Raw genomic sequence first — 109,812 nt, forward strand, 5'->3', positions numbered from 1 at the left:
GGAAATCCTGCAAAACCTCGCGAGCAGTCTGATAGATGCAGATCAGTCATGGCATCCTCGCAAGCCATGAAGCAAAGCAGCCTTGAGCTGAACCTGAGCACCAAGAAGACCCGCAAGCAAGAGCTACTGGCCCAGATGGAATTGGTGGTTCCCTGGGCGGCATTGGTCGAGCTCATTGCCCCGTACTACCCTGAAGGCAAGAACGGACGTCCACCCTTTGCCCTGGAGACCATGGTGCGCATCCATTGCATGCAGCAATGGTTTGATCTGTCCGACCAGGGCATGGAAGAAGCCTTCTTTGACACGCCGATCTACCGCGAGTTTGCAGGCCTTGATGCCCATGGGCGCGTGCCCGATGAGAGCACCATCCTGAGGTTTCGCCATCGGCTGGAGAAACACAAGCTGGCTGATCAGATTCTGGCCACCGTCAACGACCTGCTGGCAGCCCAGGGCTTACTGCTCAAGGCCGGGACAGCGGTGGACGCGACGTTGATCGCAGCGCCCAGCTCCACCAAGAACAAGGACAGAAAGCGCGATCCAGAGATGCATTCGAGCCAAAAGGGCAACGAGTGGCACTTTGGCATGAAGGCCCACATCGGGGTGGATGCGGACTCGGGATTGGTGCACACCGTCATCGGCACCTCGGGCAACGTGGCGGACGTTGTAGAAGGCAACAGCTTGCTGCACGGTGAGGAGAAAGACGGGTTTGGAGACGCGGGCTATCAAGGCGTGCACAAGCGCCCGGATGCCAAAGAGGGCGTGACATGGCACATAGCGATGCGCCCGGGCAAGCGCAAAGAGCTGGACAAAGAGAACAACCCCGTTGATGCGCTCATAGACCAAGTGGAAAAGATCAAGGCGAGCATCCGAGCTAAAGTGGAGCACCCCTTTAGGGTGATCAAGCGTCAGTTTGGATATACCAAGGTGCGCTACCGGGGTTTGAAGAAGAACACGCTGCAGCTCAAGACGCTGTTTGCGCTGTCCAACCTGTGGATGGTGCGCTACCAATTGCTGGCGGCGCAGGGATGAGTGCGCCTGAAGACAGGCAAATGGCCGCGAAGGCGGCAAGAAGGGCCTCGGGGCAACCCAAAAGCAAGGCCCACCAGCAGGCAAAAAGGGCGGTCTCTGCGCGATCTGAAAACTGCGGCCTTGTAGCACTCACGAATTCGAGTTGTTCAGGACATCCNAGGCAAATGGCCGCGAAGGCGGCAAGAAGGGCCTCGGGGCAACCCAAAAGCAAGGCCCACCAGCAGGCAAAAAGGGCGGTCTCTGCGCGATCTGAAAACTGCGGCCTTGTAGCACTCACGAATTCGAGTTGTTCAGGACATCCCTAGGGATGTCCTGCATAACCCTCGCGAGTCAGTGGTAGTGCGGATCGGGATGGGCCGCAAGGCGACTTTTTGCAGCCAATAGCGCGGCTATTGGCAAGAAAAGCAACGCAGCGGGCCGCCCGAGACCGCGCTATCACGGACCGCAGGGAGTTATGCAGGACATCCCTAGGCTCATCCGTAGTCGCCCGTAGTGGTGCTGGCGCCCATTAGCCACTACGCTGCGCGCACAACAACCATCGGGAGACAACCCATGCAGGCACCCCTGGCCACCAGCGCGCTGAACGCTGCCTACAAGAACAAGATCGTCAGCGCCGCCGACGCGGTGCAGCTCATCCACGACGGCGATACCGTGGCCACCGGCGGCTTTGTGGGCATCGGTTTTGCCGAGAGCATCGCCGTGGCACTGGCCCAGCGCTGGGAGTCCACACAAACCCCACGCGACCTCACGCTGGTCTACGCCGCAGGCCAGGGCGACGGCAAGCAGCGGGGCCTCAACCACCTGGGCCATGCGGGCCTGCTCAAACGCGTGATCGGCGGGCACTGGAGCCTGGTGCCCCGCATCCAGAAGCTGGCGGTGGACAACCAGATCGAGGCCTGGAACCTGCCGCAGGGCGTGATCACCCACTTGTTCCGTGACATCGCTGCGGGCAAGCCCGGCACGCTCACGCGCGTGGGCCTCGACACCTTCGTAGACCCGCGCCACGGCGGCGGCAAGCTCAATGCGCGCACCACCGAAGACCTGGTGCGCATCCTGCCCATCGACGGGCAGGACTACCTGTTCTACAAGGCTTTCCCGATCCACGTGGGCATCATCCGCGCGACCACAGCCGATGCGGACGGCAACCTCACCATGGAGCGCGAGGCGCTCACGCTCGAAGCGCTGGCCATCGCCATGGCCGCGCGCAACTCGGGCGGCGTGGTCATCGCGCAGGTCGAGCGCATCGCAGAGCGCGGCACGCTCAACCCCCGGCAGGTGAAGGTGCCTGGCGTGCTGGTGGACGCCGTGGTGCTGGCCACCGAGCCCGCGCACCACCACCAGACCTTTGCCGAGCCCTACAGCGCTGCGTTTGCGGGCGAGCTGCGCGTGCCCATGGACACGCTGGAGGCGATGCCGCTCACCGAGCGCAAGATCATTGCCCGCCGCGCGGCGCTGGAGCTGCGCCCGCACCAGGTCGTCAACCTGGGCATCGGCATGCCCGAGGGCGTGGCCAACGTGGCGGCCGAAGAGCGCATCATCGACCTGGTCACGCTCACGGCCGAGCCCGGCGTGATCGGCGGCATCCCCGCAGGCGGCCTGAACTTTGGCGCGGCCGTGAACCCGCAGGCCATCATCGACCAGCCCAACCAGTTCGACTTCTACGACGGCGGCGGCCTCGACATCGCGATCCTGGGCCTGGCGCAGGCCGACCAGCACGGCAACCTCAACGTGAGCAAGTTCGGGCCGCGCCTGGCGGGGGCGGGCGGCTTCATCAACATCAGCCAGAACGCCAAGACCGTGGTGTTTGTCGGCACCTTCACGGCAGGGGACCTGCAGGTGGAGGCGGTGGACGGCCACCTGCACATCCTGCACGAGGGCGGCGCGCGCAAGCTGGTGCGCGAGGTCGAGCACCGCACCTTCAGCGGCGCCGAGGCGCTGCGGCGCGGCCAGCGCGTGCTGTATGTGACGGAGCGCTGCGTGTTCCGCCTGGTGCCTTCGGGCGAGCCTGATGGCGGCGGTGCGCTGGAGCTGATCGAGCTGGCCCCCGGCATCGACCTGCAGCGCGACGTGCTGGCCCACATGGCCTTCACGCCGCGCATCAGCCCCGGCCTGCAGACCATGGACATGCGCCTGTTCGAGCCCGGCCCGCTGGGCCTGCGCGAGCAGTTGCTCAACCGCCCGCTGGTGCAGCGCTTCGAGCTGGACGCCGCGCGCCAGCTGCTGCACATCGACTTCTCGGGCCTGCAGATCAACACGGCCAGCACCATCGACGCCATCGAGCAGGAGGTGCGCCGCCTGCTCGCCCCGATCGCCGCACAGGGCGAGCGCGTGGGCGTGATCGTGAACTACGACCACTTCACCATCGCGCCCGACCTGGCCGATGCCTACGCGGCCATGGTGCAGGGCCTCACGCGCGACCTGTACTCCGAAGTCAAACGCTATGGCACCGTGGGGTTCCTCAAGTCCCGTCTGATCTGATTGCTATAATAATAATAGCTATTGAGGCAATGTGGTCGCGCGCAAGGGCCTGTTTTTGCTTCAAGTTTCTCCGCCACCGGGCGCCGCCACGCTGCAGCGGCCGGGTGCAGGCCACCGCGTGGATGTCTCCATAATCACCGCCCATGGACAAACTCAAGGCCTTCGAATCCTTTGTATCGGTGGCCACGCGCGGCAGCCTCACGGCAGCGGCCAAGGCCGAGGGCGTGGCACCGGCCATCATGGGGCGGCGGCTGGATGCGCTGGAAGAACACTTGGGCGTGAAGCTGCTGGTGCGCACCACGCGGCGCATCAGCCTCACGCACGAGGGCAGCGCGTTTCTGGAAGACTGCCAGCGCCTGCTGTCCGACGTGGCCAATGCCGAGGCCAGCGTGTCCGAAGGCGGCGTCAAGGCCACGGGCCATTTGCGCATCACCGCGCCCGCCGGTTTTGGCCGCCGCCACGTGGCGCCGCTGGTGCCGCGTTTTCGCTCGGCACACCCCGACGTGACCATCTCCCTCAACCTCAGCGACCGCGTGGTGGACCTGGCGGGCGAAGGCTTTGACTGCGCGGTGCGCGTGGGCGACCTGCCCGACTCGTCGCTGGTGAGCGTGCGCATCGCCGACAACCGCCGCCTGTGTGTGGCCACGCCCGAATACCTGGCCCGGCGCGGCACCCCGCGCGCCCCGGCCGAGCTGGTGCAGCACGATTGCCTCACGCTCTCCAGCGATGCATCGCAGACGCGCGGCTGGGCGTTCCGGGTGCCGCATGCGGATGGCTCCACCGAGGTCATGCACCTCAAGCCCGGCGGCCCGCTCGACTGCTCCGATGGTCAGGTGCTGCACGACTGGTGCCTGGGCGGCTGGGGCATTGCCTGGCGCAGCACCTGGGAGGTCGAGGCCGAGATCGCCGCAGGCCGCCTGGTCGCGGTGCTGGAGGACTTTGCCGCGCCGCCCAACGGCATCTACGTGGTCTTCCCCCAGCGCAAACACCTGCCGCTGCGCGTGCGGCTGTGGATCGAGCACTTGAAGCACCAGTACGCACAACCCGCGTTCTGGAAAGGCCCCCAGGCGGGCTGATGGCCCCCGTGGCAGACTGCACAACTCCATGTCCACCGCGCCCACGCTCCTCGTCGCCGACGACCACCCGCTGTTCCGCGCCGCCGTGCTGCATGTGCTGCGCGAGCGCCTGCCCCAGTTCCGCACGCTGGAGGCCGCCAGCGCCGCCACGCTGGGCCAGGCGCTGCAGGACCACCCCGAGGTCGAGCTGGTGCTGCTGGACCTGAGCATGCCCGGCACACGCGGCTTCTCGGCCCTGCTGCATGTGCGCGGCGAATACCCCGAGCTGCCCGTGGTGATCATCTCGTCCAACGACCACCCGCGCGTCATCCGCCGCGCCCAGCAGTTTGGCGCGGCAGGCTTCATCCCAAAGTCCGCGCCTGCCGACGCCATGGGCGACGCCATCCAGGCCGTGCTGGACGGCGGCAGCTGGTTCCCGCCCATGGCGGCCGAGCGCTCCGAGACCGACGCCGAGTTGGCCGCGCGGCTCGCACAGCTCACGCCCCAGCAGTTCCGCGTGCTGCTGTGTCTGGCCGATGGCCTGCTCAACAAACAGATCGCGGCCACGCTGGGCTTGGCCGAGAACACGGTGAAGGTGCATGTCACCGCCATTCTGAAAAAGCTCGCGTGCTACAGCCGCACGCAGGCGGCGGTGCTGGTGAAAAGCCTGGAGACAGAGTCCACCGCGTGAGCGGCCGGGCGTGTATGCGCCAGGCGCGTGGTGCAGATCCGAATCGGTGGTGTGCTACAGCGGAAGGAATGTGTAGACCGAGTCGAACGGGTAGCGTCCGTTCGTGCGCTCCGAATGGACGTGCAGGCCATCTTCCTTCAAAACACCGTCCATCTTGAACGCGCCGAACGCGGCCTTCAGCCGTGCACTGAACGCTTTCTCGCCCGGCTTGTAAGTGCCTTTGACGATGAAGGAGTCGCCCGTGGCAAAGCTCTCCATCACCGCGCGGGCCTGGAAGCGGCCTGCGATGCTTTGCCAGAATATTTTTCCATCGGCGGTGAAGCACAGGTAGCTCCAGCCTTTTTYCCGCTTGCTCTCGTACACGCCATCAAAGCGCACGCCAGATGGGCATTGGTTGGGTGCGCCCGGCTTCGGGGTGGTCAGCGCCAGCGCACGGGCTTCGCTGCCATTGGCAAGGTACAGCACATGGCCTTCCGGGTCGAAGATGTGCACGCCATGGGCCTGGGCCATCGCACGCAGCTGCTGCAGCCGCTCGATGTCGAACTCGCGCAGCGCGAACGCCATCGCTAGCACCTGTCCTGCGGGTGGGTTGTGGTCAAAGCCTTCGTACCAAATAGTGCTCCCCGGGCCGTCTGTTGGCCAGGTTTGCAACAAGCGCTCAAAAAAGGCTGCGATGCGCGCGGTCGGCGCCTTGGTGCTGTCCTGCCATTTCTCCACAAAGTCTGCCGCCGCATCTGCGCTTTTGACACGTGGGGCATCCATCGCATACAGAGTTGCTTCGCTCATCGTTCCGTCCTCCGCTTCGGTGTGTAGGTGCTGACGCGGTACTTTATGAGAACCAGGGCGGCTGCGGGGGCTGTCCTGGTGTTTCCCAAGTACCCACCGTGAGAGGTCTATCTCCTGTTGCTTTCCCCCAGCCGCAGCAGCGTCTGGCTCATCAAGGCGCGCAGCGCCGGGGCGCGCATCGGCTTGGCCAGAAAGCCCCAGCCGCGTTCGGCCGCCTGGCGGCGCAGCGTGGCGTCGCGCTCGGCCGTGACCAGGATCACGGCCGGGGTCTGGCCCCAGCGCTCGCACAGCTGGAGGTACACATCGGGGCCATGGTGGCTGGCGCCCAGGTGCACGTCCAGCAGCACCAGCTGCGGCGCCTGGCCGGGCTGGGCATGCGCCAGGGCCTCCGGGGCGCCGCCCGCCAGGGGCACCTGGCAACCCCAGCGCTCCAGCAGAGCCCGGGTGGCGGCGCAGGTGGGGCCGTCGTCCTCGATCACCCAGGCGATGCTGCCTTGCAGCGGGGCATCGTCGCTGGGCTGTAGCGTCGTGGCGGGGGGCGCAGCCTGCTGCGCGGCGGCCGGGTTGCCCAGCGGCACACACACCCAGAACACGCTGCCGCGCCCCAGTTGCGAGCGCAGGCCAATTTCGTGGCCCAGCAGGCGGCCCAGGCGTTCGACGATGGCCAGGCCCAGGCCTGCGCTCCGGTCGTCGGCGCGGCCTTCGTCCAGGCGGCGGAATTCTTCAAAAATCTCGCGCTGCAGCGCCTCGGGGATGCCGGGGCCCTGGTCGTGCACTTCGATGCGCAGGTGGTCGCCCGCCACCCGCTTCACCCGTCTGCAGCCCACCACGATGCGCCCGTGGCGGCTGTAGCGGATGGCGTTGGAAACAAAGTTCTGCAGGATGCGGCGCAGCAGGTTTTCGTCGGTGCGCACCACGGCGTGCGTCGGCACGCAGCGCAGTTTTAAACCTTGGCTCTCGGCCAGCACGCCAAAGTTGTGGCCCAGCACTTGCAAGAGCGGGCCCAGCGCCACGTCATGGATGTGCACGTCGAACTGGCCCGATTCCATGCGCGAGATGTCGAGCAGGCTGTTGAGGATGGCGTCCTGAGCGGCCAGGGCGCCGTCGATGCTGTCCACCGCGTGCCGCTCGGCGTCGCCCGGCAGATGGCTGCGCAGCAGCGAGGTGAACATGCGCGCGGCGTTCAGGGGCTGCAGCAGGTCGTGCACGGCGGCGGCCACAAAGCGGGTTTTGGAGCGGTTGGCCTGCTCGGCTTCGCGCCGTGCGGCGTCCAGGTCGCGGGTGCGGTCGGCCACGCGTTGCTCCAGCGCGTCGGCGAGGGACCGCAGCTCGCGTGCAGCGTTCTTGTAGCTGGTGATGTCGGCGTAGCTGGTCACAAAACCGCCCTCGGGCAGCGGGTTACCCCGGATCTCCAGCACCGTGCCGTCGCCTTTGGCGCTTTCGTGCAGGTGGGGCGTGCCGCTGCGCAGGTGGGCCAGGCGGCGTTCAATGGCGTCTTCCACCGGGCCCGGGCCCAGCAGGCCCCGGCGCGCGTTGTGGCGCATCAGGTCTTCAATGGGGCGGCCCACCTGCATCAGGTCGGCAGGGTAGCGGAACAGCTCCACGTAGCGCGAGTTCCAGGCCACCAGCTTCAGGTCGGCGTCGATGATGACCACGCCCTGGGGTAAATGTTCCAGGCTGCGGGAGAGGCCCATGTCGGCTTGCTGGGCGGCCTGCACGATGCCGTCTTGCGCGGTGCGCAGCTCTTGCGCGTGTTGCTGCAGCACGGTTTCCAGCTCCTGGCGGCTGCGCTGGCGCAGGCGGGCCAGGCGCTGGCGCTGGCGCACAAACAGCACCAGCAGCGCCAATGCCAGCCAGCCGCCCCCGCCTGCGGCAGCGGCCCAGCGGCTGTCGGCCACGCTGCTGTGGGTTTCGTGCACCAAGTGCAGTTGCCAGGGCGTGCCGGGCAGCGGCTGGGTGTGCCACAGCATGCGGCCGGGCAGGGTGGGCATGTCGGGCGAGGGCTGCACGCGCACCAGGCGGCCACCGTTGTCCAGGCGGTCGTCCACACGGACGTCGAGCGGGCGCAGGGGCTGGTCGGAGTATTGCCGCGTGGCGTTCAGCTCGCGGCGCTCTTCGTCGTCCAGTGGCTCCAGCAGGCGGTAGCGCCAGGCATCCTGGCTGGCGAGGAACACCACACCGTGTGCATCTGACGCCAGCACGATGTCGGGCGTCTGCAGCCACTCGCGCTCCAGCTCCTGCAGCGCGATCTTGATGGCCACCAGCCCAAGGATGTGCCCGCTGTCGTCGCGGATGGCCTGCGACAGGAAGTAGCCCGGCTCGCCCGTGGTCACGCCAATGCCGTAGAAGCTGCCCCGCCCCTGGGCCAGCGCCTGCTGCACGTAGGGGCGAAAGCTGTAGTCCACACCCACGTTGCTGGTGGTTGTGCGCCAGTTGCTGGCCGCAATGGCCAGGCCGTCGCGGTTGAGCAGGGTGAGGGTGGACGACTGGCTGGCGCCGTTGGCCTGCTCCAGCTTGTGGTTGAGCTGGGCGACCTCTGTGGGGCTCAGGGGGCGCTGCAGTGCACTTTGCAGTTGCGCGTCCAGCGCCAGCACCTCGGGCAGGGTGCGGTAGCGGTCAATGCGCTGGGCCAGCGTCTGCCCGTACAGGGCCAGCTGGCGCTGCACGCTCTGGCTTTCGTCGTGCAGCGACCGCTGCCAGGCCCATTGCCCGGCCACGAACATGCTGGCCGCTGTGCCTGCAAGCAGGATGAGCAGGGTCCAGAACTGGCGAAGGCGGGGCGTGGGCATGGAAAAAACGGAGTTCTGAGGCCAGTCTGGTGCAGGTGGGGAGTGTGCCGCACCCGGTCTTGGGGGCTCCCGGCGCTAGGTAATTACCCTGATGGTGCGCAGATGCTCTCCTCTGGGGCGCTGGACGACTAATACCAATAGGTTATCGGCTGAAACAAAGTGCAGCGGTACAAACGGCACCCTTAACGCGCACCGGCTGCACCCCGCTGGTGCAGCCCCGTGATTTCAGGAGACATCCCCATGCACGCCATTTCTGCCCCCACCGCGCACCCTGTGCGGCTGCCGTTTTACCGCCAACTGTATTTCCAGGTGGTGCTCGCCATCGTCCTGGGTGTGCTGCTGGGCCATTTTGAGCCGTCCTATGGCGAGGCGCTCAAGCCGCTGGGCGACGCGTTCATCAAGCTGGTGAAGATGATCATCGCCCCGGTGATCTTCCTGACCATCGTGACCGGCATTGCGGGCATGTCGCAGCTCAGCACCGTGGGCCGCGTGTTTGGCAAGGCCATGGCGTACTTCCTGTTCTTCTCCACGCTGGCCCTGGTGGTGGGCCTGGTGGTGGCCAACGTGGTGCAGCCCGGCGCGGGCATGAACATCAATGTGGCCGACCTGGACCAATCGGCCGTCAAAGGCTATGTGGCCAAGTCGCACGAGATGACGCTCACGGGCTTTGCGCTCGACATCATCCCCAAGACGCTGGTCAGCCCGTTTGTGGGCGACAACATCCTGCAGGTGCTGCTGGTGGCCGTGCTGTTCGGCGTGGGCCTGGCCATGGTGGGTGACGCAGGCCGCCCGGTGCTGAACTTTCTGGACGCGCTGACGACGCCCGTGTTCAAGGTGGTGGGCATCGTGATGAAGGCCGCGCCCCTGGGGGCGTTTGGCGCCATGGCGTTCACCATTGGCAAGTTTGGCCTGGGCTCGCTGGTCAACCTGGCGTGGCTGGTGGGCTCGTTCTACATCACCTCGCTGCTGTTTGTGGTGGTGATCCTGGGCTTTGTGGCGCGCCTGTGTGGCTTCTCGGTGTTCAAGCTGTGCCGCTACCTCAAGGCCGAGCTGATGCTGGTGCTGGGCACGTCTTCGTCTGAATCCGCCCTGCCGTCGCTGATGGAAAAGATGGAAAAGGCCGGTTGCAGCAAGTCGGTGGTCGGCCTCGTGGTGCCCACGGGCTACTCCTTCAACCTGGACGGCACCAACATCTACATGACACTGGCCGCGCTGTTCATCGCCCAGGCCACGAACACCGAGCTGACGCTGGGCCACCAGGTGGCGCTGCTGCTGGTGGCCATGCTGTCGTCCAAGGGCGCAGCGGGTGTGACGGGCGCGGGCTTCATCACCCTGGCCGCCACCCTGGCCGTGGTGCCTGAGGTGCCGGTGGCGGGCATGGCGCTGATCCTGGGTGTGGACCGTTTCATGAGCGAATGCCGCTCGCTGACCAACTTCATCGGCAACGCCGTGGCCACGGTGGTGGTGTCGCGCTGGGAAAACGCGCTGGACCATGAGCGTCTGGACGCTGCACTCAACGGCCACCCGCTGCCCGCTGCTGTGACGGCTGCCGCTGCCCCGGTGGTGCCTGCCGACATGCCGGTGGGCGCGGTGGCCCGCACGGTGGCCTGATCTGCCGGTTGGCCTCAATTTCGCCCGACGCGGCGCAGGCCCCACGGCCTGCGCCGTTTTCCTTTTGGCAGGGGCGCCTTGGGGCACCATGGACAATGGCGACTGATCTTCCCTGATTGCCTGTCGGAGTCACGGCGCGCAACCAAGCCCCAAGGAAACTGACCATGACCCTCGAAGCCGTTCTGGCCGCCCTGCACCTTCTGGCCATCCTGACCTTTGTGGTCTTCTTGTCGAGCCAGGCGGCGCTGTGCCGCATCGAATGGCTCAACGCCGCCGTGGTTGAGCGCCTGGCCCGGCTGGATGTGATTTATGGCGTGGCGGGGGCGGTGATGATCGGCAGCGGCCTGGCGCGGGTGATCTGGGGGGTGAAGGGGGCCTCGTGGTACCTGTCGCAGCCCTTGTTCCACATCAAGATCACCATCGTGTTGGCCATGGTCCTGCTGTCGTTTGTGCCCTCGGCCGCGTTCCGCCGCTGGCGCCAGAACCTGCACAGCACGGGGGCTTTGCCGCCCGCGCACGAGGTGGCCAAGGTGCGCCGCCTGGTGATGATCCAGTCGCATGTGCTGCCCGTGGTGGCGGTGATCGCGGTGTTCTGGGCGCGCGGCTGGTAAGCACGGGCACTACGCAAATAAAAAGCCCGCAGGCCGGTGGTCTGCGGGCTTCTTTACTTTTGCACCCCGGTGGCAGGGCGCAAGGTGTGTGGCGGCTTTACTTCTTCAGGCATTCGCTCATGAAGGCCTTGCGCTCGTCGCCCTTGAGGGTCTTTGCCTTGGCGTCGGCGTTGCAGGTCTTCATCTTGTCTTGCTGCGTGGCGGGCTTGTTGCTCAGGCAGGTTTTCATGAAGGCCTTGCGCTCGTCGCCCTTCATCTCGCCCGCCTCCTTGTTGCAGGTGCCCATCTTGGACTGCTGCTTGGTGGGTTCTGCCGCCGGTGCGGCAGAGGCCGCTGCCGCAGGCGCGGGGGCGGCCGCTTTGGCGGGGGTGTCGGCAGCGTGCGCAGCGCCGAACGAAAGGACCAGGCTCAGGGCAGACAGGGTGAGAAGCTTCTTCATGGGGGCTCCGTTGGTAGGTGGCATCAGACGCAACCTGCGTCGGATTGCCCGATTACAACGTACCGGAAGCGTGCGCGGCTGACTCGCGGATACGGGTGGAAAGAATTCCTGACAATCTGTTGCGTCCAGGCCGCGCGCGGCAAGAGGCTGGGTGCTGGGCAAGAGCGCCTTGCACCTGCCCGCCGGGCCGGGTGCGGCCCGGCCCGTAAAATCCCCCGATGCTTTCTGTCAAACACGATCTGCTGGCCGCGCTTGCGGCCGAGCTGGACATCCTCTCCCCCGGCGCTGGCGCCAAGGCGGCCTTCGAATCCCCCAAGGTGGCCGCGCATGGCGACTTTGCCTGCACGGCGGCCATGCAGCTGGCCAAGCCGCTCAAGCTCAATCCGCGCGCTCTGGGTGAACAGCTCAAAACCGCACTCGAAGCCACGCCCGCTTTCCAGCGCTGGGTGTCCGCCATTGAAATTGCGGGACCGGGTTTTCTGAACATCCGCCTCCAACCTGCCGCCAAACAAGAAGTGGTGCGCGAGGTGCTGGCTGCGGGCGAGCGCTTTGGCTACCAAGCCAGCAACGGCCAGCAGGTGCTGGTCGAATTCGTCTCGGCCAACCCCACGGGCCCGCTCCACGTGGGCCACGGCCGCCAGGCCGCGCTGGGCGATGCCATCTGTAACCTGTTCAGCACCCAGGGCTGGAAGGTGCACCGCGAGTTCTACTACAACGACGCGGGCGTGCAGATCGACACGTTGACCAAGAGCACGCAGCTGCGCGCCAAGGGCTTCAAGCCCGGCGACGACTGCTGGCCCACCGACAGCGACAACCCGCTGGCCAAGAATTTCTACAACGGCGACTACATCGCCGACATTGCCGAGGCCTTCAAGGCCAAGGCGACCGTGAAGGCCGACGACCGCGAGTTCACGGCCAATGGCGATGTTCAGGATTACGACAACATCCGCCAGTTTGCGGTGGCCTACCTGCGCAACGAGCAGGACAAGGACCTGCAGGCCTTCAACCTCCAGTTCGACGAGTACTACCTGGAGTCCAGCCTGTACACCAGCGGCCGTGTCGAGGCCACGGTGAACAAGCTCGTGGCCAACGGCAAGACCTATGAACAGGACGGCGCGCTGTGGCTCAAGAGCACGGACTACGGCGACGACAAGGACCGCGTGATGCGCAAGCAGGACGGCAGCTTCACCTACTTCGTGCCCGACGTGGCGTACCACATCGCCAAGTGGGAGCGCGGCTTTACCAAGGTCGTCAACATCCAGGGCACGGACCACCACGGCACCATCGCCCGCGTGCGCGCCGGGCTACAGGCGGCCGATGTGGGTATTCCGCAGGGCTACCCCGATTACGTGCTGCACACCATGGTGCGTGTGGTCAAGGGGGGCGAAGAGGTCAAGATCAGCAAGCGCGCGGGCAGCTACGTCACGCTGCGCGACCTGATCGAGTGGACCAGCAAGGACGCGGTGCGCTTCTTCCTCTTGAGCCGCAAGCCCGACACCGAGTACACCTTTGATGTGGACCTGGCCGTGGCCCAGAACAACGACAACCCGGTGTACTACGTGCAGTACGCCCATGCGCGCATCCAGTCGGTGCTGCGGGCCTGGCAAGAGTCTGTGCAGGAGGCGGGCGGTGCGGATGTGGCTGCGCTCAAGGACGTGGACCTGTCGGCCCTGGAAGGCCCGCAGGCCCAGGCGCTGATGCTGCAACTGGCCAAATACCCCGAGATGCTGACCGCAGCCGCCGACGGCGAGGCCCCGCACGATGTGACCTTCTACCTGCGTGACCTGGCCGCCAGCTACCACAGCTACTACGATGCCGAGCGCATCCTGGTGGACGACGAGGCCGTGAAAAAGGCGCGCCTGGCGCTCGTCGCTGCCACCGCGCAGGTATTGCACAATGGCCTGGCCGTGCTGGGCGTGTCGGCTCCAGCCAGAATGTAAGCAGTTACTACCAATATGAAAAAGCAACAGACGGGCGGGACCATCATCGGCTTTATCGTCGGTGTCATCGTGGGCCTGGGCGCTGCGCTGGCGGTGGCCGTGTATGTGACCAAGGTGCCGGTGCCTTTCCTGAACAAGGGCGGCGGGCGCACAGCGGACATGGATGCCGCCGAGTCGCAGAAGAACAAGAACTGGGACCCGAACTCGCCGCTGTACGGCAAGAACCCGGCACGGCCTGCCACACCCGCCGTGGCGGCTGCGGCGTCTGCGCCCGCTTCGGCCACCACGCCCGCATCGCCCGCGCCCGAGGTGCGGGCTGCTGCGTCGGCCCCCAAGCCCGCCGCCAGCAAGCCCGAGGCCGCCAAGGCCGAAACCAAGCCGGGTGCCGACCCGCTGGGCGACCTGGCCGTGGCCAAGGCCGCCGCCAAGGGCAATGTGGACCCGTTCGACTACTTTGTGCAGGCCGGTGCCTTCCGCACCCAGGCCGATGCCGACGCCCAGCGCGCCAAACTGGCCATGATGGGCTGGGAAGCCCGCGTGAGCGAGCGCGAACAAAATGGCCGGGCGGTGTTTCGCGTGCGTGTGGGCCCGTTCACCAAGCGCGACGATGCCGAGCAGCTCAAGGAGAAGCTCGACGGCGCCGGGCTGGAGTCGGCGCTGGTGCGCGTGCAGCGCTGATGCGTCAGACTTCGGGCGCTGAACTTTTTGCGGGGGCATGGCTCCCATCCCCCAGACCTGAACTAGGAGAGTCTTTGCCATGAAACGCCGTGAGTTTTCTTTGTCCGCTGCCTCGGCAGTCGCCGCTTCCGCCCTGACGCTGCCCGTCGCCACCCCTGCGCTGGCCCAGGCCCGCCAGTTCAAGGAGGGCAAGGACTACAAGCGGCTGGACAAGCCCGTGGCGCCCGATGCACCCGCCGGCAAGGTCGATGTGATCGAGTTCTTCTGGTACAGCTGCCCCCACTGCAATGTGTTCGAACCCACGCTGGACGCCTGGGTCAAGGCAGCGCCCAAGGATCTTTTCATCCGCCGCGTGCCCGTGGCCTTCAATGCCAGCTTCGTGCCCCAGCAAAAGCTGTTCTACACCCTGGAAGGTATGGGCAAGCTCGAAGCCCTGCACGCCAAGGTGTTCCGCGCCATTCATGTGGAGAAGGCCAAACTGGCCAAGGACGACGAGATTTTTGCCTGGGTGGCCCAGCAGGGTGTGGACGCCGCCAAGTTCAAGGAAGTCTACGCATCGTTCACCGTGTCCAACCAGGTCCGCCGCGCCTCGCAGCTGCAGGACGCGTATGGCGTGGAAGGCGTGCCCTCCATGGGCGTGGCTGGCAAGTTCTACACGGACGGCACCATGGCAGGCAACATGCAGAACGTGCTGCAGGTCGTGGAAGCGCTGGTCAAGCAAAAGTAAGCCCCAGGCCGCCCTGGGCGCAGGTGGCAACACCAAATGCCCTGGATGCCCCGCGAAGAAAGCCCGCTGATGCGGGCTTTCTTCATGGAGGGCGCGTGGGGATGGCTACAATGAACTGCAAGATTCGTGCCCTATGAACCACCGCCTCCTTCCGACCCTCCTGCTCGCGGCCCTGGCCTGCCTTCATGGCATGGCCCATGCTGAAAAAGCCGACCGCGCCAAGCCCATGAACATCGAGGCCGACGCGTTGCGCCACGATGAACTCAAGCAGACCAGCGTGTTCTCGGGGCGCGTGGTCATGACCAAAGGCACCATCGTGCTGCGCGGCGCGCGGCTGGATGTGCGCCAGGATGCCGATGGCTACCAGTTTGGTGTGGTCACGGCCGAAGCGGGCAAACGCGCCTTCTTCCGCCAGAAACGCGACACCCTGCCCGGCGCCCCCGACGAGTACATCGAAGGCGAAAGCGAAGTCATCGAGTACGACGGCAAGGCCGACAACGTGCGATTCATCACCCGCGCCGAGCTGCGCCGCTACCGGGGGGCCGCGCTCAGCGACGAGATCACCGGTGCCGTGATCGTCTACAACAACCTCACCGACGTGTTCACCGTGGACGGCCAGCGCGCCCCCGCCGCCAATGCGGCAGGCGATGCCCCGGCCCCCGGCAACCGCGTGCGCGCGGTGCTGGCGCCCAAGGACCCGCCCGCAGGCGCTGCGGTGCCCGCACCCGCCGCACCCGGCGCGGCACCTGTGCTGCGCCCCAGCAACAGCCTTGGTGGCGGCTCCAAGTGAGCGCGGTGCCCGTTCATCCCGGCCCTGACACCCAGGCCGGCAGCCGCCTGGAGGTGCAGCACCTGGCCAAGTCGTATGGCAGCCGCAAGGTCGTCAAGGACGTGTCGCTGGTCGTGCAAAAAGGCGAGGTCGTGGGGCTACTCGGCCCCAATGGCGCGGGCAAGACCACCTCGTTCTACATGATCGTGGGCCTGGTGCGCAGCGATGCGGGCGATATCCGCATCGACGGCCACTCGGTGGCCCACATGCCCATCCACCGCCGCTCGCGCCTGGGGCTGTCGTACCTGCCGCAGGAAGCCTCCATCTTCCGCAAACTCACGGTCGAAGAAAACGTGCGCGCCGTGCTGGAGCTGCAGCGTGGCGACGACGGTCAGCCGCTTTCACGCGACGCCATCGAAGAGCGCCTCACGGCCCTGCTGGAGGAGCTGCGCGTGCAGCACCTGCGCGCCTCGCCTGCCATGGCACTGTCCGGCGGTGAGCGCCGCCGCGTCGAGATCGCACGTGCGTTGGCCACGCAGCCACGCTTCATCCTGCTGGACGAGCCCTTTGCGGGCATCGACCCCATCGCGGTGATCGAGATCCAGCGCATCATCGGCTTCCTCAAGGCGCGCGGCATCGGTGTGCTCATCACCGACCACAACGTGCGTGAGACCCTGGGCATCTGCGACCACGCCTTCATCATCAGCGACGGTCGCGTGCTGGCGCAGGGCACGCCGTCCGAGATCGTAGACAACGCCGAGGTGCGACGGGTGTACCTTGGCGAACATTTCAGGATGTGATGAAGCCTGGACTGTCGCTGCGCGTCTCGCAGCATCTCGCACTGACTCCGCAGCTCCAGCAGTCCATCCGGCTGCTGCAGTTGTCCACGCTCGAACTTTCGCAGGAAGTCGAGCAGATGCTCGACGAGAACCCGTTCCTTGAACGCACGGCCGAAGAGGCGCCGCGCGAGGAGTTCGGCCTTGAGGCCGCTGACACGCCCCCCCAGGCCGATGACTACAGCGCTGAGGATGCTATATTTTCAGGAGCGCAAAGCGCAAGTTTAGCGGGCGCAGAGGGCCAAAATGAGTCCGAAGCGCCGGGCGCTGGTGCCGACGAGCCCGACTGGAGCGGCGACGGCACGGTAGAGATGGCGCCCAATGACGCCGAGTGGGGCGGCGACGCCCCGGCCCGTACCCGCAACGATGCGGAAGGCGATGACGCCGACGCCACCGAACTGGCCCGCTCGCACGAATCGCTCACTGCCTTTTTGCACCGCCAGGCCTTGTCGCTGCGCCTGTCTGAAGTGGATTGCGCCGCGCTGCGTTTCCTCATCGAATCGCTCAACGACGACGGCTACCTCGAAGAGCCGCTCGAAGAACTCGCCATTGCCCTGGCTGGCCCGGATGACCTGGAGCAGATCGAGGAACTGGTGCATCGCTTTACCGTGGCGCAGCGCCTGCTGCAAAGCCTGGAGCCCACAGGCGTAGGCGCGCGCAACCTGGCCGAATGCCTCACGCTGCAGCTCAAGGCGCTGGAGGCCGATGACGAGGCCGACCCTGACGTTGTGCAGACAGCGCTCACCATCTGCCAGCAGCCGCTGGAAATGCTGGCCCGCCGAGACGTGCGCCGACTCACCCAGGTCTGCGGCGACGGCGAAGAGCGCACCCGTGCGGCCATGGCACTCATCGCCCGCCTGGAGCCACGCCCCGGCCGCAAGTTCGTCGATGTGGAGCGCAACATCATCGTGCCTGACGTCATCGTGCGCAAAGCCGGGCGTGCCAACGGCCGTGATGGACAGCACAACTTTATCGTGCAGCTCAACCCCGATGTGATGCCCCGCTTGCGCGTGCACGACATCTACGCCGGTGCACTGCGCGGCCACAAGGGCGGCGAGGGCCACCAGGGCATGCAACAGCGCCTGCAGGAGGCACGCTGGTTCATCAAGAACATCCAGCAGCGTTTTGACACCATCCTGCGCGTCTCGCGCGCCATCGTCGAGCGCCAGAAGAACTTCTTCACCCACGGCGAACTGGCCATGCGTCCGCTGGTGCTGCGCGACATCGCCGACGAACTGGGTCTGCACGAATCCACCATCAGCCGCGTGACCACCGCCAAGTACATGGCCACGCCCATCGGCACCTATGAGCTGAAGTACTTCTTTGGCTCGGGCCTGGGCACCGAGACCGGCGGCAATGCGTCCAGCACGGCCGTGCGCGCACTGATCAAGCAGTTTGTGTCGGCCGAAAGCCCCACCAAGCCGCTGTCGGACAGCCAGATCGCCGAGATGCTCAAGGAGCAGGGCATTGAATGCGCACGCCGCACGGTGGCCAAGTACCGCGAAGCGCTCAAGATTGCGCCGGCGAATTTGCGCAAGGCGCTATGAAGAAGCGACGCGCAGAGGCTGCTCGAGGCGCCAAGCGAAGGGGTTTTCTATTGTTGGCGTGCTGCAAAGGCTGAATCGTATGCTTGGGCGGTGAAGCCCGTAATCCGCTGTCTGGGAGCTATCAGCAAAGGCACACTTCTTCCGCCGATGTCGGCAAAGGCGGTCTTGCCCATCGGTGTGTCTACGTCCAGTTCTCGGAATGCAATGTTCTTTTGACTCAGATAGGCCTTGGCGGCTTTGCAATAGCCACACCAACTGGCCGTAAAAAGTACAACCCCACTCGGCGGGGCTGCAATGACAAGCGGTCCTCCAGGGTCGCCTGGTGCAGAAGCACGCTTGGCGGGCGCGGGCGAAGCGCCCGGCACCACGCTCACCGGCAGGTTCTCCAGCTTCATCGTCTTTTCCACGGCGCCTGTCACCGGGGGCTTGTCGCTGTACACAACCTTGCCGTCCGCACCCACCGATTTGTAGAGTGTCTGGGCGCCTGCGCCCCAGGGCATGGCGGTGAGTGCGAGCACGGTCAGCAGGGTCCGATAAAAAGGGCGCATTAGGGGCTCCGGTAAAATCCGCTGCCCGAGAGCATACGAGACAAGAGGCATGGTGCCTGCAGTGGCCGCATGCTGCGCACCTAGGCGCTACGATCCACGGCGCCCAGGCGGGGCGTGCCGCCCCACCTCCGGTGGCCCTGCAGGCATCCAGCGGTGCTCGCCGCGTGCCACCCTGACACCAACTCCCGCTCGTTGCCTTCTTTCCCCGACCCTCTCTGCCACTATGGCCCGCATTGTTTTTGACCTCCCCTCGCACTTCGGCTTTGCCACCGAAATGCAGATCTACATCAGCCACGTGAACCAGGGCGGGCATCTGGACAATGCGCAGCTCCTGAGCCTGGTGTCTGAAGCGCGCGTGCGCTTTTTCCAGTCGCTGGGCTACCCTGAGGCCGATGTGGGCGGCCTGTCCATCGTGGTGGGCGACATCGTGGCGCAGTACAAGTCCGAAGGTTTTCACGGCGAAACCATGCGGGTGGAGATGGCGCCAGCGGACTTCAACCGCTACGGCTTCGACCTGGTGTTCTGCATGACCGAGAAGGCCACTGGCCGCGAGGTGGCGCGCGGCAAGATCGGCATCGTTTTCATCGGCAAGGCCAGCCGCAAGGTCTCCCCCATCCCTGACTCCATCCGTCAGCTGCTGCTGGCCCGTGCGGGGGCGCCTGGTTCCCCCGCCGTGCCCGAGCGCGTATCCTCCCCATCGACATGAACCAACTCCAACTTTTTCTCCCTTGCGCCGCGGGCGTCGAGGGCTTTCTGGCCGACGAGGTGCATGGCATCACCGGCCTCACGGGGCAAGACCTGCTGGTGGGGCGGGGCGGCGTGCTGCTGCGCGCCTCGTGGCGCCAGGCCATGCAGCTCAACCTGCACAGCCGCCTGGCCCAGCGCGTGCTGGTTCAGCTGGCGCACCGCCCGTACCGCTCTGAAAACGACCTCTACAACATGGCCAGCGATGTGGCCTGGGAGATCTGGTTCACCACGCGCCAGACCTTCAAGGTCGAGGTGACGGCACAGCACAGCCCGCTGCAGAGCCTGAACTTTGCGGGCCTCAAGGTCAAAGACGCGGTGGCCGACCGCTTCCGCCACAAGAGCGGCGTGCGGCCGGATGTGAACACCCAGTGGCCCGATGTGCGCATTCACCTGCACCTGACCACCGACGAAGCCACGATCTACATCGACACCTCGGGCGAGCCGCTCTTCAAGCGCGGCTGGCGCGAGGACAAGGGCGACGCGCCGCTCAAGGAGACCCTGGCCGCCGCCATGATCGCCGCCAGTGGCTGGGACCCCCACGGCGACAACCCCCAGCCCCTGTACGATCCCTGCTGCGGCAGCGGCACCATCGTGGTCGAGGCAGCGCAGATCGCCTGCCGCATCCCGGCAGGCATGTTGCGGCGCTTTGCGTTCGAGAAACTGCTGCCGTTCCAGGCGCATGTCTGGACTGCTATCAAAAGCGAAGCTGAAAACGCAATACAGACCAGCGCAGTGCCCATTTTTGGCAGTGATGTGGCCTTCCGCATGGTCGATTTTGCGCAGCGCAATGCCGAGCGCGCAGGCGTGGCCGAGGCCGTACAGCTGCGCGGCGGCGACGCCCTGCAGCGCATGCCGCCCTGCGACCAGTCCGGCGTGATGCTGCTCAACCCGCCCTACGGCGAGCGCATTGCCGCCGCAGGCACTGCAGGCCGCAACGCCAGCGAGCGCGCCGCCGACCGCGCCCAGGGCCTGGCCGTGGGGCGCGAAGAGGCGCAGACCGAAGACGGCGGCGAATTCTTCAGCCAGCTCGCCACGCACTGGAAGAAGAACTACAGCGGCTGGACAGCCTGGATGCTCACGCCCGACCTCAAGCTGCCCGGCAAGATGCGCCTGAAGGAATCGCGCCGCGTACCCATGTGGAACGGCCCCATCGAATGCCGCATGTTCCGCTTCGACATGATCAAGGGCGCCGTGCGCGACCGGGCTGCCAAGGCCGCCCCCGACGGCGGCCCGCGCCATGAAGGTTGAACTGCGACTGCCCGCCGAGGCACAGGCGGACAATCTCGCGCGCCCCGTGGTGGTGGACACGAATGTGGCGCTGGACCTGCTGATCTTCAGCGACCCGCGCACCGCACCTCTGCGCACGCTGCTGGCCCAGAGGCGTCTGTCCTGGATTGCCACACAAGTCATGCGCGATGAGCTGGAGCGTGTGCTGGCCTACCCGCACATCGCAGAGCGCATGGACTACTACCGCGTGGGTGCCGAGCAGGTGCTGGCCGCGTTCGATGCGCAGGCACGTCTGGTGGACATCGCACCCAAGGTGGCCTATGTGTGCAAGGACGCGGACGACCAGAAGTTCATCGACCTGGCAGCGGCGCACCGGGCGATCTTGCTGAGCAAGGACAAGGCGGTGATCTGCATGCGCAAGCGGTTGGTGAGCCTGGGGGCGGATGTGGCGACGGAGGTGGTGCTGGAAGCGGCGCCCGCCGCTGCGGTGGCCTGATCACGCATTGATCAGTTTCTGCTGCAAGGATCGGTATGGGACCGTTGGGTTTTCTTGTCCTCTCAGGCTTCTTCGCGTACCTCGCTTTCGATGCGCATCAGTTCAACCGAACATCAGGCCACAAGGTCTGGGCAGTGCCGCCTTCTTCCGGTCGGGCGGTGGGTGTCGATCCTTTGTCGCGCGCCGAGCAGGAAGGTGCGCAGTCGAACGAAATCACTGCCGTTGGAGGAGTTCCCGGCCTCTACTGGGTCTTTGTGGTGCTCTCGGTGGGCTGCTTGGGGATTGCTGCCTGGCTGTGGCTCGCGTAGGTCGGGTTAGCGCAGCGTAACCCGACGTCCTTTTGTTGGGGCATCGCCTGTCGGGTTACGCCTGCGGCTAACCCGACCTACGGGCTACTGGCTGACCCGACCTCCGGCCAGCAAGTCATACGCCGCCCGCACCCGCTGCAGGTCCCGCCCCAGTTTGCGATTGGTGGGCAGGTGCCGCATCCATCCCATCCTGCGAACGCTGGTCCCCAGCACTGCCCGCATCTCCGCGCTCCCCCGCGCCACCCATGCCGTCCACCGCTCCCGCCCCTCACCCAGCGTGCCGCTGGCATGCAGGTAAATAGCAGTGGAGTGCGCATAACACAGCGCATCGCGCACATGGCACAACGCCAGCGGCAGCACGGCGGCGGGGTCGTCTTCAAAGTCGATGCAGGCCACTTCGCCATCGGGGCAGCGCACCAGGTTGCGCGCGAAGGCCTGGCTCAGGCAGGTGCCCTGGCTGTGCACCTGGGCCAGGGTGTCCAGCCCCTGCTGCCACAGCGCCAGCACGGTAGCGGTGTCGCCCGCTTGCACGGCGTGGTCGATCTCGTTGCCCAGCGAATGGGTTTCTTCGCCCACGTTGCCCAGGTGGCGCATGGCAAAGCCATGCGGCAGCGCGGCCAGCACCACGGGCACGCGGATGCCGCGTGCAGCCAGGTCGCGCAGGCGTTGCACTTCGGTGGCAATGGCCGTGGGGCCGCCGGGGTTGGGCACGGGGCGCAGGGCATCCAGCCGCAGCAGCGCGGCCAGCACGGCCATGGCGCGGTAGCGGCCCGTACCGTGGGGCGTGCCTGCGCGCTTGATCCAGATCTGTTCATCGCCCAGCACATGGGCCATCACGTTGTGGGGCTGGGTGGCCAGTTGCTGCTGCAAAAACGCGGCGTAGTCCGGGGCGGCGGTGTGGGTGGGGGCGGATGCGTCCATCGTCCAATTCATACAGCGGCGTCTCCCGCCACGGCCGCTGCAGTGCCCACGGCTGCGGCGTGCACCAGCTCGACATGGTGGGGGATGGAGGGTTCCAGCGCAGGCTCGCTGGCCTGAAAACTGTGGGCATTGGCCAGGGGCCAGTACAGGCGGAACACGTTGTGCTGCGCATCGAGCGGGCCCAGCAGCGCGCCGGGCAACATGCGGGTGATGAGGTTGGACAACAGGCGCACCTCGGTGTCGGTGATGCGGCGCACGATGTGGTGGGCCGTGATCTCCTTGGGGTGGTGCAGCCCGGCGGCCTGCACCAGCTCCTGCAGCGCGTGCAGGGTGCTGCGGTGGAACTGCGCCACGCGCGTGGCCTTGTCGGGCACCACCAGGGCCTGCTGGCGCAGCGGGTCTTGCGTGGTCACGCCCGTGGGGCAGTGGCCGGTGTGGCAGCTCTGCGCCTGGATGCAGCCCAGCGCCATCATGAAGCCGCGCCCCGCGTTGCACCAGTCGGCGCCCAGCGCCATCATGCGCGCGATGTCGAAGGCGCTGATGACCTTGCCCGCGCAGCCGATGCGCACGCGGTCGCGCAAATTCACGCCCACCAGGGTGTTGTGCACCAAGAGCAGGCCCTCTTGCAGCGGCGCGCCCACATGGTCGCTGAACTCCACGGGCGCAGCGCCCGTGCCGCCTTCGGCGCCATCGACCACGATGAAGTCGGGCGTGATGCCCGTGACCAGCATGGCCTTGACGATGGCGAACCATTCCCACGGGTGGCCCAGGCAGAACTTGAAGCCCGTGGGTTTGCCGCCCGACAGGGTGCGCAGCTTGGCGATGAACTGCATCATCTCCACCGGCGTGCGAAACGCGCTGTGGCTGGCGGGCGAGATGCAGGCCTCGCCCTCCTTCACACCCCGCGCGGCCGCGATCTCGGCCGTCACCTTGGCGCCGGGCAACACGCCGCCATGGCCGGGCTTGGCGCCCTGGCTCAGCTTCAGCTCGATCATCTTGACCTGCGGGTCGGTGGCGTTGGCCGCAAAACGCTCTTCGCTGAACGTGCCATCGGGGTTGCGGCAGCCAAAGTAGCCCGATCCGATCTCCCAGATCAAGTCGCCGCCATGCACCCGGTGGTGCTGGCTGATGCTGCCCTCGCCCGTGTCGTGTGCAAAGCCGCCTTTTTGGGCACCCTGGTTGAGCGCCAGGATGGCATTGGCCGACAGCGCACCAAAGCTCATGGCCGAGATGTTGAACACGCTCGCGTGGTAAGGCTGGGTGCAGGGCGACACGGACGGTGACGGCGCATCGGGGCTGCCACCAATCCACACGCGGAAGTTGTGCGACGGCAGCTGTGTGGGCGCGAGCGAGTGGTTCACCCATTCGTAGCCATGCGCGCCCACGTCCAGGTGCGTTCCGAAGGGGCGGTTGTCCGGGTCGCCCTTGGCGCGCTGGTAGACCAGCGAGCGCTGCGCGCGCGAAAACGGCGCGGCCTCGCTGTCGCTCTCGATGAAATACTGGCGCACCTCGGGCCGCACATATTCGAGCATGAAGCGGATGTGGCCGATGACCGGGTAATTGCGCAGGATGGCGTGGCGCGACTGCTGCAGGTCGTACACACCCAGGGCCACCAGCGCCGCAAACACCAGCACCACGGGCAGGCCCACGCCAAAGGCCACCAGCGCAAACAGCGACAGCAGCAGCCCGAACACGCACAGCGCAAAGGCCGTGTAGCGCACCGGGTAGAGGGAGTTGAGCTGGTGGATCATGGGGCGTCCTGGTTGGGGTCGGCGGCGCGAGCGGGGGTTTGCCGGGGGCAAAGGGCTACACTGGCCGCCTTTTTGTGGGGTTGCCGGATGGCGCACGGCGCTTTTTTCTGCCCTGGCACCACCCCTGGCCGCCGTGGCCCGCGCCACGGCACAAGGCCTGCGCATCATAAAAGTAAAACATTGTTTTGCCGCCCCCGCTTTCTCCCTTGACGACCGGAGCCCTCCCATGACCGAACCCACATCGCCCACCCCCGCCACCGACGATCTCGACCCCACCACCGCCCCGGCCGCTGCGCTGGGCCCGGATGAGCTGGAAGAGATGGACAACATCCTCGACGACCTGCGCGCGCGCGGCGAGGAAATCCCGCAGTGGGAGTTCTGCGACGGCTTCATGACCGCGCTGATCTGCAGCCGCCGCCCCATCGGCCCGGCCGAGTACCTGCCCATGCTGCTGGGCGACGGCGCCGAGCTGGATGTGGCCGAAGGCGACCCCCTGCCCCTGCTGCCCGCGTTTGCCGACGCCGCCCAGCAAGCCCGCTTTATGGACCTGTGGATGCGCCGCTGGAACGAGATCGTGGCCCAGCTCGACACCGACGTGAAGACGCTGGACGACGACCGCACCTTCCAGCCCGAAGCCATGGACATGCGCGGCGCCGTGGCCAGCCTGACCGACGAACAGCGCGCCGAGATGGGCGACGACCAGGAGATTCCATCCTTTGGCCAGGTCTGGGCACTGGGCTTCATGTTTGCGGTGGAAAACTGGCCCGAAGACTGGGCCGCCCCCCGCGACAAGGAAGCCGCCAAGTGGCTGGATGATGCGCTGGACCGCATCGTGGCCCTGACCGAAGACGACACCGGCAAGCCCGAAGTCTGCATGTACGACGAAGACGGTGCCCCCAGCACCAGCCAGGCGCGCGTGGAAGCCTTCGGCGAAGCCATCTGGGCCGTGTACGACCTGCGCCAGCTGTGGAAAAGCATGGGCCCGCGCGTGGAGACGGTGCGCAAGGCGCCCGAGCCCGGCCGCAACGACCCTTGCCACTGCGGCAGCGGCAAGAAGTACAAGAAGTGCCACGGGGCGTGAGCCCTTTGAGGCGGTTTGCTATAAATTAAATAGCTATATTCGCTTGTTGGGCGCGCGGCAGGGCCTGTTTTTGCTCATATTTTGGCCCTGCAGCAACAGGCAGGGCCGAGCGCCCATGTCGGCGGGCCGGGGCGCAAGCCCTCTGGCGCCTCAGCCGCCTTGCGCCAGAAACTTCTTCAGATTGCCCGCCGCCGTGCTGCGCACCTTGCGCTTGAGTGAGGGCGACCAGCCCAGCAACACACCCGGCAGGCCCAGCGCCTGGCGGGACCAGCTCCAGAAGTTGAAACGGTCGCGGTGCGTGGCGATCAGCCCGTCGGGCGTGAAGGTGAAGGTGCCGTCGATGATGTTGTGCACCTGGCGCCCGGTGGCGCTGAAGCGGTAGTGCGCCTCCCAGTGCGCCTTGCCGCCGTTGGCATCGGCGTCGATGCCGCTGAACTCCAGCTTCCAGTGCTCGGCGGCGCCGGGCTTTTTCGTTGCGGTACACAGCATGCGCCACATGCCCGCCACTTCATCCCGGCCCTTGAGCGAAAACGCCTCGTCGTCAAACGTGGCATGGGGTGCGTAGCAGGCCGCCATGGTGGCGTGGTCAAGCTGGGCGAACGCGGTGTAGAAGCGCTGCAGGGTCTGGGCGTTGGGGTGCATGGGGTCTCCTCCTCGGGGCGCCCATGCTACACCGGGGTGGTGGGGCAGGGGGTGCAATCGGTGTCACATCGGCATCGCACTCCATACCACCCGCTCTGGATGCGCGCGAGGTGGCGACAATGGCCGCTGCAACCATCTGCCTTAGCGCTCTTCACACATGAATCCCCAATATGTTGTTGATGTCTATCTGGAGGAGTCCGATCAGTCCTGGCTGATCTGGCGGCGGTGCGACAAGACGATGCTTCCGCTGAGGGGCGGCACCGATATGAAAACCTTGGGCCTCCATGTGCTGGAGGCTTTGAAAGTGAAGCATCCCCAGCAGCTGGGCTGGCAAGGGCTGAGTGGTGATTCGGTGCCGTCTGCTTTTTGCTCCGCTGATATTGCGGTTGTCTTCAGGCGGGATGGACACGTTGTGGTGGGCACGCCGTTTGGTCCTGATGGGCAAGCTCCGAAATTGGTGATCTTGGGTGACCAGCCCGGCCATGAGGCTCTAGGGGTGGCCGTGGCTGCGCAGGCGAGATCCCGCCGCGTTGTTTGAAGGGCGGCGCTGCGCCGGTATGCCGGGCATGCCCTCGCACACTCGGTCTCAGCGCGGTGCTGGTTGCCCTTCGCGCATAAAGCCGCGCAGCGCGTCGGCCGTCTCGCCAGGTAACTGCTCCGGGATGAAATGCCCCGCTGACACCGCCTGCCCGCTCACCACGCCTGCGCACTGCGCCTGCCACAGTACCAGCGGGTCAAACAGCCGGTGCACCACGCCGTGCGCGCCCCAGATCACCAGGGTGTCGCAGGCGATCTTGTCGCCGCGCGCGCGGCTGTCGCGGTCGTGGTCCAGGTCGATGCCTGCGCTGGCGCGGTAGTCCTCGCAGGCGGTGTGGATGGCCTCGGGGGTGCAGAAGCAGCGCTCGTAGTCGGCCAGGGCCGGGGGCTCGATGTGGGCCAGGCCTGCGCTGCCCCAGCCGCCCAGCTTGGCGTGCAGGTAGGCGCGGGCGTTGCCGCCGATCATGGTCTCGGGCAACGGCGCGGGCTGGATCAGGTGGAACCAGTGGTAGTAGGCGCGCGCAAAGTCCATGTCGGTGCGCGCGTACATGTCGAGCGTGGGGGCGATGTCGATCACGCACAGCCGCTTCACGCGCGCGGCGTGGTCCAGCGCCAGGCGGTGGGCCACGCGGCCGCCCCGGTCGTGGCCGCAGAGGTAGAAGCTGTTGTGGCCCAGCGCGGTCATGACCTCGGCCATGTCCTGCGCCAGGGCGCGTTTGCTGTAGTTGCTGTGGTCGGGCAGGCCGGGCGCGTGCGATGAGTCGCCGTAGCCGCGCAGATCGGGCAGCACCAGGAAGTAGTCGCGTGCCAGCTGCTGCGCCACGCGGTGCCAGAGGGCGTGGGTTTGTGGAAAGCCGTGCAGCAGGAGCAGGGGCGGTGCGCCCACGGTGCCGCCGGTGCGCACAAAAATCTCAGCCCCCGTGGTGGCTATGCGGTGGGGGGTGAAGCCTTCAAACCAGGGGGAGGGGGTCATGCGGTGATGTGTGGGCAGGCCGGAAGGCGGATGGACGTGCGCGGGGGACGGCGGGCGGTGGGCGGTGCTATCGGGCCGCCCGGGCACGGGATTCAGGCGAGCAGGTGGCCCAGCAGCCGCTGCAGCGCATACCGCAGTGTGGCGGCACGGATGGCGGCGCGGTCGCCTGGGAAGTGCTGCACCTCGCTGTGGGTTTCGCCGCCCACGCACCAGGCAAACCACACGGTGCCCACGGGCTTGGCGTCGCTGCCGCCCGTGGGGCCGGCCACGCCGGTCACGGCCAGGCTGACATGGGCCTGGGAGTGGGTCAGTGCCCCGTCGGCCATGGCGCGGGCCACGGCCTCGCTCACGGCGCCCTCCTGCTCGATGAGCGCGGCGGGCACGCCCAGCATCTCGGTCTTGGCGGCGTTGGAGTAGGTGACAAAGCCGCGTTCAAACCAGTCGCTCGCGCCCGCAAGGTCGGTGCAGGCCGCCGCGATCATGCCGCCCGTGCAGCTTTCAGCGGTGGCCAGCAGGTGCTTGTGTTTGAGTAGCTCCAGAGAAATCTGGGTCAAATTGGCCTCTAGCGCGGATGTATCCAGCGCCAGCAGCTCTTTGTTTGATAGCGGTGCGGTTGTCATCAAAACCTCCACAGTGCAATGACCAGCAAGGTGCAGAAGGCTGCCACAAAGTCGTCCCACAAGATACCCCAGCCGCCGCGCCAGCCAAAGCCCTTGAACAGGCTGTCGGCCCAGCCCACGGGGCCGGGCTTGGCGGCATCAAAGAAGCGGAACAGTGCAAACGCCGTGAGTTGGCCCCAGAAGCCCATGGGCATGGCCAGCCACAGCACCAGCCAGAAGGCCACCACCTCGTCCCATACGATGCTGCCCGGGTCGGCCACCGCCATGTGGCGCGCGGTGGTGGTGCAGGCCCACCAGCCCACCAGGGTGCTGGCGGCAATCAGCCAGCCCATGTGCTGCGGCGACAGCCACTGCTGCAGCACCAGGTAGGCCAGCCAGGCCCACAGCGTGCCCACGGTGCCGGGCGCCTTGCGCGACAGCCCGGCGCCAAAGCCCAGGGCGATGAAATGGGCCGGGTGGCCCAGCAGGAAGGCCACGGTGGGGCGGCGGGGGGCGGATGGGGCGCCTGAAGGCGAAAGTGGAGTCATGTCAGTGGTCACTGCGCCGCAGTCTATGCAACTGGCGCACACAAGGCGAGTGCACCCGTGGAACTGGCTCTGCCAGGCCACGGGGTGCGTCCCCCTCCCGCGCAGCGAGAGAGGGGTGAAGGCGCAAAGCGCCTCAGGGGGTGTTTCATCCTTTCAGGGGGTGTTTCATCGTCTTTCCAGCAGCTCGATGTCCTTGGGGTAGCGCACGGTGTGCTCGGCACTGAACTGCGCCGTGGCCCCTGCGGCCAGGGGCGGCTGCCAGGCAATGGTGCCCGCAGAGCGGTTCCAGGCCAGGTCCGTGGGCTGCGGCTGGTAGCGCGACTCCACCTCGATCTTCTCGTTGCGCGACACCGGCGCCGCGTGCAGCAGCTGCAGCGTGATACCGGTCTTGTGGCGGTTTTYCACGCTGTAGGCACGGCGTGTCTTGCGCTCCACGCGCGAGCCGACAAAACCGCTGCTGCCCGTCACGTCCTGCTCGGGTTCGGCCCGCACCGTGACCAACTCATCGCGGCCAAACGACAGGCTGGTGCTGCCCGCCGGAGCGCCCGCGCTGGGTGCACCAAAGTCGATGCGGCCATTGCCCACAAACGCGCCATCGCGGTACAGGCCAGCCGCGCCCGCAGGCCACACGCCAGGGGGCTGGGCAATCTGCGCGACCAGATAGGCCGCTTCTTCCACGGCCGGTGCCGCGCGCGTGAGCAGCGTGGCGGGCGCCGTGTGGTTGCCCAGCGCCAGCGTCACCCGCTGGCCACTCGATGGCACAGTGATGCGCTGCGGTACGGCGAACTCGGTGGCAAAACCTTTGTCGAGGGCGCTCACGTCAAACGTGGGCATGGCCTCCTCGGCGGCATTGCGGGACCGAGGCAGCGGTGCCATGGCGGGAGCAGGCGCGGATGCCATCGCCACCATGCCCATCTGTGTACCAGCGCCTTGCGGTGGCGGCGCCACGTTCAGCCACCAGGGGCGCGGCAGCTGGCCCTGGGTGGCGCGGCCCGGCTGGCCGGTGGAGAGCGTCAGCTGCACGCCGCTCCAGTCCTCGCCACTGTTCTGCGCCACCAGCGCCTGCCGCTCGATCAGCACTGTGGCCTTGGTCGCGTCCAGCGTGGCGCGGTAGCTGGGCTGCCATCCGGGGCCGCGCACCTGGTAGGACAGGCGCAGCTCGGCCTCGCGCTCGGCGGCCAGGTTGATGGTGACGGACACCACCCGCGCACGCTGGCTGGCCACGCGGTCGCGTTCGGCCACCAGGGGCTTGAGGGCCAGCTCCAGCGCCTCCTGCTTGCGCTGGAGCTGGTGCGCGCGCGCAAAGCTGTCCTGGCCCGACTTGCGCAGCACCTCAGCGGTGGCGGTGATCTGTGCGGGCGTGGGGCTGGCGGCGCGGGCGCCTGCTGCCGTCGCCGCTTCTTCGCCCGTGCCTGCGTGGGCCACGCTGCGCAGGTAACCATCCACCAGCTGCAGGGCCGAAGCCTCGGCCTTCACCCCCGCAATCTGGTCCTCCAGCTCGCGGATGCGGCCGTCGAGCGGGCTGGCACAGCCCGCCGCCACATCGCGGTCTTCGGTGAGCACGTTGAACTCGCCCACGCGCACAGCGGGGTCGGCATTAATCTGCAGGCTTTGCACATCGAGCGACGCAGGCAGGCAGGCCAGCCGCAGGCTGCGCGCACCCGCAGCCACCTTGGCCACGCGCTCCACCGTGGCGCTGCCGGGGTAGACGGTGACGCGGGCGATGCGGGAGCTGTCCTGGGCGTGGACGGTGGCGGGCAGGGCGGCCAGGCCCGCAAGGCCCGCCATGACCAGCGCCTGCAGCAGGGCAAGCGGGGTGCGCAAGAGGGGGAGGAAGGGGGGGCTCACCGGGCGCATGGGGCTCCTTGGGCGCGTTGGACGAAGGGACTGGGATGCTAGCAGCCGGGCGGTCTGCTGCTCGGGTTCACAACGCCCCCGGCACCTCCGCCGCCAGAAAGTCATACACCGCACGAATCCTGCGGCTGGTGCGGATCTCGCGGTGCACCGTGAGCCAGATGGGCAGCTCGGGCAGTGGCAGCTGCGGCAGCACGGCCACCACGTTGGTGTCGGTGCGGGCCATGTAGTGGCCCACAAACCCGATGCCCAAGCCTGCGCGCACCGCCTCCCAGTAGGCCATGAGGTCGTCGGTGCGAAACGCGAACTGCTCGCGCTCCACGGGGTAGCCCATGGCGGCAAAGCCTTGCACGATGTCCTCGTGCCGGTCGTTGCCCACCAGCTCATGTTGCAGCAGGTCGGGCGGCTGCTGGGGCGTGCCCTTGCGGCGCAGGTAGTCGCGGTGGGCATAGGCGCCCAGCGTCACGGCGCCGATGCGCTTGGCCACCAGGCTGGCCTGGTCGGGGCGCACCATGCGCAGGGCGATGTCGGCCTCGCGCCGCAGCAGGTTGGTGACCTGGTTGCTGGCCACCAGCTCCACCTGCACCTCGGGCAGCACCTGGCGCATGCGGGCCAGCACGGGGGGCAGCAGCACGCAGGCCACGGGCTGGCTGGCGGTGATGCGCACGGTGCCGCTTACCTCCGCCTCGGCGCCCGACACGCTGCGCGCCAGCTGGTGCGCCCCGGCCTCCATGGCGCGGGCCGATTCGGCCAGCCGCAGCGCGGTGGCGGTGGGCAGCAGGCCGCGCCCCGTGCGCTCGAACAGCACTGCTCCCAGTTGCGATTCCAGCTCGGCAATGTGGCGGCCAATGGTGGGCTGGCTGGCGTTCAGAACGCGCGCCGCGCCCAGCAGGCTGCCCTGGTCCAGCGCGGCCAGGAAGGACTGCACCAGGCTCCAGTCAAAGGTGGGTTTCATGGCGATAGCGTGCCCGCAGCAGCAGGGTTTGAGGTATTCAAATCTGCATTGCAGGTATGAATGGTTAGGCAATTGTGTAACGGTGCGCGCGTTTCCACAATCACTCCATCCCTTCCGAACGGAGTGCCCCCATGACCTCTTCCCCCCTCTCCCAACCCGCAGCGCACAGCCCCCGCACCGTGCTGATCCTGGGCGCACGGGGCCGCCTGGGCCTGGCCGCTGCGCGTGCATTTGCCCAGGCGGGCTGGCAGGTGCTGGCGCAGGTGCGGCCCGCTTCCCACGGCGCCGCTGGCACAGGGGGCATGGCCTTGCCCGCCATCCCCGGGGTGTGGTGGATGCCGGTGGCGGTCCATGAGACCGCCGCGCTGGCCGCCCAGGCCCAGGGGGCGCAGGTGGTGGTGCACGCCCTCAACCCGCCCTACACCGACCAGGCCTGGCGCACCCAGGCGCCTGCGCTGATGGAGGCCGCCATTGCCGTCGCGCGCCAGCTGGGTGCCACGCTGATGCTGCCCGGCAACGTCTACAACTTTGGCGAAGCGATGCCCGCCGTGCTGCACGAGGACACGCCCCAGGCCGCCACCGGCACCAAGGGCCGCCTGCGTGTGCAGCTGGAGCAGCGCCTGCAGGCCGCCACGCAGGACGGTAGCCTGCGCGCCGTGGTGCTGCGTGCAGGCGACTTTTTTGGCAGCGGCGCGGGCGGCCTGCTCGACCAGGTCATCGCCAAGCGCCTGCCGCAGGGCCGCGTCACCCTGCCGGGCCCGGCCCACGTGGCCACGCCCTGGGCCTATCTGCCCGACCTGGCCCGCACCTTTGTGCGCGTGGCCGAGCAGCGCCAGCACCTGGCCGCGTTCGACACCTTGCACTTTGCCGGGCACCACGCCACGGGCCAGCAATGGGTGCAGGCCCTGGCGGCAGTGGCGGCCACGCAGGGCTGGCTGCCGCCTGCCGGTGCGCTGCGTGTGGGCGCCACGCCCTGGCCGCTGCTGCAGGTGGTGGGGCTGCTGGTGCCCATGCTGCAGGCCGTGGCCTCCATGCGCTACCTGTGGCGCACCCCGCACCGGCTGGACAACACCCGCCTCACCGCGCTGATTGGCGACGAGCCGCACACCCCGTTCGACACCGCCGTGCGCCAGGCGCTGGCCGACCTGGGCTGGGCGCGCGCTGCGCCTGCGCAAGTGGCCGCCGCCTGAACCCTTCACCCACCCCGTCCAACTATCCCCGGAGCACATCCATGAACCGACGCAACTTCATCCGTCTGGCCGGTGGTGGCACCATTGCCGCCGCTACCGTAGGCACGCTGGCCGCCTGCGGCGCGGTGGGCACCCACTACCCCGCCGAAGCCGTGGAGGCCTGGCAAGGCCCGGTGGGCCACACCGAGGTGCGGCGCCGCGCCGTGGCCTATGCCATCACCGCGCCCAACCCGCACAACCTGCAGCCCTGGCTGGTGGACCTGCGCGAGGAAGGCGTCATCACCCTGCGCACCGACCGTGAGCGCGTGCTGCCCCACACCGACCCGCTGGGCCGCCAGATCCTGATCGGCCACGGCGCGTTTCTGGAACTGCTGGTGATGGCGCTGGCCCAGCAGGGCGTGGCCAGCCAGGTGCAGCTGTGGCCGCAGGGTGAGCTGCCCCCGGCGCTGAAGGACTGGGACGACCGCCCCGTGGCGCGCATCACCCTCCAGCCCGGCGGCCAGCCTGACCCGCTGTTTGCCCAGGTACTGCTGCGCCGCACGCCCAAGGCCGACTTCGACACCACCCGCCCTGTGGCGCCCGAACAGCTGGCCTGCCTGCTGGCAAGCACCCCCGCAATCCCGCAGCCCCGGTTGCACATCGGCGGCACCGTGGCCGACGACCAGCTGCCCGCACTGCGCACGCTGTGCTGGGAGTCCGCCCAGGTCGAGCTGCTCACGCCCCGCACCATGATGGAAAGCATCCACCTCACCCGCGTGGGCCCGGCGGAGATCCTGCGGCACCGCGACGGCATCTCCATCAACACCCCCTTTGTGCGTGCCGTGACCGCCTTGGGCATGTTCGACCGCACCCAGCCCCCGGCCGAAGGCAGCGCCGCCTACAAAAGCGCCATGGGCCGCTTCGAAGGCCACAGCCGCACGGCCATGGGTTTTGTGTGGATCACCGGCCCCAACACGCGCAGCGACCAGATCCAGGCCGGGCGTGCCTATGTGCGCCTGCAGCTGCAGGCCACCGCGCTGGGCGTGGGCATGCACCCCATGAGCCAGGCCGTGCAGGAATTTGCAGAGATGGCGCCGCATTTCGAACGCGCGCACCAGCTGGTGCTAGGCCAGCCCGCACCACGCACGCCACACGACGCCACGGTGCAGATGTTCTGCCGCATCGGCTACCCACAGACCGAGGCCCCCGCCACGCCGCGCAGGCCGCTGGAGAAGATGTTGGTGACCTGAGGTGGGCGGCTGAGAGCCGTTCAAGACGGCGCGATGGAACGACTAGGGCAGTCGCTTGCGGCACAGGCTGACGAACTCCTGTGCGGCGCGCGACTGGGCCTGGCGCGGCTGGAAGGCCAGCAGTGCCCGAAAGTGGACGCCCCCGGTGGTGATGGGAATGCTGCGCAGGCCCAGGGGTGCGTGTTCTGCGGCCACCAGCGGGTTGGTGATGGCCAGGCCGGCGCCCGCCAGCACCAGGGCACATTGCGTGGCGCTGTAGGGCGTTTCGATCACGAAACGTGGCGTGATCCCGGCGTCGGAGAACGCCTGTTCCAGCCTGCGCTGCGCGGGGTCGGTGGCCGACAGGCCGATCAGCGGGGCATCGCGCAGGTCCGCCAGGTCCAGCACCGCCTTGCGGGCCAGGGGGTGGGTGGCGGGCAGGGCGCACACAGCAGGCAACTCGTAGAAGGTGGAGGACACCAGGCCGCTGGTGTCCGCCTCGTCGCCGAGAAAGGCCAGGTCCACCGCACCCTGGAACAGTGCTTCGCGCAGCACCTTGGAGCTGTCCACCATCAGCAGGCAGCGCGTGCGGGGATAGTGCCGCTGGAACTCGGCCAGAACCCCCGGCATGATGCTTGCCGCCATCGCATGCAGGCTGCCGATGCGCAGCACGGTGTCCTCGTGCGACTGCAGCGCCACTATCTTGCGCTGCACGGCGCCCAGCCCTTCGTACACACGCTCGATTTCTTCCATCAGCGCATGGGCCTCGGGGGTGGGCACCAGGCGCCCCTTGGGCCGGTCGAAAAGCGTGAGTTGCGCGCGGCTTTCCAGTTGCTGCAGCAGCTGCGTGATGGCGGGCTGGCTCACGTGCAGTGCGGCCGCTGCGCGGTTGGCGGAGCCCAGTTGCATCACCGTGCGGAACACCTCGATCTGGCGGGTGCTCACTGCTTTGGCATCGTGCGCGGGCAGGCTTTTCATATAAATTTTACTTAATTCAAATGGCTGCGGCATGGTACTGCGCCGCGCCTTGCCTGGCTACGATGCAGGCATGAATCTCGATCATTCCTTCGGTGTGGAAACTTGGCATACGCAGCCGTCCGCAGGGGGCAGAGTGGCCCAGAACGAGCGCCTCTGCGGCCTGCGCTGCATTGCCTGTAGCGCGCAGTACCCTGTGCAGGACATGCCGGCCGGATGCCCCGCGTGCGCAGCACGGGGCACGCCATCCAGCGTGGAGGCGGTCTACAGTGCGTTGCCGCGCAGGCTCGCTGCAAGCAGTTCTGGTTATAGATGGGGGGAATGGCTGCCGTACACCCACGGGGTGTCGCTGGGCGAGGGGAACACACCCTGCCTGGGGCTGCCACGGCTGGCGCAGCGCCTGGGCATCCGGCAACTCAGCGCCAAGCACGAGGGCCTGAACCCCACAGGCTCGCACAAGGACCGCATGTCGGCCCAGGCCGTAGCGCGCGCCCTGGCGGTGGACGCCCACAAGGTGGTGCTCGCCTCCAGCGGCAACGCGGCGGTGTCTGCCGCTGCCTACTGCGCTGCAGCGGGCTTGCCTTGTGAGGTTGCCACCTACCGCGACATGCCCGCGCCTTTTGCCCGCGCGCTGGACCGGCTGGGCGCCCGCCGTGTGGCGTTTGACCAGGGCCCGGACCGCTGGGCCCATGTGCGCAGGCAGGTAGAGGAGGAGGGCGCTTTTGCGCTCACCAACTTCAGTGTGCCAGCCGTGGGCAGCCCGGCTTTTGGGGTGGAAGGGTACCGCGCGGTGGCGCTGGAATGTGTGGCCGAGGGCTGCGTGCCCGACCACGTGATCGTGCCCACGGCGCGCGGGGACCTGCTGTGGGGCATGTACAGCGCGCTGCGCGACCTGCTGGCCGCAGGCCTCATCGCCCGCATGCCCCGCCTGTGGGCCGTGGAACCCTTTGCGCGGCTGAGCCAGGTGCTGGCCGGGGCTCCGGCCCAGGCGGATTTTGGCGGCAGCACCGCACAGTTCTCGATTGCGGGCAGCACCGTCACCTTGCAACAGCAGATCGCGGTGCAGCGGTCGGGCGGCGGCGCTGTGGTGGTGGGCGATGCCGATGCGGCGCGGGGCGTGGCCGAACTGGGCGCCCAGGGCCTGTGGGTGGAGCTGTGTGCAGGCGCCTGTGTGGGTGCCGCCGCGCAGTTGTGCCAGCACGGCCACATTGCCCCGCAAGACCATGTGTTGCTGCTGCTCACCGCCAAGGGCGACCGCGACGCCTGAGCCCTGCGGCGACACGCATTTCTCCACCAACCCTGTTCGCCTTTACCAAGGACTCCCGCCATGACCAATCTGCTTCGCCGTGCGCTGTTAGTCGCGTGCACCTGCCTTGTGGGCACCAGTGCCCTGGCTGCCTACCCCGACAAGCCGGTGCGGCTGATCGTGCCCTGGGCGCCGGGGGGCAGCACCGATGCCATCGCCCGTGCCATGGCCCAGCGCATGGGCGAATCGCTGGGGCAGAGCGTGGTGGTGGACAACCGCTCCGGCGCGTCCGGGCGCATTGGCACCGAAGCGGCCGCCAAGGCCGCGCCCGACGGGTACACCATCGCCCTGGTCGAACTGCCCCATGCCATTGCCCCCGCCGTCACGGCCAAGCTGCCATATGACCTGCTCAAGGATTTCACGCCCATCTCGCTGGTCGGAACCTCGCCGTTGCTGCTGTTCGTCAACGGCAGCAAGTACAAGACGGGCGACATCAAGGGGTTCTTGAAGGACGCGCGCGCCAGCGCGGTCCCCATCACGCTGGCCCACAGTGGCAACGGCTCCATCAGCCACCTGTCCTCCGAGCTGCTGGCGGGCGCCAGCGGGGTCAAGATCAACCCCATTCCCTACCGTGGTTCGGCCCCAGCGCTCACGGACGTGGCGGCAGAGCAGGTGGGCGGCCACTTTGCCACGCTGGCCAGCGGCAGCGCGCTTCTGGCAGCGGGCAAGATCTCGGTGCTCATGACCACGGGCCCCGCGCGCCTGCCGGCCATGCCACAGGTGCCCACCGCGCGCGAGGCCGGCCTGGCGGGCATGCAGTTCAACCAGTGGTGGGCCCTGGTCGCGCCCGCCACCACGCCCATCGACGTGATCGAGCGGCTGCGCAAGGAAGCGATCGCCGCGCTGGAGCACCCCGCCACGCGCGAGCGGCTCACCACGCTGGGCATTGACCTCAAGGGCTCGACGCGCGACGAGTTGCGTGCCTTCATGCGCGACGAGGTCCACCACTGGGGCGCGGTGGTGCGCAAGATCGGGCTGCAGCCGGAGTGATCCTCCGCCGTGCGGCGGGGCTCAACGCGCCGGGGGAGGCGCCAGGTACTCCCGCACCAGGGCCCGCGCGCGGTGCAGGCGGCTTTTGGCCGCCTCGCGCGTCACGCCCAGGCGTTCGCTCATCTCCTCGATGGTCAGCTCCTCGAAGTCGCGCAGCAGCAGTGCCTCGCGGTAGAGGGGCGGCAGCGAGTCGATGGCCAGGGCCAGGTCGTGGCGCAGTTCGTGGTCGGGGCGGTGCGACCAGGCGAGGTTGTCCTCCACCTGCGCCAGCGGCTCGCCCTTGAGCCAGGCCAGCATGGGCCGCATGCACAGCCGCTGCACGATGCGCACCACCCAGCCGCCAAACGCCGCCACCTCGCGCAGTGCGCCCACGTGGCGGTAGACGATGATCATGGCCTCCTGCACCACGTCGTCCGTCGCGGTGGTGGCCGCGCAGTGGCGCAGGGCATAGCGGCGGATGTCGGGACGGGTCAGGCGCAGCAGCTGCTCCATCGCCACGGCATCACCGCTGCGCGCGGCGGGCAGCAGCTGGGCCACAGTGAGGGGTGGGGGCGTTGCTGTCATGGGGCGCCGCTCACTCGACAGGTTTGCGGCCCACCATGGCGCAGGCGGGGCAGTAGCCGAACGCCCCGCTCAGGATGCTGCCCACGCCCGAGGCGGCCAACGCCAGGCCCAGGGGCGAGGCGGATAGCCACCACAGACCTGCGGCGATGAGGGCGACCCCGCCGACAACGCGCAGCAGGCTTTCGGGGCGGGTGATGTTCTTGCGGTACAGCATGGTGAAAAGCTCCTTGGTGGGGTGACGAAGGCGCCAGCACAGGGCGCCTCCCCTACCAAGAGCGACGGGTTTCGCAAAAGGATTCATGGTTCGCGAAAAAAAGTCGCTGCCCGTCACTGCTGCCCGTTAGCGGAAATGGTCGAACGAGGCATAACGGTGCTCCACCGCCTGCCCCTGCGCATCCACCAGCTGCAGGCCGGGCTCGGCCAGCACCGTGCCGATGCGCGTGACGGGCGTGCCGCTGGCCTGCGACGCGGCAGCCACGGCGTCGCGCCGGGCGGGGGGCGCGGTGAAAGCCAGCTCGTAGTCATCACCACCTGCCAGGGTGCATTGGCGGATCAATTCAAGGTCAAAATGGCCTTCTCCGCGCGATAGGTAAGCCTTTTCTGCTATCAAATTTGAAGTTTTGTGGGTGTCGATGCGCGCACCCACGCCCGAGGCCTTCAGGATGTGCGACAGGTCGCCCAGCAGGCCATCGCTCAGGTCCATGGCGCTGCTGGCAATGCCGCGCAGGGCCTGGCCCAGGGCCACACGGGGGGTGGGGCGCTCCAGCCGCTGGCGCGCGCGGGCCAGCACCTCGGCGGGCAGGGGGCGGTGGCCCAGCAGCGCCTCCAGCGCCAGCCGCGCGTCGCCCAGCGTGCCACTCACATAGAGGTCGTCGCCGGGCCGCGCGCCGCTGCGCAGCAGGGCCTGGCCGGTGGGCACTTCGCCAAACACGGTGATGCAGAGGTTGAGCGGGCCCTGCGTGGTGTCGCCGCCCACCAGCTCGCAGCCATGGGCATCGGCCAGCGCCAGCAGTCCGCGCGAGAAACCCGCGAGCCAGGCTTCATCCACGCGGGGCAGCGACAGGGCCAGGGTGAACGCGAGCGGGCGCGCACCACAGGCCGCCAGGTCCGACAGGTTCACGGCCAGCGCCTTGTGGCCCAGGGCTTCGGGGTCCACGTCGGCAAAAAAGTGGCGGCCCTCCACCAGCATGTCGCTGGAGATGGCCAACTGCATGCCGGGCGCAGGCGCCAGCAGCGCGCAGTCGTCGCCCACGCCCAGGGCGGCGCGGCGCACGGGGCGGGTGAAGTAGCGGGCAATCAGGTCGAATTCACCCATGGCAGTGGTCGGCAATCCAGGAAACGTCAAAAAGGTTCATTGGCATCAAGCACGGCTTTCTTGCGGAGAAAACCACTGCGCCCAGTGGTCGATGCAGGCCTGGATCTTGGGCAGCCGGTGCCTGCGGGTGAGGGTGATGGCGTGGATGGGGCTGGGCTGCAGGTCCACGAAGGCAGCCAGCACGGGCGCAAGCAGCCCCTGGCGCACGAGGGGCTCGGCCACCACCGTGGCCAGCCGCGCAATGCCCAGGCCCTGCAGCGCCATGCGTGCGGTGATGGCCGTGCTGCCCGAGCGCCAGTGGCCCTCGGCCACCAGCTCCTGGGACGCACCGTCGATCAGAAAAGGCCAGTGGTTCAGAAAGGCCACTGCGCTGTTGGTGATGAGCCGGTGCCGGTGCAGGTCGCCAATCTGCTGCGGAACACCATGCGCCTGCAGGTAGCCCGGCGTGGCGTAAAGCGCGCGGGCCAGTGTGCCCAGCGGGCGCGCCACCACGGTGTCGGTCAGCGGCGGGCCGGTGCGGATGGCGATGTCGATGCCATCGCGCGCCATGTCGGCCATGCGGTCGTCCACCAGCAGCTCCACGCGCAGTTGCGGGTGCTTTTGTTGCAGGCTCTCGAAGCTGGGGATGAGCAGGTGCTCGGCCACCACTGAGCTGGAGGCCACGCGTACCCAGCCGCTGGGCTGGCCGCTTTGCTGGGCGAACTCGCCTTCCAGTTCGTCGAGCGTGCCGGTGATGCGGCGGCAGTAGTCCAGAAAGGTCTGCCCCTCGGCCGTGAGCGTGAGGCCGTGCGTGCTGCGGTGGACCAGCCGCGCGCCGCAGGATTGTTCGATGCGCGCCAGCGTGCGCGAGACCTGGCTCACCGGCGCATCGCGCTCGCGCGCCACGGCCGACAGCGAGCCCAGGTCGGCCACGCGGGCAAACAGGTGCATGTCTTCAAAGCGGATGTCGCGCATCGGGCAATGGTAACGGCGGGGCCTGGGAGCCTTTATCCGATGTGCCCTTGCAGTCGGCGCAAAACGCTGTTGCGCCGGGGGCGGTTTCCGGCTGGCGGGACGCTGCCTACAGTCGCTTCACCCCTTGCCAACATCCCGAAAGGAGCGGCCATGCACCCCCACACGCATTCCTCCATGCATCCCGACGACTACCAGCGCCTGCGCGAGCTGGCCAAGCTGCAAGCGCTGGAACTGCGCCAGCAAGCGATCCGCGATGCCCATGCCTGGCTGGCGGGTGTGCTGGTGCATGCCCTGCGCCGAGGGGCCCGCTGGCTTCGCCCCGGACGGCCCCAGGCCGTGCCCCCCCGTTTGTCCAACCTCCATGCCTCCACCCCATGCCAACCCTTGTCCTGAAAATCGCCCCGCTGCAAAACCCCGAGCGCTACCGGCAGCTCGCCAGTGCCCTCACTGACCTCACGGTCCAGCTGCTCGGCAAACGCCGCGAGGTGACGGCCGTGGTCATCGACGACCTGCCCAGTGCGCGCTGGCACATCGGTGGTGCGCCGGTCGAGCAGCCCACGGCCCTGCTGGAGATCAGCATCACGCAAGGCACGAACACCGGGGAGGAGAAGGGCGCCTTCATCCAGGCCGCGTTTGCCGAGCTGCAGCGCCAGCTGGCCGGTGACGGCACGCTGGCACCAGCCAGCTACGTGGTGGTGCGGGAGCTGCCCGCCAGCGACTGGGGCTACGGCGGGCGCACGCAGCAGGCGCGCAAGCAGGCACTGGCGGCTTGACGCTCATACCGGTACGCGTTCAAAAATCCATGACGCTGCGCGCCACCCGCAGCTGATGAAACCGACGCGGCCCGAGCCAGCGCCCCCGTGCAAGGGCCGCCAAGCCGCTCTGACGGCGCTTCGCTTGCGTGCACCGGGGGCGTCCCCCTCCCGCCTTGCGCAGCAAGGCGAGAGAGGGGGAAGGCGCGGAGCGACTCAGGGGGTGTTTCACTTCAGGCGGGCGCGCCGCGAAAGCGCTGCGCTGCCTGGCGGCTCACCTCGGCGAGCAGCTGCTCTTCGCTCTGGCGCTGGCGCAGCCAGCGGGCGTCGTTCTGGCCCGCTTCCACCTCGGTGCGCAGCATGTGCATGGCGCTCGATGCACCCTGCACGGCGGCGTGGCCTGCAATCTTGTCCATGGTGCGCAGGATGTGTTCGCGCAGCGGCATGTGGTCGCCCGTGGCCGGGTCCACATACACCGCGTCCATGCCAAAGCGGCAGGCCTGGAAGCGGTTGTAGGTGTACACAAGGTAGTCGTCCTCTTCCGGCATGAAGGGCTGGTCGGCCAGGAACCAGGCGCCCAGCGACTGCACGTAGCCTGCGAGGGCTGCGGCGCGTTCGATGGTGAGCGGCGTGTCGAACACGCGGATCTCGATGGTGCCGAACTCGGGCTTGGGGCGGATGTCCCAGTAAAAGTCCTTCATGCTCTTGACCACGCCGGTGCGCGTCATCTTGTCGAAGTAGGCCTCGAAATCCGTCCAGGTGAGTGCCATGGGTGCGCGGCCCGAGAGCGGGAACGCAAACACCGAGTTCAGCCGCGCCGAATCAAACGCCGTGTCCTGCCCCTGCACATAAGGGCTGGATGCCGACAGCGCGATGAAGTGCGGGATGTAGCGCGACATGCGGTGCAGCATCAAGAGCGCGGCATCTGCATCGGGGCAGCCGATGTGCACATGCTGGCCGAAGATGGTGAACTGCTTGGAGAGGTAGCCGTACAGCTCCGACAGCTCGCGAAAACGCGGCTTGTCGTAGATGCGGCGCTCGTGCCACTGCTGGAACGGGTGTGTGCCGCCACCCACCACGGCAATGTTGAGCTTGTCCGCGCTTTTCACCAGCGCATCGCGGATGGGTGTGAGCTGGCCCAGCACCTCGCTGGCCGAGTGGCAGATGCCGGTGGAGATTTCGATCATGCTGTTCGTCATCTCGGGCACCACGCTGCCGGGCAGCGGGGTCTTCTTCATGAGGCGCAGCATGTCCTCGGCGTAGGGCGCGAGGTCGTAGTCGTTGGTGTTGACGAGCTGCAGCTCCAGCTCCACGCCCAGCGTCAGCGGTTCGGAATGGTTGAAGGCTTCAAGACTCACGGTGGTTGTCTCCATGGTTGGCTCGGGTCAGCGGCGCCCAGGGTTTGGAGCTTTCGCCCGCACGGTAAATGGCCACGGTGGCGATGACCGCGCCAAACACCTCCATCAGCAAAATGGCGGGCAGCGCCACCCCGGCAATCACATGGCCGGTGGAGGGCGAGGCCAGCACGAATTGCGAGGCGATCAGCAGCGCGATGGACGACATGGGCGTCATCGCACAGCCCACCCACAGCGCCTGCTTCCAGCTCGCGCCGCTGCCCACGTTGCCCAGCGCCACACCGGTGGCCTTGGCCACCAGGCGCACGGCAATCAGGGCCAGCACCACGCCGGCCACGGGGGCGCTCCAGTCGGCCTGCGCGGCCACGGTGGAGACCAGCACGAACATCAGCATGGTGAGCAGCGAGGACGCATTGCCCAGCTGGCGCGGCCAGGCCCAGGGGCGCGGGTTGAGCTGCTTGAGCAACATGCCTGCCAGCAGCGCCGCCAGGGGGGCGGAGCCGCCCATGTGCGCGGCCACGGCCGTGCCTGCCGCCACCAGGGCCAGGAACAGCATGGAGGTGTTTTCGCTCGTGGGGCTCATGAAACGCAGCGCCATGCGCAGCACCAGGGCCAGCACGGCCGCCACCACAATCGACACGCCCAGCACCACCACCACGGGCGAGACGGTTTCGAGCACGGTGAGGCTCTGGCGGTTGATGAGTTCGGCCTTGGCGCTGCCCAGCGTGAGCGCGTACAGCGTGGACAAGGTGGTGAGCACGATGGCGCGTTCCGTCACCGGGCCCGCAGCGCGGGTGTCGGCCACCACGCGGGTGAGCACGGCGGGCGATGCGGCCAGCGCCACCAGCGCCAGCGGCCCGGCCACCTGCGTGGGCAGCTGCAGCCACACCAGCACCCAGTACACGGCAAAGTAGGTCAGTACCGATTCGGCAATGCTCTGCACCAGCACCATGGGGTTGTGGCGGAACCAGCGCAGCGGGATGCGCCCACCACATTCAAACAGCACGATGGCCACGCCCAGCTCCAGCAGGAACAGGCCGATGCCCTGCAGCGGCCACACGGCGCCGCTGAAGCCGGCCAGGCCCGCTGCCGTGCCCACCAGCGAATAACCGACCACCTTGGGCAGCCCGGTGTGGCGCTGCGTCAGGTAGCCCGCCATGGCGGCCACCGCCAGCAGCAGCGACCATTGCACTGTGGGCAGCCCGGCCGAGGGGCGCAGCCACTGCGCCCAAAAGCTCAGGATTTCATTCATGTCATGGGACCTCTGCGTCAGACGGGCAACGGGTGCCCGGTGGTGTGAAGGGCAGGCACACAAGCCCTCCGCCAATGGGAGGGGGTGCGCTGGGGATAGGCCCCCGAATTTACAGGCGGAAACACATCGCCCGTGTAGGACAGGGGCGGTGGTTGCTGCGGTCGGGCTGCCGCTATGCAGCGACCGTGGGTGTGCTGCGCTCGGGTTTGAAGAAGCTCAGTGGTGCTGTGCGCAGGCGTGCGCGGATGGCCGCGTAGATGCGCGAGCGGTCCACGCCGCTCACGTTCTGGGCGCGCAGCGCCAGGCGGAAGGCCAGGTAGAAGCTCACCGACACATTCAAGGCGCCAAGGAAGGGCAGCGAGGCCACGGCCCACCAGAAGGCGGGCATGTGCAGCACCTGCAGGCCCAGTGTGGCGCTGGCAGCCGCCACCTGGCCCGTGGACAGCGTGACGTGGCGCACGTCCAGCCCCAGCCCGAAGAAGGCGGCAAAGACGGGCACCAGGCCCAGCATGAAACCGAGCGAGATGTTGGCCGCGAAGCCCGAGAGGTTTTCGCGCAGGAAGCGGGCCCAGCGTGTGGCGCGTTCAGCCCCCAGCAGCCGCGTGATGCGTGGGTTGTAGTGCATGGCCGAGTCCAGGCGGTGCAGCACGAACCAGTTCTCCGTCCAGCCCGCGATGATGCTCGACGCAAACAGCAACACCCCGGTGAAGGCCGCAAAGAACAGCGAAGGGCCGAGCAGGTGCAGGGACTCGAACACATGTTCGGCCTGCTTCTCGCTGATGGCCGGGGCGCCGGTGGCCAGCGCAATCGCCGTGGCCAAGGCCAGCACAGCCGGGAACACCACCAGCACATTGCCCAGCACGGCCGCCACTTGCGAGCGCACCAGGTGCGTGATCTCGTCCACAAAGGACTCGATGGCGTCGCCCGTGCCCAGCTCCTTGAGCTTGGCCGCCATGGCAGGCGCGGTCATGGCGGGCTGCTTGGTGGCCACGGTGAAATGCAGCAGCTGGATCAGCACAAAACTCACGGCGTAGTTGATGCCTGCCATGAACCCGCCCCAGAACGCCGACAGCGCCAGGGCATAGAGGCCGAACTTGGCCAGGGTGGTGAAGGCCATCAGGGCACCACCACCGGCCGCCTTTCTGAGCATGGAGCGGTATTCGGCGCCCGTGCGGGTGATGTAGTGTTCGCCGGTTTCGGCACTGCGCTCGGCCACCTTGGCCGCCAGCAACGAAGAGTTGGCGGCAAACAGCGCGCGCAGGCTGCGCCGCTCCTGTCCCACCATCACCAGGTGCGCCATGAGGCGCGCGGCGGTGACCGCCGGTTTGGGCGACAGCAGGCAGTCCAGCAGCTCACGCACACGCAGGATGCGCTCGCGCAGCTGCCGCAGGCGGAACACCAGCCCCACCGAGATGCCGTTCTCTTCAAAGTGGGCGTACACCGTGGCCGCCGCTGCGCGGCAGGCCTCCAGTCGCTCGCGCAGGCGCTGGGCGCATTCGTTGAGGCGGTCGGGCGTGCGCAGCGCGTGCAGCACTTCCACGCGCAGGCTTTCCACATCGCGGATGAGGGCATGGAACGGCTGGCCCTCGCGCGCGGATTCGGTCATGCGCAGCCGCAGCTCGGGGGCAAACCCGGTCGAGAGGATCTGGCCTGCGCAGTAGGTGATGGCATCGAGCAAGGCCCGGTGCCAGAGCGTGGCACCGCCTGCGGTGCCTTCGGCATCGGCGGGCGCCAGCAGCCCGACCAGGCGGGTGAGCTGGGTTTCGTCGAGTGCCGCCAGCCACTGGGCATCAAAGGCGCTGGGCAGCGCCAGCATGAACAGCTCGGACGCATCGATGGTCTCGGGGCTGCCCGGCAGCAGCTTGGTGCGCAGCCGTTCGGCCACCTCGCTGACCAGGGCCGTGCGCGGGGCAAAGCCAAAGTCGGCCAGCAAGGTGGTGATGTCCACCTGGTCCACCAGCGTGGACCACCAGGCCTGCAGCCGCTGCTGGGTGTCGGGGCGGGCAGCCACGGTGTCTAGGAAAAGCTGCACCCGCTCCAGCGACGCGGGCACGGAGTCGCGCTTTCCGCGCACCCAGTCCAGCAGGTTGATGAGCCACAGGTGGCGGTGGGCCAGGTCGGCAGCAGGGTCCAGCGCTGCGAGCAGGCTGGCCAGGTCTTTGGGGGCTACGCCAATTTTCATCGCCGGGCCGCCCCAAGATGAAAAGCGGCCCCCTCGGGGGGCAGCGACCACACGGAGTGGGGAGCGTGGGGGTAATAGTTTTTCAATGCAGCACCCGTCCGCTCAAGGGGTTGCCTGAGGGGCCGTGGCCCAGCGCTTCCAGCACAAACAGGGGCACCGGGGTGTTGAAGGGCGCTCCATCTTCGGCCACGCAGTGGAAGGTGCCATGCATGGTGCCGCTGGCAGTGCGCAGTCGGCAGCCGCTGGTGTACTGGAACGACTCGCCGGGCTTGAGCAGGGGCTGTTGCCCCACCACCCCCAGGCCTTTGACCTCTTCGGTGTGGCCCCGGGCGTCGCTGATGATCCAGTGCCGGGAGATCAGCTGCGCAGGCTCTTCCCCGGAATTGGTGATGGTGATGGTGTAGGCGAAGCTGAACACCCCGGAGTCCGGCGCGGACTGCTCGGGCAGGTATTCGGGCAGCACTTCCACGTCAAACTGGTACTTTGGCATGGGGCGAATGGTAACGCTGCAAGTCCGTTTCCTGGGGGCTTGACGTCCTCAAAACCCCCACGCTTTCTGCGCTTTGCGACAATCGGGGGATGAGCCGCACATTCCAAATCGCCCCCTCGATCCTCTCTGCCGACTTTGCCCGCCTGGGCGAAGAAGTGCGCAACGTCATTGCCGCTGGCGCCGACTGGATCCACTTCGACGTGATGGACAACCATTACGTGCCCAACCTCACCTTCGGCCCCATGGTGTGCCAGGCCCTCAAGCCGCATGCCAAAACGCCAGCAGGCGTGGCCGTGCCGATCGACGTGCACCTGATGATCCAGCCGGTGGACGCCCTGGCCGCTGCGTTTGCCGACGCGGGTGCGGACTACATCAGCTTCCACCCCGATGCTTCGGGCCATGTGCACCGTAGCATCCAGGCCATCCGCTCCAAGGGCGTGAAGCCCGGCCTGGTGTTCAACCCGGCTGAGCCCTTGGATGTGCTCGACTGGGTGATCGACGACATCGACCTCATCCTCATCATGAGCGTGAACCCCGGCTTTGGCGGCCAGAGCTTCATCGACTCCGCTCTGCGCAAGATCGAAGCCGTGCGCAAACGCATCGACGCCTCGGGCAAGGACATTCGCCTGGAGGTGGATGGCGGCATCAAGGCCGACAACATCCGCCGCGTGGCCGACGCGGGCGCCGACACCTTTGTGGCGGGCAGCGCAATTTTTGGCAAGCCTGACTACAAGGGCGTGATCGACGCCATGCGCGTGCAACTGGCGGCTTAAGGGCCGCTGGATGACGGGCGGGATGGCCCACCACGGCTGGTGGGGCTACCCCAGCCGTTGAAACGTGAGCACAAACGCCACGCCCCCCTCGGTGTTGCGGGCGTTGATGGTGCCGCCCATCTTGGCCATGTAGGTCTTGGCCACAAACAGCCCCTGGCCCCGGTGTTCGCCCTCGCCCAGCGGGGTGGGGCTCTCGGGGTCGGACACACCCAATTCAAAAATCCGCTCCAGCAGGTCTTCGGCAATGGTCGAGCCCTGGTTGTGCAGCGTGGCACTGGCGGTGGATTCCGACGCGGTGAGCGTCAGCGTGATGGGACTGCCCGTGGGGCGGTAGCGGTCGGCGTTGCGCAGGATATGGGTCACCACGTCTTCGAGTGCGAATTCGTCCGCCCGCACGATGACCGGGCCTGCGTTGCTCGAACCCGGGGCATACACCACGTCCAGGATGCCCGCAAAATGTGCGTTGTCCGCCACGTTGCGCAAGAAGGCATCCAGGTCCAGCCGCCCCTCGGGCACATCGGCGGCCTGCAATGCCTCGGCGGGCGATGCCGTGCCATACAGCACATGGATGGCCTGCTGCATGCGCTGCACATAGCGGTGGCCGGGATCTTGCGGGCCGTTCAGCGCCATCAGCGACTGCAAGGGAGACATGATTTCGTGCCCCACAGCGTGCCACATGTCGCGCTCTTGCTGGGCGCGCAGCTGCTCGCGCTGCAGATCGTCCTTCACGCGCTGCAGCAGGTCGGCCAGGCCCCCGGCCAGAATACCCAGCTCGTCCGAGCCGCGCAGGTCCGACACATCCAGGTCGCCCAGCCGGGGCCCGGTGTGGCCGGGCTGCACGTTGTACGACACGGCGGCGGCGCGGCGGGTGAGGGCCGTCACGCGGCGGATCAGGCCCACCTCCACCACCAGCCAGGCCAGCGCAGTGGCGGCCAGCATGGCCCCCAGGTACCACGACAGGCGTGTGGCCACAGCGGCCAGGCCCTGCTCCACGCCGCGCAGATGGCCGGTGAAGTTCACCACGTAGTTGCCGGTGGGCGTGTCCAGAATGTCCAGTGCTGTGGGGGCGGCGGGCGTGGCCGCTGCCGGGCCCACGCCCGCGGCCTCTAGCGGCAGCCAGCGGATCAGACGCAACAGCCACGGCGCGGAAGGCTCGGCCTGTACCTCAATGCCCTTGAGGGTGATGGCGCTGGCCTCCTCGCTGCCCATTTTGCGGATTTGCACGCGCTCGCCGGGCAGCAGGCTGCGCGAGAGGTCGCCCAGCGAGGCGGCCAGCTGCGCACCGGGTGCGTTGCTGTCGAACAAGGGCTTGGTGTCTTCGCCAGGCGCCAGCATCTCTACCCGCACACGCATTTGGCCCAGGTCTTCGGGCGGCCAGACCAGGCGCTCGTCCTTGCGAAACAGCGCTTCGCGGAACAGCTCGACCGGCAGGCGGATGGAGTAGTGGGTGCGGCGCAGGCAGTTGGGGGTGGTGGCATCGCCAGCAGGCGGGCTGGCCGAAGGGGGGGACAGGTCGCGGCACTGGCCGTTTTGCCACAGCCAGCCGCGAAAGTCGCGCACCGGCCGCGCGCGGGCGTCGAGTTGCGGCGTGCCGTTGTCCACAAACCCCGTGAGCCGCCCGCGCACCGCTGCGCTGCCCTGCGGGGGCATGGCCTCGTACGGCGCAATCCAGCGGTAGGTGGTGCCGCGCATGTCCAGGCTGATGCGCGCACGGTGCGCCTCGGCGGGCACCAGTGCGCCGCGCTCGCGGGGCGTCAACTCGCCCGCGTAAAAGCTGCCCACCAGGTAGATGAAACCGCCTGCATACGGGTTGTTGCCAATCGCCGCGCACACCGATGCGCCATCGGGGTACTGCACCGAGCAACCCGCCATTTCCACGGCCTGCTGCGATTTTTGCGGATCGTCAAAATCGATGGCGGCGTAGGGCAGTAGCAACGGTGCCAGCGGCGTCACGCCCTGGCCCAGGTGGCTGGCATTGAGCAAGGCCAGCTGGCCTGAAGGATGGCGCAGCCGTGCCATGACCTCAGCCTGGCTGCGCACAAAGCCGTGCTGGTAGGCCTGCCAGGCGCGCTCTTTTTCGTCCTTGAGCACCACCACGCTCAGCGCCACCGTCGCCAAGGCCAGCAGCACAAACACACTGCGCACCAAGATGCGCAGACGGAACGCGGGCAGGCCCAAGCGGGGTATGTCGATTGCTGGGCGCAGCAGGCGCTTCATTTGCCTGTCCAGCGGAAGCCGCGCATGGGCACGTTTTCAATGCCTTCAAAACTGGGGTCCACTTCGCGCAGCGCTTCGCGGATGGTGCTCACATGCTTGCGCACGTTGTCGCGGTTGCGCCCGCTTTTCACCACCTCGAACAGCTCGTCGTAAGACACCACCTCGCCGCTGCGCTGGTGCAGCGTGGCGAGGATGCGCTGGGCCGTGAGCGGCAGGTTAATGCGCTCGCCGCGCCAGGTGGGGGTGCGCTGCCACAGCGGGTCCAGCACCAGCGCATCGCCCACCGGGGCGGCGGCTGTGCCGGTCGGGGCCTGAGCCTGTGTGGTGCGCAGGATGTCGAGAAAGGTCTCGATGAAGTCGGCCTCTTCAAACGTGGTTTTCTGCAGGTAGTCCCACGCGTCCAGCGCCTTCATGATGCTGCGGTAAATGGCCGCTGGCATGGCCGACACCACCAGCACCGGCGTGCCCTGGCGCAGCTTGTTGATGGCGTTGATGAGGGCCACGCCCGCATGGCGCTCGCGGCCTAACTCAATGTCCAGCACCACCGCGTCGTAGTGCTCGCGGGCCAGCGCAGCCTCGGCCTCGTCGCGGGTAAACCATTGGTCGATGACGATGCCGCTCTTGGCGCTGCGTATCCACCCGGCCAACTGGTTGCTGGTGGGTAGGTCGTCTTCGATCACGGCAATGCGGGTCATGGGCAGGGCGGGCAGTAGGGGTGGGGCGGATTATCCCGGCGGCCCGCTCCGGGCGGTGTGAGTTTTTCTTCCGGGGTCGGAAGGTTCGTGCGGGCGGTGTGAGCGCATTGGGGGCTGCGCTGCATTGTTGCTTCCGGGGTGGATCCGAACAATCGGTCCTCAATGAGCCAGCCATGACGGCGGTTCAGACACCGACAACAACACCGAACCACACCGAGAGAGAAACACCATGAAAACCACCTGGAACCGCATCGTGCAGACCCTGAAGGGCCGCTCTTCCACCCCGCTGCCAGAAGCGGGGGCGGAGCCTGTCCTGGACGCTGATCTGCCAGGCAGCATGCCCACGGCAGACGCTGCGTTGGCAGCCCCCTTGAACTGGGCTTACCTGCTGCCCACCGCCCGCACCGCGCGCTGGCTGGCCGTGGGTACCGTGGTGGCCGCAGCGGGCCTGATGGTGTACCGCAACCCCCCGGTGCAACACCTGGCGCAAGGCGACCTGGGTGTGCGCCTGAACCAGTTCACCGGTGCCGTGAGCCTGTGGCGCGACGGCAGCGTGTGGGTGGTGCCCGGCCTGCACACGGTGCGAGTGTTCTCGCTGCGTGACCAGAGCTACCGCCCTGAAGCCATGCGCCAGGCCACCGGCAGTGCGCCACTGCAGTCGGTGGAAGGACTGTCGCTGGGGCTGGACCTGAGCGTGCGCTACGCCCTGGACCCCAACTCGCCCGCCGTCAAGGCCGGCAATCTGCCCGACAACGTGGGTGCCGACATCGTCGAGCCTGCGGTGCAGGGCCTGGTCTATAAGGTGTTTGCCCGCTACACGGTGCGGGAGATTTTCTCGTCCAAGCGCGCCGAGATCGCGCAGATCATCGAGACCGAACTGCGTGCCCGTCTGGCGGCCGATGGCGTCACGCTGCGCAGCCTCCAGATTGGCAAGGTGGATTTGCCCGCCGAATACCGCCGGGGCATGGACAGCCTGCTGGCCGAAGAACTGGCGTCCGAAAAAATGCGCTACACGCTGGAGCTGAAGGACAAGCGCGTGCGTGAAACCGAGCTGGACGCCAACGCCGACAAGGTGCGCCGTGAAGTGGCCGCCGAAGCCGCCGCCCGTGAGCAGGTCATTGCCGCCAAGGCCCAGGAAGAGGCCATGAAGCATGTGCTGCCCTTCAAGCAGCGCCAGATCGAGCAGCGCCAGCTCGAAGCCGAAGCCGAACGCGTGGCCCGCGTGAAAGCCGCCGAAGGCAACGCCCAGGCCCGCCGCATCGAAGCCAACGGCGAAGCCGATGCCCGCCAGAAGCTGGCCGAAGCCGAGGCCTACCGCATGGACCGCGTGGGCAAAGTCAATGCCGAGCAAATGGCCCGCGAAGGCGCGCTGGTGACCAAGCACCCGCTGCTCATCCAGAAGACGCTGGCCGACAAGCTCTCGGACAAGATCCAGGTCATCATCGCGCCCCCGCCCACCAATGGCGACTTCATCGGTGCCGCGCTGCTGGGCGGCAACCGCAACGCCCAGGCCGGTGCCACACAGGCGGCAGCCGTGGCCGACGACGCCACCACCAGCCAAGCCGTGGAGCAATGAACATGAACGCCACCTTTGCCACTTTGCTCGCGGCCGTGGCCAGCGCCGCAGTGACCGTGGCGGCCGAAGCCGCCCCCGTACCCGCACCAGTACCCGCAACCAATGCCCAGGGCAGCGCCATCGTGGTGCAAGACCAGGCCAGCCTGCGCGCCGCCCCGCGTGACGGTGCTCAGCAGCAGGCCAGCCTGTGGCAAGGCGAAGTGCTGGAAGTGCGCGGCGAGCGCCTCGACTACCTGCAGGTGTGGGACCACAAGCGTGAGCGCGGTGGCTTCATCCGCGCCAGCGATGTACGCCGCGTGGCCCTAACCGAGGCCGAAGGCCCCGCGCTGCTGGCTGTGATGCGCTTTGTGCAGGAAACGCCCGGCGCAGAGGCTCTGGGCATTGGTCTCACCGCCGCCTACCTGCAGGCCGCGCCTGCCAAGGCGCTGGCGGGTGTGGAGGGCGCGCAGGCTTTCGATGCGCTCGGCACTTTTGCCGACCGGCTCGCGCGCCGCGCTTCGGTGGCCGTGCCGGGCAAGGCTTCGGGTGCCACGCTGTCGGCCCATCTGGACGTGGCCAATGGCTACGGTGTGCGCTTTGCCACCTACGAGGTCGAAGGCCGCATGCAGGTCTGCTACGAGGGCGAGGCTTTTCGCCGCCTGCTGGCCATGCCTGTGGCCGATGCCGAGCAGCGCGCCCGTGCCGTCCTGGCGCTGACCCGCCCCGAATGCATCAACCCCGACCTGCCCGCGCACGAACGTGCCAAGGTCACCACCTGGCAGTCCGAGGTGCTGGAGCGCGTGGACGTGGTCAGCCTGCCTGGCTACCTGCGCAACCGGGTGCAGATGCGCCGCGCCAGCGTGTGGGGTGCTGCAGCCTTCCAGCAGGCGCGCAAAAACGCGGCCGACCCGGCGGTGGCCGCTGCCGCCGCACGCGCCCTGACGGAATTCACTGGCGTGAGCAAAGCCGACTTGCCCGACGAGGACCAGAGCGCCTATAACGACGCCGCCATGCGTGTGAGTGCTGTGCGCTGGGCGTTGGTGCCCGCCGCAGCGCCTGTACCTACCGCTAGCACTCGCCCCACGCTGCAGACCGAGCCCGGCGCCCCGGGCGAAACCTGCGTGCTGCTGGTGGACGCGCAGCACAGCGCCAAGGCCCCCCTGCTGCGCCGCTGCACCTACGGCGTGGTCTGGGCCGCATCGGCCAGCACCAACCGCGAAGGCACGGCCGTGGCCCTGGCGGTGCAGCCCCTGGAAGGCTGGCGCGAGCTGTGGGTGCTGCGCAAGACAGAAGGCGGCTGGCTGGCCGACGTGCTGCCGCCCGCTGCCGCCACGCCCGAGACCGGCGTGGCCGAATGGGCGGGTTGGGTGCCCGGCGGCCAGCAGATGCTGGTGGCCCGCGAAGCCCGGGGCCAGGGCCGCTACCGCAAGAGCTTTGAGGTGGTGCGGCTGGAGGGCCTGACCACCGAGCGTGTAACGGGTGATGTGGCTGCGCTGCCCCTGTTCCAACGCTGGCAAGACCCGGCCTGGAAGCGCCAGACGCTGAGCCTGCGGTGAATGTGGGCTCGCGGAATAATCCGCTCATCCCCATCCACCACAAGGCACACCATGATCCTCGTTACCGGCCATGCCATCGCCCGCAAAGAAACCGAAGCTGCCGTAGAGCGCCTCGCGGTAGAGCATGTGCTGCGTTCCCGCGCGGAGCCGGGATGTGTGTCCCACGAAGTGAGCCGCGATGTGCTCCAGCCGCTGCGTTTTGTGTTTGTGGAGCGCTGGAGCGACATGGCGGCCCTGCAGGCCCACTTCCGGGTGGAGGCTTCGCGGGCGTTTGCACAAGCCATCACGGAACTCTGCGAAGCCAGCCCGCAGATGACCATCTACCAGGCCGAAGCCCTTCACACGGGTTGACGAGGACGGTGGCGGTGCGTGCCGCCACGGGCGCAGGGGGCGTCGGCACCCTTACCATGCACGGCATTCCAAACTTCTTCGTCGGCCGTTGTGAACTTCATTCCGCTTCCCCCGTCCTGCGTGGACGCCGCAATCATCGACCTGGACGGCACCATGGTGGACACGCTGGGCGACTTCAGCGAAGCGCTCAACCGCATGCTGCAGGACCTGGGCCTGCCGCCCATCGACGCGGGCTCCATCGAGTCCATGGTGGGCAAAGGCTCCGAACATTTGCTGCGTTCAGTGCTAAAACACGTGCTGCCGCGCGATGGTATTGATGATATTGCTATCAAAATTGAAGGTTTCTATCCTTCGGCCTGGGCCAGCTACCAGCGCCACTACCTCGCGATCAATGGCCAGTTTGCCGGTGTGTACGACGGCGTGGAGGCGGGCCTGCAAGCGCTGCGTGCCCGGGGGGTGCGCCTGGCCTGCCTGACCAACAAACCCGCCAGTTTTGCGCTGCCCCTGCTGGAGTTGAAGGGGCTCGCCGGGTACTTCGAACACGTGTTTGGCGGCGATGCGTTCGAGCGCAAGAAGCCCGATCCGCTGCCGCTGCTCAAGACCTGCGAGGTCTTGGGTGTCAGCCCGGCGCGCACGCTGATGGTGGGCGATTCCAGCAACGATGCGCAGGCAGCGCGGGCGGCGGGCTGCCCGGTGGTGCTGGTTACCTACGGCTACAACCACGGTCAACCTGTGCGGGCCGTGGATGCGGATGGTTTTGTGGACTCGCTGCTGCAGCTGACCTGAGTTCCGCCAAGCGGGCAGGTGCTCAGGCGGTCAGCTGGCGTGGCGCCACACTGCGGTAGTCCAGGCGCGACGCTGCAGGGGCGCTGCCGGGAACGGGCGCAGATCCGTTGTGGCGGGAGGCGCTGTCTGAGAGGCGGAACACCGCCACGGCATCCACCAGTTGCCCTGCCTGCGTCTTGAGGCTGTCGGCTGCGGCGGCACTTTGCTCCACCAGGGCGGCGTTTTGCTGCGTGGCCTGGTCCATCTGCGTGATGGCCTCACCGACCTGGCTGACGCCCTGGCTCTGCTCGCTGCTGGCAGCGCTGATCTCGCCCATGATGTCGGTCACGCGGCGGATGGAGGCCACCACCTCGCTCATTGTGGCGCCCGCCTTGTCCACCAGGGCCGTGCCGCGCTCCACGCGTTCCACGCTGGTGCCAATCAGGCCTTTGATCTCCTTGGCCGCCTCGGCGCTGCGCTGGGCCAGGCTGCGCACTTCGCCCGCCACCACCGCAAAGCCCCGGCCCTGTTCGCCCGCGCGGGCGGCTTCCACGGCGGCATTCAGCGCCAGGATGTTGGTCTGGAAGGCAATGCCGTCGATCACGCTGATGATGTCGGCAATCTTTTTGCTGCTGTCGTTGATGCCTTTCATGGTGGTCACCACCTCGGCCACCACATCGCCGCCCTGCTGGGCGACGGTCGAAGCGCTCATGGCCAGCTGGTTGGCCTGGCGCGCGTTGTCGGCGTTCTGGCGCACGGTGGAGCCCAGTTGCTCCATCGACGCGGCCGTCTGCTGCAGCGCGCTGGCCTGCTGTTCGGTGCGGGCCGAGAGGTCGTTGTTGCCCGACGCGATCTCGGTGCTGGCAGTGGCCACGCCTTCGGCGTTGTGGCGCACGTTGCCCACGATGGAGGCCAGGCGCGACTGCATGGTGGCCAGCGCCTGCAGCAGTTGCCCGGTTTCGTCGTTGCCGTTGGCTTCGATAGGGTGGGTCAGGTCGCCGTCGGCGATGTTTTCGGCGGCCTCTTTGCCCAGCTGCACCGGGCGCACGATGGAGCGCGTGACGGTGAAGGCCAGCAGCGCGCCCAGCGCCACGGCAATCAGCGTGCCCACGCCCAGCAGCACCTGGCTGGCCTTGGCCAGTGCCGAGGTGTCGGCCTGGCTTTCGGCGAGTTGGGTGCCCATGGCCCGGCGCAGGTCATCCAGCGACTTCAGGTACTTGTCGGCCAGCGGGCGCAGGTCCTTGTCCACCATGGCGGGCACGTTGGGTTCGCCGCCCCGGTGCAGCTCGCGGATTTCTGCGAGCTTGTCGTTGTAGGTCTGGCGGGCCGTGGCAATGGCGGCCAGCAGGCTCCGCGCCTGCTCGCCCTGCACCAGCGCCTCGATGCGCTTGACCTTGGCCTCCATGCCCGTGGCGGTGGCCTGGGTGTCGGCCGTGAGCTTGTCCATGTAGTCGCGGTCGATGGCCTTGAGGAAGGCCTCGGTGCGCACCCAGTTCAGGCGGATGTCCGAGGCCCAGTCTTCCACCAGCGTCTGTTGCTCGATCTCGTGGGTGGCCACGCGTTCGCTGGCGTTTTGCAGGCTGGCAATGCGCCACATCCCGGTGGCCGCGATGAGGGCGGTGATGAGCAGGATGGCGCCGAAGGATGCGCCCAGGCGCAGGCCCACGGAGAGATTGCTGAGTTTCATGGTCATGTCGGGCGCGGGAGGGGCTTGGGGCAAGGGAACGAAGGCGGTTCAAACTGCGCGTTGTGCAGGCCGGTGAGGGCGACTGCGCGGCGGCGGAGAGTGGGCAAGAAATGAATCGAAGGGCGGGCGACGAAGATAAAAAAACCGAGGCTTGCGGACGGGCTTCAGCGTACGCCTCGGCCCCGCTGGCGGGTGTCGGGCGGGTGACAGCCAGGGGCCCGCAGACCTGGGGGTTTGTCCGTAGCGGGGTGTCCTGGCGGGATGCTGGGCTCGCCTTACGCGGGTTTGCCCAGCAGGGCATCCTTGAGCTTCCAGTCGGCGGGCGTGTTGCCCAGCCAGATGCCCAGCAGCGCGTTGAAGAACTCTGGTTCCTTGAAGGGCTCGCCCTGCGGCTTGCCCTTGACGGTGATCACCGTGCCCGTGCCGGGGATCCAGTCGATCTGGAACTGGTCGCCCGCCACCAGCTTCTTGTGGTCCGAGAAGATCTGACTCATGCGCAGCACGCCCGGGATCAGCTTGGAAAACGCCGCGCGGTCCATGTTGTCCTCCATGCCGCGCGAGAACAGCTTGCCCAGCTCGGTGGAGTCGATCTCGCGCAGCATGGTGATGCTCATGCGCTTGGGGCCCTTGAGGGCCGCGATGTCCTGGGGCGTGTGCGCCTTCTTCTCCAGGTACAGGCCCGCCGTGTAGACCTTGAACACGGCCTTGTAGCGCACGCCTGCGCCGTTGAGCTGCAGGGTGCTGCCGCTCAGGCTGGCGGTGTCTTCGTATTTCACGTCGGCCACGGTGATGGGCTGGGCGGCGGCAGTGGCTGCCAGCAGGCAGGCACCGGCCATCAGAGCGCATCGCTGGAGGAAGTTCATGCACAACTCCTAAAAAAGAACGGTCGTTCGTTTCTAATTGTTGCAGCGCTCCCTGCCGCCCGCAACAGGGTTTTCGAGTGGTTGTGTGATCTCGCCTTGAGCGTTGTCAGATCGGGCCGCCAAAAAAGCTTTGCTACACTTTGGCCCATGTTCATTCACCACGTGTTCATCACAGGTTGCAGCGACCGGGGAGCCTGGCCCTGGCGTCAGCCTGTCCTTTTGAACGCCTGATGGCACCTGGGCCGACGACGCCCCAGCGTGCACCCGTGGCCTCCACCCCGATGCGGTGAGGCCGATTGAATGGACCGCAGCGCCCCTTTTCTACTGCACAGGGACACGCGCTGCGACTGCTGGGAGCTCTCCCCGTGATCACAGAACTTGAATTCAAAAGCCTGGCCAGCGAAGGCTACAACCGCATTCCGCTCATGGCCGAAGCCTTTGCGGACCTGGAAACCCCGCTCTCGCTTTACCTGAAGCTGGCGCACACCAAGGACGGCGGAAAGCACAGCTTTCTGCTCGAATCCGTGGTGGGCGGCGAGCGCTTCGGGCGCTACAGCTTCATCGGCCTGCCTGCGCGCACGCTGCTGCGGGCCAGTGGCTTTGGGGCCGACGCACGCACCGAGGTGGTGACCGACGGCCAGGTGGTCGAGACCGCCCAGGGCAATCCGCTCGACTTCATCGCCGACTACCAAAAGCGCTTCAAGGTGGCTCTGCGCCCTGGCTTGCCGCGTTTTTGTGGTGGACTGGCGGGCTATTTTGGCTACGACGCGGTGCGCTACATCGAGAAAAAGCTCGAAACCACCTGCCCGCCCGACACCCTGGGCTGCCCCGACATCCTGCTGCTGCAGTGTGAGGAACTGGCGGTCATCGACAACCTCTCGGGCAAGCTCTACCTCATCGTGTACGCCGACCCGGCCCAGCCCGAGGCCTATACCCGCGCCAAAAAGCGCCTGCGCGAGCTGAAAGAGCAGCTCAAGTATTCGGTGAGTGCGCCCGTTGTGAAGGCCACCGAAAGCCACCCCGCCCAGCGCGACTTTGCCAAGGCCGACTACCTGGCCGCCGTGCACCGCGCCAAGGAGCTGATTGCCGCCGGTGACTTCATGCAGGTGCAGGTGGGCCAGCGCATCCACAAGCGCTACACCGAAAGCCCGCTCTCCCTGTACCGCGCGCTGCGTTCGCTGAACCCGTCGCCGTACATGTACTTCTACGACTTTGGCGACTTCCATGTGGTGGGCGCCAGCCCCGAGATCCTGGTGCGCCAGGAAAAGACCGAAGAAGGCACCAAGGTCACCATCCGCCCCCTGGCCGGTACCCGCCCACGCGGCGCCACGCCCGAGAAGGACAAGGCCACCGAGGTCGAACTCATCAACGACCCCAAGGAGCGTGCCGAGCACGTGATGCTGATCGACCTGGCGCGCAACGACATCGGCCGCATTGCCAAGACCGGCACCGTGAAGGTGACCGAGGCCTTCGCCGTGGAGCGCTACAGCCATGTGATGCACATCGTGAGCAATGTGGAAGGCATCCTGAACGACGGCATGACCAGCATGGACGTGCTCAAGGCCACCTTCCCCGCAGGCACCCTCACCGGCGCGCCCAAGGTGCACGCCATGGAGCTCATTGACCAGCTCGAACCCACCAAGCGCGGCCTGTATGGCGGCGCCTGTGGCTACCTGAGCTACGCGGGCGACATGGACGTGGCCATCGCCATCCGCACCGGCATCATCAAGAACGGCACGCTCTACGTGCAGGCCGCCGCCGGTGTGGTGGCCGATTCGGTGCCCGAGCTGGAATGGAAAGAAACCGAACACAAGGCCCGCGCGCTGCTGCGCGCCGCCGAGCTGGTCGAGGAGGGGCTGGAATGACCGCCGCAATCGACAAGGTCAAACCCTGCACCACCATGCAGGACGTGCGCCGCGAAGTGAACGCGCTGGACGATGTGCTCGTGCCCCTGCTGGTGGAGCGCGTGGGCTACATGACCCAGGCCGCGCGCATCAAGCAAGGCGCAGAGCAGGTGCGCGACGAAGCGCGCATCCAGGCCATCGTGGCCCGCGTGCGCGAGCGCGCCCAGGCTGAAGGCGGCGACGCCGATGTGATGGAAGCCATCTACCGCAGCCTCATGGAAGCCTGCATTGCCTATGAACACCGCGAGTTCGCCCGTCTGCGCGAGCCCGCCCTTGCCGGGAGCGCCGCATGACAACCAAACTCTTGATGGTCGATAACTACGACAGCTTCACCTACAACATCGTCCAGTATTTTGGTGAGCTGGGTGCCGAGGTGGAAGTGTTTCGCAACGACGAGATCACCGTGGCCGAAATCGAAGCACGCCTGGATGCGGGCCAGCTCGACCGCCTGGTGATTTCGCCCGGCCCGTGCTCGCCCGCTGAGGCTGGCATTTCAGTCGCTGCAATCCAGCACTTTGCGGGCAAGCTGCCCATCCTGGGCGTGTGCCTGGGCCATCAGAGCATTGGCGCAGCCTTTGGCGGCAACATCATCCGCGCGCAGGAGCTGATGCACGGCAAGACCAGCGTCATCACCACCACCCAAAAGGGCGTGTTTGCCGGGCTGCCCGAGAAGTTCACCGTCAACCGCTACCACTCGCTGGCCATCGAGCGCGCCACCTGCCCCGAGGTGCTGGAGGTGACGGCCTGGACAGAGGACGGCGAGATCATGGGCGTGCGCCACAAGACGCTGCCCATCGAAGGCGTGCAGTTCCACCCCGAAAGCATCCTCACCGAACATGGCCACGCCATGCTGAAAAACTTTCTGGAGCAGCGCGCATGAACTTCATCGACGCCCACCAGTTGGTGATGTTCATTGTCGCAGGCTGGCTGCTGAACTTGACCCCTGGCCCCGACGTGCTCTACATCGTGACCAACGCACTCAAGTCCGGCACGCGTGCGGGCATCGTGGCTGGGCTGGGCATCACGGCCGGGTGCTTTGTGCACATCTTTGCGGCCGCCGTGGGCGTGGGCGCGCTGCTGGCTGCATCGGCCACCGCGTTCACTGTGCTCAAGTGGATCGGTGCGGCGTACCTCATGTGGATGGGTGTGCGCATGCTGCTGTCCAAGCCCGGTGCGGACGGTGGCAACAGTGCAGCGCTGATGGCAGCCCAGGCGGCCCCTGCGCATCACACGCCGCTGCGCAAGGTGTTCCTCGGCGGCTTCTGGACCAATGTGCTCAACCCCAAGGTCGCCATCTTCTTCCTGGCCTTTGTGCCGCAGTTCATCGCGCCGGGCACCGACAACAAGGCGCTGGCCTTCGTGCTGCTGGGCGTGCTGTTCAATATCAATGCCATCCCCGTCAACGTGGGCTGGGCGCTGGCCGCATCGTGGATGGCGCGCCGTGCCACGGCCATCCAGCGCGGCATGCACTGGCTGGACCGCGTAGCGGGCGCCATGTTCATCGGCTTCGGGCTCAAGCTGGCCTTCACGGACCAGCCCTCTGCATAAATACCAGGAGACATTCCATGCCCATCACCCCCCAGGAAGCGCTGCAGCGCACCATCGAACACCGCGAAATCTTCCACGACGAGATGCTGCACCTGATGCGGCTCATCATGAAAGGCGAACTCTCGCCCCTCATGACGGCGGCCATCATCACCGGACTGCGTGTGAAGAAGGAAACCATCGGCGAGATCACCGCCGCCGCGCAGGTGATGCGCGAGTTCTCCACCAAAGTCCATGTCCCCGACAGCAAGCACCTGGTGGACATCGTGGGCACCGGTGGTGACGGTGCCAACACCTTCAACATCTCCACCTGCTCGATGTTCGTGGCCGCCGCCGCAGGCGCCAAGGTCAGCAAACACGGCGGGCGCGGCGTGTCCAGCAAAAGTGGCAGCGCCGATGTGATGGAAGCCCTGGGCATCCACATCAACCTGAAGCCCGAGTCCATCGCGCAATGTATCGCCGAGGTGGGCATCGGCTTCATGTTCGCGCCCAACCACCACCCCGCCATGAAGAATGTGGCCCCGGTGCGCAAGGAACTGGGCGTGCGCACCATCTTCAACATCCTGGGCCCGCTCACCAACCCGGCCAGCGCCCCCAACATCCTGATGGGCGTGTTCCACCCCGACCTCGTCGGCATCCAGGTGCGTGCGCTGCAGCGCCTGGGCGCCGAGCACGCCATGGTGGTCTACGGTCGCGACGGCATGGACGAGGTGAGCCTGGGCGCCGCTACGCTGGTGGGCGAGCTGAAAAACGGGCAGATCACCGAATACGAAATTCACCCCGAAGACTTTGGCCTCAGCATGGCCAGCAACCGCGCGCTCAAGGTCGAAACCCCCGAACAATCGCGCGAGATGCTGATCGGCGTGCTCAAGGGCGAACCCGGCGCCGCACAAGACATCGTCTGCCTGAACGCCGGTGTGGCGCTGTACGCGGCCAATGTGGTCGATTCGGTGCCCGCAGGGCTGGCCAAGGCGCGTGCCGCCATCGCTTCGGGCGCGGCGCTGGCCAAGCTTGAGCAGATGGTCACGCGCACGCATGCGCTGGCTGGCGCTGCCGCGTGACCCCAACAACCAACCAGGTTTCCCCATGAGTGACATCCTCAACAAGATCGTGGCCGTCAAGCACGAAGAAGTAGCCGCCGCCAAAAAGCGCCTGCCGCTGTCCGCCATGCGCGCCGATGCCGAGAGCCGCGTGCTCACGCGCGACTTTGAAGGCGCGCTGCGCGCCAAGATTGCCAAGGGCCAGGCGGCGGTGATTGCCGAGGTCAAGAAGGCCAGCCCGAGCAAGGGTGTGCTGCGTGCCGACTTTGAACCGGCCGACATCGCCCAAAGTTACATGGAAGGCGATGGCAAGGTCAGCGCGGCCTGCCTGTCGGTGCTGACCGACCGGCAGTTCTTCCAGGGCCAGCCCGACTACCTGAAGCAGGCCCGCGCCAGCACCTTGCTGCCCGTGCTGCGCAAGGATTTCATGGTCGATGCGTACCAGATCTACGAATCGCGGGCCATGGGGGCTGACGCCATTCTGCTGATTGCGGCCAGCCTGGATGACGCGCAGATGGCCGACTTCGAAGCCATCGCCCGCAGCCTGGACATGGCTGTGCTGGTGGAGGTGCATGACCGCGCCGAACTGGAGCGCGCGCTCCAACTCAAGACGCGGTTGGTCGGCATCAACAACCGCAACCTGCGCACGTTCGAAGTCACGCTGGACACGACGCTCGGCATGTTGAAAGACGTACCGCAAGACCGCTTGCTGGTCACCGAGTCGGGCATCTTGAAGCCCGCCGATGTGAAAACCATGCGCGATGCGGGCGTGCACGCCTTCCTGGTGGGCGAGGCCTTCATGCGCGCAGACGACCCGGGCCTGGCGCTTGCCAAGCTGTTTGCCTGAGGAGATTGATTACTATTATTTTGATAGCTGTTAGCGCTTATCCATAGCGCGCAGAAGGCCATTTTGACCATGAATTCACCCGCACAAACCGCTACCCAGCTCCAGAGTGCCGACCCGGCTGCATGGCCTGTGGCGCCCGGCTGGCAGCCCTTGGTGGACGCCTTCTTTGCGGGCGCGCGGGGCCAGGCGCTGCAGGGGTTTCTGCAATCGCGGCTTGCTGCCGGGGCCGTGGTCTTCCCGCCCCAGCCGCTGCGCGCGCTGGAGCTGACACCGCCCGACGCCGTGCGCGTGGTCATCCTGGGCCAGGACCCGTACCACGGCCGGGGCCAGGCCGAGGGGCTGGCGTTTTCTGTCGCGCCCGGTGTGCCGCTGCCGCCGTCGCTGCGCAATATCTTCAAGGAGATGCAGCGCGACCTGGGCACGGCCTTTCCGCCCATGCCCGAGCCGGGCGGCAGCCTGGTGAAGTGGGCGAAAAACGGCGTGCTGCTGCTCAACACCGGCCTCACGGTGGAAGAGGGCCAGCCCGCCAGCCACGCGGGCAAGGGCTGGGAGGCGCTGACCGACGCCGTGATCCGCCACGTGGCCGAGGGCCCGCGCCCGGTGGTGTTCATGCTCTGGGGCTCGCACGCACAGTCCAAGCGCGCCTTCATCCCGCAGGACCGGGGGCATCTGGTGCTCACCTCCAACCACCCCTCGCCCCTGTCGGCGCTGCGCCCGCCCGTGCCGTTCATCGGCAATGGGCACTTTGGCAAGGCGCGCGCGTTCAGAGAGCAGCACGGGTACTGATGCCGATGTGCATTAAAAAATAGAGAACCGTTCAGGCTGAGCTTGTCGAAGCGCAGCGCAAGGCTTCGACAAGCTCAGCCCGAACGGCTCTGACAGATCGAACGCGCATGCCCGGAGCCCATGAGCCCAGGGCTACCAGGGCCCCGGCAACCGCTCCTTGAGCAAATCCATGAACGCCTGCACGGCCACCGGCAGGCTGCGGCCTGCCAGGGTCTGCACCTCCAGGTCGCGCAGGTCCATGCCCGCATCGCTGATGGGCAGGGCCACAACGGCGCCCGCCGTCACCAGGTGGCGCGCTGCGATCTCGCTGGCCACCGACAGCCCGCCGCCGTGCGCCACAAAGTTGAGCACCGTCTTGGCGTGGTTGCTGATGAGCACGGCGCTGAGCTGCAGGCCCTGGCGGCTGCAGACGATGTCGATCATCTGGCGCACCGTGGTTTCGGCCGGGGGCAGGGCCAGGGGGTATTCCGCCATTTGCGCCAGTGTGACGCTGCCAGCGCCCGCCAGTGGGTGGCCGGGTGGGATCAGGGCCAGCACGGGCGCGGTCTGGCGGTAGGCCACCTCGATGTCCTTGTGGGGCGACCGGCTGAAGCACAGGCCGATGTCGGCCGCGCCGCTGCGCACCGCGTCGGGCACCTGGGCCGTGGGCAGCGCGATCACGCTGAACTGGATGCCGGTGTGGGTGCGCTGAAACTCCACACACAGGCGTGGCACCAGCTCGTTGGCAAACGCGTCGGAGGTGGCCAGCCGCACCTGCCCGGCGCGCAGGCCCTGCAGCGCGCCGATCTCGCCCAGCGCGCGCTCGGCGTCCAGCACCGAACGGCGCGCGTGCACGGCCAAAATCTCGCCCGCCGCCGTGAGCACCATGCCGCGCGGGTGGCGCTCGAACAGCGGGGTGCCCAGCTGCGCCTCCAGCCCCGCGATCTGGCGGCTCAGGGCCGAGGCGGCCACATGCAGGCGGGCCGAGGCCTCGGTGAGCGATCCGCTCTGCGCCACTTCCAGAAAGTAGCGCAGCGTGGTGTCTTGCAGCAGGTGGGCGCGCATCGGGGGCGGGTTCTCCAAACGAGGCCGCAGTATGCGCCGGTTTGCCGCTGCGGCAAAGCAGCTTGCCGAAATGCTGGTGGTCAAGCAAGGCGCAGCTTCCTAAGATGGCCCACTCTTTTTGTGTGTTGTTCAACTTCTTGGCTGGAGTGCTGCGTATGCGTCTACTTTCCTGGGGCCGTGGTGTCTGGGGCCTGGCGGGCCTGTTGGTGGTGTCGGCGGCGGCGCATGCGCAGGCCAACTGGCCGGACCGCCCCGTGCGGGTGATCGTGCCCTTCCCGGCCAGCGGTGCGACCGACCTGGTGGCGCGCGTGGTCACGCAGCGTGTGGCGGCCGACCTGGGCCAGCAGCTGGTGGTGGACAACAAGCCCGGCGCGGGCGGCACCCTGGGCACGGCCGAGGCCGCCAAGGCCGCACCCGACGGCTACACGCTGCTGCTGACCACGAGCAGCACGCACGCGATCTCGCCGCACCTGATGCCCAAGCTGGCCTACGACCCGCGCAAGGACTTTGTGCCCGTGGCCCATGTGGCCGACGCGCCCAGCGTGCTGCTGGTCACCAACTCGCTGCCCGCCAAAACCGTGGGCGAGCTGATTGCGTATGCCAAGGCCCATCCCGGCAAGCTCAACTACGCCACCAGCGGCAACGGCACCATCGTGCACCTGAACACTGCGGCCTTCAGCGCCCAGGCGGGCGTGGACATGACGCACATCCCGTACAAGGGTACGGCCCTGGCCATCCCCGACCTGATTGCCGGGCAGACGCATGTGCTGTTTGACTCCCTGCCCACCGGCATGCCGCACGCCAAGGCCGGCCGCCTGCGCGCGCTGGCCGTGACCAGCGAAAAGCGCAGCACCCTGGCGCCCGAGCTGCCCACGCTGGCCGAATCCGGCCTGCCCGGCTACTCGTCGGTGACCTGGTTTGGTGTGTACCTGCCTGCCGGTGCGCCGCCTGCGCTGGTCGAGAAGGTGCACAAGGCCTTTGCCAAGGCCGTGCAGGCGCCCGAGGTGGCCGAGAGCCTGGCCAAGCTGGGTGTGGAGCCTGCGGCGCCGCGCACGCCCGCGCAGTTCGGTGCCATGGTGCAGGCGGACAGCAACCGCTGGGCCACCGTGATCCGGCAGCACAAGATAAATATCGACTAACCCCCTGAGTCGCCTTCGGCGCCTTCCCCCAAGGGGGACGACGCCCTTGGTGCGGGGCGGCCCTTCCTCGGCGTCTCTCGCTTTGCGCCGCGCCGGTTTCATGCAGCCCGCCCTGTGCGGGGCAACAGAGTCAGAACGCTATGAACACCTCATCCCTCGACTGGTCCCTTCCTTACGCCTCCCACCGCAGCGCGGTCATGGGCCGCAATGTCGTTTCCACCTCGCAGCCGCTGGCGGCGCAGGCGGGCCTGCGCATGCTGCTGGCGGGTGGCAACGCGGTGGACGCCGCCATTGCCGCTGCCATGGCGCTCACGGTGGTGGAGCCCACGGGCTGCGGCCTGGGCAGCGACGGGTTTGCCATCGTGTGGGATGGCAAGGAGCTGCATGGCCTGAATGCCTCCGGCCGCTCGCCCGCCGCGTGGACGCCTGAATACTTCGAGAAGCTCGGCGGCATCCCCGAAACCGGCTGGAACGCCGTCACGGTGCCCGGTGCCGTGTCGGCCTGGGTGGCGCTGTCCAAGCGCCTGGGCAAGCTGCCGTTTGCACAACTGGCCCAGCCCGCCATCGACTACGCGCGCAACGGCTTTCCCGTGTCGCCCACCATCGCCCACCTGTGGGCGCTGGGTGCGGCCAAGCTGGGCACGCAGCCGGGGTTTGCCGAGTGCTTCATGCCCGAGTACCTGGGCGGCCGCGTGCCCCGGGCGGGTGAAGTTTTCCGCAGCGAAGCCCATGCGCGCACGCTGGAGCTGATTGCCGAGACCGAGGGTGAGGCTTTCTACCGGGGCGTGATCGCCGAGCGCATCGCAGCCCATTCCCAAGCCAACGGCGGCGCGATGACGCTGGCCGACCTGGCCGCGCACCAGGCGGACTGGGTGGGCACCATCCACCAGCGGTTTGGCGATTCGGTGATCCACGAGATCCCGCCCAACGGCCAGGGCATTGCCGCGCTGATGGCGCTGGGCATGCTGGACGCGCATGGCGTGGGCAAACATCCGCTCGACAGCGTGGAGACCGTGCACGCCAGCATCGAGGCCATGAAGCTCGCACTGGCCGACCTGCACCAGTACAACGCCGACATCGACGCCATGCAGGCTGTGGCGCCCCAGCACCTGCTGGATGCGACCTACCTCGCAGGCCGCGCCCAGCTGATTGACCCCGAGCGCGCAGGCGACCCCGGCCACGGCGCCCCGCGCCCCGGCGGCACGGTGTACCTGGCGGCGGCCGACGCGTCCGGCATGATGGTCTCGTTCATCCAGTCCAACTACATGGGTTTTGGCTCTGGGGTGGTGGTGCCGGGCACGGGCATCAGCCTGCAGAACCGGGGCCATGGCTTCAATCTGACTCCGGGCCACGCCAACCAGGTGGCGCCGCGCAAGCGCCCCTCGCACACCATCATCCCGGCCTTTGCCATGCATGCCGACGGCACGCCACAGATGGCGTTTGGCGTGATGGGCGGCCCCATGCAAAGCCAGGGCCACACGCAGATGGCGCTGCGCGTGCTGCGCTACGGCCAGAACCCGCAGGCGGCGGCCGATGCGCCCCGCTGGCGCGTGACGGGCGGCAAGGGCGTGGCCGTGGAGCCGGGCTTTGACCCGGCCGTGGTCGCCGCGCTGCGCGCGCGCGGGCACGAGGTGACGGTGGAAGAGGGCAACGGCGTGTTCGCCTTTGGCGGCGCGCAGCTGGTGCTGAAGAACGGCAACAGCTACATCGCAGGCTCCGACCCGCGCAAGGACGGGCACGCCGTGGCGTATTGATCTGAGTGCTATAAAAACAGGAGCTATTGGCGCTTTGTGGTCGCGCCCAGAGCCCTGTTTTTACTTAGAAAAGTGGCGCCTACCGCGTCTCGCGCACGGTCAGCCACGCGCTGGCCGCGCCGCTGAGCACGATGGCCGCGATGCCCGCCATCGACCAGGCATCGGGCACATGGCGGTACACCAGCCAGCCCGCCAGCATCGCAAAGCCAATCTGTGAATACAAAAACGGCGCAATGACGACGGGCGTGGTGCGCGCATAGGCGTTGAGCAGCAGCATGTGCCCCACCGCGCTCGACAGGCCCATGGTGAACATGCCCGCCCACAGCCATGGGTCGCTCACCGGCTGCCAGAAGAACGGCACACCCAGCGACACCAGCGCGGTGGCGATCCAGCTGGTGTAGAGCTGGGTGGTGGCGGGGCTCTCCTGGCCCGCCATCTTGCTGCTGAGCACCTGGTAGCCCGTGCCTGCGGCCAGCATGCACAGCGGCCACAGCAAGGCCCAGCTGAAGGCCTCGCCGCCGGGCCGGATGATGGCCAGCGTGCCCGCCAGCCCCGTCACCACCAGCAGCCAGCGCACTGCGCTCACCGGCTGGTGCAGCCACAGGGCCGCCACCACCGTCACACACAGCGGCACGGTGGCCACGATGGCCGTGAACTCCGCCAGCGGCAGGGCCGTGAGGCTGATGAAGCCGAACAGGCTGGTCATGGCAAACAGCGCGCCGCGCAGGGCCTGGAAGCGGGGCTGTGTGGTGCGCAGCGCCGAGCGCCCCGTGCGCTGCAGCACAAAGGCCGTGGTCAGCAGCGACTGGAACATGTAGCGCATCCACAGCGCCATCACGATGGGCACGCTGGCGCTGACCAGCTTGCTTGCCGTGTCCAGCAGGGCAAAAAACGCGCAGGCCACCACGGCGAGCGCGATGCCTGCCAGCGCGGTGTGCCGGCGGGCGGAGGGGCTGGTGGGGCTCACGGCGTGCCGCGTGCGCGTTCCAGCAGCATCGCGTCGCCATAGCTGAAGAAGCGGTACTGCTGCGCAATCGCGTGCCGGTACAGGCCCATGATGTGGGCGTAGCCCGCAAACGCGCTCACCAGCATCATCAGCGTGCTCTTGGGCAGGTGGAAGTTGGTGACCAGCACATCCACCACGCGGAACGCAAAGCCCGGCGTGATGAAGATGTTGGTGTCGCCCGAGGCCTGGCCGGTTTGGGCCCACGACTCCAGCGTGCGCACGGTGGTCGTGCCCACGGCCACCACACGGCCGCCGCGCTGGCGGCAGCGCTCCAGCGCGGCCAGCGTGGCCAGCGGGATCTCGTACCACTCGCTGTGCATCTGGTGCTCGGCCAGGTTCTCGGTCTTGCAGGGCTGGAAGGTGCCCGCGCCCACGTGCAGCGTGACACTCGCGCGCTCGATGCCACGCGCCGCCAGGTCGGCCAGCACGCCTTCGTCAAAATGCAGCGCGGCGGTGGGGGCAGCCACGGCGCCGGGGTTGCGGGCGAACACGGTCTGGTAGCGCTGGCTATCTTCGGCCTCGTCGGGGTCGTGGTCGGTGTTTTGCTGGCGCTCGATGTAGGGCGGCAGCGGCAGGTGGCCGTGGCGGTCCATCAGCTCCCAGGGCGACTCGCCTGCGGGGCCGTGCAGCGCAAAGCGGAACAGCGGGCCGTCCTCGGTGGGCCAGCGGCCCAGCAGCTGCGCGTCAAAGCCGCCCGCCTTGCGGCCACCGGCCATGTGCACCACGCTGCCGGGCAGGGGCTTCTTGCTGACCTTCATGTGGGCTACGACTTCGTTGCCCGTACCGCTTGCGGTACCTCCTGTGTCATTGCCGGCCTCGGCCTGCAGCACGCGTTCGATCAGCAGCTCCAGCTTGCCGCCGCTGGCCTTCTCGCCAAAGATGCGCGCCTTGACCACCCGCGTGTCGTTGAAGACGAGCAGGTCGCCTTCGCGCAGCAGGCCGGGCAGCGCGCGAAAGATGCGGTCCACGGGCTGCATGGCGCGGCCATCGAGCAGGCGCGATGCGCTGCGTTCGGGCGCGGGGTGCTGGGCAATGAGTTCGGGGGGCAGCGAAAAGTCGAAGTCGCTGAGGGTGAACACGCGCGGGGCGTGGGGCGCGCTGGCTGCGCCGGGGGAGAGATCAGTCATCGTGCTTGAGGGCCGAACGGGCCCGTGCCAAGGTAAAAATTGCGAAGGGCGCGATTGTCCCACGCGCCCGTGCCGCCTGCCGGGGCCGGGGTTAGGGCTGCGTGGCGACGGCCACCGGCGCGGGCACGCTGTGCACCAGCCGTTGCAGGTCGCCCGCCTGGGCCAGCGTGGTGCCCGGGTGCAGCAAGGCCGCAGCACCCGCCGCCACGCCCCAGCGCAGGGCCTCGGCAGGGGCGTCGCCCCGGTCCAGCGCCCAGACCAGGGCCGCCAGAAAACAGTCGCCCGCGCCCGTGGTGCCGGTGGTGGCGGGCATGTTCAGCGCCGGGGCCTGCCACACGCCGGTGCGGGTGGCCAGCACGGCGCCCTGTTCGCCCAGCGACAGGGCCACGGTCTCGGCCGCGCCGCTGTGCACCAGCGACTGGGCGGCGGCGCACCAGTCGGCGGCCTGTTCCAGCGGCTGCTGCACCAGCTCGCGCAGCTCCCGCAGGCTGGGTTTGACCAGGGCCACGCCCGCCTGCAGCGCGGCGGCCAGGGGCGGGCCCGAGGTATCGACAACCATCCGCACGCCCCGGCCCGACAAGGCCCGGGCCAGCCGGGCATAGAAATCGTCGGGCGTGCCGGGCGGCAGGCTGCCGCTGGCAATGAGCCAGCGCGGCGGCGTGGGCAAGGCGGCCAGCGCATCCAGGCAGGCCTGCCATTCGGCCGCCTGCAGCGTGGGGCCGGGCAGCACAAACCGAAACTCCTGGCCCGTGATGGTCTCGACCACCGAGAAGTTCTCGCGCGTGTCGCCCGCAATGGCTTGCAGCGCCGTGGGCACTCCTTCGTCGGCCAGCAGTTGCTGTACCTGCGCGCCCGCCGCGCCGCCCGTCAGGGCCCATGCCAGCACATCGGCGCCCAGCCGGTGCAGCACGCGCGCTACGTTGATGCCGCCACCGCCAGCAAAACGCTGCACCGGGCCGCAGCGCAGCTTGTGCGTGGGGGCGACCTGGGCGGTGGTGGTCGCCAGGTCGAGCGCAGGGTTCAGGGTCAGGGTGATCAGGGCGGGCACGGAGGAAGCGCGGGGCAGGGCAGGGGCGGGCGTGGTGGCCAGATCAGCCGGGCAGGGCTACCAGGCCTTTTCTGCAAACCCCGACCAGAGTTCATTGATGTCCGGGAAGCGCCATTTCTCGGGGTCTTCGCGGGCCACGATCTTCTCGTTGCAGCCCGGGGCGGCCAGGTCCACCAGCTCGGGCGGGATGCGCAGGTCGGATTTGGTCGAGAAGAACACCTTGACGATGGGCGTGGTGAGGGCCGTGGGGGCCTGTTCGGTCACCACCCCGATGCGCCCCGAGGTCAGCCGCACCAGCGAGCCCACGGGGTAGATGCCGATGCTTTTGACGAAGGCCTGGAACAGCCGTGCGTCGAAGTGGTCGTTGGTCCACTCTGCCATGCGGCGCAGGGACTCGGAAGGGTCCCAGCCACTTTTGTAGGGCCGGTCGGAGGTGACGGCGTCGTACACGTCGCAGATGGCCGTCATGCGTGCGATCACGCTGATGCCATCGCCCTTGAGCTTGTCGGGGTAGCCCGATCCATCGATTTTTTCGTGGTGGTGCAGGCAGGCGTCGAGCACGGCATCGGGCACGTTGCCGCCCTCCTTGAGCATGTGGAAGCCCTCCAGCGGGTGGCTGCGCACCACGGTGAATTCCTTGTCGGTGAGCTTGCCCGGCTTGTTGAGCACCGACAGCGGGATGGCCGCCTTGCCCAGGTCGTGCAGCAGGCCCGCCATGCCCGCCAGGCGCGTCTGCTCGTCGTTGAGCTTGAGCTGGCGCGCCAGCGCCACCATGAGCGCACACACCGCCACCGAGTGCATGTAGGTGTAGTCGTCGGCCGTTTTGAGGCGCGCCAGGCTGATGAGCGCGCCCGGGTTGCGGGTGACGGAGTTGGAGATTTCCTCCACCAGGCTTTGTGCCCCGGCCGAGTCCACCGCGCGGCCCATGCGGGCCTCGCTGAACATCGACACCACGGCCTTCTTGGACTTCACACAGATGGCGGCGGCCATCTTGAGTTCGCCCTGCATGTCGGTGGGGGTGCGGTTGCGCACCGGGGGCGGTGGCACCGGCAGGCTCACCTGGATGGGGGGCAGGTCTTCCAGGCGGCCGAAGTCGGTCTCTATCTTGGCGTCCACCTCTTCGCGCGACACCGAGGTGGTGCCGGCGGCCACGTCCAGGCCTTTGGAGGTGTCGATCCAGCATTCGTGGATGGCGGTGGCCTGGATGCGTGCCAAGTCTTTCGGGTCTTTGAGCACAAACTTGGCGCGCCAGAACGGGTGTTCCATCCAGGACCCGCAGAACTCGTGCAGGTACATGCCCAGGGTGAGATGTTCGATTTGGATGCGCTTGAGCATGGTGGTGCCTGGACTCGGAAAAACCGCCCGTCTTTAGACGTGACTAACGGTAACCATGTTAGCCTTTTTGCCCTGCTTCTGTCGTTCGTAAAACCCGCTACATGCCGTCTGCCGCCCCCAGAGTTTCCCCTAGTGCCAAGGCCCCGGCTGCCCCTGCTGCGGCCAAAGGCGGGGCCTCGGTGGCGCAGAAGGCGCTGCAAAAAATCGGGCTGCGGCGCGACATCGACCTGGCCCTGCACCTGCCCCTGCGCTACGAAGACGAAACGCGCATCATTCCCCTGGCCAACGCCCGCGACGGGCAGATCGCCCAGATCGAAGCCACCGTGGTGGCGAGTGAGGTGCAACTGCGCCCGCGCCGCCAGCTGGTGGTGCAGGTGGAGGACGGCAGCGGCAGCTGCGAGCTGCGCTTTTTCAGCTTCTACCCCTCGCACCAGAAGACCATGGCGGTGGGCGCGCGCCTGCGCATCCGGGGCGAGGTCAAGGGCGGGTTCTGGGGGCGGCAGATGCTGCACCCGGCCTTCCGCGTGGCGGGCGGCGAGCTGCCCGCCGCGCTCACGCCCGTCTACCCCACCACGGCCGGGCTGCCCCAGCCCTACCTGCGCCGCGCCGTGGTCAGCGCGCTGGCGCGGGTGGACCTGTCGGACACACTGCCCCCCGGCGCCGAGCCGCCCTGGGCACGGTTTTTTGGCCAAAATGGCCTCCACCGCGCGTTCAGCTTGCGTGAGGCGCTCACATTTTTGCACCACCCCACGCCCGATGTGGCGCTGTCCACGCTGGAGGACCACAGCCACCCCGCCTGGCAGCGCCTGAAGGCCGAGGAGCTGCTGGCCCAGCAGCTGTCGCAGTACCAGTCGCGGCGCGAGCGCGACCGCCTGCGCGCCCCGGTGCTGCGCCCGCAGCCTGCCAAGGATGGCGCGTTGCCCCTGCACGAGCAGCTTTTGGCCGTGTTGCCCTTCAGCCTCACGACCGCCCAACGCCGCGTGGGTGAAGAGATTGCCGCCGACCTGGCCCGCCAGGTGCCCATGCACCGCCTGCTGCAGGGCGATGTGGGCTCGGGCAAAACCGTGGTGTCGGCCCTGGCCGCCTGCCTGGCCATGGACGCGGGCTGGCAATGCGCACTGATGGCGCCCACCGAAATCCTGGCCGAGCAGCACTTCGCCAAGATGATCGGCTGGCTGGAACCCCTGCTCGCATCGCGCGGCCGCAAGGTGGCCTGGCTGGTGGGCGGGCAGAAGAAGAAGGACCGCACCGCCATGCTGGCCCTGGTGGCCAGCGGCGAGGCCGCACTGGTGGTGGGCACCCACGCCGTGATCCAGGAGCAGGTGCAGTTCAAGAACCTGGCGCTGGCCATCATCGACGAGCAGCACCGTTTTGGCGTGGCGCAGCGGCTGGCCTTGCGGCAAAAGCTCGCGGCCCACGGCATGGAGCCGCACATGCTGATGATGAGCGCCACGCCCATCCCGCGCACCTTGGCCATGAGCTACTACGCCGATCTGGATGTGTCCGTCATCGATGAGCTGCCCCCCGGCCGCACGCCCATCGTCACCAAGCTGATCGCCGACAGCCGCAAGGACGAGGTGATCGAACGCATCGGCGCGCAGGTGGAGGCAGGGCGGCAGGTGTACTGGGTATGCCCGCTGATCGAAGAAAGCGAGGCGCTGGACCTGAGCAATGCCACGGCCACCCATGCCGACCTGAGCGAGGCCTTGCCGGGTTGCATGGTCGGTCTGCTGCACTCGCGCATGCCCACGGCCGAGAAGAAGGCCGTGATGGCGCTCTTCACCAGCGGCCAGATGGGCGTGCTGGTCAGCACCACCGTCATTGAAGTGGGTGTGGACGTGCCCAATGCGTCCCTCATGGTCATCGAACATGCCGAGCGTTTTGGCCTGAGCCAGCTGCACCAGCTGCGCGGCCGGGTAGGGCGCGGCGCGGCGGCCTCGGCCTGCGTGCTGCTGTACGCCACCAACGACAGCGGCCGCGTGGGCGAAACCGCCAAGGAGCGCCTGCGCGCCATGGCCGAGACCAACGACGGCTTCGAGATCGCCCGGCGCGACCTGGAGATCCGGGGGCCGGGCGAGTTTCTGGGCGCGCGCCAGTCGGGCGATGCACTGCTGCGGTTTGCCGACCTGGCCACCGACACGCATCTGCTGGAATGGGCGCGTGAGCTGGCGCCGCAGATGCTGGACCGGTATCCTGAGCTGGCCGCCAAACACGTGGCGCGCTGGTTGGGTGGCAAGTCCGACTACCTCAAGGCCTGAGAAGCTCGCAACTGTTGTGCGCCAATGGATTTCGATGAGAGGTGCGGACAGCACGGTAAGTGCCTAGAATTGCTGGATGGACGCACAGCCTCTTTTCATTAGCTTGCACGACGAGTCTGCCGGATATGAGATATCCCCGGACCGAGTGCCCTTGGCGGTCTTGCGAACTTTTGTAAAAGACGTGGAGGAGTTCCTTCGGGGAGATGGTGCCGAAGTGGATTTGCAGGCGCTGGATGTCGGGGTGGTCAAAGGCTCGTTGGCGATCCAGACGGCCCCTGTGTCGTCGCCGGGCCTTCTGCGGGATCTGCTGCAGCTTGCGGCTTCCGAGCGTTTAGATGGCCTCGATAAAAAGCGTCGGGAAGTGGTGGAGCGGTGGCAAAAACTCGCGCGAGGGGCGCGCCGCTGCGTGTTTCGAATTGCCGTCCCAGGCATTCCGCAACGGGACATCAGCATCAGCGCCGCTACCGACTTCCATGCGGACGATGCAGACCAGTGGGTCCAGGTTGAGCGCTACCTGCAGGGTGAGATTGTCGAAATGGGCGGGCTTAAAAAAGTCAATGCGCATATTCGTTTGCCCGATGGCACTTTGATTCCGGTGGAGTCGGATCGTGAGTTCTTCCGCAGCGATACGGTGAATCGCCTATACAAGGTCGCTATGGCCCGCATCAGCGCGGAGTACAACGTGGTGACGCGAAAGTACCGCAATGCGCGGTTGCTCGGTTTTGAAGAGCATCAGCAGACTTTGGACGAAGCGCAGTTGCGCCGTTTGACGGAGCGGGGTGCGAAGGCTTGGCGGGACGTGCCTAGTGCGAGCGATTGGGTGGACTCCCTGCGGGGAGGTACGGCTTGATCTCGATTCTTCTGGATACGAGTTACTTGATCACGCTGGCAGACCCAGGGCGCGCGCACCATGAAACAGCCAAGCGTTATCTGCGCGAGGCCCTGGTTCAGGGCTGTCCTTTGTACTTGTCTGCCGTGGTCGCGTCAGAGTTTCAAGTCGGACAGCCTGTGAGCGACCTCCCTTTGCGCAATTTTCACGTATTGCCCTTCAACATCGATCACGCCATGACTTCCGGTAATTTCATGCGTGTACTGTCGCGTGACACGGGCGATGACCGGGTGGCCGTGAAGGACGACGTCAAATTGCTGGCGCAAATGGTGTGCGAGTCCATCACGCATATCCTCACCGAAGATTCAAACACCCTGGTGAAATACTTGGGAAGACTCCGCGACCAAGGTCAAGCATCTGCGCAGGCAATTGTCCTGGCGGAAGGCTTTGATGCTGCTTGGTTCAATGGGGGGCAAAAACATCTCCTTGATGAATAGCACTGCTGGCAGTTCACCATGACCCTCACCGAACTCAAGTACATCGTTGCGGTGGCCCGCGAGAAGCACTTTGGCCATGCGGCCGATGCCTGCTATGTGTCGCAACCCACGCTCTCGGTGGCCATCAAGAAGCTGGAAGAAGAGCTGGACGTGAAGCTGTTCGAGCGCAGCGCGGGCGAGGTCACGGTGACCCCGCTGGGCGAAGACATCGTGCGCCAGGCGCAGAGCGTGCTGGAGCAGGCGGCGGCCATCAAGGAGATCGCCAAGCGCGGCAAGGACCCGCTGGCCGGGCCGCTCACGCTGGGCGTGATCTACACCATCGGCCCCTATCTGCTGCCCGAGCTGGTGCGCCAGTCCATCACGCGCACGCCGCAGATGCCGCTGATGCTGCAGGAGAACTTCACCGTCAAGCTGCTGGAGATGCTGCGCACGGGCGAGATCGACTGCGCCATCCTGGCCGAGCCTTTTCCTGATACGGGCCTGGCCATGGCACCGCTGTACGACGAGCCCTTCATGGCGGCCGTGCCCAGCACGCATGCGCTGGCGGCGCAGCGTTCGGTGACGGCGGCCGAGCTGAAAAGCGAGACCATGCTGCTGCTGGGCGCGGGCCATTGTTTCCGCGACCATGTGCTGGAGGTCTGCCCCGAGTTCGCACGCTTTGCGAGCAATGCCGAGGGCATCCGCAAGTCGTTCGAGGGCTCGTCGCTGGAGACCATCAAGCACATGGTGGCCGCCGGCATGGGCGTGACGCTGGTGCCGCGCCTGTCGGTGCCGCGCGATGCGCTGCTCACCGTGTCGCGCCGCCGCAAGAGCGACGAGACCTACATCCGCTACCTGCCCATCCGCGAGGAAGACGGCAGCCCGCCGCCCATGCGCCGCGTGGTGCTGGCCTGGCGCCGCAGCTTCACGCGGTACGAGGCCATCGCCGCGCTGCGCAATGCCATCTATGCCTGCGAGCTGCCGGGCGTGAGCCGCCTGTCCTGACCTCACCCTTCGCAGGGGTTGGCGACCAGGAATCGGAGCTACACTCGCGCCGCCCCCGCGCTGGCCGACCTGGCCCGCACAGTGGGGGCGTGCATGTTGCGCAGTGCCCGTGGACCATCGTCCGGCTGCGCCCCGCTTTCTACAGAAGGTTCCCATGAAGAAGCTCTGGCTGACCGCCACCCTGGCCGCCGCGTTGACGGCGTGTTCGTCCATTCCTCCATCCGCCATCGCCGCCACGCTGAAGAAGCCTGCGCTGGACAGCATCGCGGCAGCCCCCGGCGCAGCGACGGCTGCGGATTTCCGCCAGTTCCTGGCGCTGGCGGCGCAGATGCAGCCCGAGCTGCAACCCGCCGTGGCTGCCTATGCAACGAACCAGCCCCTGGCGGGCGACGACCTCGTCAACATCAGCCGCCTGCTGGGCCTGCACAACCGCCTGCGCAACCAGGCCGCCGTGATCGAGGCCACCGCGAAGATGGTGGCCATCCCCACCGTGCGGTCCGCCAAGGTGCCGCCGCACGAAGACCCGGCCATCATTGCCTTTGGCACCCTGGTCGAAGGCATGGCGCGCGACTTTGGCCTGCAGTACCGCAACGTGGACAACCGCATCTTTGAAGTGAAGCTGCCCGGCAGCGGCCCCGAGGAGTTCGGCATCCTCACCCACGCCGATGTGGTGCCTGTGGTGGCCGATGAATGGGTGCTCGACGACGGCACCAAGCTCGACCCCTTCCAACTGACCCGCGTGGGCGGTAACCTGTATGGCCGGGGCTCCATCGACGACAAGGGCTCCATCGCCACCGTGCTGTTTGCGATGAAGGCCGTGAAGGACAGCGGCCTGCCGCTCGCACGCACCATCCGCCTCATGATCGAGACCACCGAAGAAACCGGTGGCGACGCGATGAAGTACTACCGGGCCAAGACCGCGCTGCCCGAGTACAACATCGTGCTCGACAGCAAGTACCCCGCCGTGGTGGCCGAAAAGGGCTCGGGCGCGCTGCGCGCTTCGTTCCCGCTGCAGCCTGCGGCCAACACCGGCGCGACGGCGATCACGGCCATGGCCGGGGCCGCCTCGACCAACGCCGTGCCCCAGACGGCCACGGCCAAGCTGCAGGGTGGCAACACCGCCGATGTGGCGGCGCGCCTGAACGCTGCGAAGGCGGCGTTTGTCGAGAAGTACCAGCCGCAGGGCGGCGCCTTCCGCATCGACGTGGCGCAGGATGGCGGCGCCGTGGTGGTGAAGGTCACGGGCGCATCGGCCCATGGCTCGCGCCCCGAAGAGGGCGTGAACCCGCTGCCGCGCCTGGCGCTGTTCCTGAAGGAGTCGGGCGTGGCGCTGGCCCCCAATGGCTACGCGCAGGCCGTGCGCTACCTCACCGATCTGTATGGCGTGGACTACCTGGGCCGCACCCTGGGCCTGGCCTACAGCGACGACTTCATGGGCCCGCTCACCCTGTCGCCCAACCTCATCCGCGAGAAGGATGGCAAGGTCGATGTGCTGGTGAACGTGCGCATGCCCCGTGGCAGCACGCCCGAGGCACTCACGCAGGCCACCTCGGCCAAGATCAAGGCCTGGGGCGCCCAGGCTGGTGTGGCGGTGGAGGTGGACCACAGCCAAGGCAACTGGATGGCGCGCGACCCCAAGGGCGCCTGGCTGGCCACGCTGCTCAACACCTTTGGCGACACCACGGGCCTCGAAGCCAAGCCCGTGCCCACAGCCGGCAGCACCACGGCCAAGCTCATGCCCAACGCCATCAACTTCGGCCCCGCCATGCCGGGCAAGAAGTACACGGCGCACAACGCCAAGGAGTTCAAGGAAGTGGTGGACCTGGACGCCGACATGCAGATGTTCACCGAGATGCTGGTGCGCATCGGAAATTTGAGCCAGATGCAATAACGGTGCAGGCCGCTGCGCTACAGTGGCCGTGAGCCGCCACGCGGCGGCCCCGGGGCATTTGCCGGGACGCTGCGGGGCAGATCCATCGATTGTTTTTTGCCAACGAAGGAGCCTCCATGGCCAAAGCCGCCAAGACCACCGCCGCCCCCAGCATCAACATCGGCATCAGCGACAAGGACCGTGCCGCCATCGCCCAGGGCCTGTCGCGCCTGCTGGCCGACACCTACACGCTGTACCTGACCACGCACAACTTCCACTGGAACGTGACGGGCCCGATGTTCAACACGCTGCACACCATGTTCATGGCGCAGTACACCGAGCTGTGGAACGCGGTGGACCCGATCGCCGAGCGCATCCGCTCGCTGGGCCATGTGGCCCCCGGCTCGTACGCCGAGTTCGGCAAGCTGGCCACGGTGCCCGACGCCCCCGCCAAGCCGCCCAAGGCGCTGGAGATGGTGCGTGTGCTGGTCGAAGGCCACGAAGCCGTGGCCCGCACCGCACGCAGCCTGTTCCCCCTGGCCGACAAGGCCAGCGACGAGCCCACGGCCGACCTGCTGACCCAGCGCCTCACGGTGCACGAGCAAACGGCGTGGATGCTGCGCTCGCTGCTCGAAGAGTAAGAGCGGCTAACAAAACCCTTCTAGCGTCGTTGCCGCGTCTTGTCGTACTACTCGTACTGCCTGCGACGCGGCGCCTAGCCAGAACCGCTGCGCTGGGTTTTGTTACCCGCTCCAAGCCAGCCGCTGCGCTGTGAACCGAACGCCCGGTGGCCGCAAGGCCCCGGGCGTTTTTCTTGCCGGGCCGGTTCCGGGCCTGCATCTGGGAAAATCCCGCGCCATGACCGCCGCTACCACCGCCCCCCGCAGCCGCTTCTCGCTCTACCTCGACCTCATCCGCTGGGACCGCCCCGCAGGCTGGCTGGTGTGCCTGTGGCCCACGCTGTCGGCGCTGTGGATTGCAGCCGACGGGTTTCCGGGCTGGCACCTGCTGGTGGTGTTTGTGCTGGGCACCATCCTCATGCGCAGCGCGGGCTGCTGTGTGAACGACGTGGCCGACCGCGACTTTGATAAGCACGTCAAGCGCACGGCGCAGCGGCCTGTGACCACGGGTGCCGTGTCGGTGAAAGAGGCGCTGGGCCTGGGCGCCGTGCTGGCCATCCTGTCGTTTGGCCTGGTGCTCACCACCAACACCGCCGCCATCCTCTGGTCGGTGCCCGCCGTGCTGGTGGCCATTGCCTACCCGTTCACCAAGCGCCTCATTTCCATGCCGCAGGCGGTGCTGGGCATTGCGTTCAACTTCGGCATCGTCATCGCCTTTGCCGCCGTGCAGGGCAGCGTGCCTGCCGTGGCCTGGTGGATGTGGCTGGGCAACCTGTTCTGGGTGCTGGCCTACGACACCGAATACGCCATGGTGGACCGGGACGATGACCTCAAGATCGGCATCAAGACCTCGGCCATCACGCTGGGGCGTTTCGATGTGGCGGGCATTGCGCTGTTCTACCTGCTCTTTATCGGCATTTGGGCGGTAGCGTTGGCCCCTTATGCGCTGGGTGCTATTTTTTACATAGCGCTTGCGGCTGCGCTGGCGCAGGCCGTGTGGCATTTCACGCTGATCCGCACCCGCACCCGCGAGGGCTGCTTCAAGGCGTTCCGCATCAACCACTGGCTGGGCGCCACGGTGTTTGCGGGCATCGCGGGCAGCTACCTGGTGCGGTCGATGCTCACAAATTGATAGCTATCAGCGCTTGATGGGAGCGCGGAGAAGGCCTAAAAGGCCATGAAAACTGTTCACGGCTTCCCACGGCGCCGTGAACAGGGTGCCCAAGGTCAGGCCCCGAACTCGTTACCGAGTTCGTTGGCGCGTTTTTCGGCGGCGCGCATGGCGGCCTCGAACGCCTGCGACACGCCGCTGGCCTCCATCGATTGCAGGGCGGCGTAGGTCGTCCCGCCCTTGGAGGTGACGCGTTCACGCAGCACGGCCGGGGGTTCATGGGAGCGGCGGGCCAGTTCCGAGGCGCCCACAAAGGTACCCACGGCCAGCTGGTGTGCCTGCGCGTCGGACAGGCCCATGCCCACCCCGGCACGCGCCATGGCTTCGAGGAAATAGAACACGTAGGCCGGGCCCGAGCCCGAGAGTGCGGTGACGGCGTCCAGCTGGGTCTCGCTCTCCACCCACAGGAATTCGCCGGTGGACGCCATGATGGCTTCCACGCTCTGGCGCTCGGCAGGGGTCACGGCGGGGCGCGCGTAGATCGCGCTCATGCCCTTGCCCACCAGCGCGGGTGTGTTGGGCATGGTGCGCACGACGCGCTCGGTGCCGAGCCATTGGGCGATGCTGTCGGAGCGGATGCCCGCCGCCACGCTCAGGTGCAGGGCCTGCGGGGTGTGCGCCCGGGCCTGCGCGGCGGCGTCCTTGAAGGTCTGGGGCTTGACCGCCCAGACCACGATGCTGGCGCGCTGCAACGCAGGGCCTGCCTCGGGCTGCGCCGTGAGGCCAAAGTTCTTGAGCAGCGCCTCGCGCGTGGGGGCGTAGGGCTCGACCACCTCGATCTGGCTGGCCGGGTGGCCCTGGCCGATCAGGCCGCCAATGATGGCGCTGGCCATGTTGCCGCCGCCGATGAAGGCGATGGTGGGGAGGGCGGAGTTTGCTGTGGCTGGAGCGGGGGAGGTCATTTTGCGGGCAGGCTAGAAAGGGAGAGCCGATGGTAGCGCCGCTAGACCTATGAGTTGCTCGAAGACTCGTGCAACTGGCGCGGCCAAAGCCAGTGCTCCCGCGCAAGGGCCGCCAGCAATCCCAAGTAGGGCGCTGGGAGCGTCCCCCTCCGCGAGCAAAGCGAAGCAGAGAGGGGGAAGGCGCGCAGCGCCTCAGGGGGAGCTACTCAGCTACTGTCTGCCGCACGGCGTGTTCCCAGTTCGCCATCAGCTCCTGCGCGCGTGCGCTGCTCAGCGTGGGCACAAAGCGGCGGTCGGCGCGCCACAGCTGCGAGAGTTCGTCCGTGCTGCGGTACACACCGCTCGACAGCCCCGCCAGGTAGGCGGCGCCCAGGGCGGTGGTCTCGATGACCGCAGGCCGCACCACCGGGATGCCCAGCAGGTCGGCCTGGAACTGCATCAGCAAGTCGTTGATGCAGGCGCCGCCGTCCACGCGCAGCTCGCTCACCGGGGCGCCACCGGCGGCCACGGCGTCGCGGCTCATGGCCAGCAGCAGGGCGGCGCTTTGGTAGGCGATGCTTTCGAGCGCCGCGCGCGCAATGTGGCCCAGCGTGGTGCCGCGTGTCAGGCCGGTGATGGTGCCGCGGGCGTCGGGCTTCCAGTACGGCGCGCCCAGGCCGGTGAAGGCGGGCACCATCATCACGCCGCCCGAATCGGGCACGCTTTGCGCCAGCGATTCGACCTCGCCGCTGGTGGAGATGGCCCGCAGGCCGTCGCGCAGCCACTGCACCACGGCGCCGCCCACAAAGACCGAGCCTTCCATCGCAAATTCAGGCTGCGCCGTCGCCTGCGCTGCGCTGGTGGTGAGCAGGCCGTTCTGGCTGGTCTGGAAGCTGCCCCCCGTGTGCATCAGCATGAAGCAGCCCGTGCCATAGGTGTTCTTGGCCATGCCCGCCGTGAAGCAGGCCTGGCCGAACAGCGCGCTTTGCTGGTCGCCCGCCACGCCGCCGATGCGGATGGCGTGGCCCAGCAGGTCGGCGGCGGTGTCGCCAAAGTGGGCAGCGGAGGGCAGCACCTCGGGCATCAGCGCCTTGGGGATGCGCAGCAGCGCCAGCAGCTCGTCGTCCCACTGGTTGGTGTGCACATTGAACAGCATGGTGCGCGAGGCGTTGCTCACGTCCGTCACATGCACCTTGCCGTGGGTGAGCTTCCACATCAGCCAGCTGTCCACCGTGCCAAAGGCCAGCTCGCCGCGCTCGGCCGCGTCGCGGGCGCCGGGCACATGGTCCAGCAGCCACTGCAGCTTGGTGCCCGAGAAGTAGGCATCCACCAGCAGGCCCGTCTTGGCCTGGATGGTGGCGGCATGGCCTTGTTCACGCAGCTGGGCGCAGGCGGGCTCGGCGCGGCGGTCCTGCCAGACGATGGCGTGGTGCACGGGCTGGCCGGTCTGGCGGTTCCACAGCACCGTGGTTTCGCGCTGGTTGGTGATGCCCACGGCGCGCACAGCGCTGGCCGCAAGGCCTGCCTTGGCCAGCGCATCGCGGGCGGTCGCGAGCTGCGTGCGCCAGATCTCCAGCGGGTCGTGCTCCACCCAGCCGGGCTGGGGGTAGATCTGCGGCAGCTCCAGCTGCGCCTGCGCCACGATGTGGCCGCGTTCGTCAAACACGATGCTGCGGGAGCTGGAGGTGCCTTGGTCGAGGGCGAGCAGGTAGGTCATAGGTAAGCAGGTTATGTCAGGCCGTTGGGTTGGCCCTTAAGTTGGATAGCCGGCCCATGAACGGGCGCTGCTCAAGCCAGCGACCGCCGCGCAAGGGCCGCCCCGCCGCGCTGGCGGTGTCCCCCTTCCCGAATTGCGCAGCAATTCGAGAGAAGGGGGAAGGCGCGAAGCGCCACAGGGGGTTGTCCTGATTCATGCTGCAACGGTGCAGACCACACCGGCGTCTTGCAGCAGGGCGGGGAAGGGTTCGGGCGGCGGGGCGTCGGTGAACAGGCGGCCAATCTGGCCCAGCGTGGCCAGTTGCACCATGGCCGGGCGGTTGAACTTGCTGTGGTCGGCCGCCAGCCAGACTTCGCGCGACTGTTTGATGATGGTTTGGGCCACCTTCACCTCGCGGTAGTCAAAGTCGCGCAGCGAGCCGTCGGGCTCGACCCCCGAGATGCCGATGAGCGCAATGTCCACCTTGAACTGGCGGATGAAGTCCACCGCCGCCTCGCCCACGATGCCCCGGTCGCGCGCACGCACCACGCCACCGGCCACGATCACTTCGCATTCGGGGTTGCCGCTCAGGATGGCGGCCACATTGAGGTTGTTGGTGATCACGCGCAGGCCCCGGTGGTGCAGCAGCGCCTTGGCAATGGCCTCGGTGGTGGTGCCGATGTTCAGGATCAGCGAGCAGTCGTTGGGCACTTGTTCGGCCACGGCGCGCGCAATGCGCGCTTTGCCTTCGGCATTGAGCGTTTCGCGCTGGGTGTGGGCCAGGTTCTCCACGGTGGAGCTGGGCACGCGCACGCCGCCATGGAACCGTGTGAGCAGACCGGATTCGGCCAGGCGCTGTACATCGCGGCGCACGGTCTGCAGCGTCACGCCCAGGGTGTCGGCCAGTTGTTCCACCGTGGCGGACTTGCGCGCACGGACTTCTTCCAGAAGCAGCAGTTGTCGGGGGTTCGTATTCACGCGAATGGGGTCAACGTTGGGTGAGAGATACTTTAAATCGAACAAAAAGGAACCCGTTAAGGGTAAACCTTGATTCGATACGATCAAAAAAGAACAAAAATGAACGCAATCGATAAACGAGAGGGCTGCCTGCGTCACCGATCGCAGCGGCGCAGGATTCTTCACTTGCCCCAGGGGCACAAACGAAAGGTTGCGTGATGCAGCTGGCATTGGACAGCATCAGCAAGAAGGTGGGGGCGCAGACCTGGCTGTATGACATGAGCCTGGCGCTCCAGAGCGGTGCCGTCACGGTGCTGCTGGGCGCCACGCAGGCGGGCAAGACCAGCCTGATGCGCATCATGGCCGGGCTGGATGCGCCCACGGCCGGGCGTGTGACGGTGGATGGCAAGGACGTGACCGGCATGCCCGTGCGCGACCGCAACGTGGCCATGGTCTACCAGCAGTTCATCAACTACCCCTCGATGAAGGTGGCGGCCAATATTGCGTCGCCCCTCAAGCTGCGCGGCGAAAAGAACATCGACGCCCGGGTGCGCGAAATCGCCAGCCGCCTGCACATCGACATGTTCCTGGACCGCTATCCGGCCGAGCTGTCGGGCGGCCAGCAGCAGCGCGTGGCGCTGGCCCGCGCGCTGGCCAAGGGTGCGCCGCTGATGCTGCTGGACGAACCCCTGGTGAACCTGGACTACAAGCTGCGCGAAGAGCTGCGCGAGGAGCTGACGCAACTGTTTGCGGCCGGCCAGTCCACCGTGGTCTATGCCACCACCGAGCCGGGCGAGGCCCTGCTGCTGGGCGGCTACACGGCGGTGCTGGACGAAGGCCAGCTGCTGCAGTACGGCCCCACGGCCGAGGTGTTCCATGCGCCCAATTCGCTGCGGGTGGCGCGCGCCTTCAGCGACCCGCCAATGAACCTGATGGCGGCCTCGGCCACCGCGCAAGGCGTGCGCCTGCAGGGCGGGGCTGAGCTGACGCTGCCCTTGCCGCAAGGCGCGGCCACGGCGGCCGGGCTGACGGTGGGTGTGCGCGCCAGTGCGCTGCGTGTGCATGCGCGCCCGGGTGATGTGAGCGTGGCCGGGGTGGTGGAGCTGGCCGAGATTTCGGGCTCCGACACCTTTGTGCATGCCTCCACGCCCTGGGGCGATCTGGTGGCGCAGCTCACCGGCGTGCATTACTTTGAACTGGGGACGGCCATCACGCTGCACCTGGACCCGGCCCAGGCCTATGTGTTTGGTGCCGATGGCCGTCTGGCCCAGGCGCCCGCCCGGCCCGTTACCGCACAAGGAGGTCGCTGAGATGGCCCGCATCAGTCTGGACCTGGCGCATTCGTACAAGCCCAACCCGCAGCAGGACAGCGACTACGCGCTGCTGCCGCTCAAGATGGAGTTCGAGGACGGTGGCGCCTACGCGCTGCTCGGTCCCTCGGGCTGTGGCAAGACAACCATGCTCAACATCATGTCGGGCCTGCTTGTGCCCTCGCATGGCAAGGTGCTGTTCGACGGCCGCGACGTGACGCGCGCCAGCCCGCAGGAGCGCAACATCGCCCAGGTGTTCCAGTTCCCCGTGATCTACGACACCATGACGGTGGCCGAGAACCTGGCTTTTCCTCTGCGCAACCGCAAGGTGCCCGAGGGCCAGATCAAGCAGCGTGTGGGCGTGATTGCCGAGATGCTGGAGATGAGCGGCCAGCTCAACCAGCGCGCTGCAGGCCTGGCGGCCGACGCCAAGCAGAAGATTTCGCTGGGCCGTGGCCTGGTGCGCGCCGATGTGGCGGCGGTGCTGTTCGACGAGCCGCTCACGGTGATCGACCCGCACCTCAAGTGGCAGCTGCGCCGCAAGCTCAAGCAGATCCACCACGAACTCAAGCTCACGCTGATCTATGTGACCCACGACCAGGTGGAGGCGCTGACCTTTGCCGACCAGGTGGTGGTGATGACGCGTGGCAAGGCGGTGCAGGTCGGCTCGGCCGACGCGCTGTTCGAGCGGCCCGCGCACACCTTCGTGGGGCACTTCATTGGCTCGCCGGGCATGAACTTCCTGCCCGCGCACCGCGATGGCGAGAACCTGTCGGTGGCCGGGCACCGCCTGGCCAGCCCGGTGGGCCGTGCGCTGCCCGCTGGCGCCCTGCAGGTCGGCATCCGTCCCGAATACCTGGCGCTGGCCCAGCCGCAACAGGCCGGGGCACTGCCCGGTACGGTGGTGCAGGTGCAAGACATCGGCACCTACCAGATGCTGACCGCCAAGGTGGGAGAGCACACCGTCAAGGCGCGCTTCACGCCCGAGACGCGTCTGCCGTCGTCCGGTGACACGGCGTGGCTGCAGGTGCTGGGTGAGCACACCTGCTACTACAAGAATGAGGAGCTTTTGGCATGAGCACGACGACCAAGCCCGTGAACCAGAAGGCCTGGTTCCTGATCCTGCCGGTCATCATCTGCGTGGCTTTCTCGGCCATCCTGCCGCTGATGACGGTGGTGAACTACTCGGTGCAGGACATCATCTCGCCCGAGCGCCGCGTGTTCGTCGGCACCGAGTGGTTTGCCGCCGTGATGCGCGACGAGGAGCTGCACGCGGCGCTGTGGCGCCAGCTGACCTTCTCGCTGGCGGTGCTGGCGGTGGAGATTCCGCTGGGCATCCTGCTCGCGCTGTCCATGCCCGCGCAGGGCTGGAAGTCGTCGGCAGTGCTGGTGGTGGTGGCGCTGTCGCTGCTGATCCCCTGGAACGTGGTGGGCACCATCTGGCAGATTTATGGCCGCGCCGACATCGGCCTGATGGGCCGCATGCTGCAGGAGATGGGCATCGAGTACAGCTACACCGGCAACGCCACGCAGGCGTGGCTCACGGTGCTGCTGATGGATGTGTGGCACTGGACGCCGCTGGTGGCGCTGCTGGCGTTTGCCGGGCTGCGCTCCATCCCCGACGCGTATTACCAGGCCGCCCGCATCGACGGCGCGAGCAAGTTTGCGGTGTTTCGCTACATCCAGCTGCCCAAGATGCGCGGCGTGCTCATGATCGCGGTGCTGCTGCGCTTCATGGACAGCTTCATGATCTACACCGAGCCCTTTGTGCTCACGGGCGGCGGGCCGGGCAATGCGACCACGTTCCTGTCGCAGTACCTCACGACCAAGGCGGTCGGCCAGTTCGACCTGGGCCCTGCGGCTGCCTTCTCGCTGATCTATTTCTTCATCATCCTGCTGCTGTGTTTCATCCTCTACAACTGGATGCAGCGCGTGGGCACCGTCAGCGACGAAGGGGCTGGCCATGAATGAAAAACGTTTCCAGAAGCGCACGCTGTTCCTGATTGCGTACCTGCTGTTCGCGCTGTTGCCCATCTACTGGATGGTCAACATGAGCTTCAAGACGAATGCCGAAATTCTTTCGACGTTCTCCTTTTTCCCGCAGCACTTCACGTGGGACAACTACAAGACCATCTTCACCGATGAGAGCTGGTACTCGGGCTACATCAACAGCCTGATCTACGTCAGCATCAACATGGTGATCACGCTCACCGTGGCCCTGCCAGCGGCCTATGCGTTCTCGCGGTACAGCTTCCTGGGTGACAAGCATGTGTTCTTCTGGCTGCTGACCAATCGCATGACGCCGCCCGCCGTGTTCTTGCTGCCGTTCTTCCAGCTCTACACCACCGTGGGGCTGATGGACACGCACATCGCTGTGGCGCTGGCGCATCTGCTGTTCAGCGTGCCGCTGGCGGTGTGGATTCTGGAAGGTTTCATGAGCGGCATCCCGCGCGAGATCGACGAGACGGCCTACATCGACGGCTACAGCTTCCCGCGCTTTTTCATGACCATCTTCCTGCCGCTGATCAAGGCCGGTGTGGGCGTGGCGGCGTTCTTCTGCTTCATGTTCAGCTGGGTGGAGTTGCTGCTGGCCCGCACGCTGACCAGCGTGAACGCCAAGCCCATCGTGGCCACCATGACACGCACCGTGAGCGCCTCGGGCATGGACTGGGCGACGCTGGCGGCGGCGGGTGTGCTGACCATCGTGCCCGGCGCGATCGTGATCTGGTTTGTTCGCCACTACATCGCAAAAGGCTTTGCGATGGGTCGGGTTTGAGGAGGCTGCGACATGTTTGACTGGATGGCCTGGACGCTGCCGGTGGCGGTGTTCTTTACGTGCATCGTGCTGATGCTGGTGGGCATGGCGGTGTGGGAGATCAAGTCGCCCACCACCATGCGCAAAGGTTTCCTGCCCCTGGAGACCACGCGCGGCGACCGGCTTTTTATCGGGCTGCTGTCGGCCGCCTACGTGAACCTGATCTTTGTGGGCATCAGCGGCAAGCTGGCCCAGTGGTTCAGCCTGCAGGGCGACCCGTCGATCTGGATCAGCTTTGTGGTGTCGATGGCGCTGCTGGCGCTGATCATGCGCAAGGGTTAAGGAAAAAATAGGCCGTTTGCGCCTGATGGGTAAGCGTTTGTAGCTATTGTTTTTGTAGTGTCGAAGGCCTGGCCTGGTTCCCCCCCGGGTTGGTGCCGGTCTACCAATGGGGGTCTCAATCTGAGAGGAGACAGCAATGAAGATGCAGTTCAAGGCGATCGCTTTCGCCGCCGCGGCTCTGGCGATGGGGCAGGCTGCCTGGGCCGGCGAGGCCGAGGCCAAGAAGTGGATCGACAGCGAATTCCAGCCATCCACGCTGAACAAAGACCAGCAGATGGCCGAGATGAAGTGGTTCATCGACGCAGCCAAAAAACTCCAGGCCAAGGGCGTGAAGGAAATTTCGGTGGTGTCCGAAACCATCACCACGCACGAGTACGAGTCCAAGACGCTCGCCAAGGCGTTTGAGGAAATCACCGGCATCAAGGTCAAGCACGACCTGATCCAGGAAGGCGATGTGGTCGAGAAGCTGCAGACCTCCATGCAGTCGGGCAAGTCCATCTACGACGGCTGGATCTCGGACTCGGACCTGATCGGTACGCACTACCGCTACGGCAAGATCATGAACCTGACCGACTACATGGGCGGTGCAGGCAAGGAGTGGACCAACCCCGGCATTGACCTCAAGGACTACATCGGCACCAAGTTCACCACCGGCCCTGACGGCAAGCTCTACCAACTGCCTGACCAGCAGTTCGCCAACCTGTACTGGTTCCGTGCCGACCTGTTCGACCGCAAGGACATCAAGGACAAGTTCAAGGCCAAGTACGGCTACGACCTGGGCGTGCCGCTGAACTGGAGCGCCTACGAAGACATCGCCGAGTTCTTCACCAACGACGTGAAGAACATCGACGGCAAGCCGATCTATGGCCACATGGACTACGGCAAGAAGGATCCATCCCTGGGCTGGCGTTTCACCGATGCATGGCTCTCGATGGCCGGCACGGCCGACATCGGCGCGCCCAATGGCCTGCCGATCGACGAGTGGGGCATCCGCGTGGCCGACGACAAGTGCACGCCCGTGGGCGCTTCGGTGGCCCGTGGCGGTGCGACCAACTCGCCTGCCGCCGTCTACGCGCTCACCAAGTATGTGGACTGGATGAAGAAGTACGCGCCCAAGGAAGCCACGGGTATGACCTTCGGCGAAGCCGGCCCTGTTCCCGCCCAGGGCCAGATCGCGCAGCAGATCTTCTGGTACACCGCCTTCACGGCCGACATGACCAAGCCCGGCCTGCCCGTGGTGAACGCCGACGGCACGCCCAAGTGGCGCATGGCCCCCGGCCCGAACGGCCCGTACTGGAAGCAAGGCATGCAAAACGGCTACCAGGACGTGGGCAGCTGGACCTTCTTCAAGGACCACGACGCCAACAAGACGGCTGCCGCCTGGCTCTACGCCCAGTTCGTGACGGCCAAGACCACGTCGCTGAAGAAGACCATGGTCGGCCTGACTCCGATCCGCGAGTCCGACATCCAGTCCAAGGCCATGACCGACATGGCCCCCAAGCTGGGTGGCCTGGTCGAGTTCTACCGCAGCCCCGCCCGCGTGGCATGGTCGCCCACCGGCACCAACGTGCCCGACTACCCCAAGCTGGCCCAGCTCTGGTGGAAGAACGTGGCCCAGGCCGTGACGGGTGAAAAGACCCCGCAAGGTGCCATGGACACGCTGGCCGACGAAATGGACCAGGTGATGGCCCGCCTGGAGCGCGCTGGCATGGCCCACTGCGCGCCCAAGCTCAACGCCAAGAGCGACCCCAACAAGTGGCTGAGCGACAAGCAGGCCCCCTGGAAGAAGCTGGCCAACGAGAAGCCGAAGGGCGAAACCATTGCCTATGGCACGCTGCTCCAAGCCTGGAAGGACGGCAAAACGCGTTGAGTCTGTGACCTCCGCGTTTTGACAACCTCCACAGGCAGCCAGGGCTCACAAGGTCTCTGGCTGCCTTTTTCACTCCATACCGCCCCCGATGGCCAGAACATCGAGGGCGGTTTTCTCCCCGGAAGTGTCAAGAAATCAAGGGTAAACCCTTAATTTTTGCTCCATCCATGGACAATCACCCCCATGACCACTGCCTCCGCCCCCCTTCCTACGCAACGCGCCGACCTGCTGGCCCGCCTGGCCCAGCCGCACCACTATGACCTCGCCGTGATCGGCGGGGGGGCGACGGGGTTGGGGGTGGCGCTGGATGCGGCGGCGCGCGGTTTCAGCGTGGTCCTGGTGGATTCGCACGACTTTGCCAAAGGGACCTCGTCCCGCGCCACCAAGCTGGTGCATGGCGGGGTTCGCTACCTGGCGCAGGGCAACATTGCCCTGGTGCGCGAGGCGCTGCATGAGCGCACGACCTTGCTGCACAACGCGCCCCATCTGGCGCAGCCGCTGCCGTTTGTGATGCCGTCGTACCGCTTCTGGGAGACGCCGTTCTATGGCATCGGGCTCATGATGTATGACGCCCTGGCCGGCAAGGCGGGGCTGGGCGCGACCCAGTTCCTCGGGCGTGCCCGTACCCTGGCATGCCTGCCGACGGCCCGTACCGAGGGGCTCAAGGGCGGCGTCAAATATTGGGACGGGCAGTTTGACGATGCCCGCCTGGCATTGGCTTTGGCGCGCACAGCAGCCAGCCTGGGCGCCCTGGTGGTCAACTACTGCCCCGCACGCGCATTGGTGCACGAGGCTGGCAAGGTGGCCGGTTTTGTGTGCGAAGACGCGGACAGTGGCCAGCAGTTCACGGTGCGCGCCCGCACGGTGGTGAACGCCACTGGCGTGTGGGTGGACTCCCTGCGCCAGATGGACGGCGAAGCCATTGGCCGCCCCGTCAAGCCCATTGTGGCGCCCAGCCAGGGCGTGCACATCGTGGTGGACCGCGAGTTCCTGCCCTCCGACCACGCCCTGATGGTGCCCAAGACGGCCGACGGCCGGGTGCTGTTTGCGGTGCCGTGGCTGGGCAAGCTCATTCTGGGCACCACCGACAGCCCGCGCCAGGACATCGTGCGCGAGCCGGAGCCGTTCCGGGAAGAAGTCCGTTTCATCCTGGAAGAATCTGCCCGCTACCTCACCCGCGCCCCCAAGGCGGAGGACATCCGCAGCATCTGGGTGGGGCTGCGCCCCCTGGTGAAGCCGCAGGACGACGACGGCGACAACACCAAGAAGATCAGCCGCGAGCACACGGTGCTGGCCAGCCGCAGCGGCCTGATCACCGTGACGGGGGGCAAATGGACCACCTACCGCGCCATGGCCGAGGATGTGTTGCAAAAATGCTTCGCCACGGGCCTGCTCCCCACAAAACCCGCCGGGGTGACCAACCAGCTGCCCCTGGTGGGCACCCCCCAGGCGCCTGTGCAGCACCGCATCAGCGATGCGCAGGGGCTGCATTCTTATGGCAGCGAGGCGGCCGCCGTCTTGGCGATCCCCGGAGCGCAGACGGTGCTGGGTGGTGGCCTGACCGAGGCGATGGTGCGTTTTGCCGCGCGGCATGAGTACGCCTGCACGGTGGAAGACGTGCTGGCACGCCGCTCCCGGCTGCTGTTCCTGGATGCGCGCCAGGCGATCCAGCTCGCGCCGGTGGTGGCAGGCATCCTGCGCGAGGAATTGGGCGGCGATCCCCAGCTGGAGGCCTTCCTGGCCTTGGCGCAGCAGTATCTGCACGTTCCTTTGTGATAGAGCGCTTGACTTCGCAAAAGTCCTTTGCAATAATCGAGGGCTTCGCGTTCAAAGCGTGAAGTTTCTGCCCAGCGGGAAGTGCTGCAAATGGTTTGCGGTGCGGACGACGGGCCCAAGACTGACTGGCTGATCTGCAGCCCTTGAGAGGTTCTCTGGGGCTGTTGTCTTCTGGTGCAAGTTGGGAATATTGAAATGATCCAGACAGAATCTCGGTTAGAGGTTGCCGACAATACCGGCGCCAAGTCCGTCCTTTGCATTAAGGTGCTGGGTGGCTCGAAGCGTCGCTATGCAAGCGTGGGCGACATCATCAAGGTGAGCATCAAAGAAGCCGCTCCACGTGGCCGCGTCAAAAAAGGCGAGGTTTACAGCGCAGTGGTGGTTCGCACGGCGAAGGGTATTCGTCGCGGCGACGGTTCGCTCGTCAAATTCGACGGCAACGCTGCAGTGTTGCTGAATGCAAAGTTGGAGCCCATCGGCACCCGCATCTTTGGACCCGTGACGCGTGAACTGCGTACCGAGAAGTTCATGAAGATCGTGTCCCTGGCTCCTGAAGTTCTCTAAGGACGCGCCATGAACAAGATTCGCAAGGGCGACGAAGTCATCGTGCTGACCGGCCGTGACAAAGGCAAGCGCGGCACTGTGTCGCTGCGCAAAGATGACGCCCACCTCGTCATCGACGGCATCAACCTCGTCAAGAAGCACGCCAAGCCAAACCCCATGAAGGGTACGACCGGCGGCATCATTGAAAAGGCAATGCCGATTCACCAGTCCAACGTGGCCATCTTCAATGCCGCTACTGGCAAGGCTGATCGCGTGGGCATCAAGGTGCAGGCTGACGGTTCGCGCGTTCGCGTGTTCAAGTCCAGCGGCGCTGAAATCAAGGCGGCCTAAGGGGTAAACATGGCACGACTGCAAGACATTTACCGCGACAAAGTCGCCCCCGAGCTGACCAAGCAGTTCGGTTACACCTCGCCCATGCAGGTTCCACGTCTGACCAAGATCACCCTCAACATGGGTGTGAGCGAAGCCGTGTCGGACAAGAAGGTGATGGACAACGCCGTGGCCGACCTGACCAAGATTGCTGGTCAGAAGCCCGTGGTGACCAAGGCCAAGAAGGCTATCGCCGGTTTCAAGATCCGCGAAGGCCAGGCCATCGGTTGCATGGTCACGCTGCGTGGCGTGCAGATGTATGAGTTCCTGGACCGTTTCGTGACCGTGGCCCTGCCCCGCGTCCGTGACTTCCGTGGTATCTCTGGCCGCGCCTTTGACGGCCGTGGCAACTACAACATCGGCGTCAAAGAACAGATCATCTTCCCTGAAATTGAGTACGACAAGGTTGACGCCCTGCGCGGTCTCAATATCAGCATCACCACGACGGCCAAGTCCGACGAAGAAGCCAAGGCGCTTCTCGCTGGTTTCCGTTTCCCGTTCAAGAACTGAGGCGAAGCATGGCTAAAGTAGCTTTGATCCAGCGCGAACTGAAGCGCGAAAAACTGGCAGCCAAGTACGCAACGAAGTATGCGGAACTGAAGGCAATCGCTGGCGACGCCAAGCGCAGCGACGAAGAGCGTGATGCAGCCCGCCTGGGCCTGCAGAAGCTCCCCCGCAATGCCAACCCCACGCGTCAGCGCAACCGTTGCGAAATCACCGGTCGTCCACGTGGCACCTTCCGTCAATTCGGTCTGGCTCGCGCCAAGATCCGCGAACTGGCTTTTGCAGGCGACATCCCCGGTGTCACCAAGGCCAGCTGGTAAGCAGGCAGGAGAGATTAAACATGAGCATGAGTGATCCCATCGCTGACTTGCTGACCCGCATCCGTAATGCACAGATGGTCGCCAAGGCCACGGTTCTGGTGCCTTCTTCCAAAGTGAAGATCGCCATCGCCCAAGTGCTGAAGGACGAAGGTTATATCGACGGCTTCCAGGTGAAAACCGAAGCTGGCAAGTCGGAACTCGAAATTGCCCTGAAGTACTACGCAGGCCGTCCCGTGATTGAGCGCATCGAGCGCGTCAGCCGCCCTGGTCTGCGTGTCTACAAAGGCCGTGATTCCATTCCACAAGTCATGAACGGTCTGGGTGTGGCAATTGTCACGACGCCCAAGGGCGTGATGACTGACCGCAAGGCGCGCGCTACCGGTGTCGGTGGCGAAGTGCTCTGCTACGTGGCCTAACCCGCGGCATTGAGGAGAAACTGAAATGTCCCGAGTAGGAAAAATGCCCGTGACCATCCCCGCAGGTGTGGATGTGTCCGTGAAAGATGACCAGATCTCTGTGAAGGGTTCTGGCGGCGCCCTGTCGCTCGCACAAAACGTGCTGGTGAAGGTGTCGAGCAACGACGGCAAGCTCAGCTTCGAGCCCGTCAATGACTCCCGCGAAGCCAATGCCATGAGCGGCACGATTCGCCAGTTGGTCAACAACATGGTGGTCGGCGTTAGCAAGGGCTTTGAGAAGAAGCTGAGCCTGGTGGGCGTGGGCTACAAGGCCGCCGCTTCCGGTTCCAAGCTGAACCTGGCTGTTGGTTATTCGCATCCGGTCAACATCGAAATGCCCGCTGGCATCACGGTGGCTACCCCGACCCCCACGGAAGTGGTGATCAAGGGTGCTGACCGTCAACGCGTCGGTCAAATCGCTGCTGAGATCCGTGCTGTTCGTCCTCCCGAGCCTTACAAGGGCAAGGGCATCCGTTATGCGGACGAAAAGATCACGATCAAAGAGACCAAGAAGAAATAAGGAGCTGCAACATGTTGACCAAGAAAGAGCAGCGTCTTCGTCGTTCGCGTCAGACCCGCATCCGCATTGCACAGCAAGGCGTGGCGCGTCTCACCGTGAACCGTACGAACCTCCATATCTACGCCAGTGTGATTTCCGGCGACGGCAGCAAGGTGCTGGCCAGCGCTTCCACGGCCGAAGCCGATGTGCGCAAGTCGCTCGGCGGTTCGGGCAAGGGTGGCAATGCCGCTGCAGCCCAGATCATCGGCAAGCGCATCGCTGAAAAGGCGAAGGCAGCAGGCGTCGAGAAGGTTGCATTTGATCGCGCAGGCTTTGCCTACCACGGTCGCGTCAAGGCCCTGGCCGACGCAGCCCGTGAAGCCGGCCTGCAGTTCTAAGCGGAGCGGAATACAAAATGGCTAAATTTCAACCCAAAGTGCAGAGCGAAGGTCAAGACGACGGTCTGCGCGAAAAAATGATCGCGGTTAACCGCGTGACCAAAGTCGTGAAGGGTGGCCGTATTCTCGGTTTCGCCGCACTGACGGTGGTTGGCGACGGTGACGGCCGCGTTGGCATGGGCAAGGGCAAGTCCAAGGAAGTGCCTGCTGCCGTGCAGAAGGCGATGGAAGAAGCCCGTCGCAACATGGTCAAGGTGTCCCTGAAGAACGGCACCATCCACCACAACGTGACGGGCCACCATGGCGCCGCTGTTGTGATGATGGCTCCCGCCCCCAAGGGTACCGGTATCATCGCTGGCGGTCCTATGCGCGCAGTCTTCGAAGTGCTGGGTGTGACCGACATCGTGGCCAAGAGCCATGGCTCGTCCAATCCGTACAACATGGTTCGCGCCACGTTTGATGCGCTCGTCAATTCGACCACTCCGTCGAATGTTGCTGCCAAGCGCGGCAAGACGGTCGAAGACATCTTCGCCTGAACCGGAGTTTGAATATGACTACGCAACAAACCGTCAAGATTCAACTGGTGCGCAGCCCAATTGGCACCAAGGAATCGCACCGCGCCACCGTTCGTGGCCTGGGCCTGCGCAAGCTCAACAGCGTGAGCGAACTGCAGGACACGCCCGAAGTGCGCGGCATGATTAACAAGATCAGCTACCTGGTCAAAATCGTCTGAGAGATAGATCATGGAACTCAATAGCATCAAGCCCGCAGACGGCGCCAAGCATGCCAAGCGCCGTGTAGGCCGTGGTATCGGCTCCGGCCTGGGCAAGACCGCTGGCCGTGGTCACAAGGGTCAGAAGTCCCGCTCCGGTGGTTACCACAAGGTGGGTTTCGAAGGCGGTCAAATGCCTCTGCAACGTCGCTTGCCCAAGCGCGGCTTCAAGTCGCACCTGCTCAAGTTCAATGCAGAAGTGACGCTGACGGCGCTGGACCAACTCGGCCTGGCCGAAGTGGATGTCCTGGCGCTCAAGCAAGCCGGTCTGATCGGCGAGCTGGCCAAGGTGGTCAAGGTGATCAAGAGCGGTTCCCTCACCAAGGCTGTCAAGCTGAACGGTGTGGGCGCCACGGCAGGTGCCAAGGCAGCCATCGAAGCTGCTGGCGGCAGCGTCGCCTGAGTCTGACGCTGAAGGAAGGCACCTGTGGCTACTAGCGCGGCTCAAATTGCAAAGACCGGCAAGTTCGGCGACCTGCGTCGTCGTCTGGTTTTTCTGTTGCTTGCGCTGGTCGTGTATCGCATCGGGGCTCATATCCCTGTGCCCGGTATCGATCCAGCCCAGCTTCAGCAGCTTTTCAGCGGCCAACAAGGCGGCATCCTGAACCTGTTCAACATGTTCTCGGGTGGTGCCCTGTCGCGCTTCACGGTTTTCGCTCTGGGGATCATGCCGTACATCTCGGCATCGATCATCATGCAGTTGATGACCTATGTGTTGCCCGCGTTTGAGCAGCTGAAAAAAGAAGGTGAAGCCGGTCGTCGAAAGATCACGCAGTACACCCGTTACGGAACCCTGGGCCTTGCCCTGTTCCAGTCGCTGGGTATTGCTGTGGCGCTCGAAAGCTCGGCCGGCTTGGTGTTGAGCCCTGGTTTTGGTTTCCGTCTGACGGCTGTGGTGAGTTTGACCGCCGGTACGATGTTCTTGATGTGGCTGGGTGAGCAAATCACTGAGCGGGGTCTGGGAAATGGTATTTCCATTCTCATCTTTGCTGGCATCGCTGCGGGTTTGCCGAGTTCGATCGGTGGGCTGCTGGAACTGGTGCGTACAGGTGCGATGAGCATCCTGGCTGCCATCTTCATCGTCCTCGTGGTTGGTCTGGTGACCTACTTCGTGGTGTTCGTTGAACGTGGCCAGCGCAAGATTTTGGTGAACTATGCCCGTCGTCAGGTGGGGAACAAGGTGTACGGTGGTCAATCGTCGCACTTGCCTCTCAAGCTGAACATGGCAGGTGTGATTCCTCCGATCTTTGCCTCGTCGATCATCCTGTTGCCTGCAACGGTGGTGAACTGGTTCAGTGCTGGTGAGTCGATGCGTTGGTTGAAGGACATTTCTGGTGCGCTGACTCCTGGTCAGCCCATCTATGTAATGTTCTATGCCGCAGCGATCATCTTCTTCTGTTTCTTTTACACGGCGCTGGTTTTCAACAGCCGTGAAACTGCAGACAACCTGAAGAAGAGTGGCGCGTTCATCCCGGGTATCCGCCCAGGTGAGCAGACCGCACGCTACATCGATAAAATCCTGGTCCGCCTAACTTTGGCCGGTGCTGTGTACATCACCTTCGTGTGTTTGCTGCCAGAGTTTCTGATCTTGAAGTACAACGTTCCGTTTTACTTCGGTGGAACATCACTGCTGATCATCGTGGTCGTGACCATGGACTTCATGGCCCAGGTTCAGAACTACATGATGTCGCAACAGTACGAATCGCTGCTCAAGAAAGCCAATTTCAAGGGCAATCCCGGCGGTTGAGGATGACGGAAAGCGGTAGCCGCATGGCGGTGCCGCTTGCAAACGACAAAATGTCGATTAAGTTGGCGCCCCACGATTTTTCGCGGGCACAAATTGTGTTCCGTGCGAAGCAGCCGGGACGGATGGAAAAGTTTTAGGAGAATGCAATGAGAGTTTCGGCTTCGGTCAAAAAAATCTGCCGCAACTGCAAGATCATCCGCCGCAAGGGTGTGGTGCGTGTGATCTGCACGGATCTGCGTCACAAGCAGCGCCAAGGTTGATTGGAAAGTATTAGAGGACGCATATGGCACGTATCGCTGGCATTAACATTCCGCCGCACAAGCACGCGGAAATCGGTTTGACCGCCATTTTTGGCATTGGTCGCACCCGCGCTCGCAAGATCTGCGAAGCAACTGGTATCGCTTACTCCAAGAAGATCAAGGATCTGACGGACGGCGATCTGGAAAAAATTCGCGAGCAAATCGAGCAGTTCACCATTGAAGGTGACCTGCGCCGCGAAACCACGATGAACATCAAGCGTTTGATGGACATCGGCTGCTATCGTGGCTTCCGCCATCGCCGCGGTCTGCCAATGCGTGGTCAGCGCACCCGTACCAATGCACGCACTCGCAAGGGTCCGCGCAAGGGTGCTGCTGCACTGAAGAAATAAAGATTGAAAGATCATCATGGCTAAGTCTCCTGCCAATAACGCAGCTCAGCGCGTTCGCAAGAAGGTCCGGAAGAACGTTTCGGACGGCATTGCCCACGTGCACGCCTCGTTCAACAACACCATCATCACGATCACCGATCGCCAGGGCAATGCCCTGTCGTGGGCTTCGTCCGGTGGCCAAGGTTTCAAGGGCTCGCGCAAGTCCACTCCTTTCGCAGCCCAAGTGGCTTCGGAAGTCGCAGGTCGCGCTGCCATCGACCAAGGCATCAAGAACCTTGACGTCGAAATCAAGGGTCCTGGTCCTGGCCGTGAATCCTCGGTGCGCGCTCTGGGCGCACTGGGCATTCGCATCACGTCGATCTCCGACGTGACGCCTGTGCCCCACAACGGCTGCCGCCCTCAAAAGCGCCGTCGTATCTAATTTCTCTCTAAGCCCACCGCCGCCTGTGAACGCGCAAGCGCCTCAGGCGGCTCCCGCAATGGTTTGCGGTAGATGACACAAAGGAAGCTCAAGTGGCACGTTACCTCGGCCCCAAGGCCAAACTCTCCCGCCGTGAAGGCACGGACCTGTTCCTGAAGAGCGCACGCCGCTCGATCGCCGACAAGTCCAAGTTCGATTCCAAGCCAGGTCAACACGGCCGTACCTCCGGTGCGCGCACGTCCGACTACGGCCTGCAACTGCGCGAGAAGCAGAAGGTCAAGCGCATGTACGGCGTGCTGGAGAAGCAGTTCCGCCGCTACTTCGAAGCCGCTGACGGCAAGAAGGGCAACACTGGCGCCAACCTGCTGTTCCTCTTGGAATCGCGTCTGGACAACGTCGTGTATCGCATGGGTTTCGGCTCGACCCGCGCTGAAGCGCGTCAGCTGGTGTCCCACAAGGCTATCACCGTGAACGGCAAGTCCGTGAACATCGCGTCTTACCTGGTCAAGGCCGGTGATGTGGTGGCTGTGCGCGAAAAGTCCAAGAAGCAAGCCCGCGTTGTGGAAGCGCTGCAACTGGCAGCCCAAGTCGGCATGCCTGCATGGGTGGAAGTGAACGCCGACAAGGCCGAAGGCATCTTCAAGAAGACGCCGGACCGTGATGAATTCGGTGCCGACATCAACGAATCGCTGATCGTTGAGTTGTACTCGCGCTAATCGGTCGAGTCAGTCAATCAAGAAAACCGTCCCTGAACCGCGAGGCATCGCGGTTTAGGCGCTTCACCAGCCTTACCGGTGTAACGAGCTGGGGGTATTGAGAGGAAGTCTGAATGCAAACCAATTTGCTGAAACCCAAGGCGATCAATGTCGAGCAGCTTGGCCACAACCGTGCCAAGGTCGCACTGGAGCCGTTCGAGCGTGGTTACGGCCACACGCTGGGCAACGCCATCCGGCGCGTCCTGCTCTCGTCCATGGTGGGTTACGCAGCGACGGAAGTCACCATTGCAGGCGTTCTGCATGAGTACTCGTCGATCGACGGTGTCCAGGAAGATGTGGTCAACATCCTTCTGAACCTCAAGGGTGTGGTGTTCAAGCTGCACAACCGCGACGAAGTCACGCTGAGCCTGCGCAAGGACGGCGAAGGCGTGGTGACGGCCCGTGATATCCAGACCCCTCACGATGTCGAAATCGTGAACCCTGATCACGTGATCGCCAACCTGTCTGCTGGCGGCAAGCTGGACATGCAGATCAAGGTCGAAAAGGGCCGTGGCTACGTGCCGGGCAACCTGCGCCGCTATGCCGACGAATCGACCAAGTCGATTGGCCGCATCGTGCTGGACGCATCGTTCTCCCCTGTGAAGCGCGTGAGCTACACCGTGGAAAGCGCCCGCGTGGAACAGCGCACCGACCTGGACAAGCTGGTCGTCGAGATCGAAACCAACGGTGCAATCACCGCTGAAGATGCTGTACGTGCATCGGCCAAGATCCTGGTGGAACAACTGGCCGTGTTTGCGCAGCTGGAAGGTGGCGAGCTGGCTGCGTTCGACGCACCTGCAGGCCCACGCGGCAATGCCACGTTCGATCCGATCCTGCTGCGTCCGGTGGACGAGCTGGAACTGACCGTGCGTTCTGCTAACTGCCTGAAGGCCGAGAACATCTACTACATCGGTGACCTGATCCAGCGTACCGAGAACGAGCTGCTCAAGACGCCTAACCTGGGCCGCAAGTCGCTCAACGAAATCAAGGAAGTGCTTGCCTCGCGTGGCCTCACGCTGGGCATGAAGCTCGAGAACTGGCCACCAGCTGGCCTGGACAAGCGCTAAGCTGCCGCCTTATAATCGCAGGCTTCCCAAAAAACGGGGAGCGCGGTTTCCAAGTCCTCCGCAAGGGGGACTTTTCGTTCCCCGGATGGATGCTTCCGAAAGGGGAACAGTGCCTCGGACAGTACCTGACACGGCTGCCCGATTTAATTACATAGACAGTAGAAGGAAAGCACCATGCGCCACGGACACGGCCTCCGCAAACTCAACCGCACCAGCTCGCACCGCCTCGCGATGCTGCAGAACATGATGAACTCGCTCATCGAGCACGAGGCCATCAAGACCACCGTCCCCAAGGCCAAGGAACTGCGCCGCGTGATCGAGCCCATGATCACCCTGGCCAAGGAAGACTCCGTTGCCAACCGCCGCCTGGCCTTCAACCGCCTGCGCGACCGCGACAGCGTGACCAAGCTGTTCAACGACCTGGGCCCCCGTTTCAAGGTGCGTCCCGGTGGTTACACCCGCATTCTGAAGATGGGTTTCCGCGTGGGTGACAACGCGCCCATGGCGCTGGTCGAATTGGTCGATCGTGCTGCAGAAACCGAAAATAATTCGGCAGCTGCCGAATAATAGGGTATAATTTATTTCTTACCGCGCGATGGAGCAGTCTGGTAGCTCGTTGGGCTCATAACCCAAAGGTCGGAGGTTCAAATCCTTCTCGCGCAACCAAATACAGCGGTATCCGCTTAGCAAAACGCCCACTCTTTAGTGGGCGTTTTTGTTTTTGCCGCTGGCATCTCGGGTGAGGCTGCTTCTCTTGGGCCTTGTGCTCACACCCTGGGCCCGTTGCAGCGCATGTGTCCCCATCTGCTTCGGGGTGACTTCGAGGGATGCAAGGCTGGATGCGCGGCCTGACCGTACCCAGTCCGCCCATCCATGCCACGTTCTTCTGGGGGCTCCATCCGGAGACGTATTGATCGTCCGCTCAGCGGAAAAGGCTGAAACGTCCCCTTCAGCGGGCGAAAAGATCGGCCTTGGCAGCCTTGGTGATCGCAACAACGCAGGGATGCGTGATCCGCCGTTCGACGGAAATTGCGAAAAACTCTTCCACCAGCTCGGTGGATCGGCCTATCACTTCCACGCCGAACTGGGCAGTGGTCTCCTCGTCCAGCACCGTGGGTGACGTGAAAATGCCCCGGCCCTGGCGGCCAAACGCGTTCATGAGCGCGCTGTCGTCGAATTCGCCGACCAGGCGGGGCTGCAGGTGGTGTTTGTTAAGCCAATGGTCCAGTTGCTGCCGCACCGACGACATGGGCCCCTGGATCAGCATGGGGGCACCGTGCAGGCACTGCGGAAACGGCCCTTCCAGCTGGGCGCGCAGGCTGGGCGCGCACAAAAAACTCATGCCGCTGGTGCCCAGCGGGTGGTTGAAGGCTTTCACGCCAATCTTCTTGGACACCGGCTCGTCTGCCAGCACCAGGTCGAGCTTGTGCAGGCTCAGCTGCGCGATCAGCTCGGGAAACTTGCCTTCGTGGCAGGTCATGTGCACCCGCTGCGGCATGCCCAAAGCGGGCTCCAGCAGATGGTAGGCCACCGACTTGGCAATCGAATCGGCCACCCCCACACGGAACTCCAGCGGTTTTTCCTGGCCGCGCGACAGGCGGATGGACTTCTCCAGCTCATCCCCCAGCGCAAAGATCTGCTCGGCATAGCCCAGGGCCACCCGGCCTTCGCTGGTCAGTTCCAGGCCCCGACCCCGCTTTCTGAACAGGTCGTGGCCCAGCCACTCCTCCAGCTGCTTGATCTGCCCGGACAGAGTCTGGGGGGTGGTGTGCAGCTGCTCGCCGGCGCGCATCACACCGCCTGCCTTGGCCACGGTCCAGAAATAGCGCAGGTGCTTGAAGTTCATAGTGAGAATGGGTGAAACACTTCGAAAAAAGCGAGCAATAAAACTCAATAAAACGAATATACGCGAAGTGTCAAAATCTCTACATTGCAGGCTTGGCCCTTGTCCGTGGCGCGTTGCGCCCGGGAAGGAACTGTCAGCGTTCATAAGAACCTGTTCTGAGGAGTAGCAACCATGCGTATCACTACCAGAGGACAACTTGCCGTGTCGGCCATGACCGACCTTGCCCTGCGCCAGAAAATGCGGCCGGTGGCCCTGTCCACCATCAGTGCACGCCAGGGCACGTCCCTTTCTTACCTTGAGCAGCTGTTCAGCGCCCTGCGCCGTGCCGGGCTGGTGGACAGCACGCGCGGGCCCGGTGGCGGCTACACGCTGGCGCGCCGGGCGGACCAGGTGTCGGTGGCCGAGATCATTCTGGCGGTCGAGAACCTCAAGGCCGACGACCTGCAGAACCTGGGCGCGGGCCAGGCCGCACAGGTGAAGTCCATGACCGGCGAACTGTGGTCCACCTTCAACCTGCGCGTGATGGAGTACCTGCAGTCGGTGACCTTGCAGGACCTGGTGGCCCAGCAGCTCGAAAAAGGGGGCGCGCTGGAAGACGCCGCGCCCGCTGTGGCCGCCAAGCCCAAACTCACGCCCAAGCCGCGCCCCCTGATGGCCCGGGTGGGTGTGCCCAACTCGGTGTTCGCGCTGGGCTCCATGCCCCTGCTGCAGCGGCGCTGAACCGGGCCCGGGGCGGTGCGCCCCGCTGGTTGTGGGCTACAACTGGTGTGCGAGCTGCTTGATGCCCCGGATCAACATCTCCACCGAGATGGCGACCAGGATCAGCCCCATCAGGCGCTCAAACGCCATCACCACGCGCTCGCCCACCAGGCGCTGGATGCGTTCGGCCATCAGCAGCACGATGGCGCACACCGCCATGGTCACGCACAGAGCGCCCACCCATTCGAGCTTGCGCTCGGGCGCCTGGGCGACCAGCAGCATCACCGTGGCCAGGGCCGACGGGCCCGCGAGCGCCGGGATGGCCAGTGGCACGATGAGCGGTTCACCGGGCAGTTCGGTCTGCGGGCCCGCAGCGGGCGGGAAGATCATGCGCAGCGCGATCAGGAACAGCACCACCGCGCCGGCAATCTGCAGCGACAAATCGCTCAGGTTCATCACCCGCAGAAACTCCGCCCCGAAGAACAGAAACACCAGCAGCAGTGCAAACGCGATCAGCACCTCGCGCAGGATCACCCGCGCCCGCCGCTCGGGCGCCACGCCACGCAGCGCATTGGCAAAGATGGGGATGTTGCCCAGCGGATCGGTGATCAGCAGCAGCAAGATGGTGGCCGACGCGAACGTGTAGCTCATGTGGCGTACACCGCGTCCAGCGAACGGAAGCCCTTGATTTCGATCGGGTTGCCGCTGGGGTCGTGGAAGAACATCGTCCACTGCTCGCCCGGCTGGCCTTCAAAACGCACCTGCGGCTCCAGCACAAAGGCCGTGCCTGCCGCTTTCAGGCGCGCCGCCAGCGCATGCCAGTCGGGCAGCTCCAGGATGGCGCCGAAGTGGGGCATGGGTACCAGGTGGTCGCCCACATGGCCGGTGCGGGCACTGGCAAACGGGGTGCCCAGGTGCAGCGAAATCTGGTGGCCGAAGAAGTCGAAGTCCACCCAGGTGTTGGTGCTCCGGCCCTCCTGGCAGCCCAGCACGCCGCCATAGAAGCGGCGGGCGGCATCGAGATCGGTGACGTGGAAGGCGAGGTGAAAGAGGCTGCGCATCCTGCAAAGGATAGCAGCCGGTGCACTGCTTCGGGAGGGCGTTCAGGCCGCCCGCCGGTGCTGCTCGGCCTTCTCCTGGCAGTGCACGCAGCGCGCCGCCTCGGGGGTGGCGTGCAGGCGGGCGGCGGTGATGTGGGTGCCGCAGTCCGTGCACTCGCCGTAGGTGCCCGCCTCGATGCGGGCCAGGGCTGCCTCCACGGCGGCCAGGTGGGCGGTTTCGTGCTCGTCCAGCGCGAACGCCAGTTCACGTTCGGTGGCCAGCTGGGCGCGCGGGTCTTCGGGCTGGCCAAAATGCGCGGCAGCGGCTTCGGCCCGGCCGATCGTGCCACCGCGCTGTGCGGCCAGCTGGGCCAACAACTCGGATTGCTGGGCCCGCAATTGTTGGAGGAACGGGGCGGCCTGGGTCTTGTCCATGCGGGGTCTCCTCAAGGGTGATCGGATGCCTGCATGGTGCGCCTGTGCGCGACGACCTGGGTTGACCAAGGTCAAGGGATGAATACCCTGCGCTGGGGGGCGGGTTCAGCGCTTGGGCGGCCGCGCCAGCATCTCCGCCGTGTTGGTCTTGCGGTCCGCGTTCACGCGCTGCACATGGGGACGTTCGGCCATGCGGGTCAGGTATTCGCGCACGGGCAGGTCGGCCAGGTAGTCGCGGCCATAGACGATCTTGGTGGCCGAGGCCACCAGCGGCAGGTGCACGATGGCGGCGCAGTCGGCCAGCGAGAAGCTGTCCCCACCGACATAGGGGCCGAACTTGGCGAGCTGGCCGAAGGCTGCAATGTTCTTGGTGAGCTGCGCGCCCACCTTTTCCTTGGCACTGTCGCTCACGGTGCCGCCAAAAAAGGCCTGGGGGTACAGGTTGCGCGCCACCAGCTCCAGGTGCAGCTCCAAAAAGGTGATCAGCTCGCGCACCTTGGCGGCCTGGTAGGGGTCGGCGGGGATCAGTGGGTGCGCGGGGTGGGCGGCCTCGATGTAGTCGGCGATCACTGCCGATTCGCACAGCGGGCCCTGGGGCGTGCGCAGGTAGGGCACCTTGCCCAGCGGGCTGGCGCTGCGGTCTACCTCGCCCACCCAGGCCAGTTCCTCGGTGAACGGCAGGCCTTTTTCAAGCAGGGCCAGCTTGACCTTGTTGTAGTAGTTGCTGGCTGAAAAGCCGCAGAGTGTCAGCATGGGGGGGTCTCCGTTGTAGTGGTGAATGCAGCGCACATCCTAGGTGTGGGCGCGGGCGCCGTCCGTCGCGCAGATGACGCCGATCAAGGTCCGGTGGGTGGTGCCGCCTACAATCGGGCCCTCATGCGCGTCTCCCTGCAAACCCTCCGCAGCCTTCGCTGGCTCGCCCGCCTCGTGCTGGCGTGGTTTGTGGTGTCCATGGGTGTGGCCGTGGCATCGCCGCTGGTCAACCCGCAGGCCATGGAGCTGATCTGCTCGGGCTCGGGCGCGATCAAGCTGCTGGTCAAGACCGACGACGGTGTGCAGGAAATGCAGAGCCACACGCTCGACTGCCCCCTGTGCGCGCATGTGGGCGCACCGCCGCCCGCCGCGCAGGCCCCGCTGCCGGTGGTCCATCCTCTGGCGCATGCCCTGCGCCCTATCCCCGCCGCGCACATTGCTGCGCGCACTGCCGCGCCGCTGCCGCCGCGCGGGCCCCCAGCTCTCTCCTGATTTTGCTATCTGTTTGATAGCTGTTTGCGCTTGTCCATCGCGCGCAGACGGCCTATTTGGCTTGAAATTCAGGAGTTCCCATGCGCAAAAGCCGCATGGCGCTGGCCGTGGCCAGTGCCTTTCCCCTCGTCCTCACATTCACGCTCACCGGGGCTGTGCCCGCATTTGCCCAGACAACTGACCGTGGCGCCAATGCCGCCGTCAAGGAGCTGGGCGTGGTCACCATCACCGGTGGCCAGCCCACCTCGCTGCCCACGCAGATCCCCACCACCATCGAGGGTGTGACGCGCGAGCAGATCGAGCATGCGATCAACGCCACCGACAGCGAAGACGCGCTCAAGTACCTGCCCAGCCTGCTGGTGCGCAAGCGCTACATCGGCGACTACAACCACGCCGTGTTGTCCACCCGCGCCTCGGGCACGGGCAACCCGGCGCGGTCCATGGTGTTTGCCGACGGCATCCTGCTGAGCAACTACCTCGGCAACGGCCCCACCAACGCACCGCGCTGGATGCTGGTCACGCCCGAGGAGATCGAGCGCGTGGACGTGCTCTACGGCCCGTTCTCCGCCGCGTACGCAGGCAACTCGGTGGGCGCGGTGGTGGACTACGTCACGCGCATGCCGACCCAATTCGAGGCGCACGGCAAGGTCAGCGTCCAGCACCAGCCCTTTGACCTGTACGGCACCAACGCCACCTACGCAGGCAAACAGGTCAGTGCCTCGGTGGGCAACAAGAATGGCGACTGGTCCTGGTTCCTCAATTTCAACAAGACGGACAGCGAAGGCCAGCCGCTCACCTTCCCCACGCGCCTGCTGTCCGCAGGCACTGTGGGTAGTGCGGGCACGCCGGTGACGGGTGCGGTGCCGGGCAACAACCGCAGCAACCAGCCCTGGTACCTGCTGGGCGCGGCCACGCAGTACCACACGCAGCAAGACCACATCAAGGCCAAGATCGCCTACGACTTCTCGCCCACCGTGCGCGCAGCCTACACCTTGGGCTGGTGGCACAACGAATCCGAAGGGCGGCCCACCAGCTACCTGCGCGATGCCAATGGCAATGCGGTGTACGGCGGCACGGTCAACATCAACGGCCGTTCGTACACGCTCGCGCCCACGGACTTCAACGTCTCCAACGAGAACCTCACGCACTTCATGCACGGTCTCTCGGTCAAGAGCAATACCAAAGGCGTGTTCGACTGGGAGGTGGCTGCCAGCCTGTACGACTACCAGACCGACACCCTGCGCGCCGCCACCGTGGCGCTGCCCGCCGCGCTCACTGGTGGCGCGGGCCGCATCGTCAACAGCAAGGGCACGGGCTGGAACACGCTGGCCGCCAAGGGCACCTGGCGGCCCGATGGGCTGCAGGGCGCGCACACCGTGGACTTTGGCCTGCAGCGCGACAGCTACCAGCTGCGCACGGTGGAGAACGCCACGGCGAACTGGATCAACGGCGCAGCGGGCGCTCGCAACCAGGCCTTCAACGGAGATACTCAACTGCTGGGCCTGTGGGCGCAAGACACCTGGAAAATCGCGCCACAGTGGAAAGCCGTGCTGGGCGCCCGCGCCGAACGCTGGAGCGCGAGCAACGGCCAGACCGGCAACGCCACCACCACGGTGAGCCACCCCGTGCGCAACGAAACCTACGTCTCGCCCAAGGCTGCGGTGGCCTACCAGGCCAACGACCTGTGGGTGCTGAAAGCCTCCACCGGCCGCGCCGTGCGCATGCCCACCGTGGCCGAGCTGTACCAGGGCGGCGTCAGCGGCAGCGGCACGCTCATCAACAACGACCCGAACCTGAAACCTGAAAAGAGCTGGACCACCGAGCTGACGGCCGAGCGGGACATGGGCAATGGCCTGTTGCGCCTGACAGCGTTCTTCGAGCGCACCAAGGACGCGCTGTACTCGCAGACCAATGTGCTGGTCACCCCCAACGTGACCAACGTGCAGAACGTGGACGCCATCCGCACCAAGGGCATTGAACTGTCGTACCAGGCCGCCAATGTGTTCGTGCGCGGGCTGGAGCTGGGCAGCAGCCTGACCTGGACGGATTCCAAGATCAAGCGCAATGACAAATTCCCCGCCAGCGTCGGCAAATGGCAGCCGCGCATCCCCGAGTGGCGCGCCACTGCCGTGGCCACCTACCGGCCGGACGACAAATGGTCGTACACCCTGGGCGCGCGCTACAGCGGCAGGCAGTACAGCACGCTCGACAACACCGACGTGAACGGCTTTGCCTACCAGGGCGCGAGCCGTTACTTCACCACCGATGTGCGCGTGCGCTACCAGATCACCAAAGCGGTCAGCGCCGCCGTGGGCATCGACAACCTCAACAACTACCGGTTCTGGAACTTCCACCCCTACCCGCAGCGCAGCTACCTCGCTGAGCTCAAGGTCAGTCTCTGAAAGGAATACATCCCATGTCTCTCAATACTATGAAAAAGATAGCTGCAATCGCTTTACTGGCAGGCGCAGGAGGCCTTTTTGGCTCTGCATCTGCCCATGTGGTGCTCGAATACCAGGTCGCCCCGGCAGGCGCGGGCTACAAGGCCACGTTCAAGGTGGGCCACGGCTGCGGTGCATCGCCCACGCGGCAGATTGCGGTGGACATCCCGGCGGGCGTGCGCGGCGCGCGCCCCATGCCCAAGCCGGGCTGGGCGCTGGAGGTGCAGCGCGAAAAACTCGCCCAGCCCTACACCAGCCACGGCCGCAGCATCATCGAAGACGTGGTGCGCGTGACCTGGACGGCCAAGACCGCAGACGACATGCTGCAGAGTGCCCACTACGACGAGTTCGTGCTGGTCGCCACCGCGCCCGAGCAGGCGGGCACCGTGTACTGGCCCGTGCGCCAGGCCTGCGCCGAAGGCCGCAACGACTGGGTGGAGGTGCCCAAGGCCGGGCAAAAGCTGTCGGACCTGAAGTCCCCCGCCGCCGCGCTGGAAATCCTGCCCGGCGCGGGCGCCGGCGGCCACAATCATTGATACCTGTTTGCGTTCACTGGGCACAACCCGTTCGGGCTGAGCTTGTCGAAGCCTCGCGCGGCGCTTCGACAGGCTCAGCGTGAACGGATTCATATTCTTGAACGCATTTCTCTTTCTTTATGAAGGCAGGCGGCCTGCCCGCTCGCTGAACGCCCCCTCCGAACAAGGAATCCTGACCATGAAAAAACTGCTTCACACCACCGCCCTGGCCGCCACACTGGTGGCCGCGTTTGCCAGCGCCCCCGCATGGGCGCAGACCGCCGCCGTCAAGGTCGAAGGCGCCTGGGCCCGCGCCAGCGTGCAGGGCCAAAAGGGCACGGGCGCGTTCATGCGCCTCACGGCCCAGGATGGCACCCGCCTGGTGCGCGCCGAATCGCCCGCCGCAGGCGTGACCGAAGTGCACGAGATGAAGATGGACGGCGACGTGATGAAGATGCGCGCCATCCCCGCGCTGGACCTGCCCGCAGGCAAGACGGTGGAACTCAAGCCCGGCGGCTACCACGTCATGCTGCTGGACCTGAAGGCCCCCTTGGCCAAGGACACGGTGGTGCCGCTGACCCTGGTGTTCCAGGACGCCAAGGGCGCCGAGAGCAAGCTCAACATCAGCGTGCCCGTGGCCACCACGCCCCCGGGCGGCGCTGCACCGGCAGGCCACGGGCACGGCCACAAGCACTGAGCGCGACTGAGAGGACAGGGGCGGGAATCTGCCCCTTCCGGCCGCAACACATTGGAGTAAGCTGTGACCCCATCACAGACCCACCCAGATCCACCTCTTGCGGAGCGGCCATGAGCGACACATCCAACAACTTCGGTTTCGGCAAATTCGTCCCCGGTTTTGATTTTCTGCAAAGCCTGGCCAAGGGGGCGTCCAGCAGCATTCCGCAGTTGCCCAACCTCTCCAACTGGGTGGCACCCACCATCAGCGTGGAAGAGCTGGAAAAGCGCATCGACGAGCTGAAGGCTGTGCAGTTCTGGCTGGAGCAGAACTCGCGGGCGCTGTCCGCCACCATCCAGGCGCTGGAGGTGCAGAAGATGACCCTGGCCACGCTCAAGGGCATGAACTTCAGCATGGGCGACGTGGCCAACGCCTTCAAGCTCAAGACCGCCGACACCGTGATGAGCGGCGTGCAGAAAGCCGCCGACACTGTCACCGGCGCGGCCGAGGCCGTCACCAGCGCTGCGGCCCGTGTCACAGGCCGTGCCGCTGCCGAAGAGGAAACCCAGGAAGAGACAGAGGCCGAGCCCGCACCCGCTGCGAAAGCCAAGCCCAAAGCCAAGGGCAAGGCCGCTGACACGCCCGAGCCCGCCGTGGTGGACCCGATGCAGTGGTGGGGTGCACTCACCAGCCAGTTCCAGCAGATCGCCGCCAGCGCCATGAAGGACGCGGCCAAGCAGACCGCCATCGACACCACCAAGAACATGGCCACGGGCCTGGCCAAGGAGGCGCTCAAGACAGCCACCGGCATGGCCAGCCAGTTTGCGGCCAAGGGCATGCAGACCATGCAGGGCGGTGCCAAGCGGGCGGCAACATCGGCGGCTGCCAAAAAGCCTGCTGCTGCCAAGAAGCCCGCAGCGCGCAAGACCCCGGCAAAACCCGTCGCCAAGAAGGCCAGCAGCAGCACCCGCAGCCCAGCCGCCCGCAAGCGAGCGGGCTGACGCCAACGTGGGCGGGTGTGACAACCCGCAGGTGGTGCAATACCTGCCCGCCACCGCCCTGGCATGGAGATCACCACCATGAAACTATTTCCCACTGGCCACGCCACCCACCCGCAGTGGCGCATGGCGGCCGCGCTGGTGCTGGCGCAGCTGCGCGCGCAGATGGCTCTGCCCGAATACGCCGCAGCGCCCACCTTGGGCCTGCTCTACATCACCGACCACTACGGCAACGATGCCCAGGCGCTGCTTGACCACCTGAGCGCCGAGCTGCCCGAGGTGACCGACTGGAGCGGCACCGTGGGCGTAGGGGTGTCGGCCAACAATGCTGAATACTTTGACGAGCCCGCGCTGTCGGTGATGCTGTTGGATGTGCCCGCCGACCAGTACCGCGTGTTCTCGGGCGTGGCGCCCTTGCCCGCGCATGCCCCCCGCCCGGGCAGTGGTTTTGTGGCGCACACGGCGCTGGTGCATGCCGACGGCCACACGCCCGAGCTGGCCGGGCTGCTGGCCGAAATGGCGGTGCGCACCGAGTCCGGCTACCTGTTTGGCGGCCTCAGCGCCAGCCGCACGGCCAGCGTGCAGTTTGCGGTGGGCGGCGACGGCAACATGGCCGGGCAGGGTGGGGCCAGCGGGGTGTTTGATGGCGGCCTGTCGGGCGTGGCGTTCGATGCCGGGGTGGCGCTGGTGTCGCGTGTCACGCAGGGCTGCCAGCCCGTGGGCGCGCTGCACACCATCACCGCCGCGCAGGACAACGTGGTGCTCGCGCTCGATGGCGAGCCTGCGCTGGATGTGCTGCTCGACACGCTGCAGGTGTCGCTGGACGGTGGCGACCCGC

General features: G+C 66.3%; 114 protein-coding genes and 1 tRNA gene (1 of these 115 only partly in view). 77 read left to right on the forward strand and 38 right to left on the reverse strand.

Annotated elements, in window-relative coordinates:
• The first annotated feature begins 66 nt into the window (after positions 1 to 66).
• From A1D30_RS19015 to A1D30_RS19030, 4 genes are all read left to right on the forward strand, one after another.
• Complete coding sequence (locus tag A1D30_RS19015; RefSeq protein WP_063462445.1) at positions 67 to 1,029, forward strand: IS5 family transposase; 963 nt, start codon at positions 67 to 69, stop codon at positions 1,027 to 1,029.
• Between the two features lie 552 nt (positions 1,030 to 1,581).
• Complete coding sequence (locus A1D30_RS19020) at positions 1,582 to 3,507, forward strand: acyl CoA:acetate/3-ketoacid CoA transferase (RefSeq protein ID WP_063462303.1); 1,926 nt, start codon at positions 1,582 to 1,584, stop codon at positions 3,505 to 3,507.
• Between the two features lie 143 nt (positions 3,508 to 3,650).
• A complete protein-coding gene (locus tag A1D30_RS19025; protein ID WP_063462304.1) occupies positions 3,651 to 4,583 on the forward strand; it encodes a LysR family transcriptional regulator in 933 nt (310 codons plus the stop codon).
• A 28-nt stretch (positions 4,584 to 4,611) separates the two neighbouring features.
• Positions 4,612 to 5,253: a response regulator transcription factor gene (locus A1D30_RS19030; protein ID WP_063462305.1), complete on the forward strand. Its 642-nt coding sequence runs from the start codon at positions 4,612 to 4,614 to the stop codon at positions 5,251 to 5,253.
• Between the two features lie 54 nt (positions 5,254 to 5,307).
• Here A1D30_RS19030 and A1D30_RS19035 read toward each other — a convergent pair whose 3' ends face one another.
• Both A1D30_RS19035 and A1D30_RS19040 read right to left on the reverse strand, forming a co-directional pair.
• Positions 5,308 to 6,039 carry a hypothetical protein gene (locus A1D30_RS19035; protein WP_131798493.1) on the reverse strand — a complete coding sequence of 244 codons (732 nt, stop codon included), beginning with the start codon at positions 6,037 to 6,039 and terminating at the stop codon, positions 5,308 to 5,310.
• A 107-nt stretch (positions 6,040 to 6,146) separates the two neighbouring features.
• Positions 6,147 to 8,828 (reverse strand): hybrid sensor histidine kinase/response regulator, encoded by a 2,682-nt coding sequence (locus A1D30_RS19040; RefSeq protein ID WP_063462307.1) that lies wholly within the window; start codon positions 8,826 to 8,828, stop codon positions 6,147 to 6,149.
• Between the two features lie 240 nt (positions 8,829 to 9,068).
• On the opposite strand from A1D30_RS19040, the gene A1D30_RS19045 reads away from it, so the two are divergent.
• Together A1D30_RS19045 and A1D30_RS19050 are read left to right on the forward strand one after the other, a co-directional pair.
• Complete coding sequence (locus A1D30_RS19045; protein ID WP_063462308.1) at positions 9,069 to 10,439, forward strand: dicarboxylate/amino acid:cation symporter; 1,371 nt, start codon at positions 9,069 to 9,071, stop codon at positions 10,437 to 10,439.
• 164 nt (positions 10,440 to 10,603) lie between these two features.
• A complete protein-coding gene (locus A1D30_RS19050) occupies positions 10,604 to 11,050 on the forward strand; it encodes a DUF2214 family protein (protein ID WP_063462309.1) in 447 nt (148 codons plus the stop codon).
• A 97-nt stretch (positions 11,051 to 11,147) separates the two neighbouring features.
• Here the strand turns inward: A1D30_RS19050 and A1D30_RS19055 are convergent, their stop codons facing one another.
• A complete protein-coding gene (locus tag A1D30_RS19055; RefSeq protein ID WP_063462310.1) occupies positions 11,148 to 11,489 on the reverse strand; it encodes a PsiF family protein in 342 nt (113 codons plus the stop codon).
• Between the two features lie 218 nt (positions 11,490 to 11,707).
• Between A1D30_RS19055 and argS the strand changes: the two genes are divergently transcribed.
• The 6 genes from argS to A1D30_RS19085 all read left to right on the forward strand — a co-directional run bounded on the left by argS (position 11,708) and on the right by A1D30_RS19085 (position 17,986).
• Complete coding sequence (argS, locus tag A1D30_RS19060; protein WP_063462311.1) at positions 11,708 to 13,429, forward strand: arginine--tRNA ligase; 1,722 nt, start codon at positions 11,708 to 11,710, stop codon at positions 13,427 to 13,429.
• 15 nt (positions 13,430 to 13,444) lie between these two features.
• A complete protein-coding gene (locus A1D30_RS19065; protein WP_063462312.1) occupies positions 13,445 to 14,107 on the forward strand; it encodes an SPOR domain-containing protein in 663 nt (220 codons plus the stop codon).
• A gap of 79 nt (positions 14,108 to 14,186) precedes the next feature.
• Positions 14,187 to 14,834 carry a thiol:disulfide interchange protein DsbA/DsbL gene (locus A1D30_RS19070; RefSeq protein ID WP_063462313.1) on the forward strand — a complete coding sequence of 216 codons (648 nt, stop codon included), beginning with the start codon at positions 14,187 to 14,189 and terminating at the stop codon, positions 14,832 to 14,834.
• A gap of 133 nt (positions 14,835 to 14,967) precedes the next feature.
• On the forward strand, positions 14,968 to 15,624 hold the full coding sequence (gene lptA / locus A1D30_RS19075) for a lipopolysaccharide transport periplasmic protein LptA (RefSeq protein WP_063462314.1): 657 nt from the start codon (positions 14,968 to 14,970) through the stop codon (positions 15,622 to 15,624).
• A complete protein-coding gene (lptB, locus tag A1D30_RS19080) occupies positions 15,621 to 16,403 on the forward strand; it encodes an LPS export ABC transporter ATP-binding protein (protein WP_063462315.1) in 783 nt (260 codons plus the stop codon). The genes lptA and lptB overlap by 4 nt, the downstream gene beginning before the upstream one ends.
• A complete protein-coding gene (locus tag A1D30_RS19085; RefSeq protein WP_063462316.1) occupies positions 16,403 to 17,986 on the forward strand; it encodes an RNA polymerase factor sigma-54 in 1,584 nt (527 codons plus the stop codon). The genes lptB and A1D30_RS19085 overlap by 1 nt, the downstream gene beginning before the upstream one ends.
• Positions 17,987 to 18,033: 47 nt before the next feature.
• Here the strand turns inward: A1D30_RS19085 and A1D30_RS19090 are convergent, their stop codons facing one another.
• Entirely contained in the window at positions 18,034 to 18,534 is a 501-nt protein-coding gene (locus A1D30_RS19090) for a glutaredoxin family protein (RefSeq protein ID WP_063462317.1), read from the reverse strand.
• A gap of 223 nt (positions 18,535 to 18,757) precedes the next feature.
• Between A1D30_RS19090 and A1D30_RS19095 the strand changes: the two genes are divergently transcribed.
• Genes A1D30_RS19095 through A1D30_RS19110 form a run of 4 tightly spaced genes read left to right on the forward strand, consistent with a single transcriptional unit; the run spans position 18,758 to position 21,312 of the window.
• Positions 18,758 to 19,240 (forward strand): thioesterase family protein, encoded by a 483-nt coding sequence (locus tag A1D30_RS19095; protein WP_063462318.1) that lies wholly within the window; start codon positions 18,758 to 18,760, stop codon positions 19,238 to 19,240.
• The gene (locus A1D30_RS19100; RefSeq protein WP_063462319.1) at positions 19,237 to 20,529 is read left to right on the forward strand and encodes a THUMP domain-containing protein; all 1,293 of its coding nucleotides are present in this window, start codon (positions 19,237 to 19,239) and stop codon (positions 20,527 to 20,529) included. The genes A1D30_RS19095 and A1D30_RS19100 overlap by 4 nt, the downstream gene beginning before the upstream one ends.
• Positions 20,519 to 21,004, forward strand: a complete 486-nt coding sequence (locus A1D30_RS19105; RefSeq protein WP_063462320.1) for a putative toxin-antitoxin system toxin component, PIN family — start codon at positions 20,519 to 20,521, stop codon at positions 21,002 to 21,004. Before A1D30_RS19100 ends, A1D30_RS19105 begins: the two co-directional genes overlap by 11 nt.
• Before the next feature lie 35 nt (positions 21,005 to 21,039).
• Complete coding sequence (locus A1D30_RS19110; protein WP_063462321.1) at positions 21,040 to 21,312, forward strand: hypothetical protein; 273 nt, start codon at positions 21,040 to 21,042, stop codon at positions 21,310 to 21,312.
• Between the two features lie 84 nt (positions 21,313 to 21,396).
• Here the strand turns inward: A1D30_RS19110 and A1D30_RS19115 are convergent, their stop codons facing one another.
• The gene (locus tag A1D30_RS19115) at positions 21,397 to 22,233 is read right to left on the reverse strand and encodes a hypothetical protein (RefSeq protein ID WP_063462322.1); all 837 of its coding nucleotides are present in this window, start codon (positions 22,231 to 22,233) and stop codon (positions 21,397 to 21,399) included.
• A gap of 8 nt (positions 22,234 to 22,241) precedes the next feature.
• Complete coding sequence (locus A1D30_RS19120) at positions 22,242 to 23,984, reverse strand: FMN-binding glutamate synthase family protein (RefSeq protein ID WP_063462323.1); 1,743 nt, start codon at positions 23,982 to 23,984, stop codon at positions 22,242 to 22,244.
• Positions 23,985 to 24,210: 226 nt separating this feature from the next.
• Here A1D30_RS19120 and A1D30_RS19125 point away from each other — a divergent pair, with 226 nt between their 5' ends.
• A complete protein-coding gene (locus A1D30_RS19125; RefSeq protein ID WP_063462324.1) occupies positions 24,211 to 25,065 on the forward strand; it encodes a YecA family protein in 855 nt (284 codons plus the stop codon).
• A 150-nt stretch (positions 25,066 to 25,215) separates the two neighbouring features.
• Here the strand turns inward: A1D30_RS19125 and A1D30_RS19130 are convergent, their stop codons facing one another.
• Positions 25,216 to 25,707 (reverse strand): nuclear transport factor 2 family protein, encoded by a 492-nt coding sequence (locus tag A1D30_RS19130; protein ID WP_063462325.1) that lies wholly within the window; start codon positions 25,705 to 25,707, stop codon positions 25,216 to 25,218.
• 157 nt (positions 25,708 to 25,864) lie between these two features.
• On the opposite strand from A1D30_RS19130, the gene A1D30_RS19135 reads away from it, so the two are divergent.
• Positions 25,865 to 26,245 (forward strand): hypothetical protein, encoded by a 381-nt coding sequence (locus A1D30_RS19135; RefSeq protein WP_063462326.1) that lies wholly within the window; start codon positions 25,865 to 25,867, stop codon positions 26,243 to 26,245.
• Between the two features lie 48 nt (positions 26,246 to 26,293).
• Here the strand turns inward: A1D30_RS19135 and A1D30_RS19140 are convergent, their stop codons facing one another.
• The 5 genes from A1D30_RS19140 to A1D30_RS19160 form a co-directional block, all read right to left on the reverse strand.
• On the reverse strand, positions 26,294 to 27,217 hold the full coding sequence (locus tag A1D30_RS19140) for an alpha/beta hydrolase (RefSeq protein WP_063462327.1): 924 nt from the start codon (positions 27,215 to 27,217) through the stop codon (positions 26,294 to 26,296).
• A 92-nt stretch (positions 27,218 to 27,309) separates the two neighbouring features.
• Entirely contained in the window at positions 27,310 to 27,837 is a 528-nt protein-coding gene (locus A1D30_RS19145) for a CinA family protein (RefSeq protein WP_063462328.1), read from the reverse strand.
• Positions 27,837 to 28,364 carry a phosphatidylglycerophosphatase A gene (locus A1D30_RS19150; RefSeq protein ID WP_063462329.1) on the reverse strand — a complete coding sequence of 176 codons (528 nt, stop codon included), beginning with the start codon at positions 28,362 to 28,364 and terminating at the stop codon, positions 27,837 to 27,839. Before A1D30_RS19150 ends, A1D30_RS19145 begins: the two co-directional genes overlap by 1 nt.
• Positions 28,365 to 28,529: 165 nt before the next feature.
• Positions 28,530 to 30,221, reverse strand: coding sequence for a DUF4139 domain-containing protein (locus A1D30_RS19155; protein WP_082836540.1), 1,692 nt, complete (start codon positions 30,219 to 30,221; stop codon positions 28,530 to 28,532).
• A gap of 67 nt (positions 30,222 to 30,288) precedes the next feature.
• Positions 30,289 to 31,173: a LysR family transcriptional regulator gene (locus tag A1D30_RS19160; RefSeq protein WP_063462330.1), complete on the reverse strand. Its 885-nt coding sequence runs from the start codon at positions 31,171 to 31,173 to the stop codon at positions 30,289 to 30,291.
• 131 nt (positions 31,174 to 31,304) lie between these two features.
• On the opposite strand from A1D30_RS19160, the gene A1D30_RS19165 reads away from it, so the two are divergent.
• Positions 31,305 to 32,363 carry an NAD-dependent epimerase/dehydratase family protein gene (locus A1D30_RS19165; RefSeq protein ID WP_063462331.1) on the forward strand — a complete coding sequence of 353 codons (1,059 nt, stop codon included), beginning with the start codon at positions 31,305 to 31,307 and terminating at the stop codon, positions 32,361 to 32,363.
• 41 nt (positions 32,364 to 32,404) lie between these two features.
• On the forward strand, positions 32,405 to 33,592 hold the full coding sequence (locus tag A1D30_RS19170) for a hypothetical protein (protein WP_063462332.1): 1,188 nt from the start codon (positions 32,405 to 32,407) through the stop codon (positions 33,590 to 33,592).
• A gap of 42 nt (positions 33,593 to 33,634) precedes the next feature.
• Here A1D30_RS19170 and A1D30_RS19175 read toward each other — a convergent pair whose 3' ends face one another.
• Positions 33,635 to 34,549 (reverse strand): LysR family transcriptional regulator, encoded by a 915-nt coding sequence (locus A1D30_RS19175; RefSeq protein WP_063462333.1) that lies wholly within the window; start codon positions 34,547 to 34,549, stop codon positions 33,635 to 33,637.
• Positions 34,550 to 34,889: 340 nt separating this feature from the next.
• Here A1D30_RS19175 and A1D30_RS19180 point away from each other — a divergent pair, with 340 nt between their 5' ends.
• Both A1D30_RS19180 and A1D30_RS19185 read left to right on the forward strand, forming a co-directional pair.
• Positions 34,890 to 35,813, forward strand: a complete 924-nt coding sequence (locus tag A1D30_RS19180) for a pyridoxal-phosphate dependent enzyme (protein WP_242421948.1) — start codon at positions 34,890 to 34,892, stop codon at positions 35,811 to 35,813.
• A gap of 60 nt (positions 35,814 to 35,873) precedes the next feature.
• Positions 35,874 to 36,842 (forward strand): tripartite tricarboxylate transporter substrate binding protein, encoded by a 969-nt coding sequence (locus tag A1D30_RS19185; protein WP_063462334.1) that lies wholly within the window; start codon positions 35,874 to 35,876, stop codon positions 36,840 to 36,842.
• Positions 36,843 to 36,863: 21 nt separating this feature from the next.
• Here A1D30_RS19185 and A1D30_RS19190 read toward each other — a convergent pair whose 3' ends face one another.
• The 4 genes from A1D30_RS19190 to A1D30_RS19205 form a co-directional block, all read right to left on the reverse strand.
• Positions 36,864 to 37,406, reverse strand: coding sequence for a sigma-70 family RNA polymerase sigma factor (locus tag A1D30_RS19190; protein WP_063462335.1), 543 nt, complete (start codon positions 37,404 to 37,406; stop codon positions 36,864 to 36,866).
• 10 nt (positions 37,407 to 37,416) lie between these two features.
• Complete coding sequence (locus A1D30_RS19195; protein WP_063462336.1) at positions 37,417 to 37,620, reverse strand: DUF2892 domain-containing protein; 204 nt, start codon at positions 37,618 to 37,620, stop codon at positions 37,417 to 37,419.
• 126 nt (positions 37,621 to 37,746) lie between these two features.
• Positions 37,747 to 38,721 carry a thiamine-phosphate kinase gene (thiL, locus tag A1D30_RS19200; protein WP_063462337.1) on the reverse strand — a complete coding sequence of 325 codons (975 nt, stop codon included), beginning with the start codon at positions 38,719 to 38,721 and terminating at the stop codon, positions 37,747 to 37,749.
• A gap of 45 nt (positions 38,722 to 38,766) precedes the next feature.
• Positions 38,767 to 39,675: a LysR family transcriptional regulator gene (locus A1D30_RS19205; RefSeq protein WP_063462338.1), complete on the reverse strand. Its 909-nt coding sequence runs from the start codon at positions 39,673 to 39,675 to the stop codon at positions 38,767 to 38,769.
• Between the two features lie 150 nt (positions 39,676 to 39,825).
• On the opposite strand from A1D30_RS19205, the gene A1D30_RS19210 reads away from it, so the two are divergent.
• Both A1D30_RS19210 and A1D30_RS19215 read left to right on the forward strand, forming a co-directional pair.
• Complete coding sequence (locus A1D30_RS19210; protein WP_063462339.1) at positions 39,826 to 40,068, forward strand: hypothetical protein; 243 nt, start codon at positions 39,826 to 39,828, stop codon at positions 40,066 to 40,068.
• Positions 40,050 to 40,448: a tautomerase family protein gene (locus tag A1D30_RS19215; RefSeq protein ID WP_063462340.1), complete on the forward strand. Its 399-nt coding sequence runs from the start codon at positions 40,050 to 40,052 to the stop codon at positions 40,446 to 40,448. Before A1D30_RS19210 ends, A1D30_RS19215 begins: the two co-directional genes overlap by 19 nt.
• 212 nt (positions 40,449 to 40,660) lie before the next feature.
• Here the strand turns inward: A1D30_RS19215 and A1D30_RS19220 are convergent, their stop codons facing one another.
• The 4 genes from A1D30_RS19220 to apaG all read right to left on the reverse strand — a co-directional run bounded on the left by A1D30_RS19220 (position 40,661) and on the right by apaG (position 45,706).
• Positions 40,661 to 41,785 (reverse strand): YbdK family carboxylate-amine ligase, encoded by a 1,125-nt coding sequence (locus tag A1D30_RS19220; RefSeq protein ID WP_063462448.1) that lies wholly within the window; start codon positions 41,783 to 41,785, stop codon positions 40,661 to 40,663.
• Entirely contained in the window at positions 41,775 to 43,034 is a 1,260-nt protein-coding gene (locus A1D30_RS19225; protein ID WP_063462341.1) for a cation:proton antiporter, read from the reverse strand. The genes A1D30_RS19220 and A1D30_RS19225 overlap by 11 nt, the downstream gene beginning before the upstream one ends.
• Positions 43,035 to 43,206: 172 nt before the next feature.
• The gene (locus A1D30_RS19230; RefSeq protein ID WP_063462342.1) at positions 43,207 to 45,216 is read right to left on the reverse strand and encodes a site-specific recombinase; all 2,010 of its coding nucleotides are present in this window, start codon (positions 45,214 to 45,216) and stop codon (positions 43,207 to 43,209) included.
• 82 nt (positions 45,217 to 45,298) lie between these two features.
• Positions 45,299 to 45,706, reverse strand: coding sequence for a Co2+/Mg2+ efflux protein ApaG (gene apaG, locus A1D30_RS19235; RefSeq protein WP_063462343.1), 408 nt, complete (start codon positions 45,704 to 45,706; stop codon positions 45,299 to 45,301).
• Between the two features lie 89 nt (positions 45,707 to 45,795).
• Between apaG and rpe the strand changes: the two genes are divergently transcribed.
• Positions 45,796 to 46,479: a ribulose-phosphate 3-epimerase gene (gene rpe / locus A1D30_RS19240; RefSeq protein ID WP_063462344.1), complete on the forward strand. Its 684-nt coding sequence runs from the start codon at positions 45,796 to 45,798 to the stop codon at positions 46,477 to 46,479.
• 45 nt (positions 46,480 to 46,524) lie between these two features.
• On the opposite strand, the gene A1D30_RS19245 is transcribed toward rpe, so the two are convergent.
• Together A1D30_RS19245 and A1D30_RS19250 are read right to left on the reverse strand one after the other, a co-directional pair.
• On the reverse strand, positions 46,525 to 48,696 hold the full coding sequence (locus tag A1D30_RS19245; RefSeq protein ID WP_063462345.1) for a HAMP domain-containing sensor histidine kinase: 2,172 nt from the start codon (positions 48,694 to 48,696) through the stop codon (positions 46,525 to 46,527).
• Positions 48,693 to 49,391, reverse strand: coding sequence for a response regulator (locus A1D30_RS19250; protein ID WP_063462346.1), 699 nt, complete (start codon positions 49,389 to 49,391; stop codon positions 48,693 to 48,695). Before A1D30_RS19250 ends, A1D30_RS19245 begins: the two co-directional genes overlap by 4 nt.
• 229 nt (positions 49,392 to 49,620) lie before the next feature.
• Here A1D30_RS19250 and A1D30_RS19255 point away from each other — a divergent pair, with 229 nt between their 5' ends.
• The 4 genes from A1D30_RS19255 to gph all read left to right on the forward strand — a co-directional run bounded on the left by A1D30_RS19255 (position 49,621) and on the right by gph (position 53,639).
• Positions 49,621 to 50,967: an SPFH domain-containing protein gene (locus A1D30_RS19255; RefSeq protein ID WP_063462347.1), complete on the forward strand. Its 1,347-nt coding sequence runs from the start codon at positions 49,621 to 49,623 to the stop codon at positions 50,965 to 50,967.
• A gap of 2 nt (positions 50,968 to 50,969) precedes the next feature.
• The gene (locus tag A1D30_RS19260) at positions 50,970 to 52,502 is read left to right on the forward strand and encodes a hypothetical protein (protein ID WP_242421949.1); all 1,533 of its coding nucleotides are present in this window, start codon (positions 50,970 to 50,972) and stop codon (positions 52,500 to 52,502) included.
• A gap of 51 nt (positions 52,503 to 52,553) precedes the next feature.
• The gene (locus A1D30_RS19265) at positions 52,554 to 52,853 is read left to right on the forward strand and encodes a putative quinol monooxygenase (RefSeq protein WP_063462348.1); all 300 of its coding nucleotides are present in this window, start codon (positions 52,554 to 52,556) and stop codon (positions 52,851 to 52,853) included.
• Between the two features lie 120 nt (positions 52,854 to 52,973).
• Positions 52,974 to 53,639, forward strand: a complete 666-nt coding sequence (gene gph, locus A1D30_RS19270; protein ID WP_277922023.1) for a phosphoglycolate phosphatase — start codon at positions 52,974 to 52,976, stop codon at positions 53,637 to 53,639.
• 22 nt (positions 53,640 to 53,661) lie between these two features.
• Here the strand turns inward: gph and A1D30_RS19275 are convergent, their stop codons facing one another.
• Both A1D30_RS19275 and A1D30_RS19280 read right to left on the reverse strand, forming a co-directional pair.
• Entirely contained in the window at positions 53,662 to 55,305 is a 1,644-nt protein-coding gene (locus A1D30_RS19275; protein WP_063462450.1) for a methyl-accepting chemotaxis protein, read from the reverse strand.
• Between the two features lie 275 nt (positions 55,306 to 55,580).
• Complete coding sequence (locus A1D30_RS19280) at positions 55,581 to 56,168, reverse strand: chalcone isomerase family protein (protein WP_063462350.1); 588 nt, start codon at positions 56,166 to 56,168, stop codon at positions 55,581 to 55,583.
• 365 nt (positions 56,169 to 56,533) lie between these two features.
• On the opposite strand from A1D30_RS19280, the gene trpE reads away from it, so the two are divergent.
• The 7 genes from trpE (at position 56,534) to A1D30_RS19315 (ending at position 62,290) form a co-directional block, all read left to right on the forward strand.
• Positions 56,534 to 58,033 (forward strand): anthranilate synthase component I, encoded by a 1,500-nt coding sequence (trpE, locus tag A1D30_RS19285; protein WP_063462351.1) that lies wholly within the window; start codon positions 56,534 to 56,536, stop codon positions 58,031 to 58,033.
• The gene (locus A1D30_RS19290; RefSeq protein ID WP_063462352.1) at positions 58,030 to 58,365 is read left to right on the forward strand and encodes a chorismate mutase; all 336 of its coding nucleotides are present in this window, start codon (positions 58,030 to 58,032) and stop codon (positions 58,363 to 58,365) included. Before trpE ends, A1D30_RS19290 begins: the two co-directional genes overlap by 4 nt.
• Positions 58,362 to 58,952, forward strand: a complete 591-nt coding sequence (locus A1D30_RS19295) for an aminodeoxychorismate/anthranilate synthase component II (RefSeq protein ID WP_063462353.1) — start codon at positions 58,362 to 58,364, stop codon at positions 58,950 to 58,952. The genes A1D30_RS19290 and A1D30_RS19295 overlap by 4 nt, the downstream gene beginning before the upstream one ends.
• Entirely contained in the window at positions 58,949 to 59,620 is a 672-nt protein-coding gene (locus A1D30_RS19300) for a LysE family translocator (RefSeq protein ID WP_063462354.1), read from the forward strand. Before A1D30_RS19295 ends, A1D30_RS19300 begins: the two co-directional genes overlap by 4 nt.
• A gap of 17 nt (positions 59,621 to 59,637) precedes the next feature.
• Positions 59,638 to 60,678: an anthranilate phosphoribosyltransferase gene (trpD, locus tag A1D30_RS19305; RefSeq protein WP_063462355.1), complete on the forward strand. Its 1,041-nt coding sequence runs from the start codon at positions 59,638 to 59,640 to the stop codon at positions 60,676 to 60,678.
• Between the two features lie 25 nt (positions 60,679 to 60,703).
• Positions 60,704 to 61,504: an indole-3-glycerol phosphate synthase TrpC gene (gene trpC, locus A1D30_RS19310; protein ID WP_063462451.1), complete on the forward strand. Its 801-nt coding sequence runs from the start codon at positions 60,704 to 60,706 to the stop codon at positions 61,502 to 61,504.
• Positions 61,505 to 61,573: 69 nt separating this feature from the next.
• Positions 61,574 to 62,290: a uracil-DNA glycosylase gene (locus tag A1D30_RS19315; protein WP_063462356.1), complete on the forward strand. Its 717-nt coding sequence runs from the start codon at positions 61,574 to 61,576 to the stop codon at positions 62,288 to 62,290.
• Between the two features lie 132 nt (positions 62,291 to 62,422).
• On the opposite strand, the gene A1D30_RS19320 is transcribed toward A1D30_RS19315, so the two are convergent.
• Positions 62,423 to 63,334 carry a LysR family transcriptional regulator gene (locus A1D30_RS19320; protein WP_063462357.1) on the reverse strand — a complete coding sequence of 304 codons (912 nt, stop codon included), beginning with the start codon at positions 63,332 to 63,334 and terminating at the stop codon, positions 62,423 to 62,425.
• 155 nt (positions 63,335 to 63,489) lie between these two features.
• Here A1D30_RS19320 and A1D30_RS19325 point away from each other — a divergent pair, with 155 nt between their 5' ends.
• Both A1D30_RS19325 and A1D30_RS19330 read left to right on the forward strand, forming a co-directional pair.
• Complete coding sequence (locus A1D30_RS19325) at positions 63,490 to 64,473, forward strand: tripartite tricarboxylate transporter substrate binding protein (protein WP_063462358.1); 984 nt, start codon at positions 63,490 to 63,492, stop codon at positions 64,471 to 64,473.
• Positions 64,474 to 64,613: 140 nt separating this feature from the next.
• The gene (locus A1D30_RS19330) at positions 64,614 to 66,227 is read left to right on the forward strand and encodes a gamma-glutamyltransferase family protein (protein WP_063462359.1); all 1,614 of its coding nucleotides are present in this window, start codon (positions 64,614 to 64,616) and stop codon (positions 66,225 to 66,227) included.
• A gap of 79 nt (positions 66,228 to 66,306) precedes the next feature.
• Here the strand turns inward: A1D30_RS19330 and A1D30_RS19335 are convergent, their stop codons facing one another.
• From A1D30_RS19335 to A1D30_RS19350, 4 genes are all read right to left on the reverse strand, one after another.
• Complete coding sequence (locus A1D30_RS19335) at positions 66,307 to 67,194, reverse strand: DMT family transporter (protein WP_063462360.1); 888 nt, start codon at positions 67,192 to 67,194, stop codon at positions 66,307 to 66,309.
• Positions 67,191 to 68,360: a tRNA preQ1(34) S-adenosylmethionine ribosyltransferase-isomerase QueA gene (queA, locus tag A1D30_RS19340; RefSeq protein ID WP_063462361.1), complete on the reverse strand. Its 1,170-nt coding sequence runs from the start codon at positions 68,358 to 68,360 to the stop codon at positions 67,191 to 67,193. The genes A1D30_RS19335 and queA overlap by 4 nt, the downstream gene beginning before the upstream one ends.
• Positions 68,361 to 68,451: 91 nt before the next feature.
• On the reverse strand, positions 68,452 to 69,408 hold the full coding sequence (locus tag A1D30_RS19345; protein WP_063462362.1) for a 1-phosphofructokinase family hexose kinase: 957 nt from the start codon (positions 69,406 to 69,408) through the stop codon (positions 68,452 to 68,454).
• Between the two features lie 57 nt (positions 69,409 to 69,465).
• Positions 69,466 to 70,743 (reverse strand): HD-GYP domain-containing protein, encoded by a 1,278-nt coding sequence (locus A1D30_RS19350; protein ID WP_063462363.1) that lies wholly within the window; start codon positions 70,741 to 70,743, stop codon positions 69,466 to 69,468.
• A gap of 101 nt (positions 70,744 to 70,844) precedes the next feature.
• Between A1D30_RS19350 and recG the strand changes: the two genes are divergently transcribed.
• From recG to ubiA, 7 genes are all read left to right on the forward strand, one after another.
• On the forward strand, positions 70,845 to 73,001 hold the full coding sequence (gene recG, locus A1D30_RS19355) for an ATP-dependent DNA helicase RecG (RefSeq protein WP_063462364.1): 2,157 nt from the start codon (positions 70,845 to 70,847) through the stop codon (positions 72,999 to 73,001).
• 76 nt (positions 73,002 to 73,077) lie between these two features.
• Positions 73,078 to 73,851 (forward strand): hypothetical protein, encoded by a 774-nt coding sequence (locus A1D30_RS19360; RefSeq protein WP_063462365.1) that lies wholly within the window; start codon positions 73,078 to 73,080, stop codon positions 73,849 to 73,851.
• A 26-nt stretch (positions 73,852 to 73,877) separates the two neighbouring features.
• On the forward strand, positions 73,878 to 74,327 hold the full coding sequence (locus tag A1D30_RS19365; RefSeq protein WP_242421950.1) for a hypothetical protein: 450 nt from the start codon (positions 73,878 to 73,880) through the stop codon (positions 74,325 to 74,327).
• An 18-nt stretch (positions 74,328 to 74,345) separates the two neighbouring features.
• A complete protein-coding gene (locus A1D30_RS19370) occupies positions 74,346 to 75,311 on the forward strand; it encodes a LysR substrate-binding domain-containing protein (RefSeq protein WP_063462367.1) in 966 nt (321 codons plus the stop codon).
• A 154-nt stretch (positions 75,312 to 75,465) separates the two neighbouring features.
• On the forward strand, positions 75,466 to 77,202 hold the full coding sequence (locus tag A1D30_RS19375; protein ID WP_063462368.1) for a dipeptidase: 1,737 nt from the start codon (positions 75,466 to 75,468) through the stop codon (positions 77,200 to 77,202).
• A 116-nt stretch (positions 77,203 to 77,318) separates the two neighbouring features.
• Entirely contained in the window at positions 77,319 to 77,822 is a 504-nt protein-coding gene (locus A1D30_RS19380; protein WP_063462452.1) for a Dps family protein, read from the forward strand.
• A 217-nt stretch (positions 77,823 to 78,039) separates the two neighbouring features.
• A complete protein-coding gene (gene ubiA / locus A1D30_RS19385; RefSeq protein WP_063462369.1) occupies positions 78,040 to 78,933 on the forward strand; it encodes a 4-hydroxybenzoate octaprenyltransferase in 894 nt (297 codons plus the stop codon).
• 95 nt (positions 78,934 to 79,028) lie between these two features.
• Here the strand turns inward: ubiA and proC are convergent, their stop codons facing one another.
• The 3 genes from proC to A1D30_RS19400 form a co-directional block, all read right to left on the reverse strand.
• Entirely contained in the window at positions 79,029 to 79,874 is an 846-nt protein-coding gene (proC, locus tag A1D30_RS19390; protein ID WP_063462370.1) for a pyrroline-5-carboxylate reductase, read from the reverse strand.
• Between the two features lie 202 nt (positions 79,875 to 80,076).
• Positions 80,077 to 81,570 (reverse strand): glycerol kinase GlpK, encoded by a 1,494-nt coding sequence (gene glpK, locus A1D30_RS19395; protein ID WP_063462371.1) that lies wholly within the window; start codon positions 81,568 to 81,570, stop codon positions 80,077 to 80,079.
• 192 nt (positions 81,571 to 81,762) lie between these two features.
• Positions 81,763 to 82,527, reverse strand: coding sequence for a DeoR/GlpR family DNA-binding transcription regulator (locus tag A1D30_RS19400; RefSeq protein WP_063462372.1), 765 nt, complete (start codon positions 82,525 to 82,527; stop codon positions 81,763 to 81,765).
• Between the two features lie 197 nt (positions 82,528 to 82,724).
• On the opposite strand from A1D30_RS19400, the gene A1D30_RS19405 reads away from it, so the two are divergent.
• The 25 genes from A1D30_RS19405 (at position 82,725) to A1D30_RS19525 (ending at position 99,745) form a co-directional block, all read left to right on the forward strand.
• Positions 82,725 to 83,816 (forward strand): ABC transporter ATP-binding protein, encoded by a 1,092-nt coding sequence (locus A1D30_RS19405; RefSeq protein WP_063462373.1) that lies wholly within the window; start codon positions 82,725 to 82,727, stop codon positions 83,814 to 83,816.
• 1 nt (position 83,817) lies between these two features.
• Entirely contained in the window at positions 83,818 to 84,894 is a 1,077-nt protein-coding gene (locus A1D30_RS19410) for an ABC transporter ATP-binding protein (RefSeq protein WP_063462374.1), read from the forward strand.
• A complete protein-coding gene (locus A1D30_RS19415) occupies positions 84,891 to 85,787 on the forward strand; it encodes a sugar ABC transporter permease (RefSeq protein ID WP_063462375.1) in 897 nt (298 codons plus the stop codon). The genes A1D30_RS19410 and A1D30_RS19415 overlap by 4 nt, the downstream gene beginning before the upstream one ends.
• Positions 85,780 to 86,592, forward strand: a complete 813-nt coding sequence (locus tag A1D30_RS19420; RefSeq protein WP_063462376.1) for a carbohydrate ABC transporter permease — start codon at positions 85,780 to 85,782, stop codon at positions 86,590 to 86,592. Before A1D30_RS19415 ends, A1D30_RS19420 begins: the two co-directional genes overlap by 8 nt.
• A gap of 12 nt (positions 86,593 to 86,604) precedes the next feature.
• Positions 86,605 to 86,913, forward strand: a complete 309-nt coding sequence (locus A1D30_RS19425; RefSeq protein WP_063462377.1) for a DUF2160 domain-containing protein — start codon at positions 86,605 to 86,607, stop codon at positions 86,911 to 86,913.
• A 136-nt stretch (positions 86,914 to 87,049) separates the two neighbouring features.
• Entirely contained in the window at positions 87,050 to 88,783 is a 1,734-nt protein-coding gene (locus tag A1D30_RS19430) for an ABC transporter substrate-binding protein (protein ID WP_063462378.1), read from the forward strand.
• 183 nt (positions 88,784 to 88,966) lie between these two features.
• Entirely contained in the window at positions 88,967 to 90,559 is a 1,593-nt protein-coding gene (locus tag A1D30_RS19435; RefSeq protein ID WP_063462379.1) for a glycerol-3-phosphate dehydrogenase/oxidase, read from the forward strand.
• Positions 90,560 to 90,754: 195 nt separating this feature from the next.
• Positions 90,755 to 91,123 (forward strand): 50S ribosomal protein L14, encoded by a 369-nt coding sequence (gene rplN / locus A1D30_RS19440; protein WP_007861702.1) that lies wholly within the window; start codon positions 90,755 to 90,757, stop codon positions 91,121 to 91,123.
• A 9-nt stretch (positions 91,124 to 91,132) separates the two neighbouring features.
• Positions 91,133 to 91,453: a 50S ribosomal protein L24 gene (gene rplX, locus A1D30_RS19445; protein ID WP_063462380.1), complete on the forward strand. Its 321-nt coding sequence runs from the start codon at positions 91,133 to 91,135 to the stop codon at positions 91,451 to 91,453.
• 9 nt (positions 91,454 to 91,462) lie between these two features.
• On the forward strand, positions 91,463 to 92,002 hold the full coding sequence (gene rplE, locus A1D30_RS19450) for a 50S ribosomal protein L5 (protein WP_063462381.1): 540 nt from the start codon (positions 91,463 to 91,465) through the stop codon (positions 92,000 to 92,002).
• An 8-nt stretch (positions 92,003 to 92,010) separates the two neighbouring features.
• A complete protein-coding gene (gene rpsN / locus A1D30_RS19455; protein WP_007861712.1) occupies positions 92,011 to 92,316 on the forward strand; it encodes a 30S ribosomal protein S14 in 306 nt (101 codons plus the stop codon).
• A 20-nt stretch (positions 92,317 to 92,336) separates the two neighbouring features.
• On the forward strand, positions 92,337 to 92,732 hold the full coding sequence (rpsH, locus tag A1D30_RS19460; protein ID WP_008906523.1) for a 30S ribosomal protein S8: 396 nt from the start codon (positions 92,337 to 92,339) through the stop codon (positions 92,730 to 92,732).
• 25 nt (positions 92,733 to 92,757) lie between these two features.
• Positions 92,758 to 93,291, forward strand: a complete 534-nt coding sequence (rplF, locus tag A1D30_RS19465; protein ID WP_063462382.1) for a 50S ribosomal protein L6 — start codon at positions 92,758 to 92,760, stop codon at positions 93,289 to 93,291.
• An 11-nt stretch (positions 93,292 to 93,302) separates the two neighbouring features.
• Positions 93,303 to 93,668, forward strand: coding sequence for a 50S ribosomal protein L18 (gene rplR / locus A1D30_RS19470; RefSeq protein WP_005793639.1), 366 nt, complete (start codon positions 93,303 to 93,305; stop codon positions 93,666 to 93,668).
• Between the two features lie 17 nt (positions 93,669 to 93,685).
• The gene (gene rpsE / locus A1D30_RS19475) at positions 93,686 to 94,204 is read left to right on the forward strand and encodes a 30S ribosomal protein S5 (RefSeq protein WP_034711783.1); all 519 of its coding nucleotides are present in this window, start codon (positions 93,686 to 93,688) and stop codon (positions 94,202 to 94,204) included.
• Between the two features lie 14 nt (positions 94,205 to 94,218).
• On the forward strand, positions 94,219 to 94,401 hold the full coding sequence (rpmD, locus tag A1D30_RS19480) for a 50S ribosomal protein L30 (protein WP_063462383.1): 183 nt from the start codon (positions 94,219 to 94,221) through the stop codon (positions 94,399 to 94,401).
• Positions 94,402 to 94,411: 10 nt separating this feature from the next.
• Positions 94,412 to 94,843 (forward strand): 50S ribosomal protein L15, encoded by a 432-nt coding sequence (gene rplO / locus A1D30_RS19485; RefSeq protein ID WP_056420309.1) that lies wholly within the window; start codon positions 94,412 to 94,414, stop codon positions 94,841 to 94,843.
• 24 nt (positions 94,844 to 94,867) lie between these two features.
• A complete protein-coding gene (gene secY, locus A1D30_RS19490; protein WP_063462384.1) occupies positions 94,868 to 96,187 on the forward strand; it encodes a preprotein translocase subunit SecY in 1,320 nt (439 codons plus the stop codon).
• A gap of 146 nt (positions 96,188 to 96,333) precedes the next feature.
• Positions 96,334 to 96,447, forward strand: a complete 114-nt coding sequence (rpmJ, locus tag A1D30_RS19495) for a 50S ribosomal protein L36 (RefSeq protein WP_005793651.1) — start codon at positions 96,334 to 96,336, stop codon at positions 96,445 to 96,447.
• Between the two features lie 23 nt (positions 96,448 to 96,470).
• Complete coding sequence (gene rpsM / locus A1D30_RS19500) at positions 96,471 to 96,836, forward strand: 30S ribosomal protein S13 (protein WP_008906516.1); 366 nt, start codon at positions 96,471 to 96,473, stop codon at positions 96,834 to 96,836.
• 16 nt (positions 96,837 to 96,852) lie between these two features.
• Entirely contained in the window at positions 96,853 to 97,257 is a 405-nt protein-coding gene (gene rpsK / locus A1D30_RS19505) for a 30S ribosomal protein S11 (RefSeq protein ID WP_005793662.1), read from the forward strand.
• A gap of 92 nt (positions 97,258 to 97,349) precedes the next feature.
• Positions 97,350 to 97,973, forward strand: a complete 624-nt coding sequence (gene rpsD / locus A1D30_RS19510; RefSeq protein ID WP_026435318.1) for a 30S ribosomal protein S4 — start codon at positions 97,350 to 97,352, stop codon at positions 97,971 to 97,973.
• A gap of 113 nt (positions 97,974 to 98,086) precedes the next feature.
• Entirely contained in the window at positions 98,087 to 99,079 is a 993-nt protein-coding gene (rpoA, locus tag A1D30_RS19515; protein ID WP_005793666.1) for a DNA-directed RNA polymerase subunit alpha, read from the forward strand.
• A gap of 174 nt (positions 99,080 to 99,253) precedes the next feature.
• Positions 99,254 to 99,646: a 50S ribosomal protein L17 gene (gene rplQ, locus A1D30_RS19520; protein ID WP_063462385.1), complete on the forward strand. Its 393-nt coding sequence runs from the start codon at positions 99,254 to 99,256 to the stop codon at positions 99,644 to 99,646.
• Between the two features lie 22 nt (positions 99,647 to 99,668).
• Positions 99,669 to 99,745 (forward strand) — tRNA-Met (locus A1D30_RS19525).
• A gap of 283 nt (positions 99,746 to 100,028) precedes the next feature.
• Here A1D30_RS19525 and nhaR read toward each other — a convergent pair.
• Positions 100,029 to 100,925 (reverse strand): transcriptional activator NhaR, encoded by an 897-nt coding sequence (nhaR, locus tag A1D30_RS19530; protein ID WP_063462386.1) that lies wholly within the window; start codon positions 100,923 to 100,925, stop codon positions 100,029 to 100,031.
• Between the two features lie 171 nt (positions 100,926 to 101,096).
• On the opposite strand from nhaR, the gene A1D30_RS19535 reads away from it, so the two are divergent.
• Positions 101,097 to 101,645 carry an Rrf2 family transcriptional regulator gene (locus A1D30_RS19535; RefSeq protein WP_063462387.1) on the forward strand — a complete coding sequence of 183 codons (549 nt, stop codon included), beginning with the start codon at positions 101,097 to 101,099 and terminating at the stop codon, positions 101,643 to 101,645.
• A 36-nt stretch (positions 101,646 to 101,681) separates the two neighbouring features.
• On the opposite strand, the gene A1D30_RS19540 is transcribed toward A1D30_RS19535, so the two are convergent.
• From A1D30_RS19540 to A1D30_RS19555, 4 genes are all read right to left on the reverse strand, one after another.
• Positions 101,682 to 102,275 (reverse strand): MarC family protein, encoded by a 594-nt coding sequence (locus A1D30_RS19540; RefSeq protein WP_063462388.1) that lies wholly within the window; start codon positions 102,273 to 102,275, stop codon positions 101,682 to 101,684.
• Entirely contained in the window at positions 102,272 to 102,685 is a 414-nt protein-coding gene (locus A1D30_RS19545) for a VOC family protein (protein WP_063462389.1), read from the reverse strand. Before A1D30_RS19545 ends, A1D30_RS19540 begins: the two co-directional genes overlap by 4 nt.
• A 42-nt stretch (positions 102,686 to 102,727) precedes the next feature.
• Positions 102,728 to 103,099 (reverse strand): TraR/DksA family transcriptional regulator, encoded by a 372-nt coding sequence (locus tag A1D30_RS19550; RefSeq protein WP_063462390.1) that lies wholly within the window; start codon positions 103,097 to 103,099, stop codon positions 102,728 to 102,730.
• A gap of 105 nt (positions 103,100 to 103,204) precedes the next feature.
• Positions 103,205 to 103,852: a glutathione S-transferase gene (locus tag A1D30_RS19555; protein ID WP_063462391.1), complete on the reverse strand. Its 648-nt coding sequence runs from the start codon at positions 103,850 to 103,852 to the stop codon at positions 103,205 to 103,207.
• Between the two features lie 123 nt (positions 103,853 to 103,975).
• Between A1D30_RS19555 and A1D30_RS19560 the strand changes: the two genes are divergently transcribed.
• The 6 genes from A1D30_RS19560 to A1D30_RS19585 all read left to right on the forward strand — a co-directional run.
• Positions 103,976 to 104,344: a DUF2946 family protein gene (locus tag A1D30_RS19560; protein WP_063462392.1), complete on the forward strand. Its 369-nt coding sequence runs from the start codon at positions 103,976 to 103,978 to the stop codon at positions 104,342 to 104,344.
• An 80-nt stretch (positions 104,345 to 104,424) separates the two neighbouring features.
• A complete protein-coding gene (locus A1D30_RS19565) occupies positions 104,425 to 106,746 on the forward strand; it encodes a TonB-dependent receptor (protein ID WP_063462393.1) in 2,322 nt (773 codons plus the stop codon).
• 14 nt (positions 106,747 to 106,760) lie between these two features.
• The gene (locus tag A1D30_RS19570) at positions 106,761 to 107,321 is read left to right on the forward strand and encodes a YcnI family protein (protein ID WP_063462394.1); all 561 of its coding nucleotides are present in this window, start codon (positions 106,761 to 106,763) and stop codon (positions 107,319 to 107,321) included.
• 178 nt (positions 107,322 to 107,499) lie between these two features.
• A complete protein-coding gene (locus A1D30_RS19575; RefSeq protein ID WP_063462395.1) occupies positions 107,500 to 107,997 on the forward strand; it encodes a copper chaperone PCu(A)C in 498 nt (165 codons plus the stop codon).
• 110 nt (positions 107,998 to 108,107) lie between these two features.
• Positions 108,108 to 108,977 carry a PhaM family polyhydroxyalkanoate granule multifunctional regulatory protein gene (locus tag A1D30_RS19580; protein ID WP_063462396.1) on the forward strand — a complete coding sequence of 290 codons (870 nt, stop codon included), beginning with the start codon at positions 108,108 to 108,110 and terminating at the stop codon, positions 108,975 to 108,977.
• 78 nt (positions 108,978 to 109,055) lie between these two features.
• Positions 109,056 to 109,812, forward strand: partial view of an FIST N-terminal domain-containing protein gene (locus tag A1D30_RS19585; protein ID WP_063462453.1) — the 5' portion only. 575 nt of this gene lie beyond the right edge of the window; the window shows 757 of its 1,332 coding nt (coding positions 1–757); it begins with the start codon at positions 109,056 to 109,058; its stop codon lies off the right edge, out of view.

The sequence above is a fragment of the Acidovorax sp. GW101-3H11 genome, assembly GCF_001633105.1.
Lineage (GTDB): Bacteria > Pseudomonadota > Gammaproteobacteria > Burkholderiales > Burkholderiaceae_C > Acidovorax.

Excerpts from the sequence above, each read along its gene's own strand:
- A1D30_RS19015 (WP_063462445.1), top strand. The coding sequence starts at position 67 with ATGAAGCAAAGCAGCCTTGAGCTGAACCTGAGCACCAAGAAGACCCGC.
- A1D30_RS19020 (WP_063462303.1), top strand. The coding sequence starts at position 1,582 with ATGCAGGCACCCCTGGCCACCAGCGCGCTGAACGCTGCCTACAAGAAC.
- A1D30_RS19025 (WP_063462304.1), top strand. The coding sequence starts at position 3,651 with ATGGACAAACTCAAGGCCTTCGAATCCTTTGTATCGGTGGCCACGCGC.
- A1D30_RS19030 (WP_063462305.1), top strand. The coding sequence starts at position 4,612 with ATGTCCACCGCGCCCACGCTCCTCGTCGCCGACGACCACCCGCTGTTC.
- A1D30_RS19040 (WP_063462307.1), bottom strand. The coding sequence starts at position 8,828 with ATGCCCACGCCCCGCCTTCGCCAGTTCTGGACCCTGCTCATCCTGCTT.
- A1D30_RS19045 (WP_063462308.1), top strand. The coding sequence starts at position 9,069 with ATGCACGCCATTTCTGCCCCCACCGCGCACCCTGTGCGGCTGCCGTTT.
- A1D30_RS19050 (WP_063462309.1), top strand. The coding sequence starts at position 10,604 with ATGACCCTCGAAGCCGTTCTGGCCGCCCTGCACCTTCTGGCCATCCTG.
- A1D30_RS19055 (WP_063462310.1), bottom strand. The coding sequence starts at position 11,489 with ATGAAGAAGCTTCTCACCCTGTCTGCCCTGAGCCTGGTCCTTTCGTTC.
- argS (WP_063462311.1), top strand. The coding sequence starts at position 11,708 with ATGCTTTCTGTCAAACACGATCTGCTGGCCGCGCTTGCGGCCGAGCTG.
- A1D30_RS19065 (WP_063462312.1), top strand. The coding sequence starts at position 13,445 with ATGAAAAAGCAACAGACGGGCGGGACCATCATCGGCTTTATCGTCGGT.
- A1D30_RS19070 (WP_063462313.1), top strand. The coding sequence starts at position 14,187 with ATGAAACGCCGTGAGTTTTCTTTGTCCGCTGCCTCGGCAGTCGCCGCT.
- lptA (WP_063462314.1), top strand. The coding sequence starts at position 14,968 with ATGAACCACCGCCTCCTTCCGACCCTCCTGCTCGCGGCCCTGGCCTGC.
- A1D30_RS19085 (WP_063462316.1), top strand. The coding sequence starts at position 16,403 with ATGAAGCCTGGACTGTCGCTGCGCGTCTCGCAGCATCTCGCACTGACT.
- A1D30_RS19090 (WP_063462317.1), bottom strand. The coding sequence starts at position 18,534 with ATGCGCCCTTTTTATCGGACCCTGCTGACCGTGCTCGCACTCACCGCC.
- A1D30_RS19095 (WP_063462318.1), top strand. The coding sequence starts at position 18,758 with ATGGCCCGCATTGTTTTTGACCTCCCCTCGCACTTCGGCTTTGCCACC.
- A1D30_RS19100 (WP_063462319.1), top strand. The coding sequence starts at position 19,237 with ATGAACCAACTCCAACTTTTTCTCCCTTGCGCCGCGGGCGTCGAGGGC.
- A1D30_RS19105 (WP_063462320.1), top strand. The coding sequence starts at position 20,519 with ATGAAGGTTGAACTGCGACTGCCCGCCGAGGCACAGGCGGACAATCTC.
- A1D30_RS19110 (WP_063462321.1), top strand. The coding sequence starts at position 21,040 with ATGGGACCGTTGGGTTTTCTTGTCCTCTCAGGCTTCTTCGCGTACCTC.
- A1D30_RS19115 (WP_063462322.1), bottom strand. The coding sequence starts at position 22,233 with ATGGACGCATCCGCCCCCACCCACACCGCCGCCCCGGACTACGCCGCG.
- A1D30_RS19120 (WP_063462323.1), bottom strand. The coding sequence starts at position 23,984 with ATGATCCACCAGCTCAACTCCCTCTACCCGGTGCGCTACACGGCCTTT.
- A1D30_RS19125 (WP_063462324.1), top strand. The coding sequence starts at position 24,211 with ATGACCGAACCCACATCGCCCACCCCCGCCACCGACGATCTCGACCCC.
- A1D30_RS19130 (WP_063462325.1), bottom strand. The coding sequence starts at position 25,707 with ATGCACCCCAACGCCCAGACCCTGCAGCGCTTCTACACCGCGTTCGCC.
- A1D30_RS19135 (WP_063462326.1), top strand. The coding sequence starts at position 25,865 with ATGAATCCCCAATATGTTGTTGATGTCTATCTGGAGGAGTCCGATCAG.
- A1D30_RS19140 (WP_063462327.1), bottom strand. The coding sequence starts at position 27,217 with ATGACCCCCTCCCCCTGGTTTGAAGGCTTCACCCCCCACCGCATAGCC.
- A1D30_RS19145 (WP_063462328.1), bottom strand. The coding sequence starts at position 27,837 with ATGACAACCGCACCGCTATCAAACAAAGAGCTGCTGGCGCTGGATACA.
- A1D30_RS19150 (WP_063462329.1), bottom strand. The coding sequence starts at position 28,364 with ATGACTCCACTTTCGCCTTCAGGCGCCCCATCCGCCCCCCGCCGCCCC.
- A1D30_RS19160 (WP_063462330.1), bottom strand. The coding sequence starts at position 31,173 with ATGAAACCCACCTTTGACTGGAGCCTGGTGCAGTCCTTCCTGGCCGCG.
- A1D30_RS19165 (WP_063462331.1), top strand. The coding sequence starts at position 31,305 with ATGACCTCTTCCCCCCTCTCCCAACCCGCAGCGCACAGCCCCCGCACC.
- A1D30_RS19170 (WP_063462332.1), top strand. The coding sequence starts at position 32,405 with ATGAACCGACGCAACTTCATCCGTCTGGCCGGTGGTGGCACCATTGCC.
- A1D30_RS19175 (WP_063462333.1), bottom strand. The coding sequence starts at position 34,549 with ATGAAAAGCCTGCCCGCGCACGATGCCAAAGCAGTGAGCACCCGCCAG.
- A1D30_RS19185 (WP_063462334.1), top strand. The coding sequence starts at position 35,874 with ATGACCAATCTGCTTCGCCGTGCGCTGTTAGTCGCGTGCACCTGCCTT.
- A1D30_RS19190 (WP_063462335.1), bottom strand. The coding sequence starts at position 37,406 with ATGACAGCAACGCCCCCACCCCTCACTGTGGCCCAGCTGCTGCCCGCC.
- A1D30_RS19195 (WP_063462336.1), bottom strand. The coding sequence starts at position 37,620 with ATGCTGTACCGCAAGAACATCACCCGCCCCGAAAGCCTGCTGCGCGTT.
- thiL (WP_063462337.1), bottom strand. The coding sequence starts at position 38,721 with ATGGGTGAATTCGACCTGATTGCCCGCTACTTCACCCGCCCCGTGCGC.
- A1D30_RS19205 (WP_063462338.1), bottom strand. The coding sequence starts at position 39,675 with ATGCGCGACATCCGCTTTGAAGACATGCACCTGTTTGCCCGCGTGGCC.
- A1D30_RS19210 (WP_063462339.1), top strand. The coding sequence starts at position 39,826 with ATGCACCCCCACACGCATTCCTCCATGCATCCCGACGACTACCAGCGC.
- A1D30_RS19215 (WP_063462340.1), top strand. The coding sequence starts at position 40,050 with ATGCCAACCCTTGTCCTGAAAATCGCCCCGCTGCAAAACCCCGAGCGC.
- A1D30_RS19225 (WP_063462341.1), bottom strand. The coding sequence starts at position 43,034 with ATGAATGAAATCCTGAGCTTTTGGGCGCAGTGGCTGCGCCCCTCGGCC.
- A1D30_RS19230 (WP_063462342.1), bottom strand. The coding sequence starts at position 45,216 with ATGAAAATTGGCGTAGCCCCCAAAGACCTGGCCAGCCTGCTCGCAGCG.
- apaG (WP_063462343.1), bottom strand. The coding sequence starts at position 45,706 with ATGCCAAAGTACCAGTTTGACGTGGAAGTGCTGCCCGAATACCTGCCC.
- rpe (WP_063462344.1), top strand. The coding sequence starts at position 45,796 with ATGAGCCGCACATTCCAAATCGCCCCCTCGATCCTCTCTGCCGACTTT.
- A1D30_RS19245 (WP_063462345.1), bottom strand. The coding sequence starts at position 48,696 with ATGAAGCGCCTGCTGCGCCCAGCAATCGACATACCCCGCTTGGGCCTG.
- A1D30_RS19250 (WP_063462346.1), bottom strand. The coding sequence starts at position 49,391 with ATGACCCGCATTGCCGTGATCGAAGACGACCTACCCACCAGCAACCAG.
- A1D30_RS19255 (WP_063462347.1), top strand. The coding sequence starts at position 49,621 with ATGAAAACCACCTGGAACCGCATCGTGCAGACCCTGAAGGGCCGCTCT.
- A1D30_RS19260 (WP_242421949.1), top strand. The coding sequence starts at position 50,970 with ATGAACGCCACCTTTGCCACTTTGCTCGCGGCCGTGGCCAGCGCCGCA.
- A1D30_RS19265 (WP_063462348.1), top strand. The coding sequence starts at position 52,554 with ATGATCCTCGTTACCGGCCATGCCATCGCCCGCAAAGAAACCGAAGCT.
- A1D30_RS19275 (WP_063462450.1), bottom strand. The coding sequence starts at position 55,305 with ATGAAACTCAGCAATCTCTCCGTGGGCCTGCGCCTGGGCGCATCCTTC.
- A1D30_RS19280 (WP_063462350.1), bottom strand. The coding sequence starts at position 56,168 with ATGAACTTCCTCCAGCGATGCGCTCTGATGGCCGGTGCCTGCCTGCTG.
- A1D30_RS19290 (WP_063462352.1), top strand. The coding sequence starts at position 58,030 with ATGACCGCCGCAATCGACAAGGTCAAACCCTGCACCACCATGCAGGAC.
- A1D30_RS19295 (WP_063462353.1), top strand. The coding sequence starts at position 58,362 with ATGACAACCAAACTCTTGATGGTCGATAACTACGACAGCTTCACCTAC.
- A1D30_RS19300 (WP_063462354.1), top strand. The coding sequence starts at position 58,949 with ATGAACTTCATCGACGCCCACCAGTTGGTGATGTTCATTGTCGCAGGC.
- trpD (WP_063462355.1), top strand. The coding sequence starts at position 59,638 with ATGCCCATCACCCCCCAGGAAGCGCTGCAGCGCACCATCGAACACCGC.
- trpC (WP_063462451.1), top strand. The coding sequence starts at position 60,704 with ATGAGTGACATCCTCAACAAGATCGTGGCCGTCAAGCACGAAGAAGTA.
- A1D30_RS19315 (WP_063462356.1), top strand. The coding sequence starts at position 61,574 with ATGAATTCACCCGCACAAACCGCTACCCAGCTCCAGAGTGCCGACCCG.
- A1D30_RS19320 (WP_063462357.1), bottom strand. The coding sequence starts at position 63,334 with ATGCGCGCCCACCTGCTGCAAGACACCACGCTGCGCTACTTTCTGGAA.
- A1D30_RS19325 (WP_063462358.1), top strand. The coding sequence starts at position 63,490 with ATGCGTCTACTTTCCTGGGGCCGTGGTGTCTGGGGCCTGGCGGGCCTG.
- A1D30_RS19330 (WP_063462359.1), top strand. The coding sequence starts at position 64,614 with ATGAACACCTCATCCCTCGACTGGTCCCTTCCTTACGCCTCCCACCGC.
- queA (WP_063462361.1), bottom strand. The coding sequence starts at position 68,360 with ATGACTGATCTCTCCCCCGGCGCAGCCAGCGCGCCCCACGCCCCGCGC.
- A1D30_RS19350 (WP_063462363.1), bottom strand. The coding sequence starts at position 70,743 with ATGCTCAAGCGCATCCAAATCGAACATCTCACCCTGGGCATGTACCTG.
- recG (WP_063462364.1), top strand. The coding sequence starts at position 70,845 with ATGCCGTCTGCCGCCCCCAGAGTTTCCCCTAGTGCCAAGGCCCCGGCT.
- A1D30_RS19360 (WP_063462365.1), top strand. The coding sequence starts at position 73,078 with ATGGACGCACAGCCTCTTTTCATTAGCTTGCACGACGAGTCTGCCGGA.
- A1D30_RS19370 (WP_063462367.1), top strand. The coding sequence starts at position 74,346 with ATGACCCTCACCGAACTCAAGTACATCGTTGCGGTGGCCCGCGAGAAG.
- A1D30_RS19375 (WP_063462368.1), top strand. The coding sequence starts at position 75,466 with ATGAAGAAGCTCTGGCTGACCGCCACCCTGGCCGCCGCGTTGACGGCG.
- A1D30_RS19380 (WP_063462452.1), top strand. The coding sequence starts at position 77,319 with ATGGCCAAAGCCGCCAAGACCACCGCCGCCCCCAGCATCAACATCGGC.
- ubiA (WP_063462369.1), top strand. The coding sequence starts at position 78,040 with ATGACCGCCGCTACCACCGCCCCCCGCAGCCGCTTCTCGCTCTACCTC.
- proC (WP_063462370.1), bottom strand. The coding sequence starts at position 79,874 with ATGACCTCCCCCGCTCCAGCCACAGCAAACTCCGCCCTCCCCACCATC.
- glpK (WP_063462371.1), bottom strand. The coding sequence starts at position 81,570 with ATGACCTACCTGCTCGCCCTCGACCAAGGCACCTCCAGCTCCCGCAGC.
- A1D30_RS19405 (WP_063462373.1), top strand. The coding sequence starts at position 82,725 with ATGCAGCTGGCATTGGACAGCATCAGCAAGAAGGTGGGGGCGCAGACC.
- A1D30_RS19410 (WP_063462374.1), top strand. The coding sequence starts at position 83,818 with ATGGCCCGCATCAGTCTGGACCTGGCGCATTCGTACAAGCCCAACCCG.
- A1D30_RS19415 (WP_063462375.1), top strand. The coding sequence starts at position 84,891 with ATGAGCACGACGACCAAGCCCGTGAACCAGAAGGCCTGGTTCCTGATC.
- A1D30_RS19420 (WP_063462376.1), top strand. The coding sequence starts at position 85,780 with ATGAATGAAAAACGTTTCCAGAAGCGCACGCTGTTCCTGATTGCGTAC.
- A1D30_RS19425 (WP_063462377.1), top strand. The coding sequence starts at position 86,605 with ATGTTTGACTGGATGGCCTGGACGCTGCCGGTGGCGGTGTTCTTTACG.
- A1D30_RS19430 (WP_063462378.1), top strand. The coding sequence starts at position 87,050 with ATGAAGATGCAGTTCAAGGCGATCGCTTTCGCCGCCGCGGCTCTGGCG.
- A1D30_RS19435 (WP_063462379.1), top strand. The coding sequence starts at position 88,967 with ATGACCACTGCCTCCGCCCCCCTTCCTACGCAACGCGCCGACCTGCTG.
- rplN (WP_007861702.1), top strand. The coding sequence starts at position 90,755 with ATGATCCAGACAGAATCTCGGTTAGAGGTTGCCGACAATACCGGCGCC.
- rplX (WP_063462380.1), top strand. The coding sequence starts at position 91,133 with ATGAACAAGATTCGCAAGGGCGACGAAGTCATCGTGCTGACCGGCCGT.
- rplE (WP_063462381.1), top strand. The coding sequence starts at position 91,463 with ATGGCACGACTGCAAGACATTTACCGCGACAAAGTCGCCCCCGAGCTG.
- rpsN (WP_007861712.1), top strand. The coding sequence starts at position 92,011 with ATGGCTAAAGTAGCTTTGATCCAGCGCGAACTGAAGCGCGAAAAACTG.
- rpsH (WP_008906523.1), top strand. The coding sequence starts at position 92,337 with ATGAGCATGAGTGATCCCATCGCTGACTTGCTGACCCGCATCCGTAAT.
- rplF (WP_063462382.1), top strand. The coding sequence starts at position 92,758 with ATGTCCCGAGTAGGAAAAATGCCCGTGACCATCCCCGCAGGTGTGGAT.
- rplR (WP_005793639.1), top strand. The coding sequence starts at position 93,303 with ATGTTGACCAAGAAAGAGCAGCGTCTTCGTCGTTCGCGTCAGACCCGC.
- rpsE (WP_034711783.1), top strand. The coding sequence starts at position 93,686 with ATGGCTAAATTTCAACCCAAAGTGCAGAGCGAAGGTCAAGACGACGGT.
- rpmD (WP_063462383.1), top strand. The coding sequence starts at position 94,219 with ATGACTACGCAACAAACCGTCAAGATTCAACTGGTGCGCAGCCCAATT.
- rplO (WP_056420309.1), top strand. The coding sequence starts at position 94,412 with ATGGAACTCAATAGCATCAAGCCCGCAGACGGCGCCAAGCATGCCAAG.
- rpmJ (WP_005793651.1), top strand. The coding sequence starts at position 96,334 with ATGAGAGTTTCGGCTTCGGTCAAAAAAATCTGCCGCAACTGCAAGATC.
- rpsM (WP_008906516.1), top strand. The coding sequence starts at position 96,471 with ATGGCACGTATCGCTGGCATTAACATTCCGCCGCACAAGCACGCGGAA.
- rpsK (WP_005793662.1), top strand. The coding sequence starts at position 96,853 with ATGGCTAAGTCTCCTGCCAATAACGCAGCTCAGCGCGTTCGCAAGAAG.
- rpoA (WP_005793666.1), top strand. The coding sequence starts at position 98,087 with ATGCAAACCAATTTGCTGAAACCCAAGGCGATCAATGTCGAGCAGCTT.
- rplQ (WP_063462385.1), top strand. The coding sequence starts at position 99,254 with ATGCGCCACGGACACGGCCTCCGCAAACTCAACCGCACCAGCTCGCAC.
- nhaR (WP_063462386.1), bottom strand. The coding sequence starts at position 100,925 with ATGAACTTCAAGCACCTGCGCTATTTCTGGACCGTGGCCAAGGCAGGC.
- A1D30_RS19535 (WP_063462387.1), top strand. The coding sequence starts at position 101,097 with ATGCGTATCACTACCAGAGGACAACTTGCCGTGTCGGCCATGACCGAC.
- A1D30_RS19540 (WP_063462388.1), bottom strand. The coding sequence starts at position 102,275 with ATGAGCTACACGTTCGCGTCGGCCACCATCTTGCTGCTGCTGATCACC.
- A1D30_RS19545 (WP_063462389.1), bottom strand. The coding sequence starts at position 102,685 with ATGCGCAGCCTCTTTCACCTCGCCTTCCACGTCACCGATCTCGATGCC.
- A1D30_RS19550 (WP_063462390.1), bottom strand. The coding sequence starts at position 103,099 with ATGGACAAGACCCAGGCCGCCCCGTTCCTCCAACAATTGCGGGCCCAG.
- A1D30_RS19555 (WP_063462391.1), bottom strand. The coding sequence starts at position 103,852 with ATGCTGACACTCTGCGGCTTTTCAGCCAGCAACTACTACAACAAGGTC.
- A1D30_RS19560 (WP_063462392.1), top strand. The coding sequence starts at position 103,976 with ATGCGCGTCTCCCTGCAAACCCTCCGCAGCCTTCGCTGGCTCGCCCGC.
- A1D30_RS19565 (WP_063462393.1), top strand. The coding sequence starts at position 104,425 with ATGCGCAAAAGCCGCATGGCGCTGGCCGTGGCCAGTGCCTTTCCCCTC.
- A1D30_RS19570 (WP_063462394.1), top strand. The coding sequence starts at position 106,761 with ATGTCTCTCAATACTATGAAAAAGATAGCTGCAATCGCTTTACTGGCA.
- A1D30_RS19575 (WP_063462395.1), top strand. The coding sequence starts at position 107,500 with ATGAAAAAACTGCTTCACACCACCGCCCTGGCCGCCACACTGGTGGCC.
- A1D30_RS19580 (WP_063462396.1), top strand. The coding sequence starts at position 108,108 with ATGAGCGACACATCCAACAACTTCGGTTTCGGCAAATTCGTCCCCGGT.